At 32.7% G+C, this 115,343-nt stretch carries 101 protein-coding genes and 7 pseudogenes (1 of these 108 only partly in view); 38 read left to right on the top strand and 70 right to left on the bottom strand.

Annotated elements, in window-relative coordinates; genetic code table 11:
* The 14 genes from LCF45_RS13020 to LCF45_RS12955 form a co-directional block, all read left to right on the top strand.
* Positions 1 to 855, top strand: the 3' portion of a protein-coding gene (locus LCF45_RS13020) for a DMT family transporter (RefSeq protein WP_263894877.1). Its footprint begins 57 nt before the window's first position; the window shows 855 of its 912 coding nt (coding positions 58–912); its start codon lies off the left edge, out of view; it ends in the stop codon at positions 853 to 855.
* Between the two features lie 283 nt (positions 856 to 1,138).
* Positions 1,139 to 2,062 carry a nucleoside hydrolase gene (locus LCF45_RS13015; RefSeq protein ID WP_002127616.1) on the top strand — a complete coding sequence of 308 codons (924 nt, stop codon included), beginning with the start codon at positions 1,139 to 1,141 and terminating at the stop codon, positions 2,060 to 2,062.
* Between the two features lie 77 nt (positions 2,063 to 2,139).
* Positions 2,140 to 2,604: a GNAT family N-acetyltransferase gene (locus LCF45_RS13010; RefSeq protein ID WP_002168287.1), complete on the top strand. Its 465-nt coding sequence runs from the start codon at positions 2,140 to 2,142 to the stop codon at positions 2,602 to 2,604.
* Positions 2,605 to 2,787: 183 nt separating this feature from the next.
* Positions 2,788 to 3,357 carry a DUF4256 domain-containing protein gene (locus LCF45_RS13005; protein ID WP_000665071.1) on the top strand — a complete coding sequence of 190 codons (570 nt, stop codon included), beginning with the start codon at positions 2,788 to 2,790 and terminating at the stop codon, positions 3,355 to 3,357.
* A 372-nt stretch (positions 3,358 to 3,729) separates the two neighbouring features.
* The gene (locus tag LCF45_RS13000; protein WP_000836819.1) at positions 3,730 to 4,176 is read left to right on the top strand and encodes an NUDIX domain-containing protein; all 447 of its coding nucleotides are present in this window, start codon (positions 3,730 to 3,732) and stop codon (positions 4,174 to 4,176) included.
* A gap of 199 nt (positions 4,177 to 4,375) precedes the next feature.
* Positions 4,376 to 4,651: a heterocycloanthracin/sonorensin family bacteriocin gene (locus tag LCF45_RS12995; protein WP_001001869.1), complete on the top strand. Its 276-nt coding sequence runs from the start codon at positions 4,376 to 4,378 to the stop codon at positions 4,649 to 4,651.
* Between the two features lie 113 nt (positions 4,652 to 4,764).
* Positions 4,765 to 5,793, top strand: a complete 1,029-nt coding sequence (locus tag LCF45_RS12990) for a serine hydrolase domain-containing protein (protein ID WP_078207063.1) — start codon at positions 4,765 to 4,767, stop codon at positions 5,791 to 5,793.
* Between the two features lie 31 nt (positions 5,794 to 5,824).
* Entirely contained in the window at positions 5,825 to 5,968 is a 144-nt protein-coding gene (locus LCF45_RS12985; RefSeq protein ID WP_176112616.1) for a hypothetical protein, read from the top strand.
* 278 nt (positions 5,969 to 6,246) lie between these two features.
* Positions 6,247 to 7,455 carry an L-lactate MFS transporter gene (locus LCF45_RS12980; protein WP_002032385.1) on the top strand — a complete coding sequence of 403 codons (1,209 nt, stop codon included), beginning with the start codon at positions 6,247 to 6,249 and terminating at the stop codon, positions 7,453 to 7,455.
* Positions 7,456 to 7,634: 179 nt separating this feature from the next.
* Positions 7,635 to 8,051 (top strand): GNAT family N-acetyltransferase, encoded by a 417-nt coding sequence (locus tag LCF45_RS12975; RefSeq protein ID WP_263894876.1) that lies wholly within the window; start codon positions 7,635 to 7,637, stop codon positions 8,049 to 8,051.
* Between the two features lie 184 nt (positions 8,052 to 8,235).
* Complete coding sequence (locus LCF45_RS12970) at positions 8,236 to 8,679, top strand: NUDIX hydrolase (RefSeq protein ID WP_002085308.1); 444 nt, start codon at positions 8,236 to 8,238, stop codon at positions 8,677 to 8,679.
* A gap of 30 nt (positions 8,680 to 8,709) precedes the next feature.
* Entirely contained in the window at positions 8,710 to 9,840 is a 1,131-nt protein-coding gene (gene dnaN, locus LCF45_RS12965) for a DNA polymerase III subunit beta (RefSeq protein WP_002127610.1), read from the top strand.
* Between the two features lie 22 nt (positions 9,841 to 9,862).
* Complete coding sequence (locus LCF45_RS12960) at positions 9,863 to 10,378, top strand: NUDIX hydrolase (RefSeq protein ID WP_263894875.1); 516 nt, start codon at positions 9,863 to 9,865, stop codon at positions 10,376 to 10,378.
* Positions 10,379 to 10,520: 142 nt separating this feature from the next.
* Positions 10,521 to 10,766: a hypothetical protein gene (locus LCF45_RS12955; RefSeq protein ID WP_002127608.1), complete on the top strand. Its 246-nt coding sequence runs from the start codon at positions 10,521 to 10,523 to the stop codon at positions 10,764 to 10,766.
* 58 nt (positions 10,767 to 10,824) lie between these two features.
* On the opposite strand, the gene LCF45_RS12950 is transcribed toward LCF45_RS12955, so the two are convergent.
* Positions 10,825 to 11,787: an MBL fold metallo-hydrolase gene (locus tag LCF45_RS12950; RefSeq protein ID WP_002127606.1), complete on the bottom strand. Its 963-nt coding sequence runs from the start codon at positions 11,785 to 11,787 to the stop codon at positions 10,825 to 10,827.
* A gap of 629 nt (positions 11,788 to 12,416) precedes the next feature.
* On the opposite strand from LCF45_RS12950, the pseudogene LCF45_RS12945 reads away from it, so the two are divergent.
* Positions 12,417 to 13,375, top strand: a pseudogene (locus tag LCF45_RS12945) (hypothetical protein).
* Between the two features lie 140 nt (positions 13,376 to 13,515).
* The gene (locus LCF45_RS12940) at positions 13,516 to 13,911 is read left to right on the top strand and encodes a RidA family protein (protein WP_002127604.1); all 396 of its coding nucleotides are present in this window, start codon (positions 13,516 to 13,518) and stop codon (positions 13,909 to 13,911) included.
* Positions 13,912 to 14,622: 711 nt separating this feature from the next.
* On the opposite strand, the gene LCF45_RS12935 is transcribed toward LCF45_RS12940, so the two are convergent.
* The 6 genes and pseudogenes from LCF45_RS12935 to LCF45_RS12910 all read right to left on the bottom strand — a co-directional run bounded on the left by LCF45_RS12935 (position 14,623) and on the right by LCF45_RS12910 (position 19,087).
* On the bottom strand, positions 14,623 to 15,438 hold the full coding sequence (locus LCF45_RS12935; protein WP_016127058.1) for a YwqG family protein: 816 nt from the start codon (positions 15,436 to 15,438) through the stop codon (positions 14,623 to 14,625).
* A 78-nt stretch (positions 15,439 to 15,516) separates the two neighbouring features.
* The gene (locus LCF45_RS12930) at positions 15,517 to 15,924 is read right to left on the bottom strand and encodes a DnaJ family domain-containing protein (protein ID WP_002136558.1); all 408 of its coding nucleotides are present in this window, start codon (positions 15,922 to 15,924) and stop codon (positions 15,517 to 15,519) included.
* A gap of 21 nt (positions 15,925 to 15,945) precedes the next feature.
* Positions 15,946 to 17,131, bottom strand: a pseudogene (locus tag LCF45_RS12925) (alpha/beta hydrolase).
* 87 nt (positions 17,132 to 17,218) lie between these two features.
* Positions 17,219 to 17,581, bottom strand: coding sequence for a hypothetical protein (locus LCF45_RS12920; RefSeq protein ID WP_002127600.1), 363 nt, complete (start codon positions 17,579 to 17,581; stop codon positions 17,219 to 17,221).
* 270 nt (positions 17,582 to 17,851) lie between these two features.
* The gene (locus tag LCF45_RS12915) at positions 17,852 to 18,223 is read right to left on the bottom strand and encodes a YxiJ-like family protein (protein WP_263894874.1); all 372 of its coding nucleotides are present in this window, start codon (positions 18,221 to 18,223) and stop codon (positions 17,852 to 17,854) included.
* A 12-nt stretch (positions 18,224 to 18,235) separates the two neighbouring features.
* Positions 18,236 to 19,087 carry a patatin-like phospholipase family protein gene (locus LCF45_RS12910; protein ID WP_002127598.1) on the bottom strand — a complete coding sequence of 284 codons (852 nt, stop codon included), beginning with the start codon at positions 19,085 to 19,087 and terminating at the stop codon, positions 18,236 to 18,238.
* 179 nt (positions 19,088 to 19,266) lie between these two features.
* Between LCF45_RS12910 and LCF45_RS12905 the strand changes: the two genes are divergently transcribed.
* On the top strand, positions 19,267 to 19,644 hold the full coding sequence (locus tag LCF45_RS12905; RefSeq protein WP_078203286.1) for a PH domain-containing protein: 378 nt from the start codon (positions 19,267 to 19,269) through the stop codon (positions 19,642 to 19,644).
* 121 nt (positions 19,645 to 19,765) lie between these two features.
* On the opposite strand, the gene LCF45_RS12900 is transcribed toward LCF45_RS12905, so the two are convergent.
* From LCF45_RS12900 to LCF45_RS12880, 5 genes are all read right to left on the bottom strand, one after another.
* Complete coding sequence (locus tag LCF45_RS12900; RefSeq protein ID WP_078206904.1) at positions 19,766 to 20,290, bottom strand: GNAT family N-acetyltransferase; 525 nt, start codon at positions 20,288 to 20,290, stop codon at positions 19,766 to 19,768.
* On the bottom strand, positions 20,230 to 20,751 hold the full coding sequence (locus tag LCF45_RS12895) for a YfiT family bacillithiol transferase (RefSeq protein WP_002013255.1): 522 nt from the start codon (positions 20,749 to 20,751) through the stop codon (positions 20,230 to 20,232). Before LCF45_RS12895 ends, LCF45_RS12900 begins: the two co-directional genes overlap by 61 nt.
* Positions 20,752 to 20,774: 23 nt before the next feature.
* Complete coding sequence (locus LCF45_RS12890; protein ID WP_002127596.1) at positions 20,775 to 21,296, bottom strand: GNAT family N-acetyltransferase; 522 nt, start codon at positions 21,294 to 21,296, stop codon at positions 20,775 to 20,777.
* Between the two features lie 63 nt (positions 21,297 to 21,359).
* Positions 21,360 to 22,682, bottom strand: coding sequence for an FAD-dependent oxidoreductase (locus LCF45_RS12885; RefSeq protein WP_002013257.1), 1,323 nt, complete (start codon positions 22,680 to 22,682; stop codon positions 21,360 to 21,362).
* An 80-nt stretch (positions 22,683 to 22,762) separates the two neighbouring features.
* Entirely contained in the window at positions 22,763 to 23,542 is a 780-nt protein-coding gene (locus LCF45_RS12880; RefSeq protein WP_002013258.1) for an undecaprenyl-diphosphate phosphatase, read from the bottom strand.
* 156 nt (positions 23,543 to 23,698) lie between these two features.
* Here LCF45_RS12880 and LCF45_RS12875 point away from each other — a divergent pair, with 156 nt between their 5' ends.
* The gene (locus tag LCF45_RS12875) at positions 23,699 to 23,905 is read left to right on the top strand and encodes a hypothetical protein (RefSeq protein WP_002127593.1); all 207 of its coding nucleotides are present in this window, start codon (positions 23,699 to 23,701) and stop codon (positions 23,903 to 23,905) included.
* A gap of 126 nt (positions 23,906 to 24,031) precedes the next feature.
* On the opposite strand, the gene LCF45_RS12870 is transcribed toward LCF45_RS12875, so the two are convergent.
* The 8 genes and pseudogenes from LCF45_RS12870 to LCF45_RS12835 all read right to left on the bottom strand — a co-directional run.
* Entirely contained in the window at positions 24,032 to 24,412 is a 381-nt protein-coding gene (locus LCF45_RS12870) for a nucleotide excision repair endonuclease (RefSeq protein ID WP_002013261.1), read from the bottom strand.
* Between the two features lie 77 nt (positions 24,413 to 24,489).
* Positions 24,490 to 25,053: a GNAT family N-acetyltransferase gene (locus LCF45_RS12865; RefSeq protein ID WP_002013262.1), complete on the bottom strand. Its 564-nt coding sequence runs from the start codon at positions 25,051 to 25,053 to the stop codon at positions 24,490 to 24,492.
* Between the two features lie 68 nt (positions 25,054 to 25,121).
* A complete protein-coding gene (locus LCF45_RS12860) occupies positions 25,122 to 25,694 on the bottom strand; it encodes a YybS family protein (protein WP_078203283.1) in 573 nt (190 codons plus the stop codon).
* Between the two features lie 197 nt (positions 25,695 to 25,891).
* Entirely contained in the window at positions 25,892 to 27,322 is a 1,431-nt protein-coding gene (locus LCF45_RS12855; RefSeq protein WP_263894873.1) for a PQQ-dependent sugar dehydrogenase, read from the bottom strand.
* Positions 27,323 to 27,413: 91 nt separating this feature from the next.
* On the bottom strand, positions 27,414 to 29,132 hold the full coding sequence (locus tag LCF45_RS12850; protein ID WP_263894872.1) for an alpha-keto acid decarboxylase family protein: 1,719 nt from the start codon (positions 29,130 to 29,132) through the stop codon (positions 27,414 to 27,416).
* Positions 29,133 to 29,511: 379 nt separating this feature from the next.
* Positions 29,512 to 31,386 carry an ABC transporter ATP-binding protein gene (locus LCF45_RS12845; RefSeq protein ID WP_050000466.1) on the bottom strand — a complete coding sequence of 625 codons (1,875 nt, stop codon included), beginning with the start codon at positions 31,384 to 31,386 and terminating at the stop codon, positions 29,512 to 29,514.
* Positions 31,383 to 33,629, bottom strand: coding sequence for an ABC transporter ATP-binding protein (locus LCF45_RS12840; RefSeq protein WP_263894871.1), 2,247 nt, complete (start codon positions 33,627 to 33,629; stop codon positions 31,383 to 31,385). Before LCF45_RS12840 ends, LCF45_RS12845 begins: the two co-directional genes overlap by 4 nt.
* Before the next feature lie 162 nt (positions 33,630 to 33,791).
* Positions 33,792 to 33,896 (bottom strand): annotated as a pseudogene (locus LCF45_RS12835) (IS6 family transposase); the annotation flags it as partial.
* Positions 33,897 to 34,430: 534 nt separating this feature from the next.
* On the opposite strand from LCF45_RS12835, the gene pssA reads away from it, so the two are divergent.
* Positions 34,431 to 34,922, top strand: a complete 492-nt coding sequence (pssA, locus tag LCF45_RS12830; protein ID WP_002085344.1) for a CDP-diacylglycerol--serine O-phosphatidyltransferase — start codon at positions 34,431 to 34,433, stop codon at positions 34,920 to 34,922.
* Between the two features lie 317 nt (positions 34,923 to 35,239).
* Here pssA and LCF45_RS12825 read toward each other — a convergent pair whose 3' ends face one another.
* Positions 35,240 to 36,355 carry an NAD(P)/FAD-dependent oxidoreductase gene (locus tag LCF45_RS12825; protein WP_002168304.1) on the bottom strand — a complete coding sequence of 372 codons (1,116 nt, stop codon included), beginning with the start codon at positions 36,353 to 36,355 and terminating at the stop codon, positions 35,240 to 35,242.
* Between the two features lie 126 nt (positions 36,356 to 36,481).
* Complete coding sequence (locus tag LCF45_RS12820; protein WP_002085348.1) at positions 36,482 to 37,135, bottom strand: YdeI/OmpD-associated family protein; 654 nt, start codon at positions 37,133 to 37,135, stop codon at positions 36,482 to 36,484.
* A 143-nt stretch (positions 37,136 to 37,278) separates the two neighbouring features.
* Between LCF45_RS12820 and LCF45_RS12815 the strand changes: the two genes are divergently transcribed.
* On the top strand, positions 37,279 to 37,461 hold the full coding sequence (locus LCF45_RS12815; RefSeq protein ID WP_002013279.1) for a hypothetical protein: 183 nt from the start codon (positions 37,279 to 37,281) through the stop codon (positions 37,459 to 37,461).
* A 19-nt stretch (positions 37,462 to 37,480) separates the two neighbouring features.
* Here the strand turns inward: LCF45_RS12815 and LCF45_RS12810 are convergent, their stop codons facing one another.
* The 3 genes from LCF45_RS12810 to LCF45_RS12800 all read right to left on the bottom strand — a co-directional run bounded on the left by LCF45_RS12810 (position 37,481) and on the right by LCF45_RS12800 (position 39,656).
* Positions 37,481 to 38,248, bottom strand: coding sequence for an arylamine N-acetyltransferase family protein (locus LCF45_RS12810; protein WP_002127580.1), 768 nt, complete (start codon positions 38,246 to 38,248; stop codon positions 37,481 to 37,483).
* Between the two features lie 190 nt (positions 38,249 to 38,438).
* The gene (locus tag LCF45_RS12805; RefSeq protein WP_002127579.1) at positions 38,439 to 38,807 is read right to left on the bottom strand and encodes a DUF4180 domain-containing protein; all 369 of its coding nucleotides are present in this window, start codon (positions 38,805 to 38,807) and stop codon (positions 38,439 to 38,441) included.
* Positions 38,808 to 38,978: 171 nt separating this feature from the next.
* Positions 38,979 to 39,656: an HAD family hydrolase gene (locus tag LCF45_RS12800; RefSeq protein WP_002127577.1), complete on the bottom strand. Its 678-nt coding sequence runs from the start codon at positions 39,654 to 39,656 to the stop codon at positions 38,979 to 38,981.
* A gap of 463 nt (positions 39,657 to 40,119) precedes the next feature.
* Here LCF45_RS12800 and LCF45_RS12795 point away from each other — a divergent pair, with 463 nt between their 5' ends.
* Both LCF45_RS12795 and LCF45_RS12790 read left to right on the top strand, forming a co-directional pair.
* Positions 40,120 to 40,785, top strand: coding sequence for a response regulator transcription factor (locus LCF45_RS12795; protein WP_000800741.1), 666 nt, complete (start codon positions 40,120 to 40,122; stop codon positions 40,783 to 40,785).
* Positions 40,778 to 42,250, top strand: a complete 1,473-nt coding sequence (locus LCF45_RS12790; protein WP_002168308.1) for a sensor histidine kinase — start codon at positions 40,778 to 40,780, stop codon at positions 42,248 to 42,250. Before LCF45_RS12795 ends, LCF45_RS12790 begins: the two co-directional genes overlap by 8 nt.
* A gap of 57 nt (positions 42,251 to 42,307) precedes the next feature.
* Here LCF45_RS12790 and LCF45_RS12785 read toward each other — a convergent pair whose 3' ends face one another.
* Positions 42,308 to 43,600 carry a hypothetical protein gene (locus LCF45_RS12785; RefSeq protein WP_263894870.1) on the bottom strand — a complete coding sequence of 431 codons (1,293 nt, stop codon included), beginning with the start codon at positions 43,598 to 43,600 and terminating at the stop codon, positions 42,308 to 42,310.
* 469 nt (positions 43,601 to 44,069) lie between these two features.
* On the opposite strand from LCF45_RS12785, the gene bla reads away from it, so the two are divergent.
* Complete coding sequence (gene bla, locus LCF45_RS12780) at positions 44,070 to 45,002, top strand: class A beta-lactamase (protein ID WP_002127574.1); 933 nt, start codon at positions 44,070 to 44,072, stop codon at positions 45,000 to 45,002.
* A 257-nt stretch (positions 45,003 to 45,259) separates the two neighbouring features.
* Here bla and LCF45_RS12775 read toward each other — a convergent pair whose 3' ends face one another.
* Positions 45,260 to 45,937 carry an ABC transporter ATP-binding protein gene (locus LCF45_RS12775; RefSeq protein ID WP_000447830.1) on the bottom strand — a complete coding sequence of 226 codons (678 nt, stop codon included), beginning with the start codon at positions 45,935 to 45,937 and terminating at the stop codon, positions 45,260 to 45,262.
* A gap of 11 nt (positions 45,938 to 45,948) precedes the next feature.
* Positions 45,949 to 47,379 carry an ABC transporter permease gene (locus LCF45_RS12770; protein WP_263894869.1) on the bottom strand — a complete coding sequence of 477 codons (1,431 nt, stop codon included), beginning with the start codon at positions 47,377 to 47,379 and terminating at the stop codon, positions 45,949 to 45,951.
* A 513-nt stretch (positions 47,380 to 47,892) separates the two neighbouring features.
* Here LCF45_RS12770 and LCF45_RS12765 point away from each other — a divergent pair.
* The 3 genes and pseudogenes from LCF45_RS12765 to LCF45_RS12755 all read left to right on the top strand — a co-directional run bounded on the left by LCF45_RS12765 (position 47,893) and on the right by LCF45_RS12755 (position 51,555).
* Positions 47,893 to 48,354 carry a GNAT family N-acetyltransferase gene (locus tag LCF45_RS12765; protein WP_078206908.1) on the top strand — a complete coding sequence of 154 codons (462 nt, stop codon included), beginning with the start codon at positions 47,893 to 47,895 and terminating at the stop codon, positions 48,352 to 48,354.
* Positions 48,355 to 48,748: 394 nt separating this feature from the next.
* Positions 48,749 to 49,749 (top strand): annotated as a pseudogene (locus LCF45_RS12760) (alpha/beta hydrolase).
* 849 nt (positions 49,750 to 50,598) lie between these two features.
* Positions 50,599 to 51,555, top strand: a complete 957-nt coding sequence (locus LCF45_RS12755) for an alpha/beta hydrolase (RefSeq protein ID WP_002127565.1) — start codon at positions 50,599 to 50,601, stop codon at positions 51,553 to 51,555.
* An 88-nt stretch (positions 51,556 to 51,643) separates the two neighbouring features.
* Here LCF45_RS12755 and LCF45_RS12750 read toward each other — a convergent pair whose 3' ends face one another.
* The 7 genes from LCF45_RS12750 to LCF45_RS12720 all read right to left on the bottom strand — a co-directional run bounded on the left by LCF45_RS12750 (position 51,644) and on the right by LCF45_RS12720 (position 70,540).
* Positions 51,644 to 53,098 (bottom strand): pyridoxal phosphate-dependent decarboxylase family protein, encoded by a 1,455-nt coding sequence (locus tag LCF45_RS12750; RefSeq protein WP_078203928.1) that lies wholly within the window; start codon positions 53,096 to 53,098, stop codon positions 51,644 to 51,646.
* A gap of 55 nt (positions 53,099 to 53,153) precedes the next feature.
* Positions 53,154 to 60,164, bottom strand: coding sequence for a non-ribosomal peptide synthetase (locus LCF45_RS12745; RefSeq protein WP_263894868.1), 7,011 nt, complete (start codon positions 60,162 to 60,164; stop codon positions 53,154 to 53,156).
* 32 nt (positions 60,165 to 60,196) lie between these two features.
* The gene (locus LCF45_RS12740; RefSeq protein ID WP_016101928.1) at positions 60,197 to 61,174 is read right to left on the bottom strand and encodes a SagB/ThcOx family dehydrogenase; all 978 of its coding nucleotides are present in this window, start codon (positions 61,172 to 61,174) and stop codon (positions 60,197 to 60,199) included.
* 870 nt (positions 61,175 to 62,044) lie between these two features.
* Positions 62,045 to 64,615 carry a type I pullulanase gene (pulA, locus tag LCF45_RS12735; RefSeq protein ID WP_263894867.1) on the bottom strand — a complete coding sequence of 857 codons (2,571 nt, stop codon included), beginning with the start codon at positions 64,613 to 64,615 and terminating at the stop codon, positions 62,045 to 62,047.
* Between the two features lie 516 nt (positions 64,616 to 65,131).
* Complete coding sequence (locus LCF45_RS12730; protein WP_002127556.1) at positions 65,132 to 66,835, bottom strand: M4 family metallopeptidase; 1,704 nt, start codon at positions 66,833 to 66,835, stop codon at positions 65,132 to 65,134.
* A gap of 686 nt (positions 66,836 to 67,521) precedes the next feature.
* Positions 67,522 to 69,468 carry a bifunctional metallophosphatase/5'-nucleotidase gene (locus LCF45_RS12725; protein WP_002032306.1) on the bottom strand — a complete coding sequence of 649 codons (1,947 nt, stop codon included), beginning with the start codon at positions 69,466 to 69,468 and terminating at the stop codon, positions 67,522 to 67,524.
* Positions 69,469 to 70,024: 556 nt separating this feature from the next.
* A complete protein-coding gene (locus tag LCF45_RS12720; RefSeq protein ID WP_001091627.1) occupies positions 70,025 to 70,540 on the bottom strand; it encodes a DinB family protein in 516 nt (171 codons plus the stop codon).
* A 536-nt stretch (positions 70,541 to 71,076) separates the two neighbouring features.
* On the opposite strand from LCF45_RS12720, the gene secY reads away from it, so the two are divergent.
* On the top strand, positions 71,077 to 72,381 hold the full coding sequence (gene secY, locus LCF45_RS12715; RefSeq protein ID WP_002069884.1) for a preprotein translocase subunit SecY: 1,305 nt from the start codon (positions 71,077 to 71,079) through the stop codon (positions 72,379 to 72,381).
* 81 nt (positions 72,382 to 72,462) lie between these two features.
* A complete protein-coding gene (locus tag LCF45_RS12710) occupies positions 72,463 to 72,906 on the top strand; it encodes a carboxymuconolactone decarboxylase family protein (protein ID WP_000083090.1) in 444 nt (147 codons plus the stop codon).
* 203 nt (positions 72,907 to 73,109) lie between these two features.
* Here the strand turns inward: LCF45_RS12710 and LCF45_RS12705 are convergent, their stop codons facing one another.
* On the bottom strand, positions 73,110 to 74,027 hold the full coding sequence (locus LCF45_RS12705) for a DMT family transporter (RefSeq protein ID WP_002127552.1): 918 nt from the start codon (positions 74,025 to 74,027) through the stop codon (positions 73,110 to 73,112).
* A 148-nt stretch (positions 74,028 to 74,175) separates the two neighbouring features.
* Between LCF45_RS12705 and LCF45_RS12700 the strand changes: the two genes are divergently transcribed.
* Positions 74,176 to 75,615 carry a MocR-like pyridoxine biosynthesis transcription factor PdxR gene (locus LCF45_RS12700; protein ID WP_016127035.1) on the top strand — a complete coding sequence of 480 codons (1,440 nt, stop codon included), beginning with the start codon at positions 74,176 to 74,178 and terminating at the stop codon, positions 75,613 to 75,615.
* A 340-nt stretch (positions 75,616 to 75,955) separates the two neighbouring features.
* Here the strand turns inward: LCF45_RS12700 and LCF45_RS12695 are convergent, their stop codons facing one another.
* The 4 genes and pseudogenes from LCF45_RS12695 to LCF45_RS12680 form a co-directional block, all read right to left on the bottom strand.
* Entirely contained in the window at positions 75,956 to 76,378 is a 423-nt protein-coding gene (locus LCF45_RS12695) for a DUF3995 domain-containing protein (protein ID WP_002136501.1), read from the bottom strand.
* Between the two features lie 158 nt (positions 76,379 to 76,536).
* Positions 76,537 to 77,070: a TetR/AcrR family transcriptional regulator gene (locus LCF45_RS12690; RefSeq protein ID WP_002013313.1), complete on the bottom strand. Its 534-nt coding sequence runs from the start codon at positions 77,068 to 77,070 to the stop codon at positions 76,537 to 76,539.
* A 228-nt stretch (positions 77,071 to 77,298) separates the two neighbouring features.
* Entirely contained in the window at positions 77,299 to 77,796 is a 498-nt protein-coding gene (locus LCF45_RS12685) for a DUF421 domain-containing protein (RefSeq protein WP_002085380.1), read from the bottom strand.
* A pseudogene (locus LCF45_RS12680) lies at positions 77,780 to 78,052 on the bottom strand (hypothetical protein). Before LCF45_RS12680 ends, LCF45_RS12685 begins: the two are co-directional and overlap by 17 nt.
* Positions 78,053 to 78,179: 127 nt before the next feature.
* On the opposite strand from LCF45_RS12680, the pseudogene LCF45_RS12675 reads away from it, so the two are divergent.
* Positions 78,180 to 78,421 (top strand): annotated as a pseudogene (locus LCF45_RS12675) (hypothetical protein).
* Positions 78,422 to 78,456: 35 nt separating this feature from the next.
* On the opposite strand, the gene LCF45_RS12670 reads toward LCF45_RS12675, so the two are convergent.
* On the bottom strand, positions 78,457 to 78,660 hold the full coding sequence (locus LCF45_RS12670) for a hypothetical protein (RefSeq protein ID WP_000290880.1): 204 nt from the start codon (positions 78,658 to 78,660) through the stop codon (positions 78,457 to 78,459).
* Between the two features lie 397 nt (positions 78,661 to 79,057).
* Between LCF45_RS12670 and LCF45_RS12665 the strand changes: the two genes are divergently transcribed.
* On the top strand, positions 79,058 to 79,711 hold the full coding sequence (locus tag LCF45_RS12665) for a CPBP family intramembrane glutamic endopeptidase (protein WP_033729412.1): 654 nt from the start codon (positions 79,058 to 79,060) through the stop codon (positions 79,709 to 79,711).
* Between the two features lie 82 nt (positions 79,712 to 79,793).
* Here the strand turns inward: LCF45_RS12665 and LCF45_RS12660 are convergent, their stop codons facing one another.
* The 4 genes from LCF45_RS12660 to LCF45_RS12645 form a co-directional block, all read right to left on the bottom strand.
* Positions 79,794 to 80,672 carry an SDR family oxidoreductase gene (locus LCF45_RS12660; protein ID WP_078206966.1) on the bottom strand — a complete coding sequence of 293 codons (879 nt, stop codon included), beginning with the start codon at positions 80,670 to 80,672 and terminating at the stop codon, positions 79,794 to 79,796.
* Between the two features lie 142 nt (positions 80,673 to 80,814).
* Entirely contained in the window at positions 80,815 to 81,576 is a 762-nt protein-coding gene (locus tag LCF45_RS12655) for a glycosyltransferase (protein WP_050000476.1), read from the bottom strand.
* Between the two features lie 256 nt (positions 81,577 to 81,832).
* Positions 81,833 to 82,249 carry a VOC family protein gene (locus LCF45_RS12650; RefSeq protein WP_078206965.1) on the bottom strand — a complete coding sequence of 139 codons (417 nt, stop codon included), beginning with the start codon at positions 82,247 to 82,249 and terminating at the stop codon, positions 81,833 to 81,835.
* Between the two features lie 242 nt (positions 82,250 to 82,491).
* Positions 82,492 to 83,862 carry an aminotransferase-like domain-containing protein gene (locus LCF45_RS12645; RefSeq protein WP_263894866.1) on the bottom strand — a complete coding sequence of 457 codons (1,371 nt, stop codon included), beginning with the start codon at positions 83,860 to 83,862 and terminating at the stop codon, positions 82,492 to 82,494.
* 124 nt (positions 83,863 to 83,986) lie between these two features.
* On the opposite strand from LCF45_RS12645, the gene LCF45_RS12640 reads away from it, so the two are divergent.
* A complete protein-coding gene (locus LCF45_RS12640) occupies positions 83,987 to 84,925 on the top strand; it encodes a DMT family transporter (RefSeq protein ID WP_263894865.1) in 939 nt (312 codons plus the stop codon).
* A 17-nt stretch (positions 84,926 to 84,942) separates the two neighbouring features.
* Complete coding sequence (locus tag LCF45_RS12635; protein ID WP_263894864.1) at positions 84,943 to 86,634, top strand: M3 family oligoendopeptidase; 1,692 nt, start codon at positions 84,943 to 84,945, stop codon at positions 86,632 to 86,634.
* A 68-nt stretch (positions 86,635 to 86,702) separates the two neighbouring features.
* On the opposite strand, the gene LCF45_RS12630 is transcribed toward LCF45_RS12635, so the two are convergent.
* On the bottom strand, positions 86,703 to 87,779 hold the full coding sequence (locus tag LCF45_RS12630; protein WP_050000480.1) for a helix-turn-helix domain-containing protein: 1,077 nt from the start codon (positions 87,777 to 87,779) through the stop codon (positions 86,703 to 86,705).
* Between the two features lie 325 nt (positions 87,780 to 88,104).
* Between LCF45_RS12630 and LCF45_RS12625 the strand changes: the two genes are divergently transcribed.
* Positions 88,105 to 89,082 (top strand): phosphotransferase enzyme family protein, encoded by a 978-nt coding sequence (locus tag LCF45_RS12625; RefSeq protein ID WP_050000481.1) that lies wholly within the window; start codon positions 88,105 to 88,107, stop codon positions 89,080 to 89,082.
* 114 nt (positions 89,083 to 89,196) lie between these two features.
* On the opposite strand, the gene LCF45_RS12620 is transcribed toward LCF45_RS12625, so the two are convergent.
* The 8 genes from LCF45_RS12620 to LCF45_RS12585 all read right to left on the bottom strand — a co-directional run bounded on the left by LCF45_RS12620 (position 89,197) and on the right by LCF45_RS12585 (position 96,315).
* Positions 89,197 to 89,652, bottom strand: coding sequence for a cupin domain-containing protein (locus tag LCF45_RS12620; RefSeq protein ID WP_078206962.1), 456 nt, complete (start codon positions 89,650 to 89,652; stop codon positions 89,197 to 89,199).
* A 242-nt stretch (positions 89,653 to 89,894) separates the two neighbouring features.
* Complete coding sequence (lpdA, locus tag LCF45_RS12615; RefSeq protein WP_033729482.1) at positions 89,895 to 91,274, bottom strand: dihydrolipoyl dehydrogenase; 1,380 nt, start codon at positions 91,272 to 91,274, stop codon at positions 89,895 to 89,897.
* 203 nt (positions 91,275 to 91,477) lie between these two features.
* Positions 91,478 to 92,074, bottom strand: a complete 597-nt coding sequence (locus tag LCF45_RS12610; protein WP_002127527.1) for a TetR/AcrR family transcriptional regulator — start codon at positions 92,072 to 92,074, stop codon at positions 91,478 to 91,480.
* A gap of 156 nt (positions 92,075 to 92,230) precedes the next feature.
* Positions 92,231 to 92,938, bottom strand: a complete 708-nt coding sequence (locus tag LCF45_RS12605) for an aminoglycoside phosphotransferase family protein (RefSeq protein WP_003189412.1) — start codon at positions 92,936 to 92,938, stop codon at positions 92,231 to 92,233.
* Positions 92,939 to 93,054: 116 nt separating this feature from the next.
* On the bottom strand, positions 93,055 to 93,849 hold the full coding sequence (locus tag LCF45_RS12600; protein ID WP_003189410.1) for a VOC family protein: 795 nt from the start codon (positions 93,847 to 93,849) through the stop codon (positions 93,055 to 93,057).
* 117 nt (positions 93,850 to 93,966) lie between these two features.
* A complete protein-coding gene (locus LCF45_RS12595) occupies positions 93,967 to 94,800 on the bottom strand; it encodes an alpha/beta hydrolase (RefSeq protein ID WP_078206961.1) in 834 nt (277 codons plus the stop codon).
* Positions 94,801 to 94,936: 136 nt separating this feature from the next.
* Positions 94,937 to 95,689, bottom strand: coding sequence for a class I SAM-dependent methyltransferase (locus LCF45_RS12590; protein WP_003189406.1), 753 nt, complete (start codon positions 95,687 to 95,689; stop codon positions 94,937 to 94,939).
* 287 nt (positions 95,690 to 95,976) lie between these two features.
* A complete protein-coding gene (locus tag LCF45_RS12585; RefSeq protein ID WP_033713746.1) occupies positions 95,977 to 96,315 on the bottom strand; it encodes a winged helix-turn-helix transcriptional regulator in 339 nt (112 codons plus the stop codon).
* A gap of 194 nt (positions 96,316 to 96,509) precedes the next feature.
* On the opposite strand from LCF45_RS12585, the gene LCF45_RS12580 reads away from it, so the two are divergent.
* Entirely contained in the window at positions 96,510 to 97,226 is a 717-nt protein-coding gene (locus tag LCF45_RS12580; protein ID WP_078206960.1) for an SDR family oxidoreductase, read from the top strand.
* Positions 97,227 to 97,421: 195 nt separating this feature from the next.
* Here LCF45_RS12580 and LCF45_RS12575 read toward each other — a convergent pair whose 3' ends face one another.
* The 12 genes from LCF45_RS12575 to yqeK form a co-directional block, all read right to left on the bottom strand.
* Complete coding sequence (locus LCF45_RS12575; protein ID WP_078206959.1) at positions 97,422 to 98,234, bottom strand: MerR family transcriptional regulator; 813 nt, start codon at positions 98,232 to 98,234, stop codon at positions 97,422 to 97,424.
* Between the two features lie 133 nt (positions 98,235 to 98,367).
* On the bottom strand, positions 98,368 to 99,828 hold the full coding sequence (locus LCF45_RS12570; RefSeq protein WP_263894863.1) for a serine hydrolase domain-containing protein: 1,461 nt from the start codon (positions 99,826 to 99,828) through the stop codon (positions 98,368 to 98,370).
* Positions 99,828 to 100,340, bottom strand: a complete 513-nt coding sequence (locus LCF45_RS12565; RefSeq protein WP_263894862.1) for a hypothetical protein — start codon at positions 100,338 to 100,340, stop codon at positions 99,828 to 99,830. The genes LCF45_RS12570 and LCF45_RS12565 overlap by 1 nt, the downstream gene beginning before the upstream one ends.
* On the bottom strand, positions 100,337 to 100,678 hold the full coding sequence (locus LCF45_RS12560) for a PadR family transcriptional regulator (RefSeq protein ID WP_002032268.1): 342 nt from the start codon (positions 100,676 to 100,678) through the stop codon (positions 100,337 to 100,339). The genes LCF45_RS12565 and LCF45_RS12560 overlap by 4 nt, the downstream gene beginning before the upstream one ends.
* Positions 100,679 to 101,133: 455 nt before the next feature.
* Complete coding sequence (locus LCF45_RS12555) at positions 101,134 to 104,304, bottom strand: ATP-binding cassette domain-containing protein (protein WP_078214713.1); 3,171 nt, start codon at positions 104,302 to 104,304, stop codon at positions 101,134 to 101,136.
* A gap of 79 nt (positions 104,305 to 104,383) precedes the next feature.
* Entirely contained in the window at positions 104,384 to 104,863 is a 480-nt protein-coding gene (locus tag LCF45_RS12550; RefSeq protein ID WP_002127512.1) for an SRPBCC family protein, read from the bottom strand.
* A 421-nt stretch (positions 104,864 to 105,284) separates the two neighbouring features.
* Positions 105,285 to 105,848, bottom strand: coding sequence for a class I SAM-dependent methyltransferase (locus LCF45_RS12545; protein ID WP_078203943.1), 564 nt, complete (start codon positions 105,846 to 105,848; stop codon positions 105,285 to 105,287).
* Positions 105,849 to 106,040: 192 nt separating this feature from the next.
* Entirely contained in the window at positions 106,041 to 106,889 is an 849-nt protein-coding gene (locus LCF45_RS12540) for a GNAT family N-acetyltransferase (RefSeq protein WP_002127510.1), read from the bottom strand.
* Between the two features lie 27 nt (positions 106,890 to 106,916).
* The gene (locus tag LCF45_RS12535) at positions 106,917 to 107,657 is read right to left on the bottom strand and encodes a class I SAM-dependent methyltransferase (RefSeq protein WP_003189388.1); all 741 of its coding nucleotides are present in this window, start codon (positions 107,655 to 107,657) and stop codon (positions 106,917 to 106,919) included.
* Between the two features lie 48 nt (positions 107,658 to 107,705).
* Positions 107,706 to 108,416, bottom strand: a complete 711-nt coding sequence (mtnN, locus tag LCF45_RS12530; protein ID WP_002016571.1) for a 5'-methylthioadenosine/S-adenosylhomocysteine nucleosidase — start codon at positions 108,414 to 108,416, stop codon at positions 107,706 to 107,708.
* Between the two features lie 24 nt (positions 108,417 to 108,440).
* On the bottom strand, positions 108,441 to 109,115 hold the full coding sequence (locus LCF45_RS12525) for a DUF3885 domain-containing protein (protein ID WP_263894861.1): 675 nt from the start codon (positions 109,113 to 109,115) through the stop codon (positions 108,441 to 108,443).
* A gap of 13 nt (positions 109,116 to 109,128) precedes the next feature.
* The gene (yqeK, locus tag LCF45_RS12520) at positions 109,129 to 109,737 is read right to left on the bottom strand and encodes a bis(5'-nucleosyl)-tetraphosphatase (symmetrical) YqeK (protein WP_002168331.1); all 609 of its coding nucleotides are present in this window, start codon (positions 109,735 to 109,737) and stop codon (positions 109,129 to 109,131) included.
* A gap of 197 nt (positions 109,738 to 109,934) precedes the next feature.
* On the opposite strand from yqeK, the gene LCF45_RS12515 reads away from it, so the two are divergent.
* From LCF45_RS12515 to LCF45_RS12505, 3 genes are all read left to right on the top strand, one after another.
* Positions 109,935 to 110,630, top strand: a complete 696-nt coding sequence (locus tag LCF45_RS12515; RefSeq protein ID WP_002016575.1) for a response regulator transcription factor — start codon at positions 109,935 to 109,937, stop codon at positions 110,628 to 110,630.
* Complete coding sequence (locus LCF45_RS12510; RefSeq protein WP_002085430.1) at positions 110,620 to 111,777, top strand: sensor histidine kinase; 1,158 nt, start codon at positions 110,620 to 110,622, stop codon at positions 111,775 to 111,777. Before LCF45_RS12515 ends, LCF45_RS12510 begins: the two co-directional genes overlap by 11 nt.
* 181 nt (positions 111,778 to 111,958) lie before the next feature.
* A complete protein-coding gene (locus tag LCF45_RS12505) occupies positions 111,959 to 112,975 on the top strand; it encodes a D-alanyl-D-alanine carboxypeptidase family protein (protein ID WP_078203945.1) in 1,017 nt (338 codons plus the stop codon).
* Positions 112,976 to 113,033: 58 nt separating this feature from the next.
* On the opposite strand, the pseudogene LCF45_RS12500 reads toward LCF45_RS12505, so the two are convergent.
* The 4 genes and pseudogenes from LCF45_RS12500 to LCF45_RS12485 all read right to left on the bottom strand — a co-directional run.
* Positions 113,034 to 113,267, bottom strand: a pseudogene (locus LCF45_RS12500) (DinB family protein); the annotation flags it as partial.
* Positions 113,268 to 113,287: 20 nt separating this feature from the next.
* Positions 113,288 to 113,848, bottom strand: coding sequence for a nucleoside/nucleotide kinase family protein (locus LCF45_RS12495; protein WP_002127500.1), 561 nt, complete (start codon positions 113,846 to 113,848; stop codon positions 113,288 to 113,290).
* A gap of 49 nt (positions 113,849 to 113,897) precedes the next feature.
* Positions 113,898 to 114,410 (bottom strand): GNAT family N-acetyltransferase, encoded by a 513-nt coding sequence (locus LCF45_RS12490; protein ID WP_263894860.1) that lies wholly within the window; start codon positions 114,408 to 114,410, stop codon positions 113,898 to 113,900.
* A 124-nt stretch (positions 114,411 to 114,534) separates the two neighbouring features.
* Entirely contained in the window at positions 114,535 to 114,891 is a 357-nt protein-coding gene (locus tag LCF45_RS12485) for a hypothetical protein (RefSeq protein ID WP_002032241.1), read from the bottom strand.
* Positions 114,892 to 115,343: the final 452 nt, after the last annotated feature.

The raw sequence follows: 115,343 nt of genomic DNA, 5'->3' as shown, positions 1-115,343 counted from the left end.
ATATGGGGAACAGCTTTTCCAGGAATTCGGATGGGGCTTGAAGCTTACACCCCTGAACACCTTACTTTGCTACGATTATTAATCGCTTCTTTGATTCTTTTTCTGTTTTCACTTATATACAAGTTACGTTTACCTGATTTGAAAGATATTCCAGTAATTTTTATATTTGGTGCTCTTGGATTTACAATTTATCATATTGCACTGAACTACGGTGAAAAGAGTGTGAATGCTGGACCTGCTAGTTTAATTGTATCAGTAACACCTATATTAACGGCAATTCTTGCTTCTATTTTTTTGAATGAAAGAATGAAATTAAATGGTTGGATCGGTGGTGTAATTAGTTTTGTAGGAATTGCTTTTTTATCGTTAAGTCAAGGAGATTCCATTCAATTGAATAGTGGGGGATTACTAATATTATTGGCGGCAATTTCAGAAAGTCTATTTTTCGTTTTTCAAAGGCCATACTTAAAAAAGTACGGTTTCTTGCCATTTACAATATATACAATTTGGTCTGGCACTGTATTTATGCTTATTTTTTTGCCAGGGATTTATCAAGAAATCGTAACAGCTCCTATAGAAATTACTTTGAGTGTTATATATTTAGGTGTGTTCCCGACAGTACTGCCGTATATTGCATTAGCATATATTACATCCCATGCCAGTGCTTCTGAGGCAACAAGTTCTCTATATTTAACACCAGTAACTGCATGTATTATCGCTTGGATATGGTTAGGTGAGGTGCCAACCTTTGTTTCGATAATTGGAGGGGGAATTACTATACTTGGAGTTGTGATTGCTCATTTAACATTTAATAAAGATGATTATAAGCACATTGAGAGTGAAAAGGTATGGTAAGACATCCCTACGAGTATTTGCAATTTGAATGCAAAATTTCGGATTAATAACAGGTTTTCAATTCTATAAATATAGTGAAAAAAATCTATATTAAAATCAGTTAGTCCAATATTTGTACGAGATTTAATTAAACTGGTAGATTATTTATCTGCAAAAGAACTAGCATAATGCTAGTTCTTTTTTATCAATACATTACTCACCATTAATATTTGCTTAGAACTGTATAGATTTAATTTTTTTCCACATATACATAATTATCTTACCTATGAAAGGAGTGCATTTCTTGGAGAAGGTTTTATTTTTTGGAGACCCAGGTATTGATGATTCGTTTGCAATTATGTATGGCTTACTGCATCCTGAAATTGAAATTGTTGGTATCGTAACTGGATATGGAAATGTTGAACATATACATGCCGCTCATAATGCCGCATATATTTTACAGTTAGCAAACAGACAAGATATTCCTGTAATTAGCGGTGCAACAGGCCCACTTACAAATGAAATTACAACGTATTACCCTGAAATCCATGGACCAGAAGGATTAGGGCCCATCCATGTACCGGAAAGTGTGTTATCTATTCCTATATACAATTTTGGTAGTATTGCTGCGATTCTTGTAAAGTATGGAGAAGATTTAACAATTGTCGATGTAGGAAGATCTACCTCGTTAGCGATTGCTTTTAATTTATGGAACGAATTGATGTTAAATATAAAAGGAATTTATTTTATGGGTGGTGTCTTTTTAGAAGCAGGGAATGTTACTCCATTAGCAGAGGCAAACGTGTACGGAGATCCTATAGCAAGTCAAATTGTATTTCAGCAAGCGAAAAATATAACGTTATTCCCTTTAAATGTAACAAATAAAACGGTTTTAACCCCAAGTGTATTTACTTACATTTTAGTTAATACACAAAATCCATTTAAGTCGATTATGAAACCCATGTACGATTATTATTTATCAGCATACCAAAAACTCAATCCATCTATTGAAGGGCCATTATTACACGATGTACTTGCTATAAGCGGTTTAGTGAATCCTACATTTTTAAATTATACATCCCGAAAAGTGACTGTGGATATATGTGGCGAAACGAAGGGACAAACTTTTGCTGATTTTCGCCCACACTCTAAATCTGAAGGGGCGCGTATAGCGTTACAATTAGATGAGGAAAAATTTATTCAGGATTTTATGAAAATCATGTTATAAGTTGATGTCGAAAAAGGGAATCATTTCACTCCGTTGAATATAAAAGATAAATTCTCTTTTTAAAGGAGCTTAAAATAGTGAACGTTCAATTAAAAATTGTTACGAGAGAAAATTGGGAAGACGCATTAAAGTTACGAGTTAAAGAAAATCAAATCCATCTTGTTCCCGCAGTGGCAGTATCACTTGCTAAAGTATACATAAAACCAGATGGTGAAAATGTCGAATATATTCCATTCGCTATATATGATGGTGACCTTATAGTTGGTTTTATTATGCATGCTTTTGTACGAGAGTCAACAGATATGTATTGGATTAACGGATTTATCATTGATGAAAAAGAGCAAGGAAAAGGATATGGAAAAGCAGCATTACAGGAAATCATTAACTTAATAAAAAATAACTTTAAAGAGTGTGAGGAAATTAGATTAACTGTCCATAAAGATAATATTTCTGCAAAGAAACTATATGAATGTTATGATTTTAAACCATTAGGAAATGTATATGACGGTGAGGAAGTATATCGCTTATTGTTGTTGAAATAAAGATGTACTGTTTTGAAACAATAAGTTGTTCCGTTAAAGGGTCATATTGCGGAGAATTGGTTGTACTAATTCATATAAATTATCGCAAACTCAATTCACGCAATTATTTAAACATTTTATTATAAAACAGTATTTATATATACTTAAACTATCATTAATAAAAACATCAATGGAGGAACTAATATGAAAGAAAGCAATAAAAAAGAGTTGTCACTAGAGCAACGTGAAGAATTACTACAAACATTGAAAGATCGTTTTGAGAATAATATGAACCGTCATAAAGGTTTAGAATGGGCTAATGTTCAAGAAAGGCTGGATGCTAATACTGAAAAGTTGTGGTCGCTCAACGAAATGGAACGAACTGGTGGCGAACCTGATGTTGTTGATTTTGGTAAAGAAAAAGGCGAATATATTTTTTATGATTGTTCAGCAGAAAGTCCTAAAGGTCGTAGAAGTGTTTGTTACGATCTTGAAGCGCTAGAATCAAGAAAGAAACATAAACCAGAAAATAACGCTATTGATATGGCAACTGCCATGGGTATTGAACTATTAACGGAAGAAGAATATCGTACATTACATAATCTTGAAAATTTCGATATGAAGACGTCGAGTTGGGTGCAAACACCTTCTGATATTAGAGAACTTGGCGGTGCCCTTTTTTGCGATTATCGCTTTGGACATGTCTTTGTGTATCACAATGGAGCAGAATCCTACTATGCCGCAAGAGGTTTTCGTGGTTCGTTAAGAGTCTAAAATTTGTACAGGCAGGTAAATTTGAAGTAGAGAATAGATTTGCTTAGGGAATAGTAGTGATTGCATACTTTAGCTACGGCTTCGATTTTGAGGCTGCAAAGAATAGGGCTAATCAAACCTTATTGTAAAAGAATGAATCAACTAAAAATATTAAGAGTATGTTTTGATAATTTTCTTCATAAACATACTCTTTTTTAGAATCATTTATCAAAATTATTAGTTTTAATTAACGTATAAACGAGAACTTGTAAAAGGTACTCTTGCAATTATCAATGAAATTCACCCATATGAAACACCTATGATTTATATTATCCCGCTTTTAAATGAAAATTTTCGAGCAAGTATAAAGTGAATGAGTAGGAGGAATACAAAATGAAAAGTAAATTCCATCATATTGTACGAGCTATCATGATAAAAGATGAAAAATTACTAGTTGCTGAATACATAGGCCATCACTATTTTTTACCCGGTGGTCATGTTGAAATTGGGGAATCAGCAGAGAATGCACTAATAAGAGAGTTACGAGAAGAACTTGGAGTAACTTACAGTATAAAACAATTTTTAGGCGTCATAGAAAATCAATGGCAAGCCAAAGAAACCCTCCACCATGAAATTAACCACATTTTTGAAATAGATTCAAATGAGTTAAAATCCGATTTCACTCCAATATCTAAAGAGTCCCATTTAGCATTTCACTGGATTGATTTTAATAAAGAAAATATAAATTCCTATACAATAATGCCGACACCTTCAGTAAAAGAATTACTAGAAAAAAAATTAAGTGATGAACTATTAACTTGCTGGATTAGTAATTTTTAATTGTCTCTATTTATATTAATTCCGTCCACTAAAAGAATATAAAGAAAATAGGCTCATAAACAAGGTACATCACCTAGTGTAAAGTCATATTTTGTTGATGTACGCATTTAGTCTATAGCCTTATTTCTACTTTATTTTTAAAAGTAAATAAACTCGAAAATTTGGACGGAATTTACATTTGTAAATGGAGGGTTTCATAATGAATGAGTTTCAACAAGAACTACAAGCGTTAAACCTTAATGCTTATCAACCTGGTAATGTTGTGTATTGGGATCAGCAACAAAATCAATATCCATATTACTACATTCAAGACGACGCACGTCGTTGTGGCGGATGCGGTGGCGGCGGACGTTGTGGCGGTTGTGGTGGTCGCTGTGGTGGTTGTGGCGGCGGACGTTGTGGCGGTTGCGTAGGTTGTGTAGGCTGTGTTGGTTGTTTTAGCTGTTCTAATTGCTGGAACTGGTGGTTTATTTAAGTATTATAGATCTATAATATTTCACATGAAAGAAAAGTGCAGATGCAAAGTTATAATGTATTGAAACTTTTCTTTCATGCTGTTATTTTTATATGTTTTAGGGGGATATTTATTTGTACAAATATGAAAAATTAATTTCATGGGTAGAAAGCATTAAAGAGACCAATCAAAGTTCTGCGGCAGCACTTTGTATTATTAAAGATAATAAGATTGTACTAGAGCATTATAGTGGAACGCATTCAAATACTCCTACTAGTAAAAAAGTAACTATATCTTCACAATTCAATGTCGCTTCCGCAAGAAAAAGCTATTTAGGATTAATGGTAGCTTATGCAGTTTATGAGGGGAAAATAAAATCTCTTGATGACGAGGCTGTAAATTATTTTAAAGAATATGATTCTTCATTACTTGGAAAGACAACGATAAGACATTTAGTAACTCATTCACACGGTTTAAATGAAACCGATGATGGGACAGCTTTTCGTGAATTTGAGCCGGGACAAGCTTGGGCGTACAGAGATATTAATGTAAGAATGGTGACGCAGCTTATTTATCAACTGTATAATAAGAGTTTTCCTGAACTATTAAAGGAGCGTGTATTCACACCTGCTGATTTCAAAAAAACTGGATGGAGAATAAAACAAGATGATAATTTAGTTAAGGTTGTTGTAAACCCAGATGAAGATGCAATAAGTAGTGTTGGTGCAGTAGATGACGGCTCCGAGAAAAATCTTTTTGTCTCTGCGAGAGAATTTGCATTTTGGGGTAACCTTCATTTAAATAAAGGGTTTTTAAATGGTAAACAAATTGTGCCAAAAGAAGTTATAGCACTTGCTACGAGCTTACAAAGTCCAGAGTATACAAATAAAGAACTACCTCAAAACGGGTTGTTTTGGTTCGTTCAAAATGAACCTGCTTTATTTAGCGAACTTGGTGAGCGAGTTCCTAAAGGTTCCTATCAAATATTAGGAATTACAGGACCAACGATATTAGTCATTCCAGAATATAATGTCGTCGTTGCTAAAATGTACAATAAAAGATACAACTATGGTGGGGATAATTATTTATATTATTTACGTGAATTTAGCAATTTAGTCGCTGATACATTTAGTAGCAGTAAAAATACTATGGTTAGGGTATAACTACTCCTATAATAAAAAGGAGTGAACTTTAATGAAAAATGAAGTGAATAAAAATAAAAAGCAAAATATAAAGGATATAAACACAGAACAAAACGCGATTTATAGCGATCCGAAAGATGCAGCTAATATGCAAACTGTACCGCAGCCGAAAGACTTTGAGGAAATTGAATATTAATTTTCTCTCCGACTTATTTATGAAAGAAAAATACGTCTTAAGTCTCATCACTTTCAGCAAATTATTTGATAACATATATACATAAGCATTCGAAAATGTCTTATCTTAACAAAGCTTTCTTTAAATGCTGTATATAACCTACAAAAAGGCACTTCTTGATGAAGTGTCTTTTTGTGTAAGCTAACTCAATTTCCATTTTCCGTACAGTATCTTGCAATTTATCATGGATATACTAACTGTGAAAATTCATGTCATGATAAAAGAAGGGGACAGTTAGCATGAAACAAACATCTATAAATCCATTGCTAATTGTTCTAGGTACAATCATTGTTCAAATTGGCCTAGGAACAATTTACACATGGAGTTTATTTAATCAACCCCTTGTAAGTAAGTTTGGATGGAACCTCAATTCAGTCGCGATCACGTTCTCAATTACGAGTTTTTCTTTATCATTCTCAACTCTATTTGCAGGAAAGCTACAACAAAAATTTGGACTTCGTAAACTTATCGCTACTGCAGGAATTGTTTTAGGACTCGGTTTAATACTTAGTTCACAGGTTTCCTCATTACCATTACTTTATTTATTAGCCGGTGTTGTCGTTGGATACGCTGATGGAACAGCATATATTACATCACTATCTAATTTAATTAAATGGTTTCCAAACCGTAAAGGACTTATTTCTGGTATATCTGTTTCGGCATATGGAATGGGAAGCTTAATCTTTAGATATATAAACGGAAATCTTATCAACAGTCTTGGAGTATCACAAGCATTTTTATATTGGGGTATTATCGTCTTACTATTAGTATTGATAGGATCATTCTTCTTACGTGAAGCAATTGTAAGTAACACTGCAACTGAAACATTACACAATGATTATACGCCGCGTGAAATGATGAAAACAAAACAAGTATATCTCTTATTTTTCATGTTATTCACATCATGTATGGGCGGACTGTATTTAATCGGTATGGTAAAAGACATCGGGGTGCAGCTCGTTGGACTTAGTGCAGCGACGGCCGCTAATGCCGTCGCAATGATTGCAATCTTTAATACAATAGGTAGAATTATTCTTGGAACGTTATCAGATAAAATAGGTCGATTAAAAATCGTCTCGGCTACATTTATTATTATTGGATTATCCGTCTTCACTTTAAGTTTTATTCCACTAAATTACGGAATTTATTTTGCTTGTGTAGCGAGTGTTGCCTTTTGCTTTGGTGGTAACATCACTATCTTCCCAGCAATTGTGGGAGACTTCTTCGGATTAAAAAATCATAGTACAAACTACGGGATTGTTTACCAAGGTTTCGGATTTGGTGCACTTGCAGGATCATTCATTGGAGCACTACTTGGCGGATTTCAGCCAACCTTCATTACAATCGGTGTTCTATGTGTTATATCTTTCGTTATCTCTATAGTAATCCGCCCTCCAAATGCAGAAAAGAAGAAGGAAATCAAATCGTTAAATCGAAAAATAGCTTAATGCTAAGAAAGAGTCCTTATACTAGGGCTCTTTTGCTTTACAAAAAATGTATAAACAATGAATGACATTCAAAAAATCTAATTTTTTCCCTGTACTTATTTCATAATCTAACATTAAAGAAGATAGGAAATTCCGATTATTAAATTGAATAAATAATGTAAAGGGGCGTGATAGTTAAAATGCAAATAGTAAAGCAATGGGTACAAGAAGATAGTGATTACATAAGAGAAAAAGTAATTGAATATAACCAAAAACAACTTTCAAATGAAGAAAAAACACCTTCAGAAAAGATTAGTTTTATAGTGAAGAATGAAAAAGAAGAAATAGTAGGAGGGATAACGGCAATCACATTTTGGCACCATGTATATGTTGACTTCCTATGGGTTTCTGAAAAATACAGGCATGAAGGTTATGGAAGCAATTTAATGAATCTTATTGAAGAATTTGCAATAAAAAAAGAATGTAGGCTAATCAAATTAGATACTTTTAGTTTCCAAGCCCCTAATTTTTATAAGAAGCATGGATATAAAGTGATAGGGGTAAGTGAAGATTATCCTAAAGGGCATAATCATTACTATTTAGAAAAAAGGTTATAAATGAATCATTAAAGAGTGTATTATGATTAATCTTTTTCAAAATATGCTCTTTTCTTTTGTGTGTCTATGAACACGATATCGTTTCGTATTAGTTATTTACTCAAATTACTTTTTATGAATCAAAACAATTTAATGATAGAATAAAATAAAGACAGAAAATTTTCACCATTCAAGGGGGTTACATATGAAAAAAGTAAATGTTACATACGCACTTCTATATGATGAAACTCATGAAAAGCTATTAATGGTTAAAAACAAAGGGGAAAATGGTTCTTATTACACTTTACCAGGTGGAGCAGTTAAATTCGGGGAAACGTTAGAAGAGGCAGCAATTCGTGAAGTGAAAGAAGAAACAGGGCTAGACATATCCGTAAAAGGGGTTTGTTCCATTAGTGAAGCCTTTTTTGAGGAGAGAGGACATCATGCAATCTTCTTTAATTTTTTAGGAGAAATAACCGGAGGGGAAATCTGTATATCACGGCCAAAAGAGATTGAGGAGATTACCTGGATGGAATTAGATTCAGCAGAACCTTATTTACGTATACCAGAACACTTAAAAAGCCTTTTACAAAAGAAAGAAACAGTTCCTTATATTTTTAATGGAACTATTATTCATCAATCTTCATAAAGATAGTATTTCATTTAAGGCGGGGGAAAAATGGAGTTTATCGTTAATCACAAACAATTTACACAAGCTCTTTCAGAAGTAAGTAAAGCTATCTCAACAAAAACTTTAATTCCTATATTATCCGGAATAAAGATAACAGCAGATCAATCTGGAATTACTTTAATCGCAAGTAATTCGAATATTTTCATTGAAAAATTTATACCTATTTCAATTGAAGACGAACAAATTACAACTATTTTAAAAGCAGGAAGTATTGTTGTACCAGCAAAGTATTTCATTGAAATTATTAAGAAAATGCCAAGTGAGATTTTAATAAAAAGTATGAATGAGCAGTTGATTACAATTCAATCAGATGAAATTACTTTAAACTTAAATGGACTCTCGGCAAATGAATTTCCTAATGTACCATTTTTAGACTCACATACAGAAATACAAGTAGAAACGGAACAGCTGATTGAGGTATTCAAACAAACTGTCTTTGCAACTGCTAAAAATGAATCTAGACCAGTTCTTACTGGCGTACATTTCGTTATTGATCATAACAAATTAATTTGTGCTGCTACTGATTCGCACAGACTGGCTTTACGTGAAATACCCATTTCTTCACATGCGAAATTAAATTGCATTGTACCAAGTTCCACTATTAGTGAACTACTAAAATTAATGAGCAGTAATTCAAATTTAGTATACATATATCTTTCAGAGAGTCACATTATTTTTAAATTCGGTACAATTACGTTGTATTCAAGGCTTATTGAAGGGAAATATCCTAATATATCCGGCCTAATTCCAAATGAATCCCAAACGATTATTAATATAGATAGAAAAAAGATTTTACAAGGTGTAGATCGGTCAAGTTTATTGGCTAGTGAATGGGCAAACAACAACGTTAACTTAGAAATCATCGACGAATGCACAATACAAATTTCTTCCAACGCTTCTCAAATTGGTAAAATATCCGAGACACAACAAATAGATGCGATTCACGGTGAAAAGCAATTAAATATATCTTTCGACGGACGATATATGGTCGATACTTTAAAAGCAATAAAAGAAGATAGAGTTACTTTAAGTTTTGGCGGTTCCATGAGACCGATATTAATTGAAGCAGGTGAACAATCTGCAGCAGTATATTTAATATCGCCTGTTAGAACTTATTGAGAACAAAGGAAGGAATTAAATTATGTACAAGCACACTTTATGTTTTATAAAAAGAAATGAAGAAATACTTATGCTAAATAGAGAATATGATCCTGTAAAAGGATTATGGAATGGTGTAGGAGGGAGGATAGAAAAAGGAGAAACACCGTTAGAAAATGCAATTCGTGAAATAAAAGAAGAAACAAATATAGATGTTGAACAAAATCAAATTCAATTTAAAGGCATTATTAAATGGGAGGATTCCTCATATTCTGGTGGCATGTATGTCTATTTAGTAAAGCTACTTAATGAATTTACATATCACACTCCAAAAAAAGTCTCAGAAGGAATTCTAGATTGGAAAGAGGTATCTTGGATTCTAAGTGACTATAATTACGGCGTAGGAGAGATGATACCTAAATTTTTAACTGAAGTACTTTATAATGAATTAATATTAGAGCACTCTTGCGTTTTATCAAATCATAAATTAGTAGAGTATAAGAATAAAGAATTAGCTAAGCAGACCAGCCCAATAGATTCAATAAATAAATTAGTGTAAGCAGTAACAGAAAATAGCTAATGTAGTCGAAGTGAAACTAAAGATAAAATTTAACGTGAGGGAGAGTATTTTAAATAGCAGGAAAGCAAATATAGTAAAGTAGTAATTAGGGGAGATTAGTATGTAATAGAAGGAGGAGCTCATGAAAAAAGGAAATCAATTATTTTGGATATATATAACTAGTATTACTATTATAATACCTTTAATTATTTACTTAGCATTGGCAGCCTCTAGCGAAAAAGATACTCTTACTCAAGTGAAAAAAGCTCCCAATATCCCATCGGCTATTCAAGATTCAAACGATATGGAAGACCCTACAGGATATTGGACAACAGAAAAGATGAAAAATGCAATTCCAGTAGATAAAACAAAGAATTTTAATAGATGAGTCATAAATGAATAAAAAGCGAACCATCAATATTAAATTGGTTCGCTTTTTATTATACTTACACTTCTCGCCACCAAGCAGCCGTAGGATAATCTTTAGATTGTAACGTAATAGCTTCACCGATTTGTGGCGTTGCAATATTAACCCCTAAACGATTTGCTTCTTTCGTAACACGTTCAATTGGATCACTCCATTCATGTAATGCTAACGTAAAAGCACCCCAATGAATAGGAACAAGCAATTCTCCTTTAACGTCAATATGAGCTTGTACTGTTTCTTCTGGCAACATATGAATAGCAGACCATCTCGTATCGTACTGCCCGCATTCCATTAAAGTAAGATCGAATGGACCATATTTCTCACCAATTTCCTTAAAGTGAGGCGCATAACCGCTATCACCGCTAAAGAAGACTTTCGTTTCTTGACCAAGAATAAGCCATGAACACCATAAAGAACGATCTTTATCTGTCATACTTCGTCCAGAGAAATGCCTTGCAGGAGCGCAAACTAACTTAATATTATCAAACGTAATTTCATCCCACCAATTATGTTCACTAATTTTATTAGGTGAAACACCCCATTTAATAAGATAACGCGCAACTCCAATCGGGACATAAAAATGCTTCGCATAATCTTTTAACCGCATAATACTTTTGTAATTTAAATGATCATAGTGATTATGAGAAATGATAATCGCATCAATTTCTTGAAGTTCATCATGTTCTAAAGAAAAAGCACCACTATACCGCTTACTATTAAACACAGGAAATGGGGAAGAGGCATCTCCAAACATAGGGTCTAATAACAATTTTTTACCTTCTATTTTCAAAAGAGAAGCAGAGTGCCCAAACCATGTCACACTCTCTAAAGATTCATTATTTTTATTCGATAAAACAATAGGTAAATTCTTTACAGGACGTAGCTTTGTTTTCATTTTAAAGTAATCAGTCATTAAACCGATAATATCTTTCGGATTAAAACTTACATCAGTCGGAATTTGATTCATATATTTCTTTTTCATTAGTTCTCCTTTTTACGTTTAACAATATACGTATGTTGTTATTGTAGCTAATTGTAGTTTAAACGAAATCATTTTACCTTTCATCTTAAATGCAGTACATTTCATAAATTCTTCAAATTTATTATTTATATATAAAAAATAGAATTCATTTAGCAGCAGCTAAAACTAATATTATGTATTTGTGAATTGTTTTGTTTAAGTACATTCTTTCTTATAAACAACAAAGACCGTATGTTTCTTTATATGTTATAGAAGCAGATAGGTAACTAATTATCCACAGGAAGGAGAGTCTATAAATGCTAGAAGAAAGAAAAAAGAAGTCTAAATGTAAACTATTAAATATCAATAATTAAATATAGAATTCTAGATAACCTTAGTATAGGTATCAACATAGCTATACTAAGGTTTTTTATTTGAAATCATTAAAGGATACTAATTTTTATTTATAGAACATAGTAAATACATAGGTTTTACAATTAAATTACTAAAAAAGAAGGTATTTTAAAATGCTTGCTAATTATACTCCGGAGAAAATACTTAAAACAACTTATGAGACAAAAATGATTTCATAAGTTGACAATTATCCAACTTTAAAAATAAGCGGAACAAACTTTCAATATTTACTTGTAATGCTCCATCTGGGCATAGAATCAAATACTATAAAAACGAAGCTAAATTGGACTAACGAGGAATTCGAAAAACAAATGCACGCATTAGAACTAGGAGGTTTATTGAATGAGACAGAAGGGAGTTACTATCCAACATGTATGGTTATAACAGCTAATGAAGGAGAAAAACTGTATAACCTATGTGAGCCTCTAATTAAAACTGCACTTAACATAATTGAAAAGCATTCTAATCAAATTGATGCTATGTCTAAAAGAATCGAGACATTTAATCATTTACCTAAAGAATCGTATAGTCTTTTACTATATAGTGGTGTGTTATTAGATTTTGGACAAATAATTAACATTGAGGAAAACTATTTAGAAACAGAACGGCCTTTGAGAAACAATAAAAGATATTATTATGCGATTATAGAACAAGAACAAACAGACAAAGAGTCCTTTGGAATGTATGGTAATACGTATTTGGATTTAGGGGAATATCAAATTGGTCTTTATGGAAACACTCCATATACAACTTTGAATTTAATAACTGCGAATAAAGAAACGTTTGAAGAATATTTTCACGATGCTATTACTGATATTAATTATACAAAAAACAATTAGTTAAAAATTTTGTAGCAGTAGATAGACAAGTAGACTTAAATTCAAATGTATTATACGAAAAATTAGGCTTATATAAAAATTCGCAATGAATTATCCCAGTGTTTAAAGCTAAAGATTTATCTATACTTAACGAAATCGCGAACACAATCAGTAAAGATTTGATCTTATTATGTAAAGAAAATGAGAAACCTTTAAAAGAATACTTTGCAAGCAGCAGATACGCAAAAGAAATAACTTACGAAGAATTTTTTATTTGGTGGTATCACTTTTTCTATACAAAAATAACTGAAGAATTAATAAAACAAGGCATAATTAGTATCAGCACTCAAGAAAATCAAACATATATAATCTATTAAATACCTAATTTTATAAATATAAGCAGCGTATTATAACTCCACATATGTAGCAGAAGGATATGTGAAAAATCATTTGTAAAATAGATATTCATCTAAAATCAAACATGAAGAAAATACGATATAAATAGGGGAGATGCACCTTGCAAAAGAAATTTATCAACCCGGAAACTATGCCAGCAACTTTTGGATACTCACATATTGTTGAGGTTAGTAACGCTACACGGACAATTTACATATCAGGACAAGTAGCGATTAATGTTGATGGTCATATAGTTGGGCATGGAGATTTAGGTACACAAACGCGCCAAGTATTTGAAAATATTAAAGTAGCATTAGAAGCTTCAGAATTAAATTTTAATGATGTAGTAAAATTAACATTTTTCTTAACAGATATTTCTCAAATGGCCATTGTTAGAGGTGTTCGAGATCAATACATTGATACTAAGAATCCACCAGCAAGTTCAGCTGTAGAAGTTAGAAAGTTAATTAACGATAACTTATTAATTGAAATCGAAGCAATTGCTGTAGCAAACTAATTTTAAAAACTTATTCTTAATCATATCAACGCAATTCGTTCACTTTAAACGAATTGCGTTTTTTATTAACTAAAATATAAATTATACACGGAAACATTCTTATCAATAACACAACATAAATAACTTAAAAAACAAATAACCACACAATCTACAACACATTATGAACCAAATTAAAAAGGGGAGGCTAACAACCATAACTAATATATAATAGGTTTATTACTTTTTACTAGTTAACATAATATATATTATACGAAGTTATATAGAGTAAGTGTTTATCTGTATCAAAAACCAAGTAAACTATACTTAATGAGACGAAACGGGGATTTTTAATGAGATTCACATAAAATCTTATCTAAATGAATTTCTACAGTTTTTATCGTTTATTTTGCTATAAATTAATCACAGCAAATCTTAATCGATTAATTATCGTTTAACGAATCAAAAATAATTTTGATTAGCACGGAATTTTTTTTATGCGAAATAAATTTTTCTATACAAATGATAAATTTCATTTTATGTTTTGCTTTATAGATTTATTGCTAATTACATATGTTTTATTATTTTATATTTTTGTTGTTATTTCTTTTATTTACGCTTGACTTTCATTGTATTCTTCATTCTAGTTAACATAACGTTTATTTTTAACGTAAAAAAATCCTCCTCACCTTCAGGAAGATTTCTTTTGCTAGCTAGTAATCCATTTATCTATTTTTAGTAACAATCCCAATTGTAAATAACATTGGAAAAATCTAGATTTAATAAATCGTCTTTCTTTATAAAGAAATTAGCAACACCAGAATCTCCCCACATAATATTTAATGAATCATCTGTATCGATTTGCAGCAATAATATATCATGTTGCTGGTATTTTTCTTCCCATTCCCTTGGATCTGTCTGTGTGAAAAATGGATAACCACCAATTTTATGCCCTTGATCTTTACATAAATCATCATACAGTTCGCCTAATTCTGTATTATTTTCTTCATCAACAATTTCTTCCCAATCAATTTCCTCACTAAACATCTTTTCAAATCGATAATCCCTTGATGTTACGGGCTGATAACCCAATTCAAACTTTAATTTCGCTGCTTCAGGTATGATAAAGTCCTCTAATTCTGAAGTGTTTAAATAACTAAAATCAGTAATAACCTTATTTAAATCTTCTATAATTGTAGAATGATAAATAATTCGAAAGTCTTTTTGGATTGTTGGATGATCAAAATCTGCTCCGTAAAGCTCATCTTCAGCACTTACGAAAAACTGTAGCATACCCTTTTGAGGCATATATTCAACATGCGGCATTTCTTCAAAGTTTAGCTGCGCAAGTAACATCATAGGTTGTCCATTTGAATCTTTAGGATGCTCTTGATTTATAGGTACATACGGATAGCCACCAAACTTACTTTCAAAAAGAGTTGTTTCTGCTTGCGTTCCAGACACTTTAATATACGGTTTCACACTTTCTTCTAAAATACTACGATACTGCTCAAGTTCTTTCGGAATTTGAAGTTGATACGTATTCTTCATTACATTTGCCTCCCCTTAATAATGAATTGAAAATGCCCTACTTAATTATATAGCAACAGATAACTTCATTGAAAATCGTTAAATATCCGTTTTAACCCTCATTTTTTGCGCACTTGGCGGACAAAGTAAATTATGTTCTGAGACCTTTTTATTAATAGTTGTAATTAACATAGCTGCTTCTACATTATCCGTTAGTTCTTTTAAATTTTCTTTTAGATGATCTATTTCCTTTGAAAGTTCAATCCACCTAGGCAAAACATGATTATTTTTCAAAGTTCTATAAAGTTGCTTGTCAGGATTATACGAAAGATCTTTATCAAGATTAAGAGGTTTCCCTTTCCCAGGTAAATCATTAAACGCTCCTGTCTTTTCTGCCTGTTTAACGATAGAGCTAATATGATCCTCATACGTGAACGACCAAACTTTTTCATCTTTAACTAAAATTTCTTGTTTTTTAAGTTTTTTATCTAGCTCATCTTGATTCATAGATTCTCTCTCCTTTTTATTTTATAGTGTGGTTTTTGTATGTTTTAATGCTTTCAACCCATCAAATAACTTTTCTCGCCACCAAACACCGTCATGACCGCCTTGAAACTCTTCATAAGTAATTTGGTATCCTTTTTCTTTTAAAGCTTTATACAGGCGTCTATTAGCCGTTAAAAGAGGTTTGTTTTCAAGTTCTCCTGCTGCTATGTAAAAATGAGGTTGACTCGTATTAGAATCTATAGATGAAATTTGATTTTCAATCCAAGGAATTTGATTTTCATAACCATCCTTTTTCCAATGCACGGATCCAGACATTGACAACACGTTTCCGAAAACATGTGGATTTTGAAGCGCTGCATAAAAAGCTGCTAAGCCACCAAGACTGAAACCAGCAATTGTTGTATGATTCTTTTCTTGATATACGTGATACCTAGCTTGAATCCATGGAAGTAGTTCCTCCGTTAAAAATGTATTCATTTTATCGTTATAAGTTAGCTCTTCTAGTCGATCAACGGGTTCTATTGCAACAGCAATACAAGATGGGATTTCTTTTTCGTATATTAAATAATTGAGTGTTCTTGCGATTGAAAGGTTATTAATGAATGAATTCCCATCAAACACAATGAGAAGTTCTTGAAGATGTGAAGTGTGAGAATAGTCATGAGGCGTATAAATATAAATTTTACGTGTGTCATTTAAAATCGTACTATGAAAAGAATATGTTTCAATTTTTCCAGATGGATAATGATCTGAAGGAAAACGACTGCTATACTGTACTGTTTAACACAGACGCTTTATTGGCATCTTCTCCAAATGTATTTTTATTAAATCGATCTAGTTGGTACTTTTCACTGCGCTTTATCCAATCATTTTCGAAAAAATCGTTTACTGAAAAATAGTACGTTGAAATAAAACTCTCATCCGTCCTAAACGTTACATACCAAATATCTGTCTGTAACAACCGTTGTAGTTGATTTACAGACAGATCCCAACCAGGAAAACTACCGAATACATAAACGTTTTCAGTTTTTTGATCCCCTAACGATATATACGTTATAAGCTTATACTGATTTTCTACAGGACATTGTTCTATTAGTGGCGTATTATTTGACTTTATTTCATGCAAAAAAGTATAAATTGCTTTCTCGTTTCCTTTTTTTAATTGATTATTAAGCTCCTCTAACTTAGGACTAATTATTGAAGTCACCCATCTGCCTCCTTTGTATTTCTTTCTTTTCACTAGATTGCTTTTATAAAATTTAGGATTAGTATGTTATGTATTTAGATGAGTTATTTATTTAGAAGGTTTATCAATTGCCTGAATAGAAAGTTCCAACGCTTTTATTCTTCTTTCTAAAAGTGTTCTTTGAGGACTACCAGCCTTAGACTTATCATAGGCTCTCTCAATTGATGGAAGCAAACCAGCAAGGATATTACGAGCTTCTGCTAACTCTTCTTGGCTATACCGATGACTTTCTTGATTCCACACGTTCTCTAACACTGCTAGCCCTATACAAACGGCTTTAAGCCTTTTTTTCACTAAGGTAGTATTTGCTCCCTTTTGAGTCATCTGTGAAAAAGCATTTTCAAGTTTACGAATTGTCGATTGTAAAGATTTTATTGATTCCAATTTATCTATATTTGACACGTTTTCCATGTTACTATTGTTCCTCCTGGCTTAACTTATTTAATACTGGATATAATAAGTACTTGATTTCACTCGAAATATTTTATCATAAATAACTAACTATATTCGAATTGGATAATGGATTAAAGGAAAACGGTATCTAAACGCCTCTCCCTCCTTTACATCATTCTATATGTACTTCTTTCTTCGTATTAGAATCCCTATATAAACAAGGTATTAAAATTGTATTTTTTATGAACAAAAAAACGCACAAGCAGCATAACTTGTACGTTTTTATTTTTATTCAGTAAGATAATACAGTAATAGTTTCCGGGCCTTCTCATAATTCATGAAATCTCTATACAAAATGGGATACTTCACAATTTCTGTTTCTATAAAACGATATTGCGGAAACCATTCAAAAAACGATTTCTTTAGCCACTTTATTTGATCAAACACAATCTCCTTTTCGTTGTTATTAAGTATGTAACTTAAAGTACCAGCTGTGTGCATCCAATAATAATTTAAATCAGCGCTTATGCAATCATCTTCTGTAAACATATTATTAAAATCTTTTCGTATTTTTCGAAGGGCACAATTCGGAAACGGTTTAAGCAGCGGACTATGTATTTTCTGCAATTCATTAAAAATAACCTTTTTACCTAATAGCAACTTTCCACCCCTTTATTTCTCTATCCAATTTAATAATTTTTCATAATGATATTGAGCATCTGTATAGCCGAGATTATATAGGTTAACAAGTTTCTCTTTATTTCTTTCTATTCCGCTTATAGGAAGCTGTGCGCTTGGCTGAATTACATAAAAATTATCTTTGTGTTCGTTGTGATTCATATAAGATACAGTTTCATTATAAAAACGATAATGTTCTACTAAATGCTCTGCGATTTTTGGATATCTTCTATATAAAATTTTAGCTAGTCCAGAAAATTTATTACGCTGCTTCTCGTATCCTTCTGGCTTTGTCATTATAACAACGTTTTTTAAATAACCATCATTTTGCGCTTTAAAAACTGGAATAGGATCTATAATCCCTCCATCTAACAATTTTCGATTATCATATTCTACAGCAGGTGCTATAAACGGCACAGAGCTTGATGCACGAATAATTTTTAAAATATCATTTCCATGTTCTGTTTTATTATAATAAACTGCCTGTCCTGATTCACAATCAGTCGTTCCGATTACAAACTGTTCATTTGAATTTAGGAATGTTTGAAAATCAAACGGTACAATTTTGTTTGGTACTTCATCAAATAAAAAATCCATTCCAAATAATTCACGTTTTTGAATTAAGTTTCGATAAGATATATACCTGTGATCTGCTACTAGCTCTGTATTCACTTTTTTATTTCTTCCTTTTTGACGTGACAAATATGTTGCTCCCATACACGCTCCGGCGGATACACCGACTACATACGGAAAGAATAATTCCCTTTCCATAAAATATTCGAGTACTCCTGCAGTATATAATCCTTTCATTCCGCCGCCTTCTAATACTAAACCGATATTTTTCATGCTATATCCCTCTACTTCTGTTTTCTTAATTATATGTTAGCACAAGATTTTAGGATGAGGTTATATAAATTGGTTGCAATAATAACAAAAAACTATTGAAGCAATGTCATAATCTATTAGCCATTCGCATGGTACAATATAAGAAACTCATTCCACATATTATAAAGGAGGAATTTCATATGGGTTTATTTAGTGGTATTTTAGGAAATGCATCAAGTGCGAGTACAGAAAGCGTTGAACGTGATTTAGAAAAGATTATGCTAGACGATGAGAAAATTGAGCATGCTTATAAATTAATTCGTGATTTAATCGTATTTACAAATCGTCGTCTTATTTTAGTAGATAAACAAGGAATATCAGGTAAAAAAACAGAGTATCATTCTATTCCTTATAAAAGCATTACACAATTTAGCATTGAAACAGCTGGGCATTTTGATTTAGATGCAGAGCTTAAAATTTGGGTATCTAGTATGGATGATCCAATTACGAAAGAATTTAAAGGTGACGATAGTATTTTAAGCATTCAAAAAGCGTTAGTAACATATACGACGAAATAACGCCTTTCCGTATATTTATTCATTATCGAAATTAATAACCCGAGTATTTTGGAAGGATATGCGTTGTTTTTGTATATTTAATCTAAAATAACATAAAAAGGTAAAGCGTATTTCAAATGCTTTACCTTTCTTTTTTGTAATAAATAAGTGTAGTTTTATCATTTAATTTCTTTATTACTTCTGTTCTTTTATACCCCATTTTTTCGTATAGAAAACAATTTCTTTCTTCTTCTAAAATCGTAGCAAGTTCAAAACTCCGTGCTTCTGGAAACATCTCTTCAATTAAAATAAGTACCATCTTAGCGATTCCTTTCCCTTGATAGATTGGATGAATGAACATTGGACTGATCCAAAATTTATAAGGTCTTTCTTTTTGGGATATACATATCGCTCCAACAAGGTTCGAATCTATTATCATCTTATAAAAGTTGTTGCTCGGATTATTTATTCTTAAAATAGTTTTTTCAATAGATTCATTTGCTGGATTTGTTTCATAGTCTTTATATTTATTTAATAAAGGACTAAATGAGTCTATTTGCATTTGAAATAAAACTGCTGCATCAATTTCTGTCGCCTTCTCTAATGTTACCAATTTAAACGCTCTCTTAAAGAAGTAATATGAGCTGTATGATGACGACCGTGCCATGCATATAGTCCAATTGCAGCAGCAAGTTTTGTTTCTCCTGATTCAGGATGATTAAATGTCTTTTCTAAATCTGCCGGTTCTAAAGAATATAATAAGTTAATCCATCTTTTATGTAATGAATCTAGCATTACAAGTGAAACATCTACTGGTAATTTCGAGTCAGGTAGCTCTGCCCATTTTTCTTCTTTGTACGGTTTAATAGTTGGATTCTTTTCTGTCAGTGCTAATTTAAAGCGTATGTAGCTATTCATATGACTATCAACAACATGATGAACAACTTGGCGAACAGTCCATCCACCGACGCGATACGGTGTATCTAACTGCTTCTGATCTAAATCTTTTATCGCTCTTGCTAGTTCATTAGGTAAATCCTCTATTTCTTGAATCCATTTATCAATTATTTCTTCTGTAATAGTTCCTACGTAAGTAAATTGACCTATTGGATAACGTAAATCCTTCATGTACATGTCCCTCCCTATTATTTTTAACCCTTAGTGGTCCTCCAAATATAATGTACGAAATTTACGTTTTCCCCGTTTAAATCTACAGTAGTTGTCTCCGCTTCCTTTTCACGAGAAAATCCGTTCTTTTCTAATACAATTTGTGAAGCTATGTTATTTGTTGTTGTCATAGCATGTATTTCATTAATTTCATAGACTCTTGCTTGAGCCAAAATCAATTTTACAGATGCTGCTGCAACTCCTTTTTTTGTAAAATCCTCTCCAACTCGGTAGCCTAACGACCCAATTCGTTTTTCCTTATCTACATCAACTAAATTGATACGTCCTACAATTTCTTTTTCTGTATTACGTATGAGATGAAAATAAGAAATCCCCTCAGTTTGTTCTTTTAATAGTTCGGCAAGTTGCTTTTGAAAGTATTCATACACGTAATAATTAGAGCCACGACTTGGTACCATTGTTTCAAAAAATGATTTGTTCGTGAGTTCAAAATTAAATAAATCTTCAGCGTCTTGATTCTTTAATTGTTCTATGTATATTTCCATCCCGTTTACCCCTTCTTGATTTACTAACTGTTATACATTCTTTTTTAAACGATAATTTTCCTGCTATTTCTTTCGTCTGAGTAATACAGTAAGTAATACTCTAGGATGAAAAAGATGAAATGGACTACGAATTAAGTTCATAACTCTGACTAACCGAATATAAATATCAGAATCACTTGCAGAAAGTTGATATATTTGTTTCGTATACCATTGCTGAAATTTTTGTTTCGTAGTTAATTCTTTCTGTAACTTAGGATGACGTGCTATCTCCGTTGTGGTCATTTCCCAAGGTGTTTTGATAATCATAGCAGTCTTCCTATAAAACTCTCGAGTTAATGTTTTATCAAGCCTTTTTCTCCCTTGAAGAATTAGTTGCAATTGGTGAGCTTCCATAGCTGCAACTGAAACACCTTGTCCGAAAACTGGATCAAAACGACAATGCGCATCTCCAACTACTAACAATCCTTCAGGCAAATTATTAACTAGATCAAATCGCCTGCGTACTTGATATGGAATTTTGTACGTTTTTATATCGGTAATCGCCTCAGATTTGTTTAGAAACTCTGTAACATTAGTGATTGATAGGTTTTCAGCAAAATCATAAAATTCATCATCTGTTTGCGGTGCTTTTTCATTCGCATATCCACTAAAAGTAACAAAATAACGATCATCTTCAATCGTTTGAATTAGAACACCATAAGGATTCTCAGGAAAACTTGGAGACATAAGCATATTACAGCAGTCTAATTTCTCTTTTTCTTTGAGCCTAAACATTCTAGTTGCGTAAAACAAATCAATTCTTACTTTCTCTTCTTGTACTTCGAAATTGTATTCTTGTAACCAATCTATACTTTTCGAACCAAATCCACTTGCATCAACAACAAGATCTGCATGAAATTCTTCTTTCATTCCTGTTTTCAAACATTTAGCTGTTATTCCATAGACTTTATTAAGTTTGTTATCTACTAGTAATCCTTCAACCAACATTTCATACTTCGAAGTAACATTTGAAACTTGTTCAATTCGTTTTTGAATATGCGATTCTAACAGAAGACGACTTTGTTGAATCATATTTATTTCGCCTTTGAAAGGCTGCTTCCATAGGCCGAACTGATGCCATTTTAAATCGCGAGTAAAGTTATTTACGATGCTACCTGCTTCAATTAATTCATTAGTAATGTTAGGAAACAACTCCTCAAGTGCTTCTTCGCCGCCTTTTAATAACACATGCGGATGATTACTTTGCGGAACTCTTTTTCGCGGACCATTTCCATCCCATTCTTCACCAGCTTCTACAATGATTACTTCTTCAAACGTATTTGATAAAGCCTTTGCGGCGAGTTTTCCTGCGATACTTCCACCAATAACAATAGCCTTAGTAAACATTTTTTCCCCCTTAATGAAAAGAGATCCTGTCGTGTATGAATGGAACAGGATCTTAACTAATAATTCCTTGATAATTATATTTAAAACACCTGTGTGAATTGCAACATTAAAATTAAAATACCTAATCCCCATACGTAATACGCGAATACTTTTAAAGAATGACGTTTTAAATATTGAATCATCCATGAAACTGCTATGTAACCAAAGAACGCTGCTGATAATGTTCCGACAATTAGTGATGTACTAGAAATAGATTCAGCTTTCCCTTGAAAAACATCTGCAAATTGCAAGATGATAGCTCCGACAATAGCTGGTGTTGATAATAAAAAGGAAAAGTACGCCGCTGTTTCGCGGTCTAACTTTCTCCATAATGCAGCGACAATTGTCATTCCAGAACGGGAAATTGCTGGAAATATAGCTACTGCTTGAAATGAACCAATTATGAATGCATCTTTATATGTAATATCATTCATTTTTTTACGACCGTTCTTTTGTTTATCGGCCATATAAAGAAATAAACCCGTCACTAAAAACTCCCAACCTATTGTTATACCTGTTTTTGAAATATCTTCAAAAAAGTCTTTAAATAATAAGCCGATTACAACCGCAGGTATCGTCCCGACAATAAGTAATAGCATAAGCTTTGAAAATGGATTTTTTATTAAATAAATAAATTCTTTTCTATAATAAATAAACACCGCAAGTAACGTCCCTATATGCAGCATCGTATCTAAAAACAAACCTGCCTCATCTAACTGAAAAATATGTCGCCCTAAATATAGGTGACCTGTACTGCTTATAGGTAAAAACTCTGTCAGCCCTTGAATAATTCCTAAAATAAAAGCTTCTAGCCAATTCATGATGATCTCCTTTCTCATTTGCTTGTACCAATATATGATGCTTTAATTTTTGTTATGAAAGAAAATATATTTCTCTTGGGGATTTACTTTAACCTTTATTTAGAAGTTATGGATTGCGATAAAGATGGATATATATGTAAAAAAAGGAGGGTTTACATGGAGAAACACACAAAATTAGGCAACATATTACTTTGGATTGGACCAATTCTTGTGTTCTTAGGCTTATGTATGACAAATGTAATTACAGACATACCTTTCTTCGAAGGAAAGCATAAAACTTTTGGAATTATTATGTTATTTATAGGGGTACTTTGTTTAATTGCCGCTCATTACTTTAAAATACGAAAAAATTCTGCCGATTAAATAATCTATTCCCTTATAAGGAGGAACAAATGCGAGGAAAATCATTACGGACAAAAATTACAAAGCTATATAAATAAAAACAATCCTAGTGTATGTACTAGGATTGTTTCATTTCGCTAATGTTGTTTATTTATAAAACACTTTATCAACGTTATATTTCGCTTTGTACTTATTAATGATGTATGTTTCGTAAATTTCTCTTTCAGTTGGATCTTCTACGATACATGCATCGATACGGTATACTTCATCACGATTATTTTTGATTGGTGAAACATTATCTTCAAAATGCTTTTTAATACGTTGTCTAATTTTACGAGCTTTACCTACGAAAAGAAGTTCGTCATTAATATTGTAAAACATAAAAATGCCGCCTTTATCTCTAGGGAACAAGTGGAAATCGATAAAACCGTTAATTGGAGTAATTAATGGCTCGTCTCCTTTAATAACTTGGTTACGTTCAGTAATTGAAACATCAGCTTCAGGAATATTAATTTTAATCAAGTTCATTCACGTCCTCTTTTATTATAAAGATAAATAATAGCATAAGTATGTAAGAAAAGCTATGTTAAGAGAGATATTTCATTTTATAATTCAAATATTATAGGTATATCATGTAAACTTTTTTTCCAAATCATATGATCGTTTGATTCGCCCCAATAATCCTTCAGCACATAACTAGGTTTTCCAAACTTTTTTGTCCATATACTTTGTGCTTTTTTGTATCCACTATCTAAACAGCATTCGATTATTCCTCTGCTAAGTAATGTAAGATACATTGTATTTAGTAGTAAACTCCCTATACCTTTTCTTTGATACTCCGGAAGTATAAATACAGTTCCTATTTCATACAAATCCTTAAGTACACCGTCTGTACAACTATTAATCAATGCACTTGCTGGACCGATTTCAATCGTTCCAATGATTTTATCGTTACTTGTATCTATCGCTAATAAAAAGTAACGATTTTCTCCATTACTATCAAAATCATTTTTTAAATATTTCTTTTTCGAGTTAATTTCATTTTCTATGTCATCTAATAGATGTGATAACCCTTCGTTTTTAAATGTATTAGTAATAACAAGACGAAAAAACAAATGTAATTCATCTAAATCATTCGAATTCGGCCTTCTAATTTCAATGTTATACATGGCTTACATCTCCAATTTTTAAAAATATATGAGAAAGTGTATTTGTTCAAAAAGATTTTATGCAATTGCTAAGACCATACTTTATATACTCTATTCATTATTATTCTACACAACTCTGCATAGATCCAGCAGTATAAAAAACTCAGTATAAATATTAATGTAATAACTTTTATATCCATAGTCGTATGAATAGTAGGACCAAGTACAGGAAAACGGAAGATATCGAGAATGATCATAATTCCTATAAGTAGACATATCGCTGAAAAGGAAATTACCCAAATCCTCCTCTTGAATTGTAAAAAGGATACTCCTAACGCTATACCTAATAAGCCTGTAGTAAAGGGAAAGACAATTAGTTCACTTGGCTCAATAATGAATAATAGGAAAATAGTAAGAATATAAGAAAGTACTCCCTCACGAATAGCATAACAAATAGCTAGAAAAATCGGTAGCGTCGCGAAAGGACTAATAAATAACCCAATTCCAGGGATTAAGTTCCCCGCAGATTGAAAAATAGCAGCAAATGAACCGAGTAATGCTGTAATGACTAACCTACTTGCAGGCGTCACCTTTCTTTTATGAACAAAATTCGCATCCTGCTCTATCATCCATTGATACCAATAGCTTCTAAAGCGATTCATCAAATTCCCCCTAAAGAGACTTAATTCACCACTTTCTATTTTTATTCAAATACTTATTGGTTATGTTTTACTTTCTGCTTGTTAGGAATCACTATACAATAGATGTTTATCCATAGAAGGTTTTTTAAGAGGCGCTAAGTCGTGCGTTTGAAAAAGTATGAATTCCATATATTTTTAGACTAAGAGTTTATACCGTATCATGGAACAATTTCAAAAATAGTACCTTTGTTAAATTCAGTTACTTTCATAGAACCATAAACTCCTAAATATAATCTAGTTTGATCTAAGTTTGTTCCTAAACTAACATAATAAGCTGCTTGAGTCCCAAAATCATAAGTGGTTTCAATAACATGAAAATCATTACGTTTCCCGTCTAGAGCTGCTCTAGTAAAAGCTAACACTCCCTTTACTGGAGATTGAAATTCTTCTTTCTTAGCAAGATCAGTAAACACGATACTACCAGTTAAATTAGGAATTGTAGTTCCCATATATGGTTGTACTCCTGTAAGTGAGGTTCCTCCAAACTTATCTGCTCTGGAATCTTTATGAAAATAACTAATTAGGGGCTGTATGCGCCTCACTGATGTTTCTATTGTTTCATTATAATAAGCCATTGTTCTCTCATCCAAAGTAGGATTCTCAGAACAGTGCCTTATAAAAGAAGTAGGAAATTCTCCTTCCCATCCTCGCCAACCAAAATTAATAAATCCATCTTGATTGGGAGTGGATCTCATTAAATGCGTTTGAACAAGTTCGGTAACCGGTATGGGTTTATAATGAACAAACGAAAAAATAGACTCTACAATATCCTGCCCGACATTTCCAGCATATTTGATATATTGATTATAAAACCTTTGAAATGAAATACCTGTTATATTCCGAACTCCTTTCGCAATTACTGTAAGTGTTTCTTGTATAGATAAAGGAAACTCATTAAAGCGTGTAACTACTGGAGGGTTATTTATGAATGTATTTTTACTTACATCAATTTCAATTATTTTGCCCGCTATTTCTAAATCATCCTGGCTTAAATTAAATGGATCATAACCCGATCCACCATCTCCATTTGTAAAAACAAGTTTTCCACTCTCAGGTGAAAAGTTTAAACTATTGACTCCGTTATGATTAAAAAAGGGCCTTTTTATGTTAAGTAATGTCCGTCGTTTTTGAGGTTGACTATGTGATTGTAAAATCCATTCCTCAACCGTATCAATATGATCATATTGAGTATCTCTATTTACCCACTTTAAGTTTAAAGTTTTCGGATCACACGGATTAGGTTTAAAAGGTTCAGAAAGGGCACCCGGACCTTGAGTGCCAGCTACTGAATTATGAAGGTAAAATAAACCGTTTTGATAAAATTGTGGATGAAACGCTAGTCCTAGCAATCCTCGTTCATCATAACCGCTACTAGAGACACCTTCTTCAAACGTGCCTAATTTGATAATTCGCGGGCGAATATCTAAAAAAGTCCTTATAACTCCGTCTCCTATGTAAAAGATTTCTCCTACCTGGGTTGCAATAAATAACCTTTCAATTGAGTCACCTGGTAGTATAGTTGTTTTCAAAACAGTAGGTAAATTGAACTTACTTGCAATGGGTCGTAAACTAACCTTAACTTTTGTCAACTTACTTTACACCCCTTTAATTGCGTTTTATTAAAAGAATATGATTAGAACTGTTCAATTAGTATCCAATTAGGGACTAGGGAATTGGATACTAGTTCTGACTGCGCTGCTTTTCCTGCTTCTCCATATAACTACGCATCCGTCGCATGTATTCAGGTGCGTCCATTCGATTCCCTGCGATCATTTCAATAATACAGAGTCTTTTGGCGCTTTCCTTTTCAGCATGGATTATAGCCTGATCAAGCTCTCCATAGGTCCGGACTGTAACGGTAAACGCGTTACCTCCAAAAGCTTCGGCCAGCTTGGTGTAAGACCATTGAGGGATTTCGTTGTACTTTTGATCCTCTGTTTTGACATTTAAATATCTCTCGATTGTATAACCATCGTTGTTCAAAACAAAGATTATAGGCTTGCAGCCGTAATAGAGCATAGAACTGATTTCCTGTACCGTTAGCTGCAGGGCACCGTCACCTGTAAACACCAATACTCGGCGTTCCGGCGCGGCCATAATAGCACCAAACGCCGAAGGGATTGCGTAACCGATGGACTGCCATTCACCTTGTCCAATATATGTTACATTGCCCGGCAGTCTTATCTCTCCCATTCCGTAATAAAGCGTTCCGGTCTCGGCGATTACAATATCCTCCTCTTTCAGCATGCGCTGAAAACGTGGATAATAGCCGTCCGCCATTAGAGGTCCGTCGGCAATAGTTGTGAATTGCTCATAAGGGAATGACAATTTTTTTGTCAAACCTTTGCCTGTATAACTCAACTTCTGCACAGCAAGTAGCATGTCGGCTGCAAGAACATTCGGATATTCCGCCTCAGCGATTTTAACTATATCTGGTTGAATATTGACAGTTATCAGTGGGTTCAGCTTTGCGGTAAAACTTGCGGTGTTTGTATCCGCCCATACCATACCAATCGCAATGATACAATCTGCATTCTCCACTGTACTTTGGACTTCAGTCCTCCCGAAAGAGCCTAAATACATTCCGATATAATTTGGATGGTTCTCGTCGAATCCGCCCTTCCCGTACATCATCGTTACAACAGGCACATTCATTGCATCGGCTAGCTGCTGAGTCGCTGTCTGAAGGCCGAATCGCATCGTTTTCACATCCACCAGGATAACCGGTCGTTGGGCACGTTCCAAAAGCGGACGGACATGATTCACTGCAGCCTGAAGGGTATTCGGGTTGGATGTTGGACGTGGTGGTACCGGTTCTGCCCAGACTTTAATCGGCTTGGTCACTAAATCATTAGCCACAACCAGGTATACCGGCTTTTTCTTTTCCTTAGCAATGCGAATCGCAGTCTGAATTTCAATCTTGGCATTTTCCGGCGTAAGCACCGCGGTATATGCCGTAATCTGCTCATACACCTTGCGAAAAACGTCAAAATTCCCATCCATTAAGGTGTGATGCATAAGCTTATGCTCTTTTTGATCCTTCTCAGGAGGCGCACCCACAATGTGTATAATTGGCACATGCTCGCTGTTGGCTCCCGCTATCGCATTGCATGCACTGAGCTCCCCGACCCCAAATGTCGTAATAAGAGCCGATATTCCTTTGATTCTTGCATAGCCATCTGCAGCGTAGCCCGAGTTTAGTTCATTTCGTCCTTCTATAAAACGGATGCCGTTATAACACTCCAAAGTATCAAGAAGTGTAAAATTATAGTCCCCTGCGACACCAAAAATTTCGGTTATGCCCTCCAGTTTCAGACAATCGAACAAATACTGGCCAACCGTTTTTTGATCAGGTCCCCTTTGTAAACCAAAGCTGCCCGTATTAATCATGTTGTCCATCGCTTGCTCACTCCTTATCTATTTCTTTGGCTTGTTCTATTTTATAGTACCCTTTTTGATAATTCCCTTTAATTAAACCGGTTATCCGTTGTGCAACAATTAATCGGGAAGAAATGCTCCTTATCTTTGGAGATATTCATAAAACAAGAGAAGGAGGAGAAACACTAAAACATTACAAGAATGTATTAATTAATCTTCTAATGTTCTTTTTAAATTGTTTCCCTTTAAAACATCCCATTTATCATGCTCCTCACTCTGTTTTGCAAAAGTCTAGCTTACTTTTAAAAACTTTGTAACAGAACCTTAAAAATAATAAAAACCCACGAAGAAAATGCATTTTCTTCGTGGGTTTAGTTATTTAAATGGACTTTCACCTAACTCAAGAAGCATCCGCACCTTCAAACTGACTATTATAAAGCGAAGCATAGAAACCATCAGCTTTCAATAACTCTTCATGATTACCTTGTTCTACAATATCTCCGTCTTTCATGACAAGGATTAAATCTGCATCACGTATTGTTGATAATCTATGAGCGATAATGAAGCTTGTTCTACCTTCCATAAGGTTTTCCATCGCTTTTTGAATCAGTACTTCTGTACGAGTGTCAATGGAGCTTGTTGCTTCATCGAGTATTAATATTTTCGGATCCGCTATAAGGGCACGTGCAATTGTTAGTAGTTGCTTTTGTCCTTGGGATACGTTGCTTGCTTCTTCGTTTAGTTCCATTTGATATTTATTTGGTAATGTTTTTACGAAGTTGTGAACGTGAGCTGCTTTCGCTGCTTCAATTACTTCTTCGTCTGTAGCATCGAGTCTACCGTAACGTATATTTTCCATGATGGAGCCGTTAAATAGCCAAGTGTCTTGAAGTACCATACCAAACATGTTGCGCAGGTCTTCTCGCGTGAAGTCTTTTATATCGTGACCGTCGATACATATTGCACCGCTGTTTATGTCATAGAAACGCATTAACAGTTTTACAATCGTTGTTTTACCAGCTCCGGTTGGTCCGACGATTGCTACCTTTTGTCCAGGTTTAATGTTAGATGAGAAATTATTGATGATGATCTTATCTGGATTGTATCCAAATTGAACATCTTGGAAGGTAACTTCTCCTTGAACTTTTTGCAGCTTCACTGGATTTTCTGCTTCTGGCACTTCCTCTTCTTCTTCTAAAAATTCGAAGACTCTTTCTGCAGCAGCTGCAGTAGATTGAAGTACGTTCGCGATTTGTGCTACTTGAGCGATTGGTTGCGTAAAGCTTCTAACATATTGCACAAAGGCTAAAATGTCTCCAACTGCGATGGTTCTCTTTACCGCAAGCCACCCACCTAAAATAGATACAGCGACGTAACCGATATTACCGATAAATGTCATAATCGGCATCATCATTCCAGATAAAAATTGAGATTTCCATGCGGAATGGTAAAGGGTATCATTTACCTTTTCGAATTTTTTCACTTCTTCTTCTTCTTTGTTGAAGGCTTTTACGATATTGTGACCACTATAAATTTCTTCGACCTGACCGTTTACGTGTCCTAAATATTCTTGCTGGGATTTGAAGTATTTTTGTGATCGTTTTACGACTGCCATGATGAGAATCATCGATACTGGCAATATTAAAAGCGCCACTAATGTCATTTGCCAGCTGATTGATAACATCATGATAAGTACACCGATGATTGTAATAACGGATGTGATGATTTGCGACATACTTTGGTTTAAAGTTTGGCTCACCGTATCTACGTCATTTGTAATTCTCGATAATACTTCGCCGTGCGTTGTTTTATCAAAGTATTTCAGCGGCATACGGTTAATTTTTTCATCGATTTCTTTTCTGAAGTTATAAGATACTTTTTGAGCTACTCCAGAAATAATGTACCCCTGGATAATACCAAACACAGTGCTCAGTATATATAATCCAAGGAGTAAAATGACAATGTTTCCGATATAGGTAAAGTCAATGGCCGCACCGGGTGCTCCTGATACTTTGCTTACGAGTCCTTCGAAAAGTTTTGTTGTCGCGTTTCCTAAAATTTTTGGACCAACGATTGTAAAGGCTGCACTGCCGATTGCGAAAAGGATAACGATTAAGATTGATAATTTATAGGGATTCAAGTATTGAAGGAGTTTATTCATCGTTCCTTTGAAGTTTTTTGCTTTCTCAATCTTTCTCATGCCGCCGCCCATAGGACCGCCACCGCCAGGACCAGGGCCGCTTTGTTTTCTATTTTCTATTTTTCTATCACTCATGATGACAACTCCTCTCTTGAAAGTTGTGATAAAGCAATTTGCTTATAAACTTCACAGTTTTCCATAAGCTCTTCATGAGTACCAGTTCCAATTATTTTTCCTTCGTCAAGTACAATAATCTTATCGGCATTCATGATTGTACTGATTCTTTGGGCAATAAGTAAAATAGTACTTCCTGTAATCTCATTGTTTAAAGCTCTGCGCAATGCTGCGTCTGTCTTAAAGTCAAGAGCTGAGAAACTATCATCTAATATGAAGATTTCCGATTTTTTCGTAAGAGCACGCGCAATAGAAAGTCTTTGTTTTTGACCACCGGAAACGTTCGTACCACCTTGTGATATTTCTGTGCGGAAGCTTTCAGGTTTCGCGTTAATAAACTCCATAGCTTGCGCGATTTCCGCCGCTTTTTCGAGTTCTTCTTCAGTTGCTTCTTTTTTACCATATTTCAAATTACTCTCGATTGTACCTGAGAAGAGAACTCCTTTTTGCGGTACATAACCAATTTTCTCTCTTAATTCCTTCTGAGATACTTCTCTAATATCCGTGCCATCTATTAATATTTGGCCGCTTGTGACATCGTAAAAGCGTGGAATTAAGTTGATTAATGTTGATTTACCACTACCTGTACTTCCGATGAAAGCTGTCGTTTCACCAGGTTTTGCAGTAAAGGTGATATTGGAAAGCACATCTTCTTCTGCACCTGGGTATCTAAAGCCAACATTTTTAAATTCAACGTAACCTTTCTTGTCTGAAGCAAATGTTTTCGGCTCTTTTACATCACTAATGGTAATGTCAGTATCTAAAACTTCTGCGATACGTTGTGCGGAAACTGAAGCACGTGGAACCATAATAGATACCATTGAAATCATTAAGAAGGCCATGATGATTTGCATTGTATATTGCATAAATGCCATCAAATCACCAACTTGCATATGTCCCATATCCACTTGGTGTGATCCAACCCAAATAATAAGTACAGTAACGGCATTCATGATAAACATCATCATTGGCATCATAAATGACATTAAACGGCTTACAAATAAATTTGTTTTTGTTAAATCTTGATTTCCTTTTTCAAATTTCTTTTCTTCATGTTTTTGAGTATTAAAAGCACGAATAACTAGCATACCGGTTAAAGATTCACGAGTGATTAAGTTAATTTTATCTACTAACTTTTGGATACGCTTAAACTTAGGAATCGCGATGCTAAATAAACCAATGACTAGGCTTAAAATCGCAATTACCGCAACTGCGATAATCCATCCCATTGAAAGGTCTGTAGTAAGTACTTTAATAATGCCGCCGATACCTAAAATTGGTGCATAGAATACAATGCGAAGCATCATAACCATAAGTGTTTGAACTTGTTGGATATCATTTGTACTTCTTGTGATTAGAGATGCAGTGGAAAACTTATCAAACTCCGCATTCGAGAAGTTTGTAACTTTCCGGAATACTTTCTTTCTAAGGTCTCTGCCGAGTCCTGCAGCTACTTTTGCAGCAAGTAAACTCACGATAACGGTAGCTGCCATACTTACTAAGGATAAAAGTAGCATTTTCCCGCCGGAAGTAAGGATGAAATTGGATTGAAGCTTATCTATATTGATACCGATCTTTTTATACTCATTCTCAATGAATGAAACGGCTGATTGCGTTACCATGCTGCCTGGCATATTCTTAAACTTTTCATCTGCCTTTTCTTTCATTGCATTGATTTGATCTTGAGGAAGTTTCGCAATGATTGCAAAAGGATCTGAATTTGGCGGAAGTTTCGCTGGTGTGTTGTTGTCACCTGTCGCAGCAGGAGAGAAAGCAGATGAGCCACCTTTTTCAATTCCTTGTGTAATTAACATTGGTTTCCCAAAGATATCGTTAAGTTCGTTAATTATTTTTTTATCTTCTGTATGTAACTTATAAAGTGGCTCTTTATCAAGCTGCGGATAATCTTTTAAGTCATTTTTTAGTTCACTTTGAGAGAGGCTGTTCTTATCTAAATGTACATAGTTGTCAGCAACTTTTTTCTTCTCATTTTCATTCATAAAGAGCGTAAGTTTATCCATTTCACTTTTACGAATAACCTCAGGTACTGCATTTTCTACACCTTTTTGTTGAATCCCTACATTGACAATGTTAGACATGTAGTCTGGCAGTGATAGATCGCATACTGCCTGTACAGTTAAAAGACATACAACTGCAATGATGGAAGCAATAAATGGTTTTAAATGTTTGATGATCTTTAACATTTAGTTCATCTCTCCATTTTCTTTGTCTAATTTTTTTAGTTTTTACTCCGCTTCTCTCCTTTATTCTTCGTATTCTCAGTAATTCATTCTAGCAGCTCTTTACGTATTTTCGACTACAAGTTAATTTTATGACTATATGAAGATATGATGCATCTTTTAGTGTGTAGATGTTGTTTTATAGGACTTAAATCCAAAAATAGAACGCACATGTTTCTTAATAAAACGATGATCTTGTTCCACTATATAATTAATATATCTAACTAATCTTTTCTGGCGGAAAACCAGAATTTCGTAAACTACCTGAATTGATTGATGAATATCGGATTAATATGTTTCCTGTAGTCCTAGGCAGTGGACTACCTTTATTAAAGAAATTACGGACAAAATCAATCTTAAACTTATAATAAACAATACATTTAAAACTGGAGCGGTTGGTCTTATCCACCAATCGGAGGAAAATGCTTGACTACTCGGCACTTCAACTATCGAGTGCTAATATTCAACAACGCGTACCGAAAATAATCAACCATATTTTATAAAAAGTGATTCTATAAAATATGTTTAGAGCCTATTTTGATAACTCTTTTTTTCAAAAACAGGCTTTTTATATTAGGTAAATCAGCAGTAATAGACTTACCTTTGATCAAACATGTTTATAAACCAACATAACGTACAGGAAATCGGCTTTTCTCTTGCCGAAATTTATTAGCATACAGTGGTCATATATTTTCAAGAATAACGGAAGAATATATAGAAAATGCTACATAAACGTGAAGTTTGATCAACTTAGGGGGGACAACCTTGTTCAATCAAATAGTAAAAGCTGTACCCAATTTATTTACGATTGGAAATTTATTGTGCGGTGTTTTTTCAATTACCATGAATATGAGTGACTATTTGGAAGTAGCCTCCATTTTTATTTTCTTTTCAGCTGTTTTAGATCTCCTTGATGGAAGAATTGCGAGAAAATTAAAAGTGAACAGTGAGTTTGGTGTACAATTGGATTCCTTAGCTGATATTGTTAGTTTCGGAGTTGCTCCTGCACTTTTATTTCATTCGATAGCAACACCATCTATTTTAACTTCTTTGGCATTTATCCTTTTCCCAACGATGGGTGCTTTAAGATTAGCTAAATTTAGTGTAAAACCAACCATTGGATATTTTAAGGGATTACCTATTCCAGCTGCTGGATTACCATTGGCCGGTATGGGATTGTTTTCATATAGCAATGCATGGATTACATTAATCCTCGCTCTCTTAATGGTAAGTCCAATTAGGTTTAAAAAACTTTAATTGGGATCCCGCCTATCGCTTTAATTTCATTTGTGAAACGGTTCTCTAATATCCATCAAGTTGAGGATTTTGATGTTATTTCGCCTCTATATTGAACGAATCAATCTTTCTTCTCTAATACCTCAAACGATAAAAATGCACTTCGTTGCTATAAAGGGAAAAAAATTTTCGTTTTGTGGGTTATCTATTTTCTTAGCTTGATAACGATGTGGTGGTACCCCTTGTTTAAAAGAACTCCTACCTCCCAAATACTTAGTTACGCCCAAATAACATAACAAAAAGACTAGGAAATCACTCCTAATCTTTTTTGTTTATTACTATTCCATTGCCCCAGCAACATCATAATCATTTAAATCTAATTCAATCGGTTGCCCTAACGCAAGTTTCGCAAGTTCTGATCCTAAGTATGGACCTGCTGTTAATCCTGAAGCACCTAATCCGTTTGCAATGAGTATGCCTTCAAAATTAGGGAGTGGGCCAATAACAGGTAAGAATCCTGGCGTAAATGGCCTGAAGCCAACTCTAGTTTCAAGCATTGTACCATCTTCTAAACCAGGCGCTACTGTTAACGCTTTATGGAATACTTCATGTAAACCACCAGCTGTTACACGGTGATCGAAACCAGTATCATTCTCATGCGTTGCACCAATTACGACATGACCATTGTCAAATGTTAAAATATATTGATCGTTCGGCGGCATAACAACTGGCATATTTTCTGTTGCTGTATTTTCAATTTGCAAATGAACAATTTGTCCTTTTTGGAACGTAACTAAGAAATTAATTCCTAATGGATTCAAGATTTCGTTCGCCCATGCGCCTGCAGTTACCATTACCTTTTCCGCTACAATTGTTTCGTCATTTACTTTAACTCCCGTAATATGATTCCCTTCACGGACTAATACTGCATCACCTTTTATGAAAGTTGCACCATGTTTTTTCGCAGCGCTTATTAATGCGTTGCGTAATAATCTTCCATTTACTCGTGCAGCGCCACTAATATGAACAGAACTATATTCTTCCGATAATGCTGGGAATAATTTTTTCGTTTCTTCAGCTGATAAGCGAGTGATTTCACCAATCTCTGGTGCATCTTCACGGCGTTTATACGCTCGCTCTTCCATTTGATCTAGTTTTTTCTCATCAGTATGTAAACTAATTGCACCTACACGGTTGTAACCTGTATCCGTTTCACCGTCTTCTTCTAATTGCTGAATTAACGAAGAATAGTAACGTGCACCGCCTTTAACGATTTTATACCATGCTTTATTACGACGTTGCGACAGCCACGGACAGACAATACCTGCTGCTGCATCAGTTGCTTGACCTAAATCTTGACGATCTACAATAGTAACCTTCGCACCAGCCTTAGCAAGATGATAGGCAGTAGATGCCCCTAAAATTCCAGATCCAACTACAATATACGATTTCATTTCAAACACCTTTTCTCTTTTGCTAATTATTTAAATATAAGAACATACTTTAGTATACTGAAAGGAATCCTTTTTTCAATGTGCTCAACGTAATTAATTGTTGCATCATTGTGACGTTCCTAATCATTATTTTTTCTTCTTACGGAATAATTCAATTGTTTTATAGCCTTGTGAAAGGATTTCAATCATTTTCTCAAGACGTTTATCGCGTGTTTTTTCTTGTTTCACAGAAAATAAATTACGTGCCCAATCTTTTTGATAACCAGGAGTTAAACTTTGATAAAACTTAAGTTCAGCTGGATGATTAGCCAATAATGCTTCAACATCTTGAATACGGTCTGCATAATCAGCAACACATTGACTCGCTGCAGGTGTTTTCTTCGCTTTTTTCTTTTCACGTTTTAAACCTACAACTGTAAAGACATCATCCATACTTACCATTCGCGCAAATTTAATTTCGCTTTCCCCCACATATCCATCATCTCCAACGTTTAATGCCGGAAACATCTCATCACGGTGAATAAACGTACTGTAACGAGCATTACCTTTTTTCGGATATGCGAAAAACACGTAACCTTTTTCAATTAGTAATTCTTCATTACTAATAATAAAATTCGTTTGTTTCACCATTTCATCAAGTGTTTCAACAAAAATAAAAATAGCATCATGTTCTTTTGAAAATGAGGTTTCTTTACCTGTGAAAATGTCATAATCACTTGGTTCGTTAATTACGACCATATTTGTATACTTATTTAGTTTCAATTTATCAATAACTGACATTATAATCTTCCTTTGCATCCAATATTCATTTTATATACTTCTTTATACTGTTCTAGTGTATTATATCTATTAAGAAAATTAAACTTGAAATCGTATCATTCTGTTTCAATAGACCATAATTTTTTACTATAAGTAGTGGTTTTATGCCGTATGTAATCCGAGATGAAGGGCTAGTTTTGCAAGGAGATAATGGAAAAGAGCCAGTCTTTCATACATATGAAGAAGCTGAGGAAACGTTAAAAACGTTAACTATACCGCAGTTTCCGAAACATATTAGACGAAAACCATTTAAACCAAAAATAATAAAAATAGCCGATTCTGAATAAGAACCGGCTATTTTTATATTCACAACTCAATAGCAAATAAAGTATATAAAAGCTCTTTATATTGATTTTCTGTAATTTCACGCTTCGTTTTTTCTCCATAAATAATTTCAGTTAAACTAGTATTCGTTAATGAGACATGGCCAAAGTTCGTCAATTTTACTGCAATGGGTCCTTTATTGAAAATAGATTTCTCATCTTCTATCACTCTTCTTTGAACATCGTTTACTACTGTCTCATCAATAATATGTTTATAAAAAGCATGACAAACTTTCCATTCTCCATCAACATCTACTCTTTCTAGAACATAGTTTCCTTTACTCGTATCTTTTTGTCTTACTCGATACGAACCGTTTTTAGAAGAAACAAGTTCGCCAGTAAACGGTACTGGCACAAGAGGTACTAATGAAGCAATACCTACATCAATTAAGTACCTTACGTTTTCGTAATTTAAAATAATTGTTATATGCCCATCTTCAAGTGCCCAAGCGTTTATATCATTTTTATATACGGTACCTAGTGCGAGTTGTACATCATAACCACTATCTTTTAAAAAATAGTAAAAAAGAGTATTTAATTCATAACAAAGCCCACCTCGAGAACTAGTTAAAATTTTCTCTTGTAAGTTTTTCATAGAAATTGTATTCGCATTACTTGCTATTACATTTAAATTCTCAAACGGGATTGTGTGGGCAAATGCAAAGAGTATTGTACTTAATTCTTCAAATTTTATTTCAGTACGTTTTTCAAGGTTTAATCTTGTGAAAAGTTGATCTTGTAACTTTGTCATATTCAGCACCCCTTAATAAGTTATAAATTAAAATAATATATGCTGATTGTAAATTTGAAGGGATATAGTAACAATGTACATTTGCAGTTACTGTACCGGTACAAAATTTAAATTTGAAAAACATATTTATATAAAAATACAAATAAGAGGCACCTTCACGGATGCCTCTTTCGAATTACATTTTATATCTTTATTTCAATGAGCTTAATTTTTCAATTGCTTGTTGCTCAGTTGCTAAGAAAAAAATATCCTTACCTTTATTACATTCATAAATGAAATCTTTTAGGCTTTTACTAGTGTACATAGAAAAATCCCCGATGATAGCAATTTTCACGCTGTAATTAATAAACTTTTGAAGAATATCACCCGCAAGACGTGTTTTTAAGTCAAAGAAACTTTCACTTATTAATGATTTATTGATAGCAATCCGCTTTGAATCCGCTTCATATTGAACTGTTGCCATGAGATCTAATGCAGATTGAACATCGGATATTAATACTGTATCGTTTCTGACGACGGCAATATTTATTCCGCCAATTACTACTTTCTTTATTTCCATAGTCTCACTCCTCTATAATTTATAAAGTATATATTAAACATGCTGTGTAGATCTTCATTAACACACATAAATGATTTGCCCCTGGCCCAATATCCTTTATATCCTCGTAAATAAATATTGTTTTAAAACTTCTCATACGGTCAATGAAATTAAGGGTAATCTATCTTTTTACTATTTTTGAAAATTTATCTCTCCACAATAACTTAATAAATTATCAAAAGAAGTAATCTCGGCATATGGTTTAGTGTCGGTATTATTCTTAATCATATTAGGATTGAACCATATGCCCTTTATATTTGCATTTTGACAACCAGCAATATCCTTTTCTAAGTCATCTCCAACAAATAGTACATCTTCTGATTGTACATTTAGCTTATTTAATGCTAATTCAAATATGAGTTTGTCAGGTTTACTAAATCCCGCTTCTTCAGAAATAATGATTGTATCAAAATAACGATTCAAATTCGTGTTAATTATTTTTTCTTTTTGCCTCTGAGTTGAGCCATTTGTTATAATTCCAACTTTAATATGTGACTTTATAGTATTTATGATATTAATAGTTTTTTGGTTTATAGAAAAACATTTCGGGAAATTATTATTCCAAAATTCTTGAATGCAATTGCGTGGTAATCTATATTTCGGTGGGAATTCATCAAAAAACGATTCCAAAACCTTTACTTTATCACTATGACCATAGCTTTTTTTATCATATCCCTTGAATTTCTGTAACATTTCGTTTTTTACTGCATGTTGTTCAACATCCCCATAAAACTCCTCTAAAATAATGGAAAACAGTTTATCTACTGCCTTATCCCTATCAAGTAACGTATCATCTAAATCAAATAGCATAGCTTTATAACTCCTCAAATAATTTCACAACCTTTCTCACATGATTTAAATAATCCCTTGTTCGCACCTTAGGCCTTTACTAAATTAGCAAAAAAACTACAAAGTTTGTGGCGTACGCTCTAGAATTTCGCTGGCTTCTTTTATATTTAAATTCATCTCCCTTTCCCCTTCTAGTAAAGTATCGAAAGTATATTATCAAACAGTTAAAAAAAACTACATACAATTTACATTATTATACATTATTTTTTTGTAAATATTAATCGTTCAGCTTTTTATATGATAAGTTTTTTCAAGCACACAAATATTTCTCCATAAAAAAGGAATATGGGTAATAATCCTTTTTTACGGAGAATACACAATCTTGAAAAGGGAGTTAATACGTTAAACGTCCTATGAAGTTTCCTACTGTATCTCCACATAAACTCCAGATAGTAAGGCTATAATGACTACCAGAGGTGATATTATGAAAAACTATCATATTCTCGTGGTAGAAGACGATCAAGAAATTCAGGAATTAATTAAACAATTTTTAATGACACAACAGTATACAGTTGTAGTTGCATCAGATGGATTAGAGGGTATGACACAATTTAATAAGCAATCCTTTGATTTAATTCTTCTAGATGTAATGATGCCCAATCTTAATGGATTTGAAGTATCCAAGATGATTCGAAGTCAGTCAAACGTACCAATTATTATGCTAACTGCATTGGAAGAAGAGGAAGATCAAATGAAAGGGTTCGATCTTGGAATCGATGATTATATAACAAAACCCTTTTCGTTTCATGTTTTGATTAGACGAGTCGAAGCTGTACTTAGAAGAAGTTATGATAAAAATGTAAATAATCATTTGGTATTTAAAGAAGTGCGTATCGATGTTGATGCATATAGAGTATATGTAAATGACGTTGAAATTTTATTAACGACAAAAGAGTTTGAAATTCTACAACTACTATTTCAAAATGAGAGAAAAGTACTCACAAGAGAAAATATCGTAGAAAAAGTTTGGGGGTACGATTATTTTGGAGAAACACGAATAATTGATACACATATTAAAAACCTACGTAAAAAGTTAGCTATCCCTTATATTAAAACAATAAAGGGTATTGGTTATAAAATTGATGAATAGTATTGTGAAAATCATGAAGATGAAGCAAATTACTTATAAACTCTTTATGACTACCTCTCTCATTTTGTTATCCTTTGCAGTATTGATTTATTTAACTTTATACTTCTTTCTCCCTACGTTTTATGAGCAATACAAAACAGATCAACTTCAAACAGGGATAAAAGAAATCATTGATAAATCTAAAGATCTTACGTTTCAAGATGCGATACCACTTTTTGATGAATATGCAAAAAAAAATAATGCGATGCTTTATCTTCAAAATAATGAGGGAATAATTAAATACTCTCCTTCATTTTCTTTTACTCAAAATGGTTCGCAAACAACAGTAGTTACTAGAGCCACACGGTTCGAGAATGCAGGTACCCTTAGCAATTCATATAACGTTACGAAACCAATTCAATTCCAAGATGGTAGTTTAACGCTTATAGTCTTTGCTACATTTCAACCAATTGATGAAGCTTCACAGGTTTTAGTACGCTTTCTCCCCTATATTAGTATCATTGTACTCATAATTGGTGTAGGGAGTGCTTATTTCTATTCCAGGTTTATTACAAAACCACTTATTTATATTAATGAGGGTGCACAAAAGATGGCAAATTTAGATTTCTCCGAAAAAATTGAGGTTCGCTCTACAGATGAGTTAGGAGAATTATCTAATAGTTTGAATGACATGTCTATTAACTTACAACAAGCTATGTTTGATTTAAAAAAAGCAAATCAACAATTAAAAAATGATATTGAAAAAGAACGAGAAATAGAAACAAAACGCAGAGAGTTTTTTGCGATTGTAGCACATGAATTAAAGACCCCTCTTACTGTAATGAAAGGATACTTAGAAGGGATGATATACAATATTGGCCCTTATCAAAATCGTGATCAATATTTAAAGAAAAATCATCAAATTATTGAAAGTATGGAACAATTAGTTCGTGAAATTTTAAGCATGTCGAAATTAGAACAACACACCTTTAAACTAAAAGTAGAAGAAGTTAATCTTTCGAAGTTAATAGATACAATCACAAAAGATCTCGAATTTTTTGCTTCTCAAAAAAGCATCCAAATAATAAAAGAAATTGATTCTGATCTTTCTGTTTATACAGATCGTGTTCTTTTTGAAAAAGCATGTAAAAATATTATCCATAATGCGGTTATGTATTCACCACATAATGAAAAAGTCTATATAAAGTTAAGTGAGGATTCTAAACAAGGTCAAATCAAAATGCAAATTATGAATACAGGTGTCAATATTAAAGAAGAGGATATACAACAAATTTTCAAACCATTTTATCGAATTGAAAAATCAAGGAATCGAAATACTGGAGGAAGTGGTTTGGGGCTATATATTGTTAAACAAATTCTTGAAACGTTAGATATAAAGTATTCTATAAAGAATATGGAACGTAGTGTACAATTTAGCATGAACATTCCATTATCTAAACAAAAAACAAACAAACTCCCCTCTTAGTAGGACGAGTTTGTTTGTTTTTTGTAATTTTAGTATTGATATTTTTCGAGTTACTTTTTAAGCAATATTGGGATTAGCTTTTTTACCAATCCACATACCTAAGCCCACCATGCCAAGCCAACAGCAAATTGCTAACATAAACATCAATCGTTGTACGGATAACCCTTCAATCTGCATTTGACCCTTCCCAACAATTGTTTGGAAAAGTTGCGACCATTCGACATCGTAAAACACCCCTACTCCCACAATCACAATCAATATAAAAAATTGTAAAAATATATTCCCCATATTTCTCCATGTTGTGTAAATGAGTAAAGAAAGCTCTCTATGTGTAGCATTCACCATATATACTTTCATATTATTTTGAGAAGAAATACTATTAATGGCATAGCTTCCAAATGTAACGCTAAGGACTATAAATATTGGAGAATAAAACCCGAATATCATGATTAAAGTACTTACTAAAAACAAATGGATTGGATTAACTTTCTTAGCAGCTTTGATATCTAAAAATATGGACATCAAAATCCCTAATAGGTATGGTCCAACTACAATGAAAATACAGGTTAACATGTTATAGAAAGTAAAACTATAAAAAATACCCATCAAAAATAAATATCCATTTCCTAATCCAAGTAAAAATGATTCTGCCTTTAAGCGAATTGGTAAAGAAGATGAAAGTTTATGAAAGAACTTTCCTTTCAACAAACTCAAAAACATGAAACAAATAAGCGCTATAGAAAGTAGAAAAAAATAAAAAATATATTGTTCATTATTTATGTTACGACTTGTTCGAATCAAAAGAATAAGCATTGAGACAAAAAGAAACTTTCCTACAACCGATACGATGGAGATAGGTAAAAGCCCTTTGGCTAACTCTGTTCTCGGCATTTTTTTTATAGCAAAAAGGATACTGATTAAACAAATCCCATATATGCATGTTATCAGCGGCGGCGATAAAAAACTAATCGCTAACAATACGATTATTAGTAAAAGAAAAACGATACCAATAATAATCGCTTGTTGATTTTTATTATAAACCTTTCCCCCGCCTTCCACATGTAGAAACAATAAAGTACTCGTCATGGCAGAAATTGTACTAACTGCAAAACCAGAAAATAACGCACTTATTTCTAGCCATCTTGAACTCCATCCAAAGAAAGTAACACTAAGTAATGATACTATCAGAATAGAAACAGTCCAATATAAGGAGCGGTGAATCCCAGCCTTATTCACAATAGGTATCCAGATAAACACACCCGTCATATAAGTTGTATAAAACAGGATTGATGGCCAGTATCCCTCAAAGCCTTTCGAAATCTGTAATCCATAAACAATGTAAATAAGCATGGGTGTAAAGATAGTCGTTATTAGTAGACTAAATGTAGTTATACTTTGCACCACAAGTCTTTTTTGCTTTGTCGTATGTATCGTATAACACCTCACTTAAAATGAAATCAGTAGTTGTTATTACTTATTCTGTCCGGAACGAGGTTGTTATATATGCGCAATCCAATTGAAATTCCCATTACGAGGTAAACTCAATCTAAATCCACATCAAATTAAGTGGCGTGCAAAAAAGGTGGATTTTGTGATTTTTATAAATAAAATTAATGGATATATTCAAAACCTTAATCATAAATGGAACAAATGTGTTACTTAGATTGTCTATTACGTATAAAAAAGGTGCTTTTGGTAGTTCTCTCATTTTGTAATGCAAGAAACACAAGATGAGTGCTATCCTGTGCATTTGTTAATTGTATAGGTATGTAAAATACCTATACAAAATCCATATATTCTTGAAAGAGGTTGAAAATGTATGATAGTTTCAAAGAAGTTTTTTCACATCGCACATTATAAAAAGATGCTCCCTGTAGTATTACTTTCATGTGCAACGCTTATAGGCTGTTCCAATAGTAATATTCAATCCGCACCACCGAAACAAACCAAACAAGAAAATACAAGTAATCATTCTTTTGTAAAGCTGGAAAAAGAATATGATGCTAAACTTGGTATTTATGCATTAGACACAGGTACGAATCAAACCGTTACTTATCGTTCAGATGAACGTTTTGCATACGCATCTACCCACAAAGCCCTTGCTGTGGGAGCACTGTTACAAAAGAAATCAATAGAAGATTTAGATCAAAGAATTAAGTATACTAGCAAAGATCTTGTGAATTACAATCCAATTACTGAAAAATATGTAGATACAGGTATGACTCTGAAAGAGCTTGCGGATGCTTCCATTCGATATAGCGATAATACTGCACAAAATCTTATTCTTAAACAATTAGGTGGGCCAAGTGAATTCAAAAAATCACTGAGAGAAATAGGAGATACTGTCACAAATCCTGAACGTTTTGAACCAGAATTAAACGAAGTGCAGCCAGGAGACACTCGTGATACTAGTACCCCAAAGGCATTAGCTACTAGTCTTCAAGCATACGCGCTAGGCGATATACTTTCGGTTGAGAAACGGAACTTTTTAATAGATTTGATGAAAAGAAATACTACGGGGGACAACTTAATTCGTGCTGGAGTTCCAGGAGAATGGGAAGTAGCCGATAAGACCGGCTCTGGGTCTTATGGAACAAGGAATGATATTGCAATCATTTGGCCACCAAATAAAAAGCCAATTATTCTTGCGATACTTTCTAATCATGCGAAAGAAGATGCGAAATACGATGATAAACTTATTGCAAATGCAACTAAAATAGTGTTAGACGCTTTAAAAGTAACGAATAAATAATTACTCCAAAGAATGACTTAGTTAAAATTCATATTTCATTTGAAGACCGTTGATATTGAAAGAGTACAAAAAAGAACCTGTAGAATATACTACAAGTTCTTTTTCAAAAATTGTTAAAAAGGGAATAACAAACTATCTTAACATTCAATACAGGGAGACCATTTTGATTATGGCTTGGTTATATTGTATATCAAATATAAATATTTGAAGAAATTGATTTCGAAAATTATGTGAATTAAAAAACTAGGGTGTTTATATTAAATTTCGTTTACTACCAACTTCTTCTTACTTAAATAGACTGCACGATCTGATTTTTTAGCAACTTCCTGTGAGTGCGTCACAACAATAATACATTTATTTTCTTTATGTGCAAGTTCTTGAAATAGTTCTATTATATCCATTGCCGTTTCTTCGTCGAGGTTTCCTGTCGGCTCATCCGCAATCAGTAAATCAACATTACAAGATAACGCTCGAGCGATTGCTACACGCTGCTGTTGCCCGCCACTTAGTTGCAGAACATTTCGTTTCGCTTCTACTTCTGTAAGTCCTACTTTCTCTAATAATTCTAACGCCCTTGCCGTTTTATTTTGCACTTTAACACCTGTAATTTCCATTGCCGTTAAGACATTTTGAAGAGCAGTCATATAGGTAATCAAATTATAAGATTGGAAAATTACCGATACATTTTGATTACGGTACCGATCCAAACCAATTTTTCGAATATCCTTTCCATTAAATAGTACATAACCATTTTTAGGTATATCTAGCCCACAACCTAAGCTAAGCGTAGTGGTTTTACCAGATCCGGATGGTCCTAGAATCGTGTAAAAATGTCCTTTTTGAAAAGAAAAGTTAACATTTTCTAGTATCGCTACTTTTTTTCCGTTACTTTCATAATAATAATCTAAGTTTTTAAATTGTAAAATCGTCTCCATATCGAGCCTCCTTATTCATCTTTTAAAAGAATTTGTTTTGGATTCAGGCGTAGAATAGATAATGCTGGAAGAAGCGTTGCTAATATAGCAATAGCTAGTCCAATCCCCCCCATTTTCCCTACATCTTCGCCTGTTACACTTACATTAATTTTATCAATTGGATCCTCTTTTTGATTTTGTACAGTTCCACCAGGTCCAGCTACCATTACAGTTCCATTTTGTGAGGTGTTTGTTTCTTCTCCTGCTGTAGCAATTTCACTCGAAAGTAAATTATTCCCTATGAATTGAGAAATTTTTGCTCCTGTTGTTATGGATAATCCAAATGCTAAAATAGCGATACATACTACTTCTACTACGAACTGCGCCATCAGTTTCCACTTTTTCTCTCCAATGGACAATAGAATCCCCATTTCCTTACGACGTGCTTTAATCGATAACATAATGATTAACCCTAAAATAATCGCACCTGCAATTGATACAATATAAATAATCATTTGAGAAGTTGATGAGATATTTTCGATAGGCCCAATCATTTGTTTGTACAACGAATCATGTGCATCTAATTTATAATAATTAAAATCAATATCAGATTTTTTTGCTTCTTCTTTAAATGCTTCAATGTTTTGTGGATCTTTCAAGAAATACACGACTTGAATGCTACTTATACCTTGATCTATTTCTAATTTTTTCATAGTTGAATGCGGCATATATAGTTTATTAGCTGGATCCATTATAGGAGGAGCTTGTTGCCCCATTGCTTGCTCATTCGTTTCGTAAATACCGATAATTTCAACCTCCAGGGTTTCCTTCTTATCCCCTGATTGCACTTTAACTTTGTCTCCTACTTTCAAGTTGTTTAATTCCGCTAATCGTTTTTCCATTAAAGCTACATTCTGATCTTTCATCTGTTCTGTAATTGGTTTCCCATCAATGATTTTACTTTTTCCATTCTTAAAGCTTTCTTGTAATGCAGTTTTGCGAACTCCCTCAATCATAAAAGAAGAATTCATATCTATTTCTGTACCGGAGCCTGAACCGCCTCGTACAGCCGCCATTCCCGCCTTACCTTTTCCTTCTTCTTTTCCTTCTGAAGCTCCTACTAGTTTAAGTCCGTCAGAAATTCCGAGAGTGCTAGTTATGTAATTATAGTCTTTTACATACTTTGACTTCGCTAATTGATCTGCTTCTTTTGTATTAAGCTTCGGTGGATTAGGCATCTCTCCAGTTTCCCTAGCTTGTTGACCTAATTTGTCAAAATCAAGACTTAAAGTAACATCTGCACCGAGTTTTTTTCTTGCTGCATCAGCAGCTTTTTTTGATGCATTTTGGATTGTGAATCCTGCCAACACCAAATTTGTAACAATTAGGAAAACCGCCATCAAAATTAATGATGTTCCTACTCTTTTTTTCATACTGAGAATTGCTCGTTTCATAAAGTTCATTTTTTCTTACCTCCTTGATAACTTGTATTCTATATAGGTTATCTAGAGTCTATATGGAGCTAATCGGTAGTTTATCTAGAGATATAAGGAGTTTATGTGTAGTTATTCATTGACCTGGTCAAGAAAGATCGGAACACATATTCAAAAACGTAATCGTTTTTGAATATTGGCAAGGAAGTTATGGCTTTAGATAGCATTGAATGAGAGCATACAAATCCATGCTTATTACGTAATTTCTATACAACAAATAAAAACCACCCTATTTGAATGGTTCTATGTGTGCTTGTTAAATATGAAAATTCATTAAAAAATATGGAGGTTTTTTGAAGTTGGTCGGATTTTCTAATAATAATATTGTGTTAAAAAGCCTAAATTATAATTTTATAAGTTAGGCTTTTATGCTATCTATAAGAAAAAGTTATAGAGACTCATAATATTTTATAATTTAACCTATTGTATTTAAACAAGTAAAATAAAAGTAACAAGTGCATACATTAAGGAGGTTTTTTGATAGTGACAGAAACTATAACATTTAGGATTGCAACGGCAGATGATTTAGATGAAATTGTAAAAATGCTTGCTGATGATGTTTTAGGAAATAAAAGAGAGCGCTCTGAAACACCACTCCCTGATAGTTATATAAGAGCATTTCATGCTATTGATTGTGATCCAAATAACGAGTTGATTGTAGCGTGTGATGGGACGGAGATTGTCGGTATTCAACAAATTACATTTACGCCTTACATTGTACGTCAAGGGGGTTGGAGAGCTACAATTGAGGGTGTACGGACAGCCTCATCAAAACGTGGTAAAGGTATAGGAAGTAAACTTATTAAATGGGCTATTCAACGTGCTAAATTACGGGGATGTCATTTAGTACAGTTAACAACAGATAAAGAACGAAAAGAAGCTTTACACTTTTATAAGAAATTAGGTTTTAAAGATTCTCATGAAGGATTAAAACTCTTTCTCTAATGAATATAGCTATTTATATACCAAAAAGACGTATATTGTAAGGTTAATTAACTATAGGCTTCGAAAATTATGGTAACTATCACTGTATTAAATATACAAATTGAAACATTGTCTTTCATATAAATTACGTCACTTCAAAAGGTGTACCTTTTGATACGAAAATAAGCAAGTTAATGTTCTCTTTTATGAATGAGAATATTAACTTGATTTTTAGGTTTTTGTAAAAGATATTTATAGTTTTATTTTATTGATAGCTTTATAATATAATATACAAATTCTCCACCTGTTTTATAATTCAAGCATCTACTATTAGGAAAAGAGAATATTTTACAATTAATTTACAGCATAAATTTTGTCCATCTTTTAGACGATATGTATTTTGGAGGAGGTTAATTTGATTTTTTCAAAACTCATTGATCGATACGCCTTGTATGATTTGCACAAAAAAAGAAGTGTAAAGTTTCAGTATACTTCTCTTTCTAACACCTCACTATATATAAAGGACATAGAATTTTTTATAAAGTAAAACCATCTCATATTCATTTTAACATTAAGCATTTAAAACAAGAAAAGGAATACAGGGTTGGACAATTCAAATATAAAAGCTCGGTTCAATCTGGTGATTCACGCAACGATTCTGTCACTGGAGAATTATTTTTACATAAAAATGAAAATGCACCTCATGTCATCTTTGTTCACGGTTGGAGAATGGATTCTAACGAACGTGTAAAAAAAATATTCCACGACCATATGACCAACTTGAAGTGGAATATGTATTATTTCACTTTACCATATCATTTTGACAGAAAACCGAACCAATCCCTATACAGTGGAGAGTACATGGTAAGTGCCAATGTTGAACGAACTGTAGAAGCAACTAGACAAGCGGTAGCTGATTTACGAACTTTGATCAAATGGATAAAAGAAAATAAAAATGGTCCCTTGATTTTAATAGGAATCAGTTTAGGTGGAGTTATTACTAACTTAACATCTCTTGTTGAACCAGAAATTGATGTGTTAGCATCCATTTTCTACGCGAATCGACTCTCATATTCAATTTGGAAGACAAATCCAGGTAAATTTATTAGAGAAGATTTGGAACATCATGGTGTTACGTATGATGATTTAATAGCTTATTGGAAAATCACTGAACCGAGTCAAGCGTTACCAAAAGTAAAAAAAGAAAATATTTTATTAATTTCAGGTAAGCACGATCTATATGTGCACTCTGAGGATACGGACTATTTGTGGGAATCCTGGGAAAGACCTACGCGATATATTTATACATGCGGACATGCCGGGATTGTTCTTAAACGTAAAAAAATTGCAACTGATACTATCAATTTTATTCAGAATCGATTGAACTCCTCACACTTCCCCAAAGACATACCTTAAAGTGAGGGATTACTAAGTATAGAATCTTATACTTGTAATCTTTCATTTTATACCAAGTTCATTTCATATGGAAAAGGGTTACTCATCATTTTCACCAGGGGCTTATTTTTATAAAAAGAAATTATTGTTGTTTACCCTTTATATGCAATATTACATATAAAAATCTTTAATTGTTCTGTTATAATTTTAAGAGTAAATTATTCATCCATTAATTTACACCATCCATATCTACAGTTATGGAAACCCTAATTACATATAAAAAAGAGAAGAACTTTGGTGAGTTCTTCTCTTTTTTATATTTTTTTAAGATTACTATCCAAAGTAATTATTGCAATTACTTTAAGCTGGCTTTTGAATTATAAATTCTGATTTTCATACTTCTTCATGAGTCTAGATAAGAAAAAAGAATCTACTCCTTTTCTAGCCAAATAAAAGGAATTTTTTTAAACAGTTATTTTAATTTGTACTGTTTTCCTATATTAATGCCTGCCCATGAGTATTTCCCTGAATTATATATTAAGGAATGAAAATGGATTAATTCTTTCCGAGTATGAATTCGAATAGGTATCACTTGCAATATGTCATTAAAATAAAAAGGATTATCACTTGGTTTAATTAGAAGACTAAGTGTACATAAATACAACGACATGAAAACACTTTGCTCCTAAATCCACTACTTGTATTATTGGTTGCGTGAAACTCCTTCTTGAGAAAGGTTTTAATTTCCGAATATTCTGTTGACTGTTATCGCATATCCAATTTACAATTTAATTGTGATATTTTTTCACAATTAAACTACTTAGAATACACTTCATTTATTCGAAAACAATTACAAATAGAGGTGCTAAAATGAAAACAAGAGTAAATCCAGAGTTATTACAAGGGTTAGAGATGTTTCCAAATCTCGATTTACACCCGGAAAACTTGCAATCAATCAGAGAAGGAATAGCTCAAATGAGACCACCTACCGTTGTTGATGAATCCCTTTCGTTAACAGATGAAGTCATTGTTGGACCTGATGATAATCCGTTACCATTAAGAATTTATCGTCCAAAATCAAATAATGAACCTTTACCTGTCTTATTATGGATACATGGTGGTGGTTATATCTTAGGGTCTATAGATGATAACGATGATACTTGTATGAGGTTTGCAAAAGAAGCTGGCTGTGTGGTCGTGTCTGTAGACTACCGCTTAGCACCTGAACACCCTTACCCAGCACCAATTGAGGATTGTTATTCAGCTTTAAAATGGATTGCTGATAATGCGAAGTCATTAAACATTGATTCGAATCGAATTGGGGTTGCAGGAGTAAGCGCTGGAGGTGGACTAACAGCAGCATTATCATTATTAGCCCGAGATCGAAAATATCCTTCAATTTGTTTACAGATGCCACTCTATCCAATGATTGATGACCGAAATAATACACCTTCAGCGAATGAAATTAAAGAAGGATTTGTTTGGAATCAAAAGGCAAATGAAGCTGGTTGGAAAATGTATTTAGGAGAAATGTATGGAACAGATCAAATCCCTGTCTATGCAGCGCCTTCTCGAGCAGAGGATTATAGTGATTTACCATATACTTACACATTTGTTGGTCAATTAGATCCATTCCGCAGTGAAACATTAACCTATGTAAGCAAACTAGCGCAAGCTGGTGTTGATGTCGAGTTTCATTTATATCCAAATGCCTATCACTGGTTTGAAGGGTTAAATCCAAATGCCGATGTATCTATTTACGCTGTAAACGAAATGGTACAAGCAGTAAAGACTGGTTTCAAAAGAGTCTCTAAGGTTGAGGCTTAATCCCTTTACAAGAAAAACACTCGTAAATAGTATAATAGCCGATTCTCATTTAGAATCGGCTATTAATATGTAAAATTCACCTAATATATCAAGGTTGAGAAACAGATATAAGATGTTTAGGCGATGTGTTTATTTCCTCTGCCAACGCCTTAATGCTCATCATGATTTGAAGTATTTCTTCTAATGTTGTCCTCGGGTTGATAGAGCAAAGTCGAATTACTACTTTTTCTTTTAATTTAGTCGTACTTAGCATAGCAAATCCTCTTTGATTAATTTCTTCCACCAGTTTTTTGTTTATTTCATGAATTGTTTCTGTAGACGTTCGCTTACAAGGAATATAACGAAAAGTAACAATTCCTAATTGGGCAGGTGTTACTACTTCCCAATCTTTTTCTTTCCTTAAAAACTCTTCAACTTGTTCAGCCAACATAATGCCATGATCTATTGCCTCACGAAAAGCTGTGACTCCAAATGCTTTAAAAGAAAGCCATACCTTTAATGCCCTAAATCTACGAGAAAGTTCAATTCCACGCTCCCCAAAATTCACTTTTTCTTCTATATTAGTTTCCGTATCCTTAATATACTCTGGGATCATACGGAACGTTTTACTTAAATATTGGCTATTGCGAATGAGTACACAACCAACATCATAAGGCTGAAAAAGCCATTTATGCGGGTCTAACGTCAAAGAATCAGCACGATGAATTCCTCTTAACACCTCCCTTCCTTTTTCACTGAGAATTGCTGCAGCCCCATAAGCACCATCCGCGTGTAGCCATACATCTTCATCACCACATAGATCAGCCAATTCATCGAGGGAGTCCACCGCTCCGCAATTCGTTGTCCCTGCATTAGCAATAACACAAAATGGTTTTTTCCCTTTTAATCGATCTTCTTTTATTTGCTTTCTTAAAGTACTAACTGAAATTCTTAAATCTTCATCTGTTTCAATTTGGCAAATTTGATGATGTTTAAAACCTAATACTTTAAGTGCTCGATCTACAGAAAAATGAGTTTGGTTAGAAAAATACACAACCGCATTTTCTATGTCATTATTCAGCTTGACCTGTCTCGCTACAGTAAGTGCAGTCAAATTAGCCATGGAACCGCCACTGACAAATAGCCCTTCAGCTGAATCAGGGAATCCTAGCATTGATTTTAACCAGTTGATTGTCGTTAATTCAATTTGTTCAGCACCTGCACCTACTATCCAAGCTGTAGGAAATACATTAAACCCACTTGCTAAAAAATCTGCTATTACACCAACATAATTATTAGGACCTGGCACAAAAGCCATAAAATGAGGATGATCCACATGAGTAATTTGATTAAACACATTGTTATTAAGAAAATGAAGTAACTCTTTTGGATTGGATCCGTTTTCTGGAATCGTTTCAATTAGCTTGTCTCTAAAAATATTACTATCAATCGTTTCCGAAACTGGTTTACTTTTTAAATGATTCATATGATCAACAATCAAGTCCACCGCTTGATATCCTAACTGACGCATCTCTTCGGCTGATAACTGCAAGTTTTTTGTCATTTGGTTTACTCCTATTCTATTTAAAAAGGCGAGTTCTTGCTCGCCTTTTCATTTTTTATAATTTGTAATCACCGATTGCCTGTATTGGATTTTGAAGAATCATGTTGATTAACTGATGGATGTGATTCAATATTTCCTGTATTTTCTCCGCTTCATATACGGTTTGATCATATCCAAACTTTATTGTAAGTTTCTCTTCAGGGAAGCACATAATTCCATACTTTACATGAGGCTCATCAACAACTTCGTAATCTGTGATGGCAAAATTTCTGTTTTCATTTGAAGAAAAGATAGCTGAGTTAGTCGGATAGTTTTCAAAAACCCAAAGATGGTCAGTCAACTCAGTTTTTAATTCACTTTGTTTTTGTATATCAACAAATGAATAGTATGCATACTCATTACATTTCAATGTTTCTAGTTGTACTTTTTGCAGGAAGTCCACAAAAGATTGCGTTTCTGTCCATGCTAGTCGGATAGGCAAAATATTTGTGAACAGACCGAACATATTTTCAATCCCTTCTACTTCGGGAGGTCTGACTGATACTAGATTAGGTAATACTACTTCTCTCATTCCGTTGTATTTGCCAAGCAATATTCCCCATACAGCTAGTAATGCCGAATTCATAGTTATATTGTTTTTAGTTACAAATGTCTGTAACTGATTAGTCAAATCCTTATCTAATGTTAAATCCATAAATGTGAAATTTAACCCTTCACTTTGAGTTGGTACTTTCTTTTTAGGAATACTAATTTTCCGATTGTATCCTGATAAATAATCCCGCCAAAAATGACGTGCTTTCTCATGATCTCGTGCTACAGTCCAATCTATGAATGTCTCAAAAGGTTTCACTATAGGTAACTCTGCCGTAGTTCCCGCATTTATTGTTTCATAGAGCTGGAATAATTCGTCTATCAAAATGCTGACGCTCCAACCATCACATAATAGATGATGGGAACTCCAAACCACCTTATGCTCGTTATTTTCTAGTTGGAATATACAAAGACGGGTCATGAGTTCATCATTTTTGAATCCTTGACTTAAATTTTCATTCATCCACTGGTCTAGGAATTCTTGCTGTTCTTGTTTCGTCATCTCAATCAAGTTTTTTATCTCTGAAATCATTTGAACATCATGTAGAACAGCTTGCCAAGGTTGTGCTTGTTCATCTTGCACAATTATCGTTCTTAAAGAATCATGACGATCAACTAATTGTTGGAAACACTGAATAAAGAGATTAATATCCAGCTCCCCCTCAAGTGCCCAAATTGTTTGTTCGAAATATGCATTTGTATCAGGTTCAGTCGCAGCATGTTCATAAATAACTTCCTGGAAAGGTGCCAATGGGTAAATACGTTCTATTTTTATTTCTGGCATTTTTTCTTGTATTTTGATAAGTGTATGTTGATTAAGTTGTTTATCTTTAACATTTAGTACTGTAACTTTATTATCGTTCATTTTGTTTACATCACTTGTTTGCGAATTTGGAAGATGATCAAGCTTTTTAACAAATTGAACCATGTCTCCTAATATAGGAAATGAAAATAAATTTTTTGGCTCCAGCTCAAATCCTTGTCTATACAGTCTGACGGAAACTTGAATCGCTTTTATCGAATCTCCACCTAAGGCAAAGAAATGATCATTTACTCCAATCCGATTTACTTTGAGTACTTCTTGCCAAACACTAGTTAATATTTTTTCCATTTCCGTTTTTGGAGCAATAAATACTTCATTTGTTTGTTTCTCCGGAGTAGGGAGCGCTTTTCTATCTAATTTCCCGTTTGGAGTCAAGGGCAATTGTTCCAAATAAACAAAATAAGAAGGAATCATGTAACCTGGCAAGTGATCTCGCAAATGCTTTCGAAGTTCTGTTGTGCTAATATTTTTCTCAGTTACCACATATGCGACTAAAAATTTTATACCATACTCATCTGTCTGATCAATCACTACTGCATGTTCGACTTGTTTGTAAGTGAGAAGACAATGGGCGATTTCTTCTAACTCTACTCGATATCCTTGAATTTTGACTTGATAATCTTGGCGGCCTAAAAATTCAATATATCCCTCAGGATGCATTTTTCCACAGTCTCCTGTCTTGTAAATAAGACCAAAATCAGGATGTGATACAAATGCTTCATTTGTTTTCTGTTCATCATTTAAATATCCTTTAGCAAGGCCCACTCCCCCGATATATAAATCTCCAATTACACCAACAGGGCACATTTTCTTTTCATAGTTCAACACATAATACGTTTGGTTTGCCAAAGGAATCCCGTATGGAATACTTTTCCAATGCGATTCCACCTGTTTGACCGGATAATAAATTGACCAAATCGATGCTTCTGTTGCTCCTCCGAGTGAAACTACTTCCGCAATCGGAAAATGTCGTTTTATTTTTTCTGGTAAAGAAAGTGGAATCCAATCTCCACTATGTAAAACTAAACGCAAGGAAGAATGTTCAAAATGAGAACCTACTTGATCTAATGCCAAATCCATAATTGCAGGTACTGTATTCCAAATTGTAATTCCTCTACGTTCGACAGTACGGATTAATTCTTGCATGTCTCTTGGGTCACGAATCATTACCAACATTGCACCTGTGCTTAACGTTCCGAAAATATCGTATACAGATAAGTCAAAACACATAGAAGAAATACCAATAATACGATCATCTTCATTTACCTGATATTTTTGATTAATATCTTGAATGGTATTTGCAACCGCTTGGTGAGTAATAATTACTCCTTTCGGTTTTCCTGTACTTCCTGAAGTGTAGATAATATAGGCAAGATCTTCCGGACCAGCAATAGCAGGCATATCTTCTGTTGTGTATAATGACAAGCGGTTTTCTGCATAAAGACTAGGTTTTAATAAAAGTTTGCATGAGCTATTTTCTAAAATATATGTTTGGCGATCTGAAGGATGGTCGGGATCAATCGGAACATAAGCGGCACCTGCTTTTAAAATACCTATCATATTAACAATTGTGTCAACTCGTCTTTGTGCTAAAAGACCAACCTTGTCACCTAGACCAATTCCTTGTTCTTTTAAAAAGTGCGCAACTTGATTGGAGCGCTTATGAAGCTCCGAGTATGTTAAGTAGTCTTGTTCAAAAACTACTGCTACTTCATCCGGTGTACGTTTTACTTGGTCTGTAAATAATTGATTTAAAGTAGTCGACGGTATTTTTTCTGTTGTCTCATTGTATTGCTCAATTAAAGCATGGTCTAACTCTTTCATCTGCAAAGATGTTACGTCACTTTGTTTCACTAATTGTTCCAATAAGTCAACAAATTGGTGAAACATCGCTTCTATCACATCAACATCAAACAATTCTTCAACATAGTTCCAGCTAATTAATAACTCTCCATTTTTTTCAATTACCACATTATCCAAATGCACTTGTGGAGTCCGAGCATGAATATGGCGAAGTGAACCAAGTTGTTCCCAAGCAAAAGCCCCCGCACCTGCTAGCATCGAGGTGAAAACAATTGGCATAACTGCTTTTGGCGTCATTTGATGATATCGAGTAAAATCTCGAATGAAATTAACTCCATCGTAATGGCGATGTTCGAGACCATCTAATAAAGTAGATTGCGTTTCTTTTACTCTAGTAAAGAAAGATTGATCTGGATTCACATCAACATCCAACAAGATGAGTGAAGTGAAATCTCCCACAATTTGCTCTACTTCTTCATGAACAGGATAACGGTTAAATACAGTCAAATTAATTGCCAATCGACGTTGATTACTCCAATATGCCAATACATCACTATATATTGTACAAAGCAGAGCCGAAGGAGTTACTTCTTTCTCTTGTGCTAACTTTCGTAGCTTTGTCCATATTTCATTGTCCAGGATCTTATTAAGTGATTGGAACTTAGGAGTAGCAATCTCTGCCGGATCCTTTTTTAACAGCAAAGAAGGCGCAAACGGAAAGTCAGGAAGCTTACTTGTCCAATAATCTTTTGCTGTTTTATATTCTGTACTTTGTTCCAGTTCATCATAGATAAACATGTAATCTTGAAAATCAAAAGATAGAGGTTCTAACCTTTGCTCTGGTTTATAATAATAATGAAACAAATCCTGTCCAACGATGTTCATGCTTGCTCCGTCCATTAATAAAGCATCGTATCGAAAACATAATAAATACGTGTCTTCTTTTAAAAGAAAGGCTTTTAATTCAAACAAAGGCCATTGCCCTAAAGGAAATACATGATTAGTCATTCGAGAACGTTCTTCTTGTAAGCGAGCATTTTGATTCCTATCATCTAAATCTATGAGACTTACTATTTCAATCTCGTAATCAGGAACGCTTTGTAATATTTGCTGTTCTCCCTCTGGTAAAATTACAGCTCGTAACATCGGATGACGTTGAATTACCTTTTGAAAACTTTTTGAAAGACGATTGATATTCAATTCTGTTTCATATTCAAAATAAGTTTGAGGTGAAATACCACTTAATTCAAACTGTGAATTCCGTCCTAACATGTACGCTGTCTGAACCTCTGTTAAGGGAAATGGCTTAGACAAATCTTTAACATGGGTTGGTCTATTTTCAAAGTTTTCCGTTTTATGCTCTAACTTTACACAAGTACTAAGTTGAGCAATCGTGGGATGCTTAAAAAAATCTGTTGTACTTATTTTTAAGCAGTCTTTTCTTAATAGATTAATTACCTGAAGTGCTTTAATCGATTCTCCTTTTAAAGCAAAAAAATTATCATGAATACCGATTCCCTCAAGCTCCATAACTTTTTCCCATGCATGCACCAATTTTTGTTCAATTTCATTGCGCGGGGCAACGTATGGAATTGATACATAATCTGTTTGTGTTATATCTAATAACCTTTTCCTATCTACTTTCCCATTTGGATTCAACGGAATCTCTTCCACCTGAATCATTTTTTCAGGAATCATAAACTCAGGTAATTTATCACTTAAATATTTTCTGATTTCATCAAAAGAGACCTTATTATCCGATACATAGTACGCAGCTAATAATTTCCTATTTCCATATACTTGATCAACAACGATAGCTTGGTTTATTTCTGGATATTCCCTTAACTGGCTTTCGATCTCTCTTAATTCAATCCGATATCCCCGAATTTTTACTTGATGATCCATTCGACCTAGATATTCAAGTTCTCCATTAGGCAACCAACGAACGAGATCACCCGTATGATACATCATTTCTCCTGCCGTAAAGGGACTCGGTACAAACTTTTCATCTGTCAGTTTAGATTTCCCAAGATACCCTCGTGCTACCGCCACGCCACCAATGCAGAGTTCACCCGGAATTCCAAATGGTTTTAATTGACCATACTTATTCAATATATAGGAATGATAATTCGGGTTGGGACTTCCAATCGTAACTTCTTTGGCAGAGCTCAAATCCTTTACTGTTGCACAAATGGTTGTTTCTGTAGGACCATAAATATTTAAAATTGTCGCTTCACTGATGCATCGAATTTTTTCAACCAAATCAATGGAAAATGCTTCTCCTGCTAACAAAATAGATTTTAAATCTTTTAGAAAATTTGCCCCTTCTGGATCACTCAAAATCACTTCCATTCGCGATGGCGTTGATTCCCATAAATCCACCTTATGTTCTTTGACCAAATAAGCTAATTCTTTTGTTGCGAACTGATCCTCTGTAACAATAACTACTTTCGAACCTTGTGTTAAAGGCAGACATATTTCTAACAAGGAGATATCAAAAGATACACTAGCAAGAAACAAGAATGACTGATTATCTTTTACTTTTTCTCTCATTACACTTAAAAAATGGACAAGAGATTCCTGTTCTACCATTACCCCTTTTGGATTCCCTGTCGATCCCGATGTGTAAATAACATAAGCTAAATCATTAGGATAACTTTCTCGAACTAAATTACTTTCCTCACCTTGGAAGAGATATTCCTCATCAAGATACAGCACTTCACCCGCAAATTGCGGCAATTCTACTTCTGTTCGCTTGCTCAGTAAACATTTCGCTTGACTATCTTGTAACATATATTCAATTCGTTCATTTGGATAGTTAGGATCGATTGGTAAATACGCTGCTCCTGCTTTTAAAATCCCCACCATGCCAATGATCATTTCCAATGACCGATCTACCATAACCCCAATAATACTTTCTTTGGAAACACCTTTACTTTGAAGAATAGAGGCCAATTGATTTGCTTTCTTATTCAATTCTCTATATGTCAAAGATTGATCATTACAAACAACAGCAATTTGATCTGGGGTTTTTAACACTTGTTCCTCAAACAAATTTTGAAATGATTGAGACAATTCTATGTCCGCCTGACCTTGATTCAATTCTTCTAGCAACTCTTTCTCTTCTTCTGAAATGATACAAATATCTTTCACAGCCAAATTCGAATTTGTTGACACTTGCTTTAAAACATAAAGATATGAATTTGCAAACTGTTGCAAAGAAGAGAATGAATGAGACTTGAAAGAAATTTGAATTTCAAATTCATTATGTATTTCATTCCATTTTCTTTGTATCCAGATGGCTAAATTATTCTCTGCATATTCTTCTATCAAATTTTTATTATGTAATCCTTCCATCCCAATAACAATTTGAAAAGGAGTTAAATGGTGTTTCGCTAATAATTCAGAGAGTGGATAACTCTGATTGTCATACCCGAATAAAGTCGTTTGTTCAATCTGATTTACTACTTGTTTAAAGCTGTGATGCGGATAGATTTCACTTCCTAAAGGAATCAACTTATTAAGATTCTCGCTTTGTTCAATATTCTTTTCAATTACAGGAATACCAATAGTAATCCTTTCTTGATCTGTATAGTGTGCCAAACAAATCCTTAACGCGGCCTGTAACCAGCTAAATAATAATAAATCTTGAGACTTAATTACTTTTTGTATACTTTTACTAAACTCTACATTCATTATGACTTGAACGTGCTCGCAAAGATTTTCTTTATTTAGTTGGTAACCGCTATTAAATACAGAAAAATCGAGAACCTCGGAAGATAACTGCTCTTTCCAAAACGCCTCTACCCCTTTATTTTCATGAATCGAACTTCGATCTTTAATGTGCATTTTTATCTTTATCCCCCTAATATTCATTTCATCTATTCGTTAATTTTCAAGCCAACTTCAAGCCCATGGAGAAATACTTGATGGTTATCCAAACATAAAAATTGCTGAATCTCTTCAAATTTCATATGACCAACTGAACAAACGCCTAAATTCAATGTCTCAGCCACCATATTTAAGGTAGCAGTGATAATACCAGACTCAATACAAGCAAATAAATATCCATCTGAACCGTATTTCGGGATGGAAGCGTTCGCATTATAAACCAAATAAACTGAAAAGGCAGACTGAGTAAATAAATCTTGGTTAATTAACTCATGATCACTTTTGATTACTTGATCAATATTATTTACAATCACAAGACAGTTTTTTGCTGGGTTATAATAATAAAACCCAGCTTTCATACCTTCTATACGTTTTGGTTTTATATAAATAAAGATATCAATAGGGTAGAGTCCGCCTGCACTTGCGTAATGATAGTATATATGTTCTTTCCTAACCTGTTTTAGAGTTGATATGAATTGGGAAAATTCTAAAAAACTAATATGTTTTTTCATATCAAATTGGCGACAAGACCTACGTTCCTTGATTATAGTGGGTAACTCATTTGTTGTTTCAAGTTGAATTTCGGTTGACCGCACAGCATGGTGTGTTCGATTCAATTGTTCACTCATATACTTATCTAAATCTTCTTTAGAAAAGCGAATCTGGTTGCTATATGGATTCGGAAAAATCTTTTCTTGTGTGGAAAATACTTCTCTTGGGTGTAATATGTTACTTACTAACACACGATTTTTTATCATAAGCTCTACTGTTTTTTGTGTCTCTTCTACATTTCCTAACGAAAAGTGCTCTACTAGTTCACTAATTTTCACACCTTTTTGAGTAAAAAAATAAAACTCAGGAAACCACTCAGACAAAACGCCTGTAAATCTTGTTTCTCCTATCAAAATTTCATTATGCAACTTCTCCCAATGCTTAATAGGAGACCAGTAATAAATTTGCTCGCTCATATAACCCTCCATAAACGTTTTACTTATTTTTAAAATACAATTTTCTAATCTACAAAAATAGTCCTTAGATTCTGCCCTTTGTTTCATAGTGATTATAAATACATGTACTTCAACGTAACTTGAGAATAATGAAATAACTTTTTCTTCATTGAAATTTTTTATTTCGTCATAAAAAATGATTTTTTATTAGACATTTTACATCCTTTCCCATAGTAATCCTATAAGGTATAAACCATTTGGAACATTGAGAATTTCCATGTATTTTCAATGTGAAATTATTGTAATGGATTGGAAAGCAGATGGAAATAGTTATTAAACAAAATAATATTGAGAAAGTTTTATTTGTTATAGCGATAAAATTTTCTAATGAGATTTATTACAAATAGATTAAGAAAAGAATTTGAAATTTTTCTTTAGAAGTTAGTGTAAAAATGCACATACTATTACATACAAGTGAGTTACTAACATATCGTATTTAAAATAGAGAAAAGACACCATTTTAGGTGTCTTTTCTCTATTTTAATTCCATATACTTTTACGCCTTTGTTATTTTTCGAACGATTTATAGGAATTCATATAACTCGAACATCTAGCTCGTTAGATGTTCGAATGTATATTAAAAATTATATAAATTAAGAATGTATTTCAGATAATTTTATAAATAAATACAAAGATACCTTCTCCCCTACTGTTACAATAGCAATAATCTCTTGTCTATTTCCGTTATTAAATTGTAATATAATTACAGTATGTGAAATTATACTACATTAACTTTAAAAGCGAAGTGAAAACAACCTTCACTTCGCTTTTTTCATTTGTAATCCCTATTCAATTTGCTCAATTCAGTATATACTTTCACATTATTTGCTTTTATTTAATCGGTTTCTCTGTTTTTAAAACTAGTGAACTTAATGCAGGAACTTTAATTTTATTGTCATGGACAACGTAAAGTGTTTTACTTCCCGCCTGATTCTCGTTTACTAGCACTTTCCATGGACCTTTCGATGGAAGTGTTATGTCAACGGCTTCCCTATTTGCATTGTGAGCCACCATAAAGTATTCGCTTTTATTCCCACTTCTCTTTCCATCTATTGTATAAGCTACAACATTTTTGGGAACATCGATAAAAGCTACATACTTTTTAATTTGCTCTGCAGAAGTCATACGAAAAGCTGGGTATTTTTTTCGTAAATCTATTAAGCCCTTCATATACTCTACTTCATTATTAAATGCTGCACGGCGTAACCAATCCATCTGGTTAATAGAATCAGGAGATTTGTAACTATTATGATCACCATATTTTGTGCGCATAAACTCTTGTCCTGCATGTAAGAATGGAATACCTTGTGATGTTAATAAAATAGAAGAAGATAATTTATGCATTTGTTTTCGCATTTCTTCACTGTCACCTGAATTAGTCAACTCAAGTTTATCCCATAAAGTATGATTGTCATGTGCTTCCACATAAGTTAGCACCTGCTCCGGATCTTGATAAGTAGACGAATTTGTATCATAGTCAATACCGGCTGTAATGCCTTTTTTAATACGGTCTTCCATGTTTTGCTTTCCATTTACAAAACCATTTTCTTTCTCCTCAAATACACTACCTTTCAATCCATCACGAATATTATCGTTAAAATGAGCAATCCCTTTCATTTTCTCCGCATTTTTTTGATTTGCTTTCAATTCAGCTGCAAGAGGTGTATTTAAATCCCAGCCTTCTCCATGCAGAATAATAGAAGGATCAATTTGATTAACAGTTTTACGTATCTCATTCATCGTTTCATAATCATGAATACCCATTAAATCAAAACGGAACCCATCTAAATTGTATTCTTTTGCCCAGTATGTGACGGAATCTACCATAAATTTTCTCATCATCTTTCGTTCTGAAGCGGTATCATTCCCTACTCCAGTTCCATTTGCTAATGTTCCGTCTTCATTGTAACGATAATAGTAACCTGGAACTAACTTATGAAAATTTGATTCAGCGGCATTATACATATGGTTATATACTACGTCCATCACAACACGAAGATTATTATCATGCAATGTTTGAATCATTTGCTTTAATTCAGTTATTCGAACAGTTGGCTCAAAAGGATTTGTAGAATAGGAGCCCTCTGGGACGTTGAAATTTTTCGGGTCATATCCCCAGTTATATTGTGGTTCATTTAAATTCTCTTCATTTACTGAAGCATAATCAAATATCGGTAAAAACTGAACGTGAGTAACACCAAGATCTTTCATATGATCAAGTCCTGTTTTTACACCTTCAGGCCCTTTTGTTCCTTTTTCTGTTACACCTAAATATTTTCCTTTTTGCTTAATACCACTTTCAGGTTGGATGGAAAGATCGCGTACATGCAATTCATAAATAATAGCATCTTCCGGATTTTTAAATTTCGGTTTTTTGTTTGCTTTCCATTTTTTCGGATTTGTTTCTTCTAAATCAACAACTGCACCTTTATCTCCATTTACAGAAGCAGCACGCACATACGGATCAACCGCTTCAGTCCACTTATCCCCAATTTTCACCTTATACGTATAAAAAAGACCTTTTTGGTTCCCTTTAAGTTCTGCTTTCCAAGTTCCCTTTTCACCTTGTTTCATGTTTATTTCAGTACCTATTTTATCGCTCCATTTTTTATATGTAACTAACTTCGCTTCACTCGCAGTAGGAGCCCATAAACGGAACTTTGTATGTTGCGGAGTATATATATTCCCTAAATCATTACCACCATAATAAAATAAATTATCAAATTCCTCGCTACGAATGACTTTACCGATTTCAGTATTCGCATCAGCTAAGTTTGCTATTTTAACTTTGTATGTTTGTTTTAAATCAATTTTCTGTTCCGTAATTATTTTAACCTTATTAGTAATATCTCCACTATTTTTATCATAAGGACTAATTCCCTTAATTTTAACGCCTTCAATTTCAATTTTCTGTTCCTTACTATTAAACGGAACATTAGTCGTTACAGTAATTTCATTAAAACTATCAATAGTAGCTTTTTGAATTGAGAGATCCGAAGAAGGCTTAGAATCATATACTTTTTCATCACCCGAAAGGATCCATACTTCAGCACGACCATCCCTTATATTTTCAACCCAGTGATCACCTCCATCTTTTTCCCATTCATTGGTACGAACTATAAACCCTACACGATTATAGTCACCATCTATTTTTATCTTAGCGTATTTTCCAAATTCATCTTCACCAGTAAATTCATAAGATTTACCGTTTGCATTTTCTCCCCATACCCAAAGATTCCAGTCTTTTGTATTTCCAGATTTCTCTTTGTAATGAATGATAACTTCAGTTGTTTTCGAATTTGAAACTGCCTTCACACTCTGAAAAGAGAAAACAGATGATAACATAACGATTATGGTAAGTAATAAAAACGATTTGTTAATTAATTTTTTTGTAATTTGCACCCCATACACCCTTTCTTTAAATATTACGAACAATTTATTATGCTCATACTACGAAACACGGTTTAAATTAATCTAGGAATCTCTTTTACTTCACCTCCATATTGGCTATTTTTACGTATGTATTTCAATGATCTTTTATACGAAAATCAAATATAAGATGGAAACAACCCTTACGAAAACGTTTGCATTAAAACTCAAAAAAATAGATTTGTTTATTCCTTCTTATATTTGTAAATACTAAAAGATCAGGGAAATCATTTTAAAGCAATCGTTTGTTATCGCTTTCATTTTATAGCACTTACCATTAAAAGGTCAATATATTATTAATTTTCTGTTTTTATATCCTTGAAATCTTATATATTTGTCGTAACTTATTGAAGATAGATGCCTGATTATTGCTTAGTAATTTTATTTTCACTAATACATTGCTACGTAAAAAATCAGCTAATATCCTTAAAATGACATTAGCTGATTTTCATAATGTATTAATATATGAATGAAAACTATATTTCTAACTTACTTAATTTTTGCTGCATCAAATGCTTTTTGCACTGCTTGAACTTCAGCTGTATTCGCCCCATATTTATTAGTTGCCACTCGAATACATGCTGATTTCAATTCTTTGAAATTAGATGTCATGTTTAATTCATCTGTATTTGCATAATAGAAAATATCAAACATTTTATCTTCACCAATTCCTTTAACAGTTACTCCGTTATGAGTTCCACCTTTTGCAATGAGATACGCAACTTTATTAATAATACTTGAATTAAAATGAACGCCGCCTTGATCCCATCCATTAAAATCGTTAAATTCACTGTAATCATCTGGATAAGGTACTCCAAGTGAAGATGGAACAGAAGCTGGGTTTTCCATATCACGGAAAACAGATCCAGTTTGTTCTCCCATTGTCCAGTTAAAGCTTCCATTATTTACGTATTTCTCAATAGATGTTCCCATAATATCAGATAGCGCTTCATTAATCGCACCAGATTCACCGTAATATTCAAGATTAGATTCGCTAGAAGTAACAGCATGTGTAAATTCATGTCCAGCTACGTCATATGCCTTGACAATAGGATCGCCATATACAAGCATACTTCCATTATTAGCACTTAATGCATTTTGCCAATTTTTCGGATCGTTCGTATCTTCAGAATCCCAAGCATGTACAACTGAAACTACCTTTTGTCCCTTATTATCAAAACTATTACGCTTATATTTATCTTTATAAAAATCAAATACCTTTGTTGCTAAATAATGAGCACTTACTGCTTTTGGATCGTTAAATGTTGTTGAAGTGCTGGTTGCTAGTGTACCAGGATAATAGCTTTCTTCTTTAGTAATATCTCTGTAATTCACATCATATGTTTCAATTCCTTGCCCTCTTGTATAATCAGCAAGTGCATATTTACCATTACTTTGTTTAGAAATACCAAATGAACGAGATATACCTAAATCATCTTTTCCTGTTCCAGTTAATGATGTAAGACTACTTTTTTTACTTTCCTTTAAAGCTCCAACTAGTTTTTCACTTGCTTTTAAGTTAGATTCTTGTACCATATTTTTTAACATATCACCATTTTGTGCATTTACTAAATAAGTTCCAGAAACATAGTTTGGTGTTGCCGCTTCAAATGTAACTTGATATGCATTGCTAGCTTGTCCATTATTTTCATCAACAAAAATAACTTCCTTAACTTCTGGCTCAGAAATAAACTTGATATCGTTCCCGTATTTCGTATAAATATATTGTTTCGCTTCATCTTTTGATAGATTAATAGGCTTTTTCAATTCTTCTTGTTTTAAATTTTGCGCGCTATCGCCTGAAACACTTTTAATAACACCGTTATTATCTACGTGTGCAGTTAATTGATGGCCATATACTTCTTTTCCTTCGTATGTTTGCTGCATACGCACAAGTGTTGTTCCATCATACGAACCACGTTTTTGAAGAACTTTATAATCTACTCCTGTTTCTCCATTGACTTGATTTGGAGAAAGAGCTTGTTCAGCTTTCTCCTTAAGAGCATCTTTTACTACATTCTCTGGTGTTTTTTGTGACGGTTGTGTAAGTTCACCTGAACGGAATGAGTCCTCCTGAATTTGAACTTGAAGTTGATCTGTTTCCTCTGCATGGCCTATTCCGTATGGTGCCACAGCTGTTAAAGCTAATCCTGTTGTTAATGCTACTTTAGTTAATGTCTTTGTGTTTTTCATTTTTTCACCTCGTATAATTTTTGAAATAGAAAGCTTGTACAAAGTATACTGTCTATTTATGTCGAAAAAAAGAGAAAATACAAAATTTATGTAATATTATGCAAAATTACATATATGTGGTCGATAAAATAAAAAATGAGCCCTTTTAGGTGCTCATCCAATTGGTTAGTCGTTAATTATCTATATTCATTCTAATCAAAGTACACTTATATCTTATTAACAACATAAAAAACCACTCTTTACTATTTTAAGAATAGTAGATAAATACTTTAGTGAGGCAACGCATATACAAGTTAGATTTTTCAATATAATTTTGTTATTTATGTCTATAGCTGCATGGATTGTAACGTTTTGAGACTGCTGAAGTCTTATATGAGTTTCAGGCTTTTTTATCTTGTCAAAAATATCTTTCAAAGATATTTTTGTCTCCCCATTTAAATATAGAAAAGGACATATCTATTGCATGTTATTAACTTAAGGTATGTTCTTTTAAAGCATATTATAAATATACATAGTGAGAAATGAAACAATAATTATTCAAATGAAAAATCCCCTAAATTTTTAAAGCGATTCAGGGGATTTTTTACCGATGATTCTCTATATTTCCATACCGATCACAAACTTTTTTAGGATAATGGTATGTCCAAGTTTAATAGTTTTTTGCACGAGAGCCATCTTTTTTATATTTATTTAATTATCCTACTAAGTTTTTTGTAAAATTCACCTTTTCTTTTTACATGATTAAACTGATTTGGATTAATATTAGCTTTTTGTGAGAGTGCTACAATCTCTTCTTTTGTAATTGAATCTTTAGTATTTATAGATGCTATATTTGTATATTTTCCATCTTCTGTTTTTGGGATTTCTAAAATCCCTTTATTTACAAGATCAACTACAGCCTTATGCTCTGAAGAATGTGTATCTACACCAGTAATTTTCCAATTATGCATAACTTTTGGCGTGTATACACCGTTCTTTACCTCTTTTAAATATGTAATAGCAAGGTTACGAATGGTTCCACCTGTTTCTCCGAATGCATTCTCTTGTTTAGATGACCAAGTTTGTTCAAATTTACGTCCCTCTAAAGCTCCCCCTTTTGCCTGAAGAGCCTCCATTCTATACGCATTCATTCCTAGCGTCATAACATCGCTCATTTTGATTGGTTTATTTGTACGAATAGAGCGTAAATTTGTAATTCTACTACCATATGGTTTTGTTAAGTCAATTTCGTATTTTACGCCTCCAAAGAAATCGTTCGTACTGTATTTAGACGCACGACGATTTTTATCAAAGCTAACTGTTACATCTCCGGCACGAGATGAGTTAAAATATCCTGCTGCCCATTCCATATAGTCTTTTAAATCTTTTCCAGTTATCTTATATACTGTAATTTCTCCCAAAGCATATTGATAATTATAAGCAATATCTTTCTTCTTTATAGGACCTATATCCAAACGGGCATAATCATTATCAATTTGATGGGCTACTACATCCGCCTTACTGTAATGGAGCATGACTTCATGAAAGAAATCTGATAAAGGTGTCTCTTGAATCTGCACACTTGGAATACCCTTTATTTCATTTTCAGGAACAAGGTTTCTACCCTTTAATTGGGCGACTACAACATTTGCATCTCCTCTCGCATACTCATGAAAAGGTGTTAGTGTTTCTTCAAGTGTAGAATCAGATAATACTGTAGTTCCATCAGCATTTTTTACAGGTATAGCGGTAGCTGTTTTATCTTTTAAAACAAGCTTCCCATCTTGCTTTGTAAAAGTAAGGTCAATACGTGAAATATGCGTTCCGTATTTATCTGGTTCTGTAATAATTACGCCATTTACAACTTCTTTTTTTACAAGTTTATGCATATGAGCCGCAAAAATAGCGCTTAGTTCCGGACAAGCATTCGCAATATCTTGAACACCAGTACCTGGGATTCCATTCTCATTTTCTAGTCCCATATGCATAACCCCTACCATTACATCTACTTTATCTTCTAATTCTTTAATAGCCTTTTTTGTCTCTTCTACTGGATTTTTCACTACTAAACCATCCAAATGATCTGTCCCTTTTTCAAAATCACTAATCATTGGTGTATTCATACCAATAATCCCGACTTTAATTCCACCTTTTTCAACAATCGTATATGCAGGAAGAAAACGCTCTCCATTTTCCTTATAAATATTTCCTGCTAACGTCTTTCCCTTGTATTGCTCACTAACTTTTTTCAATGTATCTAATCCAAAGTTGAATTCATGATTTCCAAATGCCCAGGCGTCATATCCCATTGTATTCATTGCTACCATCATTGGCGATTGTGGCTTATCGTTGAATAATTCTACTGAGTTTCCTTGAATTGTATCCCCGGCATCTACTAATATGGTATTTGGATTTTCTTGACGTACCTTCTTTATAACCGTATAAAGCTGCGTCAAACTTCCACTCATATTTGCTCCATCAAGCGCATAATCCCAAGGCATAAATCTACCATGAATATCTGCAGTACCTAACAATGTAATATTAACATTAGATTCCTCAGCCTTAGAAATAGCTGGTTTGACTGTTACTGCTGTTACAAGAAGCATAAGAATAATAAAATTGCATACATAGTTCTTCCATTTCATTTTTTGCATAATAACAATATTTCTCCCCTTTTTGTACTGTCATAAAGTTGCTTGAACTTTAAAAATGTAACTTATTATTCAGAGAAATTCAACTACAAAAGATAATTTTGTAGTTGGTTTTGCTGTGAAAATATAGAGAATAAAATGCATATATCCCCTAACAGAATAGTATTTTATCATTTTCTAATAAAATACTTCTTCCTCCAACGTGTGAAGGGCGCTAAACCAACGGTAGATGTATATGTACTTTCAAAATTTTGGACATGCAACTCATTTTCGGATTTTATTTCTAATTTTTTCCTTCTATATGAAAATACTGAGATCACTTCCAAAAATAATAACCCCGCTCTTCATTTAAGACGGGGTTACACTTATACAGCAAATCGGATTCAGATTTTTTTCAAATGTTCGTTTCCTCTTCAGGAGTAAAATCTGCTAGTTTCGTATTTTTTTCTGCTTATTGGTTGCTTTCAACTAAATTCATCATAATTTTAATCAGGACTTGTATTTTATCACTCGAACCCTTGATGCTATCCCAAATCGCTCAATAAATAGATAATGATTTTTACTTTTCAACTCCACAAAGCAATTTTATCTCTTTAATTTGTTCTATATGACGCTGTTCATGCAAATAGATCAGTTCTATCCACTGATCAAGAAGTAATTCTCCAAGAGCTGGATGCGTCACTGATTTTTTCGCTAATATAGATTCATCTTCTATTGTACTCAGGAAACGCATCAATTCTTTTCTAGAGTCGTTTAACAAATCAACCATTTGCTGCACTTCAAATGGTTCTATACTTGGTTCAATCATTTCTGGGGCTATAAATTTTATCGATCTATCTAATAAAATAGTGTGAATTTCTTTACGCTCATTTAAGATACTATCCATCTTTTTTAATCCCGATGAAATAACTGTTATAACTCTCTCATCTAATAAAACTAAGTGATGACAAACTTGTGCTATACTCCATTTATCCTTATCTGGTTTCCTATTAAATTGAGCATCACTTAACAAAGTAATTTCCTCAAATAATTGATTTCTAGTTTCATAAAACTTGTCATTTACAAATGTATTCATGTGAATTCTCCTTTCGCTAGAACCTACATACTTAAATTCCTACGCTAGAAATATTCTCTATGGAAAAAAGATTTTCCTTCACTATTATTCCAATCTAATCTTTTCTTTCTTTAGTAGGTTCTCTAATTCATGCTGAAATGTATGAGTTCTCTCAACATCCTTGAAGATTTCCTTGAGGTTATTATGCGCTACAGCTACATCATAATACTTTCAACGGAATCCTTTCAATATAACTACATAAAACGTTCCTAATTATCAATCTAGCATTAAATATATGTAAAAAATCAACCTATTCATTCATTTTTAATGCTTATGTATGTACATTTGTTAATTTATTAGTTATATTATGGGTATTGAATGATTACGAAAAGTTAATAAATCGCTTGTATAACACCTTATATTTTTATATCCGTGAAAACTACAAAATGTATAAAATTCCATTTGTCAAATGAATTTAATGCGGAAGGAGGTTTGTGGTTACTTCATCGGGATATAATAATCAGTTTTGAACTGATAAAAATATAGGAGGCGACATAATGTTTCGTACGATTTCAAATTTCATGAGAGTAGCTGAGATAAGAAACAAAATTCTTTTTACACTAGCGATGCTAATTGTTTTTCGAATTGGCACGTTTATTCCAGTTCCTCATACTAACGCAGAGGTATTAAAAGTACAAGATCAAGCCAACGTTTTAGGCATGCTGAACGTATTTGGCGGAGGAGCACTGCAACACTTCTCAATCTTTGCTGTAGGTATCACACCATATATTACAGCTTCTATCATTGTACAATTACTACAAATGGACGTTGTACCTAAATTTACAGAATGGGCAAAGCAAGGAGAAATGGGCCGTAAGAAATCAGCTCAATTTACTCGCTACTTTACAATCATTCTCGCATTCATACAATCCATTGGGATGTCTTATGGTTTTAATAATATAGCAGGTGGACAATTAATTACAGATCAAAGCTGGACTACATACTTATTTATTGCGACAGTTTTAACTGCTGGTACTGCATTTTTACTTTGGTTAGGTGAACAAATTACCGCTAATGGCGTTGGTAATGGAATCTCAATGATTATCTTCGCAGGACTTGTTGCGGCGATTCCGAATGTCGCTAATCAAATTTATTTGCAACAATTCCAAAACGCAGGCGATCAGTTATTTATGCACATAATAAAAATGGTTTTAATTGGACTCGTAATTTTAGCGATAGTTGTTGGTGTTATTTACATTCAACAAGCTGTTCGAAAAATACCGATTCAATATGCAAAAGCTGTTTCAGGAAACAATCAATATCAAGGAGCAAAAAATACTCATTTACCTCTTAAAGTAAATAGTGCAGGTGTAATTCCTGTTATCTTTGCTTCAGCCTTTTTAATGACGCCGCGTACAATTGCGCAGCTCTTCCCTGATTCAAGCGTATCTAAATGGATAATTGCGAATCTTGATTTTGCACATCCATTTGGAATGACACTATATGTGGGTCTTATCGTTGCCTTCACATATTTCTACGCGTTTATTCAAGTAAATCCTGAACAAATGGCTGAGAATTTGAAAAAGCAAAACGGATATGTCCCGGGTATTCGCCCAGGTAAATCTACAGAACAGTATGTAACAAAAATTTTATACCGTTTAACATTTATCGGTGCGATTTTCTTAGGAGCAATTTCAATATTACCACTTGTATTTACAAAAATCGCTACATTACCACCATCTGCTCAAATCGGTGGTACAAGTTTACTAATCATCGTAGGTGTTGCATTAGAAACGATGAAGACGTTAGAAAGTCAACTTGTGAAGCGTCATTATAAAGGTTTTATAAAAAAAGTGAATTAATTACAAAAACACACTAGAAGTCACAATAGCGACCTAGTGTGTTTTTATTATAAAAACTTATAATAACGGAGGTTTTGTCTTATGAGTCAAAGAATGTCTTATTATGATATTTCGCCTGATGGTATGAAAATTATGATGGATATGGAGAAATACACGAAGAAATCTTCAATTAATCGAGCTGTTAGAGAGCTTATAAAAATTAGAGTCTCTCAAATTAACGGCTGTGCTTATTGTATCGATATGCATACTTCTGACGCCCGAAAATTGGGTGAAACCGAGCAAAGAATTTATTGCTTAAATGCTTGGGATGATTGTGATTTTTATACTCCTGAAGAAAAAGTTGCTTTGGAACTATCGGAGCATATTACTCTCATTCCTACTAAAAGAGTTCCTGAAAATCTATACAACCGAGTACGTGAATACTTTGACGAAAAACAATATGTTGATCTTGTGTTAATCATTAATCAAATAAATAGTTGGAATCGAATTTCTATTGCGATGGGTAATACCGTAATAAAAAAATAACACTTATCCACCAAATAATATGCGATTGATTTAGTTAAGTGTAAAATTAAATACACCCTATATTAAAACACAGTTGGTTATTTCTCCAACTGTGTTTTTGATTTTACTATCTCTAATCTGTTAATCATTTTCTTCAAATTAACTATTTTTCCTTCTAAATTCCGAATACATTTTCCGCAGTTTTCCAAATCATTAAACTTTGACTACATCTCTTTTTTTAATAACCTTCCTTGCTTAAAATAAACTCCAAGTGTAGAACGATTCGCTAAAAATACACCAATCAAGATTAAACAAGCTCCAATTCCCATTGCAGGATTTAATGGTTCTCCTAATACAAAATAACCTACAATAACAGCGATTAACGGGGATACATATAACCACGTTGATGGAAATACAGGATTTGTTTTTGATAAAAGCCAGTAATATAAACCGTGCCCACCGATAGACCCTACAAATATGAGATATAAAATTGGCCATTGTACATTCCAAGATGTTAAGATTGTTAGATTAGGCTGTTCCATTACGATAGATACAATTAACAACAAAACTCCTCCATAGAACATTTGAATGCCGTTAATGAGAAATGGTGATACGTTAGGTAAATCTGAAAGTATTTCTTTTGAACGAATAGAACCTATTCCATAAAACAACTCCCCTACTAATATAACCAGACAAGCGATACTCCATATGAATGTAAGTTCTTGATGCATTCCAGGTAAAGAAATGCAAAAAACACCTATAAGTGCTATAACTAAAGCAACAAGTTGTTCTTTTTGCAATTTTGTTTTATTTCTCTTTGATTGCAATAGCAAGATCATCATTGGACCCGTAGCAGATAGAATTGCAGCTAATCCAGAAGAAATATATTGTTCTGCCCAGTAAAGGGTCGCGAATGTCATAAATGTTAAACAAAAACCAGCATATATAATACGTTTTGATAATAAGTAAGGCATAATATCCTTTCTCTTTAATTTAAAAATAATAATGAGAATAAGACCGGCCAAAAAGAAGCGAATTCCAGCTGAAAATAACGGCGGTGCACCTGCCTCAATTCCGATTTTTATCGTTAAAAATGTTGTTCCAAAGATGATACATACTAAAATATAATTTAAAATGACCATTTTCCTTCCTCCTTTTTACTCTTGAAATGAGTATAGAGGATATGGTGTATAACAGTGTATCCGAGCATATAACAGTTAAATAAAAATATAGTTGATTGTCAGACTATTTTTCGCTTTAATTAAATTAAAAAGAAAAGCAGGTGATTCTATGAAGATAGTACTACGTAAAGAATCCAACATACCATATTACCAACAAATATATATGCAAATTGTTGAGAGAATTCAAAGCGGGATGCTTTCACATGGCGATTACCTCCCTTCTTTACGTTCTATGGCCGATGATTTGCAAATTAGTTTATTAACTGTTCGTAAAGCTTATAAACAGTTAGAAACGAAAAGTTATATACGAATTGAACAAGGAAAAGGTGCCTATATACATAAACGTGTGAACAAAGATTTCAAACCAATTCCATATCAATGGCAACAAACGAAATCCATTAATGTTATGCGTTCTCAATATGTAATGAACCAACATCGTAAATATTTTGATTTTTCACAGGCTGTCCTTTATCCACGTTTATTACCAAATCCGTTTCTTTCAGATGAAATGCACAAATTACTTAATAAGGATCAAATGATACTGGCAACATACGGACCTGTTCAAGGTGACAAAGAACTTAGAGTGGAAATAACAAACTACTTAAAAGAACACCAACAAGTAGTTACAGATCCATCTCAATTATTAATTACAAGTGGTGCCCAGCAAGGAATTGATTTAATCGCCCAAACATTATTAAAGCCTGGAGACATAGTGTTAGTAGAAAGTCCGTGTTATGGAGCGGCGCTTGATGTATTTGTTAATAAAGGAGTTCAAATTATCCCTGTTAGTCTTGATAACAACGGCATTCGCTCAGATCTAATCGATGATATTTGTCAAAGAAAGAATCCTGTTTTGTTATATGTGAATCCTACTTTTCAGAATCCAACGGGCACAGTAATGAGTAAAGAAAGAAGAATGGAACTTGTAGAACTAGCAGAGCTTTATCAATTTTTCATTTTAGAGGATGATTCTTTCGGAGAGATATATTTTGAGGATTTTAAAATTCCCCCTCCAATAAAAAGCTTTGATACAAATGGTCATGTTATATATTTAAAAGGGTTTAGTAAAACGTTAGCACCAGGTCTTCGCATCGCGGCACTTGCAGCTGAAGGTCCTATCTTTGAATGGTTATACGCCGTGAAGGCTTCGATGGATATTGGTAGTCCCTTATTGACACAAAAAGCACTACTTCCTTTTTTACGAGCGGAACGAATGAAAAATCATTTAGAAAAATTACGGACTGCTTTACAAATTAGACGCGATTTAACAATTGATATATTATCTCCATTAAAAGAATTAGAATTCGAAATACCTAATGGAGGATTTAACTTATGGGTTACACTCCCTCAGTCAATCGATCCTTTTACATTATTACAAAAAGCGAATGAAGTTGATGTTTCTTTTTTACCCGGCACAGCTTGTCTGATAAACCATGAAACTCAATATAATCATTTGCGAATTAGTTATTCAATGTTAAATGAAAAAGATATGTTGATTGGATTAGAAAGATTACATGATACAATTGCCAAGTTTAAATCAATGATTTAAACTCCAAAACAACAACTAACCTCTTATTCACACAATAAAAAACCAACACTTTAAAATTTTATTAAAAGTCAAGATATAAGCTGAACCTATTATTAATAGTGAATTCTTATCTAATGTCATACATTATATGTATAAAAATTAAAAGGATAGAAGGGCTTGAATAAATTCGCCCTATCTATCCTCTTTTTAAACACAAATGACTAATCATAGCGGACTTCGCTGTCAACAGAACCTGTATTGCTCTATTGCTATGTTCAAACTTCTTTTTATTACTACTTGTTCAATAAGAGGTGTTTTCTTCCTGCATAAAATTTATTTTATAGGGAATTCATTATACTTATTAAAACAACAACATGATATAGACAAAACCAAAGAATAAACATAATGGACTATAGAACCAAGTGTCATATCTAGCAAACTGAGAATGTTTAATTTTTTTGAAAAATCCAACAAACTTAAAATCACCAATTGCCCTAACAATGAAAACTAAAGCACAGACAATACTTCCGATTTTAGATAAACTATTTGCTTCGAACCCCTGCAAATAACCTACTTGAACAACAATAATGACACTAGCTAATAGAATAAGAATGGCTACGAATAATGTTCCCCATATTCTCGGAGTAAAAGCAGGCTTATGTTCTCCCTCTTTTACTGGGATAACAGCAGCAGAACCCCATCGACCTCCAAAAGCCCAATAAATATGCAAAAAACTGATAAACCACAGAAGCCCCACAGCTACTACTATTAATAGTAATTTCATTTATTCGCCCCCAATTTCGTAACTTCAAAGATAACATACACTAACGTATGTTATAGTGAAAATTTTGTCCCTTCAGGTTTTATAACCATATTAGGGACATTTATTATCGAATAATCAATTATGCCTCAGCATAATTGCGTCCGGAAGCTTTACTTTTTTCAGTGGATGTTTGGACATCCGCTGAAAGAAGTTAAAAGCTCAACCATTTTATCAATATCAAAATTAAGATTTGCTTCAAACCTTGTCATCCATCCTACATACGTTAAATAGGCAAGTCTCGCTCGATCAATTGATTCAGTTTCGTCTACGCCCATTTTTTGATACAATTTTGCAACACAAGAAATTCTTTGTTCTTCTATATCTACTAAACGTGTTGCCACAACAGGATCGTATTTAGCCCAAGCATAAATACCATTCTCAATTTTTTTATCTCGATTAAAACTAATCTGTAATAGCTGTTCTAAAGAGGCATCCTGTTGCTCCATACTTTGAACAATCAGCTTTGTTGCATGTACTTCCCAAAAGTCGAGCATAGAATCTAAAAGCTCTTGATGGTCACGAAAATAGTGATAGAAGCTTCCTTTGCTTATTTTTAGCAATCGAGCAAGTGCTTCAATGCGAACTTTATGTATACCTTCATTAGCTAATTGTTGTAATCCTACTTTTATCCAGTCTTCTCTCGTTAATTGCATATTATCTCCCCAATAAAATACGGTAGCGTATGTTTTACGTTAGATTACTACTATTCTCATTTTTTGTCAATTATTCATTCTGTTTATTTTTATGAACTTTAATGTTGTTGTTAATCGTAATATTGATCGTCATCACCCTTGGTAAATTAGATAACACGAAAGTCCCTTCAGGATTACTGAAGGGACTTTTACACGTTTGTGAAAAGTGCCTTTATGTACAGTCTAAAACTATTTTTTCAGATTGCATTGCTCTAGAAGCTTTTCTAGCATTTCCAAAGTAACTGGTTGTGCCTTAGTAGTTAGTTGATACCCAATCCGTCCATTCGTTTCTACAGTTGCTTGTTGTAAATTCTTGATTTCATGTATACCTTTTTCTCTCAGATGCATAAATAATTGTTGTTCTGACATTTTCGCGCGTAATAAATTCTTTTTTAAGATTTCTCCGTTTTCTATAACAATAATGCTATTTCCATTTAGAAACTTTTCTACTTTTCGCGATTTCAATTCAAAAAAATGAATAATAAGTAAAACACCCGCAAAAATAAACGCAGCAAAAATAGATGGGCCTACTTTCCTACTTAATATAGGTTCTACAATAATACGTCCTATAGAAACCACAATAATAATTTCAGCTCTCGTCATTTGGCTAACAGATTTACTACCTGTCAATTTTAAAACAATGATTCCAGTGAGGATTAAAATAATGCTTTCAAAAAGTATATTCATTACAGCCCAATCCTTTAATAGTGAATGTTACTAGTATTCCCATTAAAGGATTTTTATGATATTTTAAAGTATCCATTCACTTTACGTGCCTTATTCTTTGAAGCACCTCTCTCCCAGCTAGTAATGGTAAAGCATCAACTTTCTTCATTGCTTCTACTTGTGATTCGTTACGAATCATTGCATACACAGTATGACCTTCTTTTATTAGCATTGGTATTAAAGAACGTGCTGTTGCACCTGCCACAAAAATTTCCATATGTGTTTCTTCTTATTTTGAATATCATAATTGAGACGAGACATATATAAGCTATGTACAATAATCAATATGAAAGATTCATCTAAAATTAAAGCTATAATGTTGGCTAGCAACCAATAGTGATAACATGATAATTGAATTTGATGGATATGGAATTAATGAGTATGTTATTGGTCATAACTGTTCTATCAGTAAGTTAAAAAAATGTATTTTAACGTAAAAAATGAAGAGTTATCTAATGAGGAGCTTATAAATTTATTTTGTGTACGTTATCATTTTGAAAACATTCCAAAATCATTACAAGAAGACATTAAGACCGATGTCGTCATTGACTTAAATACGGACTATATTTATATCCCTAATAGATAACAATAACCCAGTAAACTAAAATGGTTTAATGTAACTTACGATTCAGACAAGAATTTAATAAAATAAGTAATTGCCCAAATAGAAGTCGCGAATTGAGTGACAAAATACATTGTCCATTCGAAAGAAGTCAGTTTTCTCTCTCGTTTAATCTTCTTTAAGTATCTGTAAAATATTAATGTACTCAAAAACATAAGTAATAAAGAGAATTGTTGTAAATCATCGACTATACGTACCGCCATAGACTCCATCACCCTCCTATACAAAACATAGACTATACTTTAAGGATATCATTTTTTGGTAATAATTCCCTATATATTTAATGAAGTTAAAAAATGTTTTATGCGATATATGTGTACAGATAATAAAGTTGTTTAATTTTGTTCTTAGAAATACATTAATCGCCTACTCATAAATTTGATGGGCGATTATTATTTTTGTTTAATAATTGCTTTATTTCAATCACGACATTAATAATAGGTTTTGGTCTAAATGATTCTTGCAAGGAATCTCCTAATCTTGGACTTACTGATTTGGAAAAATAAAATTATTATGATCGTCTCAATTACCATTATTTTGGAGAATAATGTGCTATTATATATTCGTAATCAATGAAATAATAAGAAAGAAGGGGTAGTTGTGGAAACAAAGATTATAGAAACAGAGAAGAAAATTGATTCGAAATCCCTTTTGGCTTTGGGATTATTAATTATTTCCGGGATTGTATATCAACTTTTCGCAGTGTTAGGAGATAATATACCTGAAGTATTGAGGATGATTTTTGAAGCTTTATGGAATCTTGTATTATGTGGAATTATAGGATACTATTTTTTAGGAAAAATATCATTAGAGCAATTTAAACATTTTAATTTCAAGACATTACTTTGGGGTTTGCCTTTAACAATTATCGTAGGTATGGCTTCCAACTTAATATTCAGTTACATTTTTGAACCTGCAACTAAAAATTCCGTTGCTGAAGTAATAAGTATTTCTATGATTTTATTCCGTGTACCCTTTATGTTAATGGGTGAAGAGTTGATTTGCACTAATATAATTATCGCATTACAAAAATTAGGATTAAAATTTGGCACGGCATCATTAATATGTAGTTTGTTGTTCGCTTTGTGGCATATTCCAGCTTATGGTTTTGTGCCAATGCAGTTATTAATAACTATAATCCCAATTAGATTAGCACTAAATTATATATGGAAAAATTCAAAAAGTATTTGGGTAAGTTGGATTTGTCACTTTATTTTTGACTGTATTTCATTTGTACCAATGCTTTTTAAATAACCATTTTATTTTTAAAAGGACTTTATTATTTGCGTATTGTATAAAGAACAAGAGCACTCAGCTATTGAGTGCTCTAAAAACATTAATTTTGATTCAAAACATTCTCCTCAAAATATTTCCCCCAATCTGGGCGTCTTCCATCCATATCTGTAAATCCATACTCTCTTCCTAATTCCCATGAACTTAACGCTCGTCCCGTTTTTTCATGAACATTTGGATCACTTGCTAAAGCTGCTACTGCTCTTCCAACAAAGAAAGGAGTTTCTGATGCGATAAAATGAGGGTCTTGTTTAGCTCCTTCTCGCCAATTCTCCTCTGTTACACCAAATATATCTAACATCGCTTCTGAACGAAGGAATCCTGGACTAACTGCGACAGCTGTAATATTGTGTTGTTCTAAATCTTTCGCCATAGCTTCTGCTAAATGAATTGTTGAGACTTTTGCTAAACTATAGTACAAATTACCTCGATATTGATAATCGACTCCATCTGTAATTTCAATAACAAGTCCCATTTTATTTTTCACCATTAATGGTACACCGTAATGGCTTGTCATTATATGAGAATGAACAGCTCTTTGTTGCATAAGTAGTCCGTTATGTAGGTTGTGTTCCCAGAAAGGTTTCTCCCATTCTGTTAAAGGATCGCCGCCCCAAACATCGTTTACTAAAATATCAAGCTGTCCATTTTGTTCTTCTTGAATCTTTGTAAATAATGTTTTAATATCTTCTTCTACTGTGTGGTCAACACGGACTGCGCTTCCTTTTCCGCCTTGCTTTGTAACAAGCTCTGCAGTCTCTTCAATCGTTTCAGTTCTCCCCATACAGGATAAATTCCCTTTAGTACTTCTTCCTGTTACATATACAGTTGCACCCGCTTCACCAAGCATCATCGCAATTCCTCTTCCAGCACCTCTTGTTGCCCCGGCTACAACTGCTATTTTACCTTGTAATGGTTTCATGTGATTCTCCTTAGTTGCTATGATCAAGTTTAATTAGTTAGAGTAATACATTTTAAAGTAAATCTACCACAAACTCAACTTGCAGTTATTTATCTTGATTCACCAGTTCATTTGAGTGTGATTTGTTTAGGAATCTTCACAGTTACCTTTCTTGGTTATCATAATATGTTTTATCTGCGTATTTTTTATCCTTTCCTTTTAGATAAGCTAAGATTACTTTTGGATTTTTAAGTAAAGCCCAGTCTCCATATTTATCAAATCTTCTGCATGAAGTTATCATTCCATTTTTAATTGTACCGAATTTCTTATTATTTTGCTTTCCCCATTCTTTTAATCGTTTAGCGAAATCTGCATCTTCGGCCATAAGCATGTTTTCATTAAATCCGTTGATTGCCATAAAGTCTTTTCTATAGCACCAAAAAATCCCTACAGATATAGCTCCATACTTAAAAAGTAAGGGGATTATTATTAACATTGCGGAAACGAATATTCCTAAAGACATCCTTTCAAACTTCCCAGTTACCCCACCACCAATGTATTTACCTGAAGCTAAATATTTGTCTACATTAGACAACATAAACTCTGTCATTTGGGTATCAGCATCTATAGTAATGATTATTTCTCCACTAGCTATTTTGGCCCCTGCATTTCGGATTTTGGATAAGTTTTTATCGTTATTTTTTAATGTAATACAGTTATAAGACTTTGCTATTTCTTCTGTGTTATCTGTGCAGCGATTTAAAACAACTATGACTTCAGTTTGATCTTTATATGCCTCTGATGCCTTTGCAATTGAATCCAAACATTTTTTAATGTACTTTTCTTCATTGTGTGCAGGGATTATAATAGAAAACTTCACATCTTTTTTTAAATTTACTCCTGAAAATTCGTTTGTTTCAGTCATAATATTCCCCCTTATTTTATAAAGTAAATATCTACTATATATATTAATAGTTATTAGGTTGTATTATAGAAACTGAAGGTAAACTGTTATTTAAGAGCTTACTCTCGAGTATTTTTTATTATATATCTTGGATTTACTTTACGTTTACGAACCTAAAACAAGCATAACCCCGTTCTGTTTTTAAGAAAGGGGTAAAATAATATGAATTAAATTTGATTAGCATTGCACCCTATACCTTGTAGTGCAACAGCGATGTTCAAGCTTTTTTGTTCGAAATCAGCACATCTAAATAGTGCTGATTGTACATAATGCCTAATATGTTTCCGAAGGGATCAACTACGGAAGCGGTGATGAATCCCACGCCGCGCTCTGTAGGTGCCTCATACTCTTTCGCTCCCATAGACATCAGCTTATTGAAAGTTGCTGTTACATCATCAACATGCCAATACACGATAGCACCAGCTGGACCGGTCACTGTACCAACTGGCGCATAACGGCTATCGATTAAACCTAGCTCATGTTGGTAGTCTTCAATGCGAAATTCGGCATATCCTGGGCGTTCAAAGTATGGTTCGCTTCCTAATAGCTCAGCGTACCACTTTTTTGCAGCTGCTAGATCATCTGTCCAAAAACTAACTGTAGTTAGTCCTCGTAATGTTTGTGTATCGCTCATAATCGATTCCCTCCATAATGTTGAGTAATACTTCCTCCTACTAAACGATATAACATCTTCTGAACTACCTTTAATTTACTTACAAATACCCCATTCTCTTATTTTTATTCAAGAAAACGACCTTTTAATGGTATATCATGAATGGAACGATTTTTTTGTAATTAAACATTATTATTGTGACTCAACCAGAGCGGTACATACAAACAAGGCTATTCTATTCAAAGCAAGCCCCCTCATAAGCATTATTCTTTTTTAAACTGAAAATCCACACGGTTCATTCGTTTTATTTCCTCAATTACTTTGCCAATCCCTTCTTCAATCTTTTCTTCTTTTACATTAGATACATTTAACTTTAACAATCTCTCTTTATGAAAGTTACTTAAATAATTTTTATTAATAGAATCTATGCTTAGTTGACTCTTGCTTAAATTTTTAATAAGTGTATCCGTAAATATGTTTCTTTTCAACTGTAAACACGTGTGTATTCCAATTGAATCTACAGATCTATAAGTAAACAAACGTGGGTTTTCATTTTGAACATCTTCTACTACTTCCGCTAGTTTTTTTGACCTATTGTAGTAAGTTGCTTTTATTTTATGTTTATGCCGATCAAACATTCCGCTCTTTATGTAAATTTCTAAAGCAGCTTGCGAAATCATAGGACTATCGATATCTAATATCTTCTTATACTTATAAAAGGCATCTGCAATAGATTGTGGGATGACTGCAACACCGACTCGTAAACCTGGAAAGATGATCTTCGAATAACTTTTTAAATATATAACATGATTACAATTATCTTGGCTGTAAAACGGATCTACTTTTGAATCAGTTTCTAAATCTGCTAAATAGTCGTCTTCCACTATAAATACATTATATTTCTTCGCAAGTTGAATAATCTTTTCTCTCTCTTTTTTAGAATACGAAGTTCCAAGTGGATGGTGAAACCTTGGTATTGTATAAAAGAATTTAATTTTTTCTGTTCGGAATATCTTCTCTAGTTCATTTAAATCTATCCCTTCATGTGTACGCTTTATTCCGATCACAGAGATCTTATTTATTTCTACATATTCAATATATAAATGATAACTTGGCTGCTCAATTAGTATCGTTTCGTTTTCATTCGGAAATGGTATTGAAGTTAATATAGCAAGCGCCTGCTGCACACCTGACGTTATAAATATATTATCTTCCTTTGTGAAAACTTGATAGTTTGCTAACTGTTTTTGCACAACCGAAATTAAAGATGGTAACCCTTTCGGTGTTCCGTATATAAACAAATCATTCTTATAGGTATCAATCGCTTTATTAATGCAATGCTGAAAATCTAAGTATGGAAAAACATCTGGATCTGGGGCCGAAGAAGCGAAATCAATAATCTCGTTACTTTCTACGTAACTTCCAGATTTCTTAACAACGTAGTATCCACTTTGAGGTACAGAATAAATAATATGACGCTTTTCCAATTCATGCAGCGCTCGTATTACAGTCGCCTTATTACATTCATATTGTGTAACAAGCGACCGTATAGACGGTAATTTCTTTCCTTCTTTTATCTCACCATTTTGAATCATACTTTCTAAGTCGTTCAAAACATGTAAATATTTATACATCATTACACCTCCTATTTTTTTGTACCGGTACAGTTTGTATTTGTTCACATTGTAGCACTAGATCAGAAGGATTACTATGTACGTATACTGGCCAGTAAGAAATCAACTACTATGAGGTGGAATTATGACAAATACAACAAAAGCATATATATCAGCATTACTCTATTCATTTATTATTGGGTTTTCATTTATGTTTGTGAAACTAGCACTAACCATTACGAGTCCTCTTGATACTCTGGCTCACCGTTTTACAGTTGCCTTCATAGCAGCAACCATTCCGGTTATTTTCGGTTTTGTAAAGTTAAATATATCATTAAAAAACATACTTACACTTTTACCACTCGCAATATTTTATCCAGCATTGTTCTTTGCTTTCCAAGCATTTGGCTTAGTATATACAAGTTCATCTGAAGCTGGAATTATACAAGCAGCGATCCCTATATTTACGATGATACTAGCTTCCTATTTTTTAAAAGAATATACGAATACATGGCAAAAAACATCAGTATGTATTTCTGTCATAGGTGTCATTTATATATTTGTTATGAATGGTATAGGGGCTCATGAAACGAGCTTTATCGGTGTTATTCTCATTTTATTATCGGCATTATCATCTGCTTGCTACAATGTATTAGCTCGAAACATGACAAAGAAATTCAAGCTGATGGATTTAACATACACAATGACAGCAATCGGTTTTATTAGTTTTAATTTCATCGCAATCATTGACCATATGAACAAAGGTACAATAACTGTATACTTTAAGCCATTTACGAATGGAACATTCCTTATCTCCATTTTATATTTAGGATTACTATCTTCCTTACTGACAGCATTATTATTAAACTATTCATTATCTTATATTGAAGCAGCCAAAATAAGTGTTTTTAGCAACTTATCTACACTTATTACCATTATCGCAGGCGTTGTATTCTTACACGAGCAAATTGCCTACTATCATATTGTCGGTACACTTATGATTGTTCTTGGAGTAATAGGCACAAATTTTCTAGGGAAAAAAGGAATCATAGCGAAAAAGAAGAATACCTCCTTGAGTAAATAAAAAGTGAGGGGTAAATAATGCAGAACTCTAATACGATCGATATCCGTAATATACATGAGCTAGAGAACGAATTATCTACTTTATTAAGTAAACCCATTTCTTCAGGAGAAGATTTAGAAAATTGGCTGAAAATACAGTCGAAATTAATATGGGAAATCGAAGAACAATTGAGATCACACTATATTGACTTTCAATGTAATACAGATAACAAAGAAATAAAAGATACGTTTGAATATGATCAACAATATGTACGGCCTCTTTTGAAACGTTATCAAAATTCCTTTGATAATAAATATTTAGAGTCACCATTTCGAATGCAACTTGATCCAAAAACTTATAGCTTACTAGATAAAAAAATAAAAAATGCGCAAACATTATTTTGTGAAAAGAACATTGATTTAGAAGTAAAAGAAGACAAATTAGTAACCGAGTACTTCGAAATTACAGGCAGTTTGACTGCACTATGGGATGGCGAAGAAAAAACAATTACTGAACTACAGTCTTACTTACAAAATCCGAATCGTGATATACGAAAAAAAGCAAAAATGTTCATTTCTGAAAAATTCTTATCTGTTGAAAATAATTTACAACATATTTTAAATGAATTAATTGCAATCCGTCACCAAAAGGCAAAAAACATTCAATTAGATAATTATTGTGATTATATGTTTAAAAAATATGAACGTTTTGATTATACGGCTGATGATTGCTATGAACTTGCAGAATCCGTTCGTAAATACGTTGTGCCACTTATTGATAATATATTTAATGAGAAAAAAGCTGAACTTCAAGTAGATACACTTCGTCCGTGGGATCTAAAAGCAGCCGCACCAAATCAAAAAGTATTAAAACCCATTGAAGACGAGAGTGATTTAATCGAAAAAAGTTCTCATATTTTACAAAAACTAGACCCAGAATTTTCTGCATTATTGAGCCGTATGCATAAAAATGATTGCTTAGATTTAGAAAGTCGTAAAGGAAAAGCACCTGGAGGATTTTGCGAACACTTACCTGCTTCTCAATTATCTTTTATTTTTATGAATCTCAATCATACACATTATGATGTTACTACTTTCCTCCATGAAATGGGCCATAGTATTCATAATGAATGTATGAAGCAGCTAAAGCTACAAAAATATTTAGAAATCCCTTCAGAATCAGCTGAGCTAGCCAGCATGACAATGGAATTGTTTTCGATGGAGTATTGGGATACATTTTATGAGAATACAGAAGAATTTATAAAAGCAAAATTAGATTTCTTTAAAGATATTGTTAAGTATTTACCACAAATGCTTATCGTTGATCAATTCCAACATTGGATGTATGAAAATCCAAATCATGCTGCTAAAGAAAGAAATGAAAAATATTTAGAATTACATAACACTTACCAATCGAACGTGGTAAATATTGAAGGTTATGAAAACTGGATAGCAACTGGCTGGTTACCTGTACTACACATATTCGAAATACCCTTCTATTATATTGAATATGCAATCGCGCAACTTGGTGCATTGCAAATGTATAAACAATACAAGGAGAATCCTAAACAAGCACTACAAAATTACAAAAAAGCATTATCTCTAGGTAGCTCTGAATCCTTACCAGAGGTATATGAAGCAGCTGGAATTCGTTTTGATTTTTCTAGTGAGACAATAAAAGAATTAATGGCATTTGTAGAAGAGGAATTGGAATTACTTAAACAAATATAAATAAAAAAATGCATCTGTCCTTATAGGTGCATTTTTTATTGTTTTTTTATTCAACACAAATTGAATCTTTATCTCGCTTTATTAATAAGCTCTATATATTGTAGGTCCCCATATCCTATTGTTGGAAAAAGATTAAACAACCTTTTTAGTAACTCTTGTGTTGGTAAACCTTTATTTTTGGAGATATACTTTACTACTACATTATTTTCTTTTAGCATCTCTAAATATAAATCTATCGCCTGATACATTACAGGTAGTATCTCATGAGATGGCTTTTTTTGATTTACTAGAACTTGATTATAAACTGAAAAATAGTTTCCTAATTCAAGTTCAATTTGACTTACTTTAAATTCATCCTCTCTGAAGCTATTTAAGTATACTTTTCCCTTATAATCAGACTGTTCAAGATAAGAAAGTACGGTAAGTAGATTCATTTGGCAAAACATATCCTCACCAAACCATAAAACGATACATTTATACTCTTTCTTAAAAAGATTCTCTAAAGGATGAATAACCTTTTTTATATAATTTTCTACAGTACCTTGATGTCCTTCTGCCCTTGTTTTAATAAACTCATCATCAAAAATCTGTGCAGTAGTCGCATTTACACACATAGCTTCATTAAATGGAGCGTAATCAGATTCCCCCATTAGTCTTTCACTTTTAAATTCTTCATACATAAATTGACCATTTAATATGTTTAGTACATCTTTATCAAACAGCTCACTCTTCGCATTTCGTAACTGATTAACTTCAACTTTTCTAGAAAAATTCATTCTATCCCACTCCTTGCCATCATTGATTGAGAGTTTAATAAATGATTGAACCGGTATTTTGTTAAGTTGGAATTTCCCTGGGGTTATACCAAAAACAGTTTTAAATGCTCTACTATAAGCCTCTTGCGAAGAGTAATCGTAATCAAATGCGATATCAATTATCTTTCTATCATTCGTCAAATCTTCCGTTGATAAATACAATCTTCTAAGAAGAATATATCGTCTAATACTTATCCCTGTTACTTGATGAAATTTAAACGAACAGAAGTAAGGAGAATACCCCATATAATCAGATAATTTATCTAATGAAAACTCCTTTTTTAAATTGCCCTCAATCCATTCAATCATTAGCTGTATATGTTCATTCATTTATCTCCCTCCTCACTAAATATTATAAGAAGTATCCACTTCTTTCTTTTGATATTTCTTGTGGTTTATAACATTAACCACCCTCTAGAACCTTTAAATATCATATGTAATTACTCATTTCATATTTTTTCAGCTATCTTATTTTGTCATACATTTACTTTTCAATAAAGTGAAACTTTAATCAGTGGGGAGCTTGTTCCTCCCCACTGATTATTATCCCATACTAATCGGACTTTTACGGGATAAATCTTTTTTAAAGGATTCTACCAAATAAAACACGAAATTTGTAAGTTAATGAACTAGTAGTTTTGTGAGTGGAAAATTTATGTTTGGAAAGGAAGTTAAAATGAATAATATAGAAAAAGAGATACTTAAACTAATTAATAAACTATATCCATTGGATTTTATTGAAATGAAACCAATAACAAATGAAATGTATCAATGTCTCACAGCACAAGGTACTTACTTCGTTAGAATTACAAACTATAAAACATATGAAGAGCAATTAGAAGAAGTTACATATACGAAATTTTTATATCAAAAGGGCTTAGGAGTCCCTCCCATAATACCTTCTTTAAAGGGGAATTTAGTAGAGAAAATAACATTAGACAAAGAAGTTTTTGCTGTATTATATAAAGCTGCTCCTGGTATACATTTACCAACAAACGAATGGAATTCTAATGTATTTAAAAAGCTTGGTCAACAAATTGGTAAATTACATCGTGCATCTAAAAATTTTGAAAGTATTGAACCAGTAAAACATATAAACGACTGGTATCAAAATGAAGAGTATAATTTTCTTAACTATATCCCAAAAGAAGAGACTACTATAAGAGAAATTGCATCTGACGTTTTAACTTCTATAAAGGAGCTGCCAAAGTCCACTTCAAATTACGGCTTAATTCATGGAGATTTATGGTTAGAAAACATATTAGTGGACAATGATTTAAATTTAACAATGATTGATTTTCAAGACTGTGAAAAACATTTTTACATATTCGATTTAGCTGTTCCAGTCTATAGCGCGATAGAATATTCTTTCGTTGGGAATGGCAACATAGTCGACTATGAGAATTCTATTACAAAAGCAATAATCGGCGGATACCAGGAGGAAAATGATTTACCTACAGAAATGATAGAGCAGCTTCCATTGTTTATTAAATTAAAGGAGATATTCGAATATAGTTTAATGCATATGTATTGGAATAAAGAAGAGTTAACTGAGGAACAAGTACGGATAATGAACCTTTATAGAATAAAGATTGAAAAAAGCCATTCTTTAAACACAGTTGGTTTCCTATGAAGTACACCCAATTGTTACATTCAGTTTAACAATTGGGTGTACTTTTCTATAGATAAGTTTTCTTCAAAAGACAAAATACAAGGAGCGAAACGATATTTAATCGTACAGTGGCACCTATTTTTTAATCCATTCAACGGATTTATCTAACTTAATACCATCCTCGATATTACTTTCTTCCAAAGTATTTGCCCTAGCTTGAATACAAATAAAATAGAGAGGTTCACTTGAATTGTTACGCCAAATTCTTTCCCCCTCTTGTGCCACCCTTATGACAGTACCCTCTTTGATTTCAAGAATTTCATCATCAATCTTGAATTCCCCTTGTCCTTTGACGAAGATATACAGCTCTTCATTTTCTCTATGCTTATGATAAAAGGGCATTGAAATGCCTGGAGGGAAAACATTTAGTGAAACTTCCATCCCTGTACATTGTAAGTCATCTTTAAGAAATACCTTTCCAGGAGCTTTAAATGGATTTCCATTTTTATATTGAAGCAGATCCTCCCACTTTCCTACTTGAACAGCACTAAAATTTTTACCTTCCATTGTTGAATTAACAAATTGACTCATTTGTATTCTCCTCTCATATTTGTTTTCCATAATTCGACTTTTAATTCTCTAATAAATGAATAAATCCTCTCACAAAAAGAAACCGAATAGTCTCTTTTTCACGGTAAAAAAACGGCTCAATTAGCCATAATATGTTATTAAGAAGTTTATTAGTAAAGATTGTTTTTTACATATTTATCTCTACATTTATTTTATTTAGAATTTCTAAAAAACGAAGCAATCCAATTTTTATTAATTAATATTTATTTAAAATTGTAAATTAAGTCCTCAGCAGCTTCCATCACAATCTCACTTAAAGTTAGTTGAGCATGTGGTGTTAATGCAATATCTTCAACTGTCATGCCTGATTCAATTGCTAAACCCATTTCGGCAATTATTTCTGATGCACCATTACCCACGATTTGAGCACCTACTAATACACCATCTTCTTTACGCACCAATAGCCTCAAGAACCCTTTTCCTTCATTTGATACAAGTGCACGACCGTTTGCTGAAAATGGGGATTGAATCACTTTTACTTCCATGCCTTCTGCCTTTGCTCGCTCTTCAGTATAACCAACTGTAGCTAATTCAGGATTTGTGAAACAAACTGCTGGAATTGCCAAGTAATCAACACATGATAGTTCACCAGAAATAGCTTCAGCAGCTACTTTTCCTTCGTAAAATGCTTTATGTGCAAGCTGTGGACCAGCAATAATATCACCGATAGCAAAAATGTTCGGAAGGTTAGTACGGCATTGTTGATCAACTTTTAATAAACCGCGGTCAGAAAACTCAATACCGATTTTTTCAAAACCCATATTTTCAGTATTAGGACGACGGCCAACCGTTACTAATACGTAATCAGCGTCAACTTTCTTTTCTTCACCACCAATTTCGTAGGTAACAATTACACCATTTTCAACTTCTTCAACACCTTTAGCGGATGCATCTACTATTACTGTAACACCTTTGTTTATAAGGTCTTCTTTCACAATTTGAGTCATTTGTTTATCGAAGCCAGTTAAAATATCTTTACCTCCTTCAATAATTGTTACTATAGAACCGAGGGAAGCGTAAGCAGAGCCCAATTCAGTACCAATGTAACCACCACCGATTACAACCAATTTACTTGGAACTTCAGTTAAACTAAGTACACCTGTAGAGTTAATCACACGTTTTGTAAATTTAAATGTTGGAATTTCAACTGGGCGTGATCCAGTAGCTATAATTGCATTTTTAAATGTATATGTTTGAGCTGCATCTTTATTGGTTACTCGTATAGTGTTAGCATCCATGAAATAAGCTTCACCTTTTATCACTTCTACTTTATTGCTTTTTAATAACCCTTCTACACCACCTACTAATTTCTTTACAACGTTGTTTTTAAATTCTTGTACTTTTGCAAAATCAACATTTACACCAGAAGAAAAAATACCCATATTTTCTGAATGCTTTGTTTCCTCAAAACGATGACCTACAGAAATAAGTGCCTTAGATGGAATGCAGCCGACGTTAGCACATACGCCACCAAGATTCTCTCTTTCTATAATTGCCACTTGTTTCCCTAATTGTGAAGCTCTTATTGCAGCAACATATCCTCCAGGTCCAGAGCCAATTACGATTGTTTCTATTTCTCTCATATCCTTTTTCACACTCCTCCAAAAATTAGAAACAGGTAGGCCGAAATTGTTCATACTCTACACATTTTTCAATTTACTATTTTGTATTAGTACCATTCTTCTCTCAACCGTTTTTTCATAGTTCCATCATGGAATTTCTATTAAGTGATCACCCCCTCAAAAAAGAAACCGAACAGTCTCTTTTTTGCGATAAAAATTACGGCTTACTTGGCCGTAATTTGTTTTTCCAATTCATCTAAAAGTCGTGACGATACTGTATCAATATAGACTGTATCTTGGTATAAGCGTGACAAGGCAAGTGCTCCTTCAAGAGAAGAAATCCAGATGATAGCAATCTGCTTTGCTTGAGTATCTGATCTTAACTCCCCTTGCTCAATTCCATTCGTAATAATCTTTTCAATCATTCCAAGTAATTGATTCATCGCTATCTGTGCTTGTTCTGCCATAAGTGGGTGAGAATCATCTGCTTCTAACGTTACATTCATGATTGGACAGCCTCCTGGAAGAGGATCATTATGAACGAGAGATGTAAAAACTGAGATAAAACTTTTTAACTTATCAAATGTAGTGGATGCTTTTTTTATTTCTTCAATATAACGCACTCCCATTTGTGAAGTTGCGTGCTGAAAGGCTTGAACAGCCAAGTCATCTTTATTTTTAAAGTGACGATAAATACCACCCTTCTCTAGCCCAGTCTCTCGCATAATATCAGAAATTGAAGAACCACTATACCCCTTTATATTAAACAGAGCAGAGGAACGATCAAGAATCATTCTTTTTGTTAATTCACCTTTACGCATAGTGTCCTCCTAAAAGAAAACATTTGGTCTCTTTTTAGTATATGACAAACCGAAAAGAATTAGCAAGAAAAATAACGGAGAGAATCAATGAGTAAAAAAATAAATGATTCACTATTTTAATAGGGATCAAAATAAATACTTGAAAACATCTTTTATTTACAGAGGTGTACTCTCTGCCAATCTAGCTGCGCTAATAATAGGAGCCCACTGGAAAATTTCATCTCTTAATAAACCTGTTTTTTTGCAATATATATGTAAATACATTTCAGCTAATTCCTCTGAATTCTGTGAATACAATAAGTATGTCCGAAACACATCTGCACGAATATCACCTGAACTAGCATCAACCCAATCTATAATATTCACATCACCATTACTCATAATTAAATTAAACGGATGAAAATCACCATGACATAATCTAGGTTCAAATGTGATTGAATCTAACTTTTTTAATATATTTCCCTTTTGTTTTTCATCCAGATCATGTACGGAGTTAATTTGACGATAAAGCCTCTTTTCCATCAGCTCTATTTCATCCGATCTCACATAGATCGCATGAATCTTTTGTTGTACACTAACACATATACTTATGTAATGCTCCGCTTTACTCAAATTATTAAGCAAAAGCTCACCAACACTTTCCCCTTCTACATATTCCATAATAATAGCTTGTCTACCTTGTATCTCTGTAACTTCAAATACTTTAGGAACGTGTAAACCACATGAATATGCATACTTTTGTTTTCGTGCTTCGTATAGAGATTCTGTATTAGGGAGGTATTCTTTAAACAATTTCACAACTTTATTATCACAAAGATAAATTTCAGCCGTATTTCCTTTGGCTATCGGATTTCCTAGATTCAATTCATTTCTCTCCTTACAGTAAATTAGAATAACGCCTTATAGTCCTCTATAAATTCAGTGTAATTATACTGAAACCCTTCTTCATGAAAATGAAAAAAACTTACCCCTCCCTATAATTATATAGAAAGTGGTAAGTTTAATTTTCTAGGAATATCGGAATGAAACTCCGGTGTATGCAAAACAGAAAATGAATACCCTTGTTGAATAAACAATACTTCAGTATGTTTACTTTCAAATGGAACACCATTTTTCTTAAAGTTATTTTGGATTTGTTGTAAAAACGCATGATCCGGTGTTCCGAATGAAACATGTACTTTCGGTGGTAAAGCTTTCATCGCGATTGGAATCCACGGTCGCTGCCACCAGGTTGCAACGATATATGCAGTGCCACCTATTACAAAGTTAAAAATATCCCCATCTTCCTTCGTTTTCATGTCTAGATTTGATTTCAACCATTCCGTAAATACAGGTACACTTTTAACCGGAAGACCAATTTCCCTTACGTATAAAATGTTTAACGGTGAATGCGGGACTAATACATCTTCTTTAACATAACTATGTGCAATAATTTCGAGAAGATTTCCATCACCATCTTTAAAGTATAAATTGAATAGACCATTCTCCTCACCAATTGTATGACCATCTTTCCATTTCACAATGAGTAATCCAGACTCTTTAAGCCATTTTGCCGTTTCATGAAACTTTGAATATGGGATCTCAAAAGCGAAATGCGCAGGTGCAATTGGTTCATATACTTCTTGAAAACTAATTGTTGTATACGGTGTTACTTCAAATTGAATATATGATGCGATTTCTTTTTTTATTGGAAAAGATAATATGTCTTTATAGACTTGTTTTACCCCTTCTATAGAAACCGTTTGTAGTTTTATATCTGATATATGTGTAATCACTTTACATTCCCCCTTGTTTCTTATTATCTATTCTTATTGTATTACACTTATAAATAGATAAAATCAAACCGAAGGGTGGATTTTTCATGTAAAAACTACAACTTTAGTATGAATATGTTAGCTCCAATTACTTTTTATTTCCTCTATAACAACTTCTGGTTTATCCCAGTGTAACAAATGTGTAGTATCAGAGATTAATTTTACTTTCGCGCCAGTTTTTAACTTGAAAATCCTCACTGTTTTATCTCTATATTCATCCCATATTTGTGGAACTGTAGCTCGAAGCAATATAATATTAGATGGTAACTTCTCGTAAATATCTATCGTTTCATCTTTATGCATACCTCTTATTATATTACCAGCTGTTGTACCTCTCGCATGCCAACATACTTTATTATCCATTTCAATCCCTAGGTCTTTTACAGCAACTTCTAATAATGGAGACCACCTAGTATATGCTTCTTTTTCACTTTTGAAAAATCCACCCCAATTATTAAAAATATATTCTTCAAAATCCTTTTCGTAATACGCGATTTCCTCTTCAAGCGTTTCTTCTTGAAGCCTTTTTGTTTGATATCCACCATCAATAAGAATACTTCCTAGTACTTTTTCTGGATTATTTAATAAATAAAATAGTGCTACAAAACTTCCCCACGAATGTGATAAAAAATAGAAATGTTCAATTCTCAGTTCATTTATTATTTCATTTAACCAGTTTGCTAAATTCAGCATCTCATAATCTTCCGTTCTTTCAAAGGGCGGTGTTTTACCATGCCCAGGTGCATCAATGGAGATAAATCTATACTCTTCCTTTAATTCCTCTGCAATTTCTATAAAACTTAAACTCGTACTACCTAACCCATGTAAACAAAAGATAACGGGCTTTTCATTATTTCTCCACTCAGTAATATGTACGTTTATTTTTTCGTTGTTAATATAGTAACGTTTCAAAATAATTATCCCCTATATTTCAATTTTCAGATTACCACTTTACCTATTTCTATGATTTTTAAGTTTTCCCTGCATTCTTTTCCACAAAAAAAGCTGATTTTCTTTTAAAGAAAATCAGCTTTTACGTTAAAATACACTATGATTTAACAGCAATAATCATAAACCTTTTTGAATTCGTACGAATACCTTTTTCGGAACTATTAGCGTCAATGAACTTTTGTAAAATATTAAAGTCCTCTTCTTTTTCTCCAAATCTAGGAATAATAGGCGTATGTTTTAATAAGAAAATAAGATCCTCAGGAGTACTGTAATAATCAGTAACATCATATTCACGTACTTGTACGAGTTCAAATCCTGCACTAATAAGTTCACCCATATAATTATCTTTTAACGTACCATCTCTTTCACCTAAACATTGCCCTCTACCAAATGCTTCTTTAAGATTTAATTTATCATGTTCGCTAACTTGTTGTGTTAAGAAAAAAGCACCTTTTTTCATTACTTTTGCCAATTCAGATGCTACAAACGGCGCATGACAACTTGAAGTAATATCAAAATGAGCATGCGGAAACGTTAAAAATTCCGAATCCATTTGAAGAAATTCAACATTTTGTATACCTGCTTTATTCAAATTGGAATGTGCTGTTTTGATCATTCCATTAGAATTATCTATTCCAATCAGTAATGCAGCTGAAGATGCTATTTTTAATATATTCTCTCCTCCACCTGTGCCAACATCAAGTAGAATATCTGATGGTTTACATCTTTCTTGCACTTCGCCATAAAAGTCCCAAGTGTCACCTACAGTTTCACACTTTAGCTTACTAAAGTCCCACCCATTTAATCGTCCCACTTTATCATAAAAACTTTTATACTCTAATTCATTCATTTTATTATTTCCCCTTTGTAAAAATGCATTAACTGTTTAGATGATTCTCGAAATAGACTCATAGTTGATATTATCGTGAAAGGGCCTACGTCTTCTTTTATATCTGCTACGCATTTTTTCAGCCCCGAACAACTAGTTACTTCGAACGATACAGCATTTCAGCTATATCACCTCATCTGGAAGACTGCATATATAATAACCTATAACACTACTTAATTATATATTATAAAATACAAATTATTAAAACGATATGTTTCGACAAATTCCATTTAGTTTACATAATAATGTTATATTTTATTTTTATCAATATATTCTAAATGTCCTCTTCCCCAACCACACATACTATCTAAAACAGTACTAACTGTTTTTCCATGCTCAGTTAAGCTATATTCCACTTTAGGTGGTATTTCTTGATAAATTTCACGTTGTATTAGTTGATCTTGTTCTAATTCACGAAGCTGCTTCGCTAATGTTCCTTGAGAAATGTCTGGTATTAATCGCTTTAATTCACCAAACCGTTTCGTTCCATCTGTTAATAATATAAATAAAATAAGTGGCTTCCATTTCCCTCCGATTATTTGTAATGTCGCTATTACCCCTTTTAATTTCGGTTCCTCTAAATTCACTTTCCTCACCACTCCCTCAAATCATAAATTATAATGAGTAATTTTTTATATTATGTATCCATATAACAAGCGATTAGTACGAATTTTGCGACTATGTACATATAAAGTGCGTACTTTTCACTTGCAATCTTTTAGCGAATAATAAAAGCATAGCAGTTTTATTTTAAAGTTTTTATTAAAGGAGGGGCTAAAATATGTCTATTACTACATTAAAGGATACTCGTATCGTTATCATTGGTGGAAGCTCTGGTATTGGATTAGTAACAGCAAAACAAGCAATCGAACAAGGCGCACATGTTATTATTGCAGGACGCTCGGAAGAAAAATTAAAAATTTCTCGAGAATTAATAAATAACAACCATCTTCAAACTTATGTATTGGATAATCAAAATAAAGAGCAATTACAAGATTTTTTCAAGACAGTTGGGAATTTTGATCATTTATTCACACCGGGAGCCTCTTACACACTTGGACCAATAACCGCTACAGAGGAAATTGCTGAAAGCAGCTTTATCGGAAAGTTTTGGCCACAATATTACGCCGTAAAATATGCAATTCCTTTTCTTTCAAAATCTGGATCTATCGTGTTAATGTCCGGTGCATTTAGTCAAAGACCACTTAAAGGTGCACCTGCTTATGGCGCTTGTAATGGTGCTATTGAAAGCTTAGGGAAAGCTTTAGCTGTTGAATTAGCTCCTATTAGAGTTAATGTTGTTTCTCCTGGAACGATACGAAGAGAGAATGAACAAAATGAGAAAAGACTAGCTGCTTATGAAGATTATAAATCTCTTTCTCTTGTACAGAGACCTGGGTATAATGATGAAATTGCACATACTGTCCTGTATTTAATGCAAAATGGTTTTACTACAGGTAGTGTATTATTTCCTGATGGAGGATACACATATCATTAATTTAAGATTCAACTGTAAATTATCTTGAAGGTTTTTATTTAAACACAATTTCCAGTAGGTATAAAATTTTTAAACTGCCTCCACTTATTTTCGTAATTTAAAATTTAGTTGATGAATCAAACCGACAAGCCCTTTAGCTATACATTTTTGAGCACAAATAAGTAAAAAAAGGCATAGCTAAAGGGCTTTTTTTACTTATTTGTTAATTGGATAACAAACCTCTGTAACCCACTTATTAGGATCCGATTCCATCGCTGGACTAACGTGATAAATATTAAACATCGGTCCGGCTAACTCATAACCTTCCGTTTCAATCCATTTTGCTGCCGCCTCATTTACAGCTGTCATTTGTTCATAACTTCCGTTAACTGTTATTGAAGCTACATAGGATGGATCTATCTTTTTGAAATTAACATCTTTTGTATTTTCATGCTCCCCTAAAATATTTATCTGTATTTCTACATCCACATCATTTTCCTTATATTCTTGATCATGGAATGTAGCAATACTATAACTCGGATTAGCTATACTAATATTTTTAACATTAATTTCTTGCATCAATATACTCCATAAATCCCCTTCGCAATTATACGATGGAATAACCTTTCTAACACTTGCTACATTTCTTTCTGGAATTTCTTTTAATGAAACATGATAGTTCATTTCAATACCATCCTCTCTCATCGTTTTCATTGAGTCTTCGAGGAGACGTAATTGTTTTTTGAGATCGTCCATTTCTTCCTTTATTTGAGCACTACGATTTTCAAATTGTGACTTTATTACTTCAATATTTTCACTCTCTACTAATTCTTTAATAGTGGCAATATTAAATCCCATATCTTTTAACACTTGAATTTGATTTACTTTCTTTAATTGGGCTGCTGAATAATATCGATAACCACTTTGCTCATCGACTTTTACTGGCTGTAATAATTCCACTTTATCGTAATGTCTCAACATACGTATGCTAATGGAAGAAAGTTTTGAAAAATCTCCTATTTTGAACATTAGTTCCTCCTATTTATTACAATTATTCGAAGCTCAACTTAAGCTTAAACAATGACATTATTGTGTGAGAGTCAACTATTTATAACAGTTTAAACGATTATTTAATGTATTATATTTATATAATTAAAAGCTCTTACGACTTATTTACCACTTTACTTTTTAACGCAATATATATTGATATTAATCCATTTACATTCAATAAAGTAACTATAATACTAATGAGCAACGCTACATCTGCAGAAAACATTTTAATCGTCTGCCACGGTGAATTTGTACTATAAATAAGAAGTGGAATTAAAGTAATAGATAATATTAGAAATAAACTCCCTAGAAAAAGCCAGGTCATTTTTTTACAAATTTTCTTACGTTTATACTTTATTATTAACATAATTGCTGTAATAAAAAGTGCGAATATTAATATTGACATAACAATTTGAACTATTGGTATATTTTTTGGTATATCAACCGGTTCTTCACCATTCAAAATATTAATAATCCCTTTTTTAAATTCTGGTAGTGATGCTTCTTCTAAAACATGATTTTTATTCGTTAAAATCACAACACCCCAGCCAGTTTCATTTAAAATAAATATTTCTGCATGTGAATCAGGAGTTGAGCCTGAATGCCAAACCATCTTTTCGTTTCCATTTATATTTGTTGTCCTCAGTCCAAAACCATAATATTTCGCTGAATCTATTTTATATAATGGAGATAAATAAAGATCCATACTATCTTTATTTAAAAATTGTGTATGCTCTTGGTGATTCAAAAACTTAATGAATTGAATCATATCTTCTAGATTTGCTGTAATATATCCATATGGTGTCCCACCATTATCATACGACACCGTACTTTTTCTTGGTATTCCAAACCATGATTGATAACCTGTTAAATAACCCTTTTTATAAGACTCTTCACTATTTGCTGCTGCACCATTCATTCTTAATGGCTGAAAAATTTGCTTCTCCATATAAGTAGAGTATGTCTCTTTTGAAACTTCCTCAATAAGTGCACCAAGAACGAGATAATTTGCATTACTATATTGATATTTTTGTCCTGGGGGAGCAGTTAATGTTACATTCGACAGTTTCATTACATTTTCTTTTATAGCCGTAGTAGTCTTTGATTGCTTATCTGATAATGCTAAACCTTCATAGGTACTCATTCCACTTGAATGTGTTAGTAGATGTTGGATTGTTATATTTGAGGCCGATTGATTATCTTTTACTTTAAACCAAGGAAGATGTTGTTGAACTGAATCCTCTAATTTTATTTTTTTATCTTCTATTAACTTGACTATAGCTAAAGCTGTTAAAGATTTACTTATTGAGCCAATCGCAAATGGGGTTTTACTAGTTACCTTTTTTTCAGACTCCCCAGTAATCCCCCATGTTTTTGTAAAGAATACATCTTTATGATGTACAATTGCAACGGAAGCTCCAGGAATGTTCTGTTCCTTTATAAATTTTTCAATATACTTATCTAATGTAACTTTAATATTTTGCTGAGCATAAACTTTTGGATGTACGATACATAATATTAATACATTACAAAGAATACAAATTTGAAATAGTTTATAGATAGTTTTCTTCATTATACTTTAGATAGCTTTCTTTTTTTATAACTTATTAGGCTAATAAATACTAATATAGAGAGCGTAAAACTAAACATTATTAATACATAGTTCCACCATTGATTCTCTGCTATACGATATAAAAGATTATAATTAAATGTATTTTTGCTATTAGTTCCGTTAAATGATTCAGTTAAAAATAGTGAAAGTGTAGTTTGTGAGATGAGGTAAGTAATAACTGCGATGAATATGCCACCTAAGATAAATGTGCTCGAATTTCCCTTTTCATTTTGAAGTTGTCTCATTTTAACTTGTAGGTCAATTTCATTTATTTCTAAAAAATCTTGAACAAATAATTGAGGCGTATCTAGATCATTTATACTATCCTCCCCATTTTCACGACATTCTTGAATATGCTCTAAAATTTGTTGTTTAATATTTTCCCTTTCTTCTAAGCTGATATCGTATTGCTTTAATTCCTTAAGTACGTCAGTTAAAAATTGATTTTCTTTACCGTTTAATTCATTCCTCATTTCAGAAGGTCTCCTTTCAAACCACTTTTTAATAATGTTTGAATATCAGATTGTAATTCTAACCACTCATTAATTTTCTTCTCAAGACGTATTTTCCCGTTTTCATTAATTTCATAATAGATTCTAACTTTACCACTGTCTGTTACTTCTTGATAAGTATTTACCCACTCTTGATTTTTTAACTTAGTTAAAATAGGGTAAATACTTCCTACTCCTTTCAATTTTAAATTGTGTACTTCAAGTTCTTTCATAATTTCATAACCATAACTTTTCTTTTTCGACAAAATAGATAACACACACATTTCTAAATGACCTTTAATTAAACTTGTTTTGTCCATAGGATAAATTTAACAGAAATATATACTTCATTCAAGTATATATTTCTGTTAAATTTAAAAATTCTAATAATTATACAATCACTAAAAAAGTAGCATATTCCTTTTGTTATTATCCAAATAACCTAAATTATTATCCAAAAAAAACATTTTTATACGTCAATAATTATATAATAAATGATTATAATTAACGATTTAAAACTAACTCTCACAGATAAATGGTATTTACATCTTAGAAAGACTAACAAAACTTAAACATAAATGCCAACCTGTAATACCTTTCAGTTTAAAATTTAAGAATAATTTATATTGGTATTACAAATAGATTTTTCTTGCTCTATTATCTATCCACCTTAACACGTTTAAAGAAACTCTTCTTCAACATAAAAACTCATTTGCAGATTATTGCAAATGAGTTTTTAATCCCTAACTGACCACTATTTTTTATTCTTCTTAATTTAATTATTTTTCTCAAGACATTCATAAACTGCCATCATTTCTCGCTTATTCAACTCACGAATTCGATTAAATATTAGAATGTCTGGAACATCCTCAGTTCGTAAGCTTTCATCCACAACATCACTAACTTTTCCAGTTAACCATGTTTGTACATCTATGCCATCAACAATTTCTTTAAGCCCTTCATCATTAATACCACTTGCATTACAAGTTATACATGGAATTGTTAATTTAAACACGCCATCATGTAGATTATCCTCGGTTATAACTTTTTTTCCGTTACAGAATGGACATGGGTTGCTTTTTTTAATTTTATTAATTTGGGTAACTAATTTTTTATAACCAAATGCTTCATACACATATGTTAATTTTTTATATTTTCCATTTGTGAAATACTTATCTATGATAGTTTCTCTTGTTTCATTGATATTTTGGAAATCACAAATAGTCACCTTATTATTATTGCTGATTGATTCGATATTACCTTTAATTTGGCTCCAGAATGGTAAAACATTTTGTAACACCATTTCATAGTTTGAAAAGCTTGCTTGTTCTAATTCAAACATTTTCAGTGCAACTTGTGTTTTCCTAGGCAGTAACGAGACATCTTCTGTCATAATCATATTGTCACCTACGATAGATTTCAATTTGATGAGTACAGGTAAATCTCCTACAATTTTTATTATTTCATTAAGCGGCTGATTGATAATTTCACGAATATCTGTATCTCCAAATTTAAGCGATTTTTGGTGATTTAATACAGTTGCCTCACAAATTGGACATGTCATCATTTCTTTAGAAGTCTTAATATCTTCTTTAATAGCTGCTTTTGAAATAACAATATATCCGCCAATAATTGTATTAAATCCTACCCATGTTCTACGTGTCTTTCCTTTCTTATCATAAAAGGACTTATCAAAATAGCCGTACCAAAATGTATGTTTTTCTTCCTCAGACATATCATTATAGCTCTTTGACAAATCATGACCAAGCTCATTTTTAATTTCTTCAAATAGAAATTCTATTTTTTCATATTGATAAAATTTTAATACTTTCATGATTTCCGGATCGAATAGACCATCCCAAAATGGAACATTTTTATCTTGAATTGTAATTTCTTTATCAAAAACTTCAATTTGAAGACGTCCCGAACATGATGGGCAATGATTATCCTGAGAATAGAAATCGAAGCTTCTCGTATCTTTATTAGTCGGATGAGCAGCTACAATATGATTGATCAATCCACCAATTTCATATAAGAAACTATATTGACTATACAAATGTCTTTCGAGATCAATAGCAACTACAGGTGCAATTGTATCAGATTCGTATTCACCGTAAATTAAACGAGCCATTGATGATAAGCTTTTTAATATGCCACCCTTATAGATGTTTTCTGCATTTTTAAAATAATCAATATGATTTTCTTCTAAGTAATTAATTCCATTTTGTTGATTCAGTGTTGAAGAAATATGTATTTGCTCAGCATTATTCACACTGCTTTTTTGACGATAATAATCATCATGACTTACTACATCAAGATGCTCTATAGATTCAAGCTGTCTTTTTCCAAAATCGACAATATAATCAGAACTTTCTAGCATGTAACTGTTATGCTCAATCATTATGATAGAGACTGATTCATCTTGTAATATCCCTCTAACACTATCTATAAATTGATTTAAAATATTTTGCGATAAACCTTTTGAAGGCTCATCAAAAATAAACAATGTATGTGGATTTCTTGTTTTTGCAAATAACTCAGAAACTAAATGAACACATTGAAACTCACCCGTTGATAATGTTTGTGTTTTTCGTTCTAATGTTAAATAGCCCAGTCCTAATTTGATTAGTAGGCTCAAGCGTTTATACGCAATATCTTCGTTTGGAATTTCATCAATAATATCCTCAATTGAGCGCTCAAAAATATCATCAATTTCTTCACTATACTTTGTCAGTTTCTTTTTAATATCTAAGAAAGTTGCTACAGTTGATCGACTTGTAATCGATTGGTTTCGATCTTGCCCTACCATAACTAGTTTATCTTTTGGATATCGTTTCAAGAAATCTGTAGCTAAACACTCATTGACAAGTGTAGATTTCCCGCATCCAGACTCTCCTGTAACAGTTACAAGTCTATTTTTAGGAATCTGAAACTCAGTCATTTGGATATTTCGGCAATATAATTCATGGAATGTATAATATTCTGTTGGCATTTTGTAATTTCGTTCCGATAGTATTGGCTTTGGCCTTGGTGATTCTTTTACGATTTTTCCACCATATTTTCCACTACCAGGTCCGAAGAACATTTGCTCATCCGTTGTATCCAGTACTGTATCTGAATGATCAATGAGCCAAATTTGATTTTTGCACCCTAATTTTTCGATCTCTTCTAATATTTGTAATAATGTTTCGTGATCAAGCCCCACGGAAATCTCATCAATAATAATTACAGCATTTTCACTTACTGCCATGAATTCAGCTAAGTAAAGTCGTGTTAATTCTCCACCTGACAACGTACCCATAATTCGATTTAATGTTAAATAACCAATGTTCATATTGATAATATTTTGCAGTATATGTTGTTTTGCTTCACTAATATTTAATTCTTCTGCTAGTGAAAGAATAGATTCAACACTTAAATCGTTAATATCCGAAATTGTATGTGATTCAGCAAATAACTCAATAGTACGTTGTTCAACTTCTTCACTATAACGTTTCCCCTTACATTTTTTACACTCAATATTTTTAGTAGTACCACGCCCTTTACAGCCAGCACACCAACCTAATTGATTATTAAATGAAAAGACTTCAGGAGAAAGATTAAATTCTTCCGCTAATTTTTCACGAATCTCTTTAAAAACACCTGTATGAGTACCAATCGTCGAACGCGGATTGGAAGAAATTGATGATTTCCCTAAAAAAAGTACTAAAGGCATTTCTTCCATTTTAATTGCACTAAAATTAGTTTCCATAATATTAGGAAATAAATATTGATATTCAGCCTTTGGCAATAAGGAAACTAGACGCTTCTTTGATTCTTCACCAATTGTTTGACAAAGAGTTGTTTTTCCAGATCCAGATAAACCAGCAATACCAAGTGATTTATTAAACGGAATAACAGTATCAAGTTTATTTATGTTATTAGCAATTAATTGATTTACTTTCATATTAACCTCTATTCTTATTTTTCCACAAAATCATTTTTACAATATAATAATTACATAATGAATATTACCTATTATACAATTACCCTCTCACTTCTTGAATCTTATCCTTGTATTTTTCGAACCATTGTTGCCATTCGTTTTTAGAAAATTCCTTCTCTTCCTCTTCTAAAACTGAAGAAAAAAGGTCAAGACAAATATGCCAACCAGCTATATCTTTTGGTGTATGATCAGTTAATTCATGAATGTATTCTTTAAGTAGTAAAAGAGAACCATTTTCCTCTTTATGTATTTCAAATCGGACACGATCTTTATCCCATGTGAATTCAAGTACTGAATTTAGTTGGCACTCTAAAATATCAATATTTAAAAATGAACCATCCATCATGTCGAACTTTATAATTCCACCTGTTTTAAGGTTTTCAATCTGTAAATTAGACATCCATTTTTTAAGCTTGCTGTTTTCAGTTAAAACAGACCAAACTTCCTCTATTGTATTGGGAAATTGGCGTTCAAATTTTATAATATAGCCATCAGTTTGTTTCTCTATTTGAGCTAACATATTTATTTCCTCCTACTCTTGTATAGAATGTATGTTCCTGTTTTATTTTACACGAATTTATGTATAAAAGAAATCTCTATGGCAATGAAATATTAATTTAATGTGTGAATGGTATCTTGAACATTGATTGATTTATCATATATTCTCTCCATGTGTTTATTACAATAGGCGTACCTCAACATTTCCGCAAAAAAATTCAACATGAGAAAACGTTGATTTATTTACTTTATATGATATTTCCATTAAATATTTAAAAGCAATTTCCTTTAAGATAAATGGTGTTAATAAGAGCTAATATAGTATTCAAATCAAGTTATGTATGTCTAATTCCTTGCTAAACGTAGGTTTACAAAACAAATAAAAAAAGCCGCATTTGCGACTCATGAACTGATAGAACTAACACCTATTCTAGGTGAATGACTTACCTTTTAATCGCGTCAACAATTAGCGATGGAAAACCAAGTTTATCGCCTCGATTTCTAGAATCATACCTTTTCGAACGGAAAATAACACCATCGTTTGGATCCCATTCATTGTAATAAAATTGACCATTTTCATCACAATGTTCAAGTAAAACTACCTCTAATCCAGCGGTTTCAAACATTTTCGTTAATGTTTTATAATTATGAACGATTTTATGACTTGCAGCTGGGTGGTCTTTCGGGCCAGGTCCGCCTATTTGAACTATATTTTGGTAGGTTTCATCTCGGAAAAATGCATCTGGGACTCCGCACCGAATATGACCTGATGGCTTTAAAAATTTATAACAAATTTCAGCTGCTTTTACACCTTCTTCAAAAGTAAGATGTTCCCATACATGCTCTGCTAAAATAGCTGAAATGGAATTGTATTCAAATCTTTCTTCCCAAGTGGTATTGTCTAGTAAATTAAGTTCATCTTCTTGCGTTTGAACCCAACCTGGATTATTATTAAATACTCCAGCTCCGACTACTACTTTAATTTCGTCTTGCTTAATTGCCATCACTTTCACCTCATAAATCTTTTAATGTATTAATATATTCTATGTTTACTATACATTTTCCTTTTTCAACTAAAGTGCCAGTTAGCTCAATAAGATAGGTAACAAAACTTCTGTTGTTTTTACTTATCCTCCCACATACAGCAAAAACGTTTATAGTGCAAAATAAAAAGCGAAAAGAATAATTCCTTCCGCTTTTTATAGCAATAAATACATTTCATATTGTGCTAAAGAATTCTTTTCAAATCCAGATTTCTTTAAAAACCCTTCCAGTAAATTGTTGTTTGGAAACCCAATTGATAAACTTGATAACTTTAATTCTTCACTTGCTACCTGTAATAATTTCGTCCCAACACCAATATTTCTATAGTCTTTGTCTATGAAAATAAAACTAATTTTACCTTGTTCATTTATACATACAGTACCTTTTAGATCATTATCGAAATATGCACCGTAAAATGTATGATTTGTTTTTTCGATATAATTAATATCATTTTGCCAATTTATATGGAAGTTTAACCATTTCTGAATCTCAACTTTAAATGTTGGAAATTCTAATTGTTTTACTTCAATATTTTTATTACCTTTATTCATTATTTTAGTTAAATCATTTAAATTATAATAAGAAAGATCATATACTTTTTCATAACCTAATTTGTTATAAAAATGAATCGCCCGATCGTTTCCTACAATAACTTCAAGAAAAAGCTGCTTACATTTATTTTGTGTCGCTTCTTCTTTATGTAACCCAAATAACTTTTGACTTACACCAATGCCTCGAAATTCTGGATGAACAGCTAATGTTCCGCAGCGCATTGTTTTTATACTTTCATATACCTTAATACCACCAAGTATTACACCAACACATTCGTCACCGTCTAAAGCAAGAAAGGAGTGTTCTAGCGAATTCCCTTCTGGCCCAAAAAATCTTTTTATAAAATCTTCTTTTGAAACTTCCAGTTTAATGATGTAATCTGAAAATCCATCCTTAAAAGCTTTATACACTAAATCTATACTTACTTCACTACATCTTTTGTATTGAATCATATAAGTATAATCCCCCGCTTTGACTTGTTATAAACTGCATTCAAATACATGAAATGAATTACCTTCACCATATCCATCTTTTATTTCATGAACAACAATTTGACTAAAACCATTAGTAATAAGTATATTTTCAAATTCTTTTAAATCATATAGTCTTATAGGAAAATCCATAATCTCAGTTTCTTTTATTTTCTCATCATGAATGATTTCATATTTCAGTATAATATTTAGAAGTTTTTGCGCCTTATCATATGAAACTTTTCTATACTCAACAATTAATTCATTGTTAATTTCTTTTCTATTTGTCTCTATCCAATCTAAAATTTGTTCTGTCTCACTTCCACCTTGTACAATTGTCAGAAGTAATTTGCCATTTTCCTTTAAGTTGTTTTTCATATTTTGAAGACTATTGTCTACTAAATTATTTGGTAAAAGTGAAAATGAACCGATAGGAATCATAATAAGATCATATTTTTTATCACTATGATATTCTTCTATTCTTCCTTGTGACACAACCGGTTTTAAGTTTAATTTTTCTGCTTTATCTTTACAAACTTTAAGCATATCTTTCGAAATATCAAACCCTTCTATATTCACACCATTTTGCATAAAGGGAATTAACATTCTACCATTTCCGCACATTGGTTCTAACACATGTATATTTTTATCTTTTGCAAAAGAAAGATAAAAATCCAATTCTTTTCCGGCTGCAATTGATTTATCACTTTCATATATCTTTGTACAAAGTTCTCCATAATACGTATGCAATTATAATTCACCTCTTAATTTGAAATGAGCGGGATATTCCCCCTCTTGTTATCTATTGTTAACTACAGTAATCTCATAAACACGTAAAAAAGTAATTAAATGCTCACACGCTCGTTCACATGCTAACATTTTAAAAACCTTTTGTTCTTCTTTCGTTTTGTCATTCGCTTGATCTGAGGCAGCTTTTAAACATAGAAATGGTTTGTTATTTACACGACATACATAAGCAAATGCTGCCACTTCTTGATCAACGGCTAAAGCACCGTATACAGTATGAAGTAAATACCTCATTTCTGAACTTCGAATACGTTGATCTCCAGATAGAAATGTACCAAAATGGACCGGGTCATACGAACGCAATTTCTTCATTCGTTTTACGAGTGATTTAGTTGTTTCAATAGGTGCTGTTCTACCATCATATAGATTAAAACTATCTTCTCCTGAACCAGCCGCTGTAACATCATGCTGCAAAGTATTAAGAGCTACAACGATGTGTCCATTTTTCACCTTATCTGATAAACTCCCGCAAATCCCTGTCATAAATAACTGGTCTGGCTGGAATTCACTTATTAATAGTTGTACACAACTAGCACAACTTACTTTACCGACACCAGTTACAACTGAAATAACTTCTAATTCATTAATAGAATGAAAATGAAATTCCCAAGCTGCTATTTTTTCTACACGCTCACTTGGATAATGTTGATGCAAATACGTAAGCTCTGGTTCCCATGCAGATACAATTGCGATCCTTTTCATTACACACTTCACTTCCTCCTATTTTCATTTAAATAAGTCATCTATACTCTCTCGTTCATATTCTGGTATCCACTCTTTATACTTCTCATATAAATCCCGTATCTTTTCTTTATTCTTCGCAATTACTTCACATCCTCTATCATCATAAATAAACATGATAATATCCTTTGTTACATTTATAAAAAATACATCTGGATGTGAAATTTCTTTTTTTCGCCCTAGACGTGGACGTAGGTCAGGGAAATCTTCATGATTAGCTGCTTGAATAAGCGGTTCATATTTAATATCTTCAGCAAGACATTTTAAAGAAAATTGATATGTACAATATAAGTCAGCTTCTTCATCCTCAAATAGAAAAGGGAATGTTTCTTGTCTTATATGAAACTTTAAATCCCTCTTTTTAATAAACCTATTGTATACATTTATTTTCTGCGCATTTTTTATATTTTCCTGTTTAAATCGATAAACATTTGTGACTAAAAAGACGGTATCTTCTTTTGAAAATATATCTTTAAATAGACTTTTATTATACCTATATAGTTGTGTAAAATATTCCATATTATACGTGTTACCATCTTCTTTGAATTGATATTTATCTTTCCCAAAATCAAAATGAAAATGATTTTCCCACTGAAAGTATATGGACGGTACTAACGTAACTCCTGGGAATGTTTGATTCATATATTCTTTAAATTGCATTTTTATACCCTTTCTACTCTACAATTTCTTTTAAATACCAATATGCTTCTTCTAACCACGGGTGTATGACTTTTAATGTATATTTTCTTTCCCACAAATATGAAATATATACAAAAGCAGCATGTTCCAAAGATTTTTCCAATCCTTTTTTTACCTCAATTAAATATGACGGTGTCCCTATTTGATCCCATTCTAATTTATCAGCAATAAATAATACTAAATCCATCTTCGTTGCATGTTTATGCAACGTAGTGTGGCAACTGATTGCATTTAAAACTTCTTCATCCTCTATTTTGAATATCTCTTTTGCAATTACACTCGATAATTTTTGATGAATAATCATTGGAAACTCTCGTTCTTCTTGTAATATTTCTATGCCAAATTCTTCAGCAACTGCAATCCGCTCCTCATTCGGAAAGATTGCACTAATATCATGTAAACACCCTGCAATCGCTGCTTTTTCTTCATCTTCATAAAATATTCCTGCAATTTTTCTCGCCTCATTTGCCACACGAATTGAATGTTTATATGTAAATTCTTTATTGTATTTTAATAGAAAAGCTTTAATATCATTTTCTATTTTTCCAGTTGGAGTAAATGAATATATATCATTATATAACATAGCAAGTCCCCCTTATAACTATCTTTCAGTATACTGTGGAGTTTAAATATCCTTCTTATTTTATATTCGTTATGAATGTTTTAATTCCTTTTTAATACGATACATGAAATTTTATGTAGAAACATTACTACAAAATACATAAATGTTTGATATTATAGTAATGTTGATTAATTGTAAGGAAAGGAACTAACTATAAAATGAATAAAAACATATTAATTATTGATGATGATAAAGATATTGTAGAATTACTGGCTGTTTATTTACGAAATGAAGGCTATAACATTTATAAAGCTTATGATGGTGATGAAGCATTACAAATGATATGTACATATGAAGTTGACCTTATGCTTTTAGATATTATGATGCCAAAACGAAACGGATTGGAAGTTTGTCAAGAAGTGCGTGAAAATAATACTGTACCTATCCTTATGCTTAGTGCAAAGGCTGAAGATATGGATAAAATTTTAGGACTTATGACCGGCGCAGATGATTATATGATTAAACCGTTTAATCCACTAGAATTAGTGGCTAGAGTGAAGGCTTTATTACGAAGATCCTCTTTCCAAAATGCTACTTCCCAAAAGAATGAAGATGGTATTATTCGTATTCGTTCTGTTGAAATACATAAACATAATCATACTGTTAAAGTAAATGGAGAATATATTAAACTCACCTCTATCGAATTTGATATTTTATATTTACTAGCGAGTAATACTGGAAGAGTATTTAGCTCTGAAGAGATATTCGAACGAGTTTGGAATGAAGACGGTTATGGTTCTAATAAAACGGTAATGGTCCATATTAGTAATTTACGCGATAAACTTGAAACCGTAATGAATGGTGAAAAACTAATTCATACGGTTTGGGGAGTAGGATATAAAATTGAGAAATGAAGCATTTGATATATTAAAAGATATACCAAAGTGGAAGCTTATTTTTTGGCTTTTATTAGCTATCACTCTTACACCAATTACCGAATTAATTATATTTCGCCTCGTAACGAGTGTAATTGAGAGTTCACTTACTCTAAGCGAACTAGGAAAAGAATTCATTAGAATTTTTGGCCATGAAAAATATATTGGATTAAAAGAGTCTTTATGGATGATGATTGTATCTTATTTGTTTTTATTTTCTATTTTCTCATCCTATTTATACATTTTTTATCGTCATGAAAGAAAGGTTTACTATGAAACTTGTATAAAAAAAATGATTGAAGAGATTCGGTATATTGCAAGTGGAAACTTTAATCATAAAGTTTCCATCGTACACCATAATTATTTAGAAGAACTGGCAACTGGGGTCAATCAAATTATTGAGCAATTAAAAGTTTCGATTGATGAAGAAAGACAGGCAGAACAAGCAAAAAGCGAACTTATTACAAATGTATCACATGACTTACGAACCCCTCTTACATCTATAGTTGGATACGTAAATTTAATCCATCATGATAATTATAGAGATGAAGTAGAATTACGATACTATATTCAAGTCATTTACGATAAAGTAACTCGTCTTAATGCATTAATGAATGACTTGTTTGAATATACACGCGTTCAAAATAAAGAGTTAAGTTTATATTCTGCTCCCATTGATATTGTAGAATTGCTTGGACAATTAACTGTCCAATTTCGGATACAGCTTCAAGAAGCTAATATTGAATGTCGCCCTTCTTTCCCATCTCAAAAGCTAATGGTACTAGCTGATGGGGATAAATTAGTACGTGTGTTTGAAAATCTAATCATAAACGCTATTACTTATGGAAATGATGGAGATCATATTGATATTACCGCTTACGAAAGCAATAACATGATTACAATTGATATAACAAATTACGGACAACCTATCCCTAGTACTGATTTACCTCATATTTTTGAACGTTTTTATCGTGTTGAAAAATCACGTTCAACAAACACTGGTGGATCTGGGCTCGGATTAGCAATTGCAAAAAGTATTGTTGAATTGCATAAAGGAACAATTGAAGTATATAGCGATGATAAAAAAACAACTTTCACTGTAAAATTACTCCCTTATAAAGCTTAATACCACATATTTATAGGTTCAATTTTTTATCATATAAAAAATTGAACCTTTTATATTCCATCAATATCCAAAATTTAATAATCCTTTATAATTCTTTAGAAATTCTTTACCTTTTCTTTCTTCCTAATTAAGCATTCCTTTTTACAATAATATTATTGATGTAATAGTAGGAGGATCGCTAATGCAATTCTTAAAAAAAATAACAGTTTTATTATTATCTTTTCTTATTACTGCACTTATCGTTTTATATTTTTATCTTTATGTAAATGGTCCAATTATTCAAGCTAAATCAGCTATTTTAATAGATACTAATTCTGGTGAGATTGTTTATAAAAAAAATGAAGAAACTCCTATACAATCAGCTACTTTATCTAAATTAATGACAGAGTATATCGTACTGGAACAACTGAATGAAGGAAAAATACAGTTAGATGAATTAGTAAAAATAAGTAACGAAGTTTTCCGAGCAGAAACGAGTCCTATACAAGTAACTTCGAAAGATAAAACGACGGTTCGTGATTTACTTCATGCATTGTTTTTGACAGGGAATAATCGTTCCGCACTTGCCCTTGCAGAACACATTGCTGGAAACGAAGATAACTTTACACTTTTAATGAATGACAAAGCAAAACAACTAAAGTTATCACAACCATCCTCGTTTCTAAATGCTACTGGAATTAATAACGATACGAATAAACAATCAACTACAACATCGATAGACGTCGCTAAACTAGCAACACAATTAGTAAAAGACTTTCCAGATGTATTGAATGTTACGAAACTAACCTCTTACCAATTTACCTTCAAAGATTCAAAAGTTTTCAATACAAATAAAATGATATATTCCCTTAATAAAAACATTAAACTCCAAGGTGTTGACGGCTTACAAACTAGTTTTTCAACTAATGGTAATTATAGTTTTGTCAGTACAGCCACACGAGGAGATACTAGACTTATTTCAGTAATATTAGACGCCGGTGATGAAAACAGTACTTTTATTGAAACAAAAAAGTTACTTCAGTACGGTTTTGATCCTTCCTCGTACTCTGCACTCCAAGCTTTTAAAGATGCTGTTACATCTTGGACAATATTGTTTCAGTTTAAAAATTTAATCATACAAATGATTATGATCTTTTTCATCATTACAATCTTAATGTTTTTATATATACGTCAAAAAAAAGCCGAGGATTTTAATTAAGAAATCTTCTTATATATAAAAACCGACTTGCGTTTACACTGCAAGTCGGTTTCTAAATCTACAATCCTCTTCCAACTAAATTCGCTGAAACGGGCTGAAGATTTAATTCTCTTGCCCATATAGATATCTGACCAATATGATGAATTTCATGTACAATTACATGCATTAAAACTTCACCGTATTTATATGTTTTATCTGTCCATGAAGCTTTCAATATTTTTGATTCGAAGTCGCCAGACCATAACTGCAAAAAGTTATCTAATTCTCGTCTATATAAATCAGATAATGACTTGTACATATCGTTTTATACATTTAACCATTCACAATCACTTCTCTTCGATTAAGTTCCTCTATTATTTGATCAATTATTTCACTTATAGATAAAGATCCATCCAATACAATATCCGAATTCGGCTTAACAGTATGAATTGCCTCTAAATAAGCTTTTCTCGCATGTGTCATGTAATGTTTCAAATTATTATGTATTTCACTCATTGTATCTTCTTTAAAATCTCTCAGAATTCTTCTAGCCATCGCAATATCTAAAGGTGTATCGATAAATATAGTTACATCAATGAATTGTCCCACTTCTCTATTTAAGTATGCAAAAGGATAATCTACAATAATATAATCTAAACTACTATCTTGTATAGAACGCTGAATATCATTCATTAGCGGTGTAAGTACCCATTCATCGTAATTAGCTCCATCATCAATCCATTTGCAAATATCAACCGGACAGTTATCAAATTTATATCTATCAAAATATAGAGCCTTTGATTTTTTTAACTCATGAGCTAAACTTTCTGTAATGGTAGTTTTACCGCCCCCTGAAACAGCTGCAATTGAAATTATTTTTGTTTTTTTATTCACGATTCCCACCAAACCCCTTTTGTTAACATAATATAATTATAAAATACTATTATTTATTGTTCCATTCATATTCTAACATACTCATTTCCCATAAATTCCAATACGTTTCTCCTACTCTTTTTGACTCTCTTAATAAACCTTCTTTTACAAAACCTATTTTTTCGTAACAAGAAATAGCTGACTTATTAAAGTCATAAACACCAAGAGTTACTCTATGTAGTTTTAATTCATCAAAAGCAATACAAAGTACGGCTTTCATCATATGTTTCCCTATAGAACGCCCTCTCATTTTCGTATTACCAACTAGCACTTTTCCAATTCTAGCAGACTTATTTATATTATCTATTTGTCCAAGAGAAATATGACCAATAACTGCTTTAGTCTCTTCATCCATTATTTTGAATGCCAGTGTGTTTGCACATTCTGTATATTTCTCTAATTGCTGTTCATTTAAAGGATATGTGAATGCATTTCCCGACCATTGTATTAAAAATTTTTCGGAATTAATCCAATTTATTAATTGTTTGAAATCAGATCTTGTAAATTGTTTCAGCTTGATCACTCTCATTCTCCTTTCACACAACCTTTTATACACCTTCAAATTTATTTCTATATGAAAAATATATTCCCTTTTAAACAAAATAAAAAGCCATTCATAAGAATGGCTTAGCATCAATAAAGCATAATTAATCTTTATTTGCTACGTCAACACCGTTAAAATCAAACTCATCAGTAACAGTTGTAGCAGGTGGTAAAATTGCTTCAATTTTACAAAGAGATATAATTGCTGCAACTGAACCAGGAATAGCAGCTAGCTTAACAACATCGCAAGTTACCGAAGAAACAGTACCTATATAAGTACGTCCTTCAGTGTTAATTCGCACTGTTTTATTAATTAATTTTTTAAGCTCATCTCTAATTCCTTGTACACAAGAACTGTCACATTTCTCATTCTTTTCCTTTTTACACTCTTCAAAAATGTCCCAACAATCATCATGCTTACACGTACATTTCTTTCTACAATTATTAAATCGAGAACCCAAAACCTCACCCCCTAATCCTTTCTACTAGTAAAGTATGTCCAATAGCTTAAAAGTGTACGAGACAAAAGCATAGAAACAAAAAAACAAACACTTGTACTAAACCTTCTTATTTATACTTTTAATAAGCCGGCTCCTTGAATAGGGACCACCTTTTCCTATTACTTCACATATACATAGGCTTTGTTCGCAGTGATATGGTGTATTTTTCCTTTACCATTGTGAAATATACATTCAGAAAAGCGTACTCCAAAATAAGATATTATTTAAAATCTTAACGTTTCCTTCAACAAGTGTTTGTTGATTAATATCATAACCAGTAGTTCTCTCAACTATCTCTTGAAAATTAGCATAGTTTGTATGAATTCTATATCTAGTAGAAAGCACTCTATCATATAAAGGTAAAATAATAGGTTAATAAACAAGCCATTCTTTTACTAAAACATAGAATAGTA

Source organism: Bacillus sp. 41-22 (assembly GCF_025809295.1).
Taxonomy (GTDB): domain Bacteria; phylum Bacillota; class Bacilli; order Bacillales; family Bacillaceae_G; genus Bacillus_A; species Bacillus_A mycoides.
This window is presented reverse-complemented; position numbering and strand designations above follow the sequence as displayed.

Coding starts and splice junctions, on each gene's coding strand:
- LCF45_RS12755 (WP_002127565.1), top strand. CDS start 50,599: ATGAAAACAAGAGTAAATCCAGAGTTATTACAAGGGTTAGAGATGTTT.
- LCF45_RS12880 (WP_002013258.1), bottom strand. CDS start 23,542: ATGAATTGGCTAGAAGCTTTTATTTTAGGAATTATTCAAGGGCTGACA.
- LCF45_RS12505 (WP_078203945.1), top strand. CDS start 111,959: ATGCAATTCTTAAAAAAAATAACAGTTTTATTATTATCTTTTCTTATT.
- LCF45_RS12980 (WP_002032385.1), top strand. CDS start 6,247: ATGAAACAAACATCTATAAATCCATTGCTAATTGTTCTAGGTACAATC.
- LCF45_RS13005 (WP_000665071.1), top strand. CDS start 2,788: ATGAAAGAAAGCAATAAAAAAGAGTTGTCACTAGAGCAACGTGAAGAA.
- LCF45_RS12725 (WP_002032306.1), bottom strand. CDS start 69,468: ATGCAAAAAATGAAATGGAAGAACTATGTATGCAATTTTATTATTCTT.
- LCF45_RS12630 (WP_050000480.1), bottom strand. CDS start 87,779: ATGAATGAACATATACAGCTAATGATTGAATGGATTGAGGGCAATTTA.
- LCF45_RS12950 (WP_002127606.1), bottom strand. CDS start 11,787: ATGAAAAAGAAATATATGAATCAAATTCCGACTGATGTAAGTTTTAAT.
- LCF45_RS12515 (WP_002016575.1), top strand. CDS start 109,935: ATGAATAAAAACATATTAATTATTGATGATGATAAAGATATTGTAGAA.
- LCF45_RS12550 (WP_002127512.1), bottom strand. CDS start 104,863: ATGTTAGCTCAAATAGAGAAACAAACTGATGGCTATATTATAAAATTT.
- LCF45_RS12740 (WP_016101928.1), bottom strand. CDS start 61,174: ATGAGCGAGCAAATTTATTACTGGTCTCCTATTAAGCATTGGGAGAAG.
- LCF45_RS12905 (WP_078203286.1), top strand. CDS start 19,267: ATGGGTTTATTTAGTGGTATTTTAGGAAATGCATCAAGTGCGAGTACA.
- LCF45_RS12895 (WP_002013255.1), bottom strand. CDS start 20,751: ATGAAGGATTTACGTTATCCAATAGGTCAATTTACTTACGTAGGAACT.
- LCF45_RS12845 (WP_050000466.1), bottom strand. CDS start 31,386: ATGAGTGATAGAAAAATAGAAAATAGAAAACAAAGCGGCCCTGGTCCT.
- LCF45_RS12525 (WP_263894861.1), bottom strand. CDS start 109,115: ATGCAATTTAAAGAATATATGAATCAAACATTCCCAGGAGTTACGTTA.
- LCF45_RS12875 (WP_002127593.1), top strand. CDS start 23,699: ATGGAGAAACACACAAAATTAGGCAACATATTACTTTGGATTGGACCA.
- LCF45_RS12860 (WP_078203283.1), bottom strand. CDS start 25,694: ATGAATCGCTTTAGAAGCTATTGGTATCAATGGATGATAGAGCAGGAT.
- LCF45_RS12750 (WP_078203928.1), bottom strand. CDS start 53,098: ATGACAAAAAACTTGCAGTTATCAGCCGAAGAGATGCGTCAGTTAGGA.
- LCF45_RS12745 (WP_263894868.1), bottom strand. CDS start 60,164: ATGCACATTAAAGATCGAAGTTCGATTCATGAAAATAAAGGGGTAGAG.
- LCF45_RS13000 (WP_000836819.1), top strand. CDS start 3,730: ATGAAAAGTAAATTCCATCATATTGTACGAGCTATCATGATAAAAGAT.
- lpdA (WP_033729482.1), bottom strand. CDS start 91,274: ATGAGAGAAATAGAAACAATCGTAATTGGCTCTGGACCTGGAGGATAT.
- LCF45_RS12560 (WP_002032268.1), bottom strand. CDS start 100,678: ATGGACAAAACAAGTTTAATTAAAGGTCATTTAGAAATGTGTGTGTTA.
- LCF45_RS12660 (WP_078206966.1), bottom strand. CDS start 80,672: ATGAAACCATTACAAGGTAAAATAGCAGTTGTAGCCGGGGCAACAAGA.
- LCF45_RS12620 (WP_078206962.1), bottom strand. CDS start 89,652: ATGAGTCAATTTGTTAATTCAACAATGGAAGGTAAAAATTTTAGTGCT.
- LCF45_RS12770 (WP_263894869.1), bottom strand. CDS start 47,379: ATGAACTTTATGAAACGAGCAATTCTCAGTATGAAAAAAAGAGTAGGA.
- LCF45_RS12685 (WP_002085380.1), bottom strand. CDS start 77,796: ATGAATATACTTTTTGAAAGCATTATTTTAATCCTCACTGGAATCATT.
- LCF45_RS12910 (WP_002127598.1), bottom strand. CDS start 19,087: ATGAAAAATATCGGTTTAGTATTAGAAGGCGGCGGAATGAAAGGATTA.
- LCF45_RS12655 (WP_050000476.1), bottom strand. CDS start 81,576: ATGACTGAAACAAACGAATTTTCAGGAGTAAATTTAAAAAAAGATGTG.
- LCF45_RS12705 (WP_002127552.1), bottom strand. CDS start 74,027: ATGGTCATTTTAAATTATATTTTAGTATGTATCATCTTTGGAACAACA.
- LCF45_RS12795 (WP_000800741.1), top strand. CDS start 40,120: ATGAAAAACTATCATATTCTCGTGGTAGAAGACGATCAAGAAATTCAG.
- LCF45_RS12805 (WP_002127579.1), bottom strand. CDS start 38,807: ATGGAAATAAAGAAAGTAGTAATTGGCGGAATAAATATTGCCGTCGTC.
- LCF45_RS12570 (WP_263894863.1), bottom strand. CDS start 99,828: ATGAAGAAAACTATCTATAAACTATTTCAAATTTGTATTCTTTGTAAT.
- LCF45_RS12840 (WP_263894871.1), bottom strand. CDS start 33,629: ATGTTAAAGATCATCAAACATTTAAAACCATTTATTGCTTCCATCATT.
- LCF45_RS12810 (WP_002127580.1), bottom strand. CDS start 38,248: ATGACAAAGTTACAAGATCAACTTTTCACAAGATTAAACCTTGAAAAA.
- LCF45_RS12730 (WP_002127556.1), bottom strand. CDS start 66,835: ATGAAAAACACAAAGACATTAACTAAAGTAGCATTAACAACAGGATTA.
- secY (WP_002069884.1), top strand. CDS start 71,077: ATGTTTCGTACGATTTCAAATTTCATGAGAGTAGCTGAGATAAGAAAC.
- mtnN (WP_002016571.1), bottom strand. CDS start 108,416: ATGAAAAGGATCGCAATTGTATCTGCATGGGAACCAGAGCTTACGTAT.
- LCF45_RS12690 (WP_002013313.1), bottom strand. CDS start 77,070: ATGCAATTAACGAGAGAAGACTGGATAAAAGTAGGATTACAACAATTA.
- LCF45_RS12590 (WP_003189406.1), bottom strand. CDS start 95,689: ATGAATGAATTAGAGTATAAAAGTTTTTATGATAAAGTGGGACGATTA.
- LCF45_RS12825 (WP_002168304.1), bottom strand. CDS start 36,355: ATGAAATCGTATATTGTAGTTGGATCTGGAATTTTAGGGGCATCTACT.
- LCF45_RS12645 (WP_263894866.1), bottom strand. CDS start 83,862: ATGTATAAATATTTACATGTTTTGAACGACTTAGAAAGTATGATTCAA.
- LCF45_RS12565 (WP_263894862.1), bottom strand. CDS start 100,340: ATGAGGAATGAATTAAACGGTAAAGAAAATCAATTTTTAACTGACGTA.
- LCF45_RS12670 (WP_000290880.1), bottom strand. CDS start 78,660: ATGGCGGTACGTATAGTCGATGATTTACAACAATTCTCTTTATTACTT.
- LCF45_RS12920 (WP_002127600.1), bottom strand. CDS start 17,581: ATGGAAAACGTGTCAAATATAGATAAATTGGAATCAATAAAATCTTTA.
- yqeK (WP_002168331.1), bottom strand. CDS start 109,737: ATGTTATATAATGATATATATTCATTTACTCCAACTGGAAAAATAGAA.
- LCF45_RS12890 (WP_002127596.1), bottom strand. CDS start 21,296: ATGGAAATATACATAGAACAATTAAAGAATCAAGACGCTGAAGATTTA.
- LCF45_RS12955 (WP_002127608.1), top strand. CDS start 10,521: ATGAAAAAAGGAAATCAATTATTTTGGATATATATAACTAGTATTACT.
- LCF45_RS12720 (WP_001091627.1), bottom strand. CDS start 70,540: ATGAATACATTTGTAAATGACAAGTTTTATGAAACTAGAAATCAATTA.
- LCF45_RS12820 (WP_002085348.1), bottom strand. CDS start 37,135: ATGTCAGTTATTGATAAATTGAAACTAAATAAGTATACAAATATGGTC.
- LCF45_RS12870 (WP_002013261.1), bottom strand. CDS start 24,412: ATGAACTTGATTAAAATTAATATTCCTGAAGCTGATGTTTCAATTACT.
- LCF45_RS12995 (WP_001001869.1), top strand. CDS start 4,376: ATGAATGAGTTTCAACAAGAACTACAAGCGTTAAACCTTAATGCTTAT.
- LCF45_RS12575 (WP_078206959.1), bottom strand. CDS start 98,234: ATGTTCAAAATAGGAGATTTTTCAAAACTTTCTTCCATTAGCATACGT.
- LCF45_RS12985 (WP_176112616.1), top strand. CDS start 5,825: ATGAAAAATGAAGTGAATAAAAATAAAAAGCAAAATATAAAGGATATA.
- LCF45_RS12960 (WP_263894875.1), top strand. CDS start 9,863: ATGTACAAGCACACTTTATGTTTTATAAAAAGAAATGAAGAAATACTT.
- LCF45_RS12650 (WP_078206965.1), bottom strand. CDS start 82,249: ATGAGCGATACACAAACATTACGAGGACTAACTACAGTTAGTTTTTGG.
- LCF45_RS12970 (WP_002085308.1), top strand. CDS start 8,236: ATGAAAAAAGTAAATGTTACATACGCACTTCTATATGATGAAACTCAT.
- LCF45_RS12935 (WP_016127058.1), bottom strand. CDS start 15,438: ATGAAGAATACGTATCAACTTCAAATTCCGAAAGAACTTGAGCAGTAT.
- LCF45_RS12775 (WP_000447830.1), bottom strand. CDS start 45,937: ATGGAGACGATTTTACAATTTAAAAACTTAGATTATTATTATGAAAGT.
- LCF45_RS12610 (WP_002127527.1), bottom strand. CDS start 92,074: ATGCGTAAAGGTGAATTAACAAAAAGAATGATTCTTGATCGTTCCTCT.
- LCF45_RS12700 (WP_016127035.1), top strand. CDS start 74,176: ATGAAGATAGTACTACGTAAAGAATCCAACATACCATATTACCAACAA.
- LCF45_RS12695 (WP_002136501.1), bottom strand. CDS start 76,378: ATGAAATTACTATTAATAGTAGTAGCTGTGGGGCTTCTGTGGTTTATC.
- LCF45_RS12785 (WP_263894870.1), bottom strand. CDS start 43,600: ATGCTTATTTACATTGTTTATGGATTACAGATTTCGAAAGGCTTTGAG.
- LCF45_RS12790 (WP_002168308.1), top strand. CDS start 40,778: ATGAATAGTATTGTGAAAATCATGAAGATGAAGCAAATTACTTATAAA.
- LCF45_RS12800 (WP_002127577.1), bottom strand. CDS start 39,656: ATGCTATTTGATTTAGATGATACGTTACTTGATAGGGATAAGGCAGTA.
- LCF45_RS12710 (WP_000083090.1), top strand. CDS start 72,463: ATGAGTCAAAGAATGTCTTATTATGATATTTCGCCTGATGGTATGAAA.
- LCF45_RS12635 (WP_263894864.1), top strand. CDS start 84,943: ATGCAGAACTCTAATACGATCGATATCCGTAATATACATGAGCTAGAG.
- LCF45_RS12865 (WP_002013262.1), bottom strand. CDS start 25,053: ATGTATAACATTGAAATTAGAAGGCCGAATTCGAATGATTTAGATGAA.
- LCF45_RS12640 (WP_263894865.1), top strand. CDS start 83,987: ATGACAAATACAACAAAAGCATATATATCAGCATTACTCTATTCATTT.
- LCF45_RS12540 (WP_002127510.1), bottom strand. CDS start 106,889: ATGATTCAATACAAAAGATGTAGTGAAGTAAGTATAGATTTAGTGTAT.
- LCF45_RS12815 (WP_002013279.1), top strand. CDS start 37,279: ATGCCGTATGTAATCCGAGATGAAGGGCTAGTTTTGCAAGGAGATAAT.
- LCF45_RS12900 (WP_078206904.1), bottom strand. CDS start 20,290: ATGGCACGGTCGTCATCATACAGCTCATATTACTTCTTTAAGAGAGCG.
- LCF45_RS12580 (WP_078206960.1), top strand. CDS start 96,510: ATGTCTATTACTACATTAAAGGATACTCGTATCGTTATCATTGGTGGA.
- LCF45_RS12625 (WP_050000481.1), top strand. CDS start 88,105: ATGTTTGGAAAGGAAGTTAAAATGAATAATATAGAAAAAGAGATACTT.
- LCF45_RS12975 (WP_263894876.1), top strand. CDS start 7,635: ATGCAAATAGTAAAGCAATGGGTACAAGAAGATAGTGATTACATAAGA.
- LCF45_RS12885 (WP_002013257.1), bottom strand. CDS start 22,682: ATGTTTACTAAGGCTATTGTTATTGGTGGAAGTATCGCAGGAAAACTC.
- LCF45_RS12930 (WP_002136558.1), bottom strand. CDS start 15,924: ATGAATCAAGATGAGCTAGATAAAAAACTTAAAAAACAAGAAATTTTA.
- dnaN (WP_002127610.1), top strand. CDS start 8,710: ATGGAGTTTATCGTTAATCACAAACAATTTACACAAGCTCTTTCAGAA.
- LCF45_RS12850 (WP_263894872.1), bottom strand. CDS start 29,132: ATGGACAACATGATTAATACGGGCAGCTTTGGTTTACAAAGGGGACCT.
- LCF45_RS12555 (WP_078214713.1), bottom strand. CDS start 104,304: ATGAAAGTAAATCAATTAATTGCTAATAACATAAATAAACTTGATACT.
- bla (WP_002127574.1), top strand. CDS start 44,070: ATGATAGTTTCAAAGAAGTTTTTTCACATCGCACATTATAAAAAGATG.